Source organism: Fluviicola taffensis DSM 16823 (assembly GCF_000194605.1).
In the GTDB taxonomy this organism is placed as follows: domain Bacteria; phylum Bacteroidota; class Bacteroidia; order Flavobacteriales_D; family Crocinitomicaceae; genus Fluviicola; species Fluviicola taffensis.
The window spans coordinates 4,498,374-4,613,716 of sequence record NC_015321.1 but is presented as its reverse complement, the minus strand read 5'-3'; the positions used below and the strand labels follow the sequence as shown (position 1 = coordinate 4,613,716).

104 protein-coding genes and 1 riboswitch are annotated in these 115,343 nt (G+C 35.6%); of the genes, 59 read left to right on the top strand and 45 right to left on the bottom strand.

The window, feature by feature from the left end:
- Positions 1–150 precede the first annotated feature (150 nt).
- Positions 151–678 carry a hypothetical protein gene (locus FLUTA_RS20280; RefSeq protein ID WP_013688784.1) on the bottom strand — a complete coding sequence of 176 codons (528 nt, stop codon included), beginning with the start codon at positions 676–678 and terminating at the stop codon, positions 151–153.
- Between the two features lie 236 nt (positions 679–914).
- Between FLUTA_RS20280 and aroC the strand changes: the two genes are divergently transcribed.
- The 5 genes from aroC to FLUTA_RS20255 all read left to right on the top strand — a co-directional run bounded on the left by aroC (position 915) and on the right by FLUTA_RS20255 (position 8,567).
- Positions 915–1,985, top strand: coding sequence for a chorismate synthase (gene aroC / locus FLUTA_RS20275; RefSeq protein ID WP_013688783.1), 1,071 nt, complete (start codon positions 915–917; stop codon positions 1,983–1,985).
- Positions 1,986–2,090: 105 nt separating this feature from the next.
- Complete coding sequence (locus FLUTA_RS20270; RefSeq protein WP_013688782.1) at positions 2,091–3,365, top strand: NAD(P)/FAD-dependent oxidoreductase; 1,275 nt, start codon at positions 2,091–2,093, stop codon at positions 3,363–3,365.
- A gap of 44 nt (positions 3,366–3,409) precedes the next feature.
- Positions 3,410–6,454: a ligand-binding sensor domain-containing protein gene (locus FLUTA_RS20265; RefSeq protein ID WP_013688781.1), complete on the top strand. Its 3,045-nt coding sequence runs from the start codon at positions 3,410–3,412 to the stop codon at positions 6,452–6,454.
- A gap of 126 nt (positions 6,455–6,580) precedes the next feature.
- The gene (locus FLUTA_RS20260; protein ID WP_013688780.1) at positions 6,581–7,198 is read left to right on the top strand and encodes a response regulator; all 618 of its coding nucleotides are present in this window, start codon (positions 6,581–6,583) and stop codon (positions 7,196–7,198) included.
- 244 nt (positions 7,199–7,442) lie between these two features.
- Positions 7,443–8,567: a hypothetical protein gene (locus tag FLUTA_RS20255; protein ID WP_013688779.1), complete on the top strand. Its 1,125-nt coding sequence runs from the start codon at positions 7,443–7,445 to the stop codon at positions 8,565–8,567.
- A gap of 146 nt (positions 8,568–8,713) precedes the next feature.
- On the opposite strand, the gene FLUTA_RS20250 is transcribed toward FLUTA_RS20255, so the two are convergent.
- A complete protein-coding gene (locus tag FLUTA_RS20250) occupies positions 8,714–9,592 on the bottom strand; it encodes a T9SS type A sorting domain-containing protein (protein ID WP_013688778.1) in 879 nt (292 codons plus the stop codon).
- 170 nt (positions 9,593–9,762) lie between these two features.
- On the opposite strand from FLUTA_RS20250, the gene FLUTA_RS20245 reads away from it, so the two are divergent.
- Positions 9,763–10,230: a DUF4293 domain-containing protein gene (locus FLUTA_RS20245; protein ID WP_013688777.1), complete on the top strand. Its 468-nt coding sequence runs from the start codon at positions 9,763–9,765 to the stop codon at positions 10,228–10,230.
- A 201-nt stretch (positions 10,231–10,431) separates the two neighbouring features.
- Positions 10,432–12,306, top strand: a complete 1,875-nt coding sequence (locus FLUTA_RS20240; protein ID WP_013688776.1) for an ABC-F family ATP-binding cassette domain-containing protein — start codon at positions 10,432–10,434, stop codon at positions 12,304–12,306.
- Here FLUTA_RS20240 and FLUTA_RS20235 read toward each other — a convergent pair.
- The 5 genes from FLUTA_RS20235 to FLUTA_RS20215 are packed head-to-tail and all read right to left on the bottom strand — an operon-like array spanning position 12,303 to position 19,398.
- The gene (locus FLUTA_RS20235) at positions 12,303–13,043 is read right to left on the bottom strand and encodes a LytR/AlgR family response regulator transcription factor (RefSeq protein ID WP_013688775.1); all 741 of its coding nucleotides are present in this window, start codon (positions 13,041–13,043) and stop codon (positions 12,303–12,305) included. The genes FLUTA_RS20240 and FLUTA_RS20235 overlap by 4 nt on opposite strands.
- Before the next feature lies 1 nt (position 13,044).
- Positions 13,045–16,065, bottom strand: coding sequence for a sensor histidine kinase (locus FLUTA_RS20230; RefSeq protein ID WP_013688774.1), 3,021 nt, complete (start codon positions 16,063–16,065; stop codon positions 13,045–13,047).
- Between the two features lie 36 nt (positions 16,066–16,101).
- Positions 16,102–17,460: a cellulase family glycosylhydrolase gene (locus tag FLUTA_RS20225; protein WP_013688773.1), complete on the bottom strand. Its 1,359-nt coding sequence runs from the start codon at positions 17,458–17,460 to the stop codon at positions 16,102–16,104.
- Positions 17,461–17,471: 11 nt separating this feature from the next.
- Positions 17,472–18,830 carry a T9SS type A sorting domain-containing protein gene (locus FLUTA_RS20220; protein WP_013688772.1) on the bottom strand — a complete coding sequence of 453 codons (1,359 nt, stop codon included), beginning with the start codon at positions 18,828–18,830 and terminating at the stop codon, positions 17,472–17,474.
- Position 18,831: 1 nt separating this feature from the next.
- The gene (locus tag FLUTA_RS20215; RefSeq protein WP_013688771.1) at positions 18,832–19,398 is read right to left on the bottom strand and encodes a hypothetical protein; all 567 of its coding nucleotides are present in this window, start codon (positions 19,396–19,398) and stop codon (positions 18,832–18,834) included.
- Between the two features lie 165 nt (positions 19,399–19,563).
- On the opposite strand from FLUTA_RS20215, the gene FLUTA_RS20210 reads away from it, so the two are divergent.
- The gene (locus FLUTA_RS20210; RefSeq protein ID WP_013688770.1) at positions 19,564–21,645 is read left to right on the top strand and encodes a TonB-dependent receptor plug domain-containing protein; all 2,082 of its coding nucleotides are present in this window, start codon (positions 19,564–19,566) and stop codon (positions 21,643–21,645) included.
- On the opposite strand, the gene FLUTA_RS20205 is transcribed toward FLUTA_RS20210, so the two are convergent.
- The gene (locus FLUTA_RS20205; protein WP_013688769.1) at positions 21,642–23,609 is read right to left on the bottom strand and encodes a tetratricopeptide repeat protein; all 1,968 of its coding nucleotides are present in this window, start codon (positions 23,607–23,609) and stop codon (positions 21,642–21,644) included. The genes FLUTA_RS20210 and FLUTA_RS20205 overlap by 4 nt on opposite strands.
- A gap of 157 nt (positions 23,610–23,766) precedes the next feature.
- Between FLUTA_RS20205 and FLUTA_RS20200 the strand changes: the two genes are divergently transcribed.
- The 6 genes from FLUTA_RS20200 to FLUTA_RS20175 all read left to right on the top strand — a co-directional run bounded on the left by FLUTA_RS20200 (position 23,767) and on the right by FLUTA_RS20175 (position 28,612).
- A complete protein-coding gene (locus tag FLUTA_RS20200; protein WP_013688768.1) occupies positions 23,767–24,318 on the top strand; it encodes a hypothetical protein in 552 nt (183 codons plus the stop codon).
- A 4-nt stretch (positions 24,319–24,322) separates the two neighbouring features.
- Positions 24,323–25,408: a lipase family protein gene (locus FLUTA_RS20195; RefSeq protein ID WP_013688767.1), complete on the top strand. Its 1,086-nt coding sequence runs from the start codon at positions 24,323–24,325 to the stop codon at positions 25,406–25,408.
- Positions 25,409–25,528: 120 nt separating this feature from the next.
- Complete coding sequence (locus tag FLUTA_RS21910) at positions 25,529–26,032, top strand: hypothetical protein (RefSeq protein WP_013688766.1); 504 nt, start codon at positions 25,529–25,531, stop codon at positions 26,030–26,032.
- 62 nt (positions 26,033–26,094) lie between these two features.
- A complete protein-coding gene (locus tag FLUTA_RS20185; protein ID WP_148235479.1) occupies positions 26,095–26,451 on the top strand; it encodes a hypothetical protein in 357 nt (118 codons plus the stop codon).
- Between the two features lie 105 nt (positions 26,452–26,556).
- Positions 26,557–27,510 (top strand): MbnP family protein, encoded by a 954-nt coding sequence (locus FLUTA_RS20180; protein ID WP_013688764.1) that lies wholly within the window; start codon positions 26,557–26,559, stop codon positions 27,508–27,510.
- Positions 27,511–27,523: 13 nt separating this feature from the next.
- Positions 27,524–28,612, top strand: a complete 1,089-nt coding sequence (locus FLUTA_RS20175; protein WP_013688763.1) for a cytochrome-c peroxidase — start codon at positions 27,524–27,526, stop codon at positions 28,610–28,612.
- On the opposite strand, the gene FLUTA_RS20170 is transcribed toward FLUTA_RS20175, so the two are convergent.
- The 3 genes from FLUTA_RS20170 to clpB all read right to left on the bottom strand — a co-directional run bounded on the left by FLUTA_RS20170 (position 28,609) and on the right by clpB (position 33,249).
- Positions 28,609–29,613, bottom strand: coding sequence for a cytochrome-c peroxidase (locus FLUTA_RS20170; protein WP_043024483.1), 1,005 nt, complete (start codon positions 29,611–29,613; stop codon positions 28,609–28,611). The two genes, FLUTA_RS20175 and FLUTA_RS20170, sit on opposite strands and share 4 nt — an antisense overlap.
- A 22-nt stretch (positions 29,614–29,635) precedes the next feature.
- Positions 29,636–30,289, bottom strand: coding sequence for a SanA/YdcF family protein (locus FLUTA_RS20165; protein ID WP_013688761.1), 654 nt, complete (start codon positions 30,287–30,289; stop codon positions 29,636–29,638).
- A 347-nt stretch (positions 30,290–30,636) separates the two neighbouring features.
- The gene (gene clpB / locus FLUTA_RS20160) at positions 30,637–33,249 is read right to left on the bottom strand and encodes an ATP-dependent chaperone ClpB (protein ID WP_013688760.1); all 2,613 of its coding nucleotides are present in this window, start codon (positions 33,247–33,249) and stop codon (positions 30,637–30,639) included.
- A gap of 533 nt (positions 33,250–33,782) precedes the next feature.
- Between clpB and FLUTA_RS20155 the strand changes: the two genes are divergently transcribed.
- The 6 genes from FLUTA_RS20155 (at position 33,783) to secD (ending at position 41,094) form a co-directional block, all read left to right on the top strand.
- Positions 33,783–34,733 (top strand): glycosyltransferase family 2 protein, encoded by a 951-nt coding sequence (locus FLUTA_RS20155; RefSeq protein ID WP_013688759.1) that lies wholly within the window; start codon positions 33,783–33,785, stop codon positions 34,731–34,733.
- 8 nt (positions 34,734–34,741) lie between these two features.
- Positions 34,742–35,287, top strand: coding sequence for a D-glycero-alpha-D-manno-heptose-1,7-bisphosphate 7-phosphatase (locus tag FLUTA_RS20150; RefSeq protein ID WP_013688758.1), 546 nt, complete (start codon positions 34,742–34,744; stop codon positions 35,285–35,287).
- The gene (locus tag FLUTA_RS20145; RefSeq protein ID WP_013688757.1) at positions 35,284–36,042 is read left to right on the top strand and encodes a toxin-antitoxin system YwqK family antitoxin; all 759 of its coding nucleotides are present in this window, start codon (positions 35,284–35,286) and stop codon (positions 36,040–36,042) included. Before FLUTA_RS20150 ends, FLUTA_RS20145 begins: the two co-directional genes overlap by 4 nt.
- A 65-nt stretch (positions 36,043–36,107) precedes the next feature.
- Complete coding sequence (locus tag FLUTA_RS20140; RefSeq protein WP_013688756.1) at positions 36,108–36,788, top strand: hypothetical protein; 681 nt, start codon at positions 36,108–36,110, stop codon at positions 36,786–36,788.
- A 30-nt stretch (positions 36,789–36,818) separates the two neighbouring features.
- A complete protein-coding gene (locus tag FLUTA_RS20135; RefSeq protein WP_013688755.1) occupies positions 36,819–37,937 on the top strand; it encodes a glycosyltransferase in 1,119 nt (372 codons plus the stop codon).
- 139 nt (positions 37,938–38,076) lie between these two features.
- Positions 38,077–41,094: a protein translocase subunit SecD gene (gene secD / locus FLUTA_RS20130; protein WP_013688754.1), complete on the top strand. Its 3,018-nt coding sequence runs from the start codon at positions 38,077–38,079 to the stop codon at positions 41,092–41,094.
- A gap of 194 nt (positions 41,095–41,288) precedes the next feature.
- Here the strand turns inward: secD and FLUTA_RS20125 are convergent, their stop codons facing one another.
- The gene (locus tag FLUTA_RS20125; RefSeq protein WP_013688753.1) at positions 41,289–42,665 is read right to left on the bottom strand and encodes a 3'-5' exonuclease family protein; all 1,377 of its coding nucleotides are present in this window, start codon (positions 42,663–42,665) and stop codon (positions 41,289–41,291) included.
- Positions 42,666–42,775: 110 nt separating this feature from the next.
- On the opposite strand from FLUTA_RS20125, the gene FLUTA_RS20120 reads away from it, so the two are divergent.
- Positions 42,776–43,033 (top strand): hypothetical protein, encoded by a 258-nt coding sequence (locus FLUTA_RS20120; protein ID WP_013688752.1) that lies wholly within the window; start codon positions 42,776–42,778, stop codon positions 43,031–43,033.
- Between the two features lie 128 nt (positions 43,034–43,161).
- On the opposite strand, the gene FLUTA_RS20115 is transcribed toward FLUTA_RS20120, so the two are convergent.
- Positions 43,162–44,277: an acyltransferase family protein gene (locus FLUTA_RS20115; protein WP_013688751.1), complete on the bottom strand. Its 1,116-nt coding sequence runs from the start codon at positions 44,275–44,277 to the stop codon at positions 43,162–43,164.
- A 146-nt stretch (positions 44,278–44,423) separates the two neighbouring features.
- Between FLUTA_RS20115 and lhgO the strand changes: the two genes are divergently transcribed.
- From lhgO to FLUTA_RS20010, 21 genes are all read left to right on the top strand, one after another.
- Positions 44,424–45,635, top strand: coding sequence for an L-2-hydroxyglutarate oxidase (gene lhgO, locus FLUTA_RS20110; RefSeq protein WP_013688750.1), 1,212 nt, complete (start codon positions 44,424–44,426; stop codon positions 45,633–45,635).
- A 479-nt stretch (positions 45,636–46,114) separates the two neighbouring features.
- The gene (locus FLUTA_RS20105) at positions 46,115–46,537 is read left to right on the top strand and encodes a hypothetical protein (protein ID WP_013688749.1); all 423 of its coding nucleotides are present in this window, start codon (positions 46,115–46,117) and stop codon (positions 46,535–46,537) included.
- A 62-nt stretch (positions 46,538–46,599) separates the two neighbouring features.
- On the top strand, positions 46,600–49,965 hold the full coding sequence (locus FLUTA_RS20100) for a T9SS type B sorting domain-containing protein (protein ID WP_013688748.1): 3,366 nt from the start codon (positions 46,600–46,602) through the stop codon (positions 49,963–49,965).
- A gap of 129 nt (positions 49,966–50,094) precedes the next feature.
- Positions 50,095–50,859: a peroxide stress protein YaaA gene (gene yaaA / locus FLUTA_RS20095; RefSeq protein WP_013688747.1), complete on the top strand. Its 765-nt coding sequence runs from the start codon at positions 50,095–50,097 to the stop codon at positions 50,857–50,859.
- 212 nt (positions 50,860–51,071) lie between these two features.
- On the top strand, positions 51,072–52,496 hold the full coding sequence (locus tag FLUTA_RS20090) for an L-serine ammonia-lyase (protein ID WP_013688746.1): 1,425 nt from the start codon (positions 51,072–51,074) through the stop codon (positions 52,494–52,496).
- A 392-nt stretch (positions 52,497–52,888) separates the two neighbouring features.
- A riboswitch (SAM riboswitch) is annotated at positions 52,889–53,029 on the top strand.
- Between the two features lie 149 nt (positions 53,030–53,178).
- Positions 53,179–54,225: a homoserine O-acetyltransferase family protein gene (locus tag FLUTA_RS20085; protein WP_013688745.1), complete on the top strand. Its 1,047-nt coding sequence runs from the start codon at positions 53,179–53,181 to the stop codon at positions 54,223–54,225.
- Position 54,226: 1 nt separating this feature from the next.
- Positions 54,227–55,474, top strand: coding sequence for a homoserine dehydrogenase (locus FLUTA_RS20080; RefSeq protein WP_013688744.1), 1,248 nt, complete (start codon positions 54,227–54,229; stop codon positions 55,472–55,474).
- Positions 55,471–55,884: an OsmC family protein gene (locus FLUTA_RS20075; RefSeq protein WP_013688743.1), complete on the top strand. Its 414-nt coding sequence runs from the start codon at positions 55,471–55,473 to the stop codon at positions 55,882–55,884. The genes FLUTA_RS20080 and FLUTA_RS20075 overlap by 4 nt, the downstream gene beginning before the upstream one ends.
- Positions 55,881–57,047, top strand: coding sequence for a trans-sulfuration enzyme family protein (locus FLUTA_RS20070; RefSeq protein WP_013688742.1), 1,167 nt, complete (start codon positions 55,881–55,883; stop codon positions 57,045–57,047). The genes FLUTA_RS20075 and FLUTA_RS20070 overlap by 4 nt, the downstream gene beginning before the upstream one ends.
- 277 nt (positions 57,048–57,324) lie before the next feature.
- On the top strand, positions 57,325–57,504 hold the full coding sequence (locus FLUTA_RS20065; protein WP_013688741.1) for a hypothetical protein: 180 nt from the start codon (positions 57,325–57,327) through the stop codon (positions 57,502–57,504).
- Positions 57,505–57,632: 128 nt separating this feature from the next.
- On the top strand, positions 57,633–57,812 hold the full coding sequence (locus FLUTA_RS20060; protein ID WP_013688740.1) for a hypothetical protein: 180 nt from the start codon (positions 57,633–57,635) through the stop codon (positions 57,810–57,812).
- Between the two features lie 179 nt (positions 57,813–57,991).
- A complete protein-coding gene (locus tag FLUTA_RS20055) occupies positions 57,992–59,038 on the top strand; it encodes a hypothetical protein (protein ID WP_148235477.1) in 1,047 nt (348 codons plus the stop codon).
- The gene (gwsG, locus tag FLUTA_RS20050; protein WP_013688738.1) at positions 59,035–60,000 is read left to right on the top strand and encodes a grasp-with-spasm system ATP-grasp peptide maturase; all 966 of its coding nucleotides are present in this window, start codon (positions 59,035–59,037) and stop codon (positions 59,998–60,000) included. The genes FLUTA_RS20055 and gwsG overlap by 4 nt, the downstream gene beginning before the upstream one ends.
- 151 nt (positions 60,001–60,151) lie before the next feature.
- Complete coding sequence (gwsS, locus tag FLUTA_RS20045) at positions 60,152–61,261, top strand: grasp-with-spasm system SPASM domain peptide maturase (protein ID WP_013688736.1); 1,110 nt, start codon at positions 60,152–60,154, stop codon at positions 61,259–61,261.
- Positions 61,258–63,450, top strand: coding sequence for a peptidase domain-containing ABC transporter (locus tag FLUTA_RS20040; protein ID WP_013688735.1), 2,193 nt, complete (start codon positions 61,258–61,260; stop codon positions 63,448–63,450). The genes gwsS and FLUTA_RS20040 overlap by 4 nt, the downstream gene beginning before the upstream one ends.
- Positions 63,451–63,454: 4 nt before the next feature.
- A complete protein-coding gene (locus FLUTA_RS20035; protein ID WP_013688734.1) occupies positions 63,455–64,753 on the top strand; it encodes a putative HlyD family type I secretion protein in 1,299 nt (432 codons plus the stop codon).
- Positions 64,750–66,039, top strand: a complete 1,290-nt coding sequence (locus FLUTA_RS20030) for a TolC family protein (RefSeq protein ID WP_013688733.1) — start codon at positions 64,750–64,752, stop codon at positions 66,037–66,039. Before FLUTA_RS20035 ends, FLUTA_RS20030 begins: the two co-directional genes overlap by 4 nt.
- 19 nt (positions 66,040–66,058) lie before the next feature.
- Positions 66,059–66,520 carry a GNAT family N-acetyltransferase gene (locus FLUTA_RS20025; RefSeq protein ID WP_013688732.1) on the top strand — a complete coding sequence of 154 codons (462 nt, stop codon included), beginning with the start codon at positions 66,059–66,061 and terminating at the stop codon, positions 66,518–66,520.
- A 121-nt stretch (positions 66,521–66,641) separates the two neighbouring features.
- Complete coding sequence (bamJ, locus tag FLUTA_RS20020) at positions 66,642–67,247, top strand: BamJ family beta-barrel-assembly machinery protein (protein WP_013688731.1); 606 nt, start codon at positions 66,642–66,644, stop codon at positions 67,245–67,247.
- A gap of 1 nt (position 67,248) precedes the next feature.
- Positions 67,249–68,163 (top strand): FKBP-type peptidyl-prolyl cis-trans isomerase, encoded by a 915-nt coding sequence (locus tag FLUTA_RS21070; RefSeq protein WP_013688730.1) that lies wholly within the window; start codon positions 67,249–67,251, stop codon positions 68,161–68,163.
- 114 nt (positions 68,164–68,277) lie between these two features.
- Positions 68,278–68,832, top strand: a complete 555-nt coding sequence (locus tag FLUTA_RS20010) for a GNAT family N-acetyltransferase (protein WP_013688729.1) — start codon at positions 68,278–68,280, stop codon at positions 68,830–68,832.
- Here FLUTA_RS20010 and FLUTA_RS20005 read toward each other — a convergent pair.
- From FLUTA_RS20005 to FLUTA_RS19980, 6 genes are all read right to left on the bottom strand, one after another.
- Positions 68,822–69,448: a hypothetical protein gene (locus tag FLUTA_RS20005; RefSeq protein ID WP_013688728.1), complete on the bottom strand. Its 627-nt coding sequence runs from the start codon at positions 69,446–69,448 to the stop codon at positions 68,822–68,824. The two genes, FLUTA_RS20010 and FLUTA_RS20005, sit on opposite strands and share 11 nt — an antisense overlap.
- Positions 69,445–70,071 carry an alpha/beta hydrolase gene (locus tag FLUTA_RS20000; protein WP_013688727.1) on the bottom strand — a complete coding sequence of 209 codons (627 nt, stop codon included), beginning with the start codon at positions 70,069–70,071 and terminating at the stop codon, positions 69,445–69,447. Before FLUTA_RS20000 ends, FLUTA_RS20005 begins: the two co-directional genes overlap by 4 nt.
- Positions 70,068–70,865: a hypothetical protein gene (locus tag FLUTA_RS19995; protein WP_013688726.1), complete on the bottom strand. Its 798-nt coding sequence runs from the start codon at positions 70,863–70,865 to the stop codon at positions 70,068–70,070. Before FLUTA_RS19995 ends, FLUTA_RS20000 begins: the two co-directional genes overlap by 4 nt.
- A 6-nt stretch (positions 70,866–70,871) precedes the next feature.
- Complete coding sequence (locus FLUTA_RS19990; RefSeq protein ID WP_043023972.1) at positions 70,872–71,351, bottom strand: hypothetical protein; 480 nt, start codon at positions 71,349–71,351, stop codon at positions 70,872–70,874.
- A 122-nt stretch (positions 71,352–71,473) separates the two neighbouring features.
- Positions 71,474–72,589 (bottom strand): DNA polymerase III subunit gamma/tau, encoded by a 1,116-nt coding sequence (dnaX, locus tag FLUTA_RS19985; RefSeq protein WP_043023971.1) that lies wholly within the window; start codon positions 72,587–72,589, stop codon positions 71,474–71,476.
- Between the two features lie 192 nt (positions 72,590–72,781).
- Positions 72,782–73,816, bottom strand: coding sequence for a DUF6340 family protein (locus FLUTA_RS19980; RefSeq protein WP_013688725.1), 1,035 nt, complete (start codon positions 73,814–73,816; stop codon positions 72,782–72,784).
- Positions 73,817–74,001: 185 nt separating this feature from the next.
- Between FLUTA_RS19980 and FLUTA_RS19975 the strand changes: the two genes are divergently transcribed.
- From FLUTA_RS19975 to FLUTA_RS19965, 3 genes are read left to right on the top strand one after another with little or no spacing between them, the layout of a single operon-like run.
- On the top strand, positions 74,002–75,363 hold the full coding sequence (locus tag FLUTA_RS19975; protein ID WP_013688724.1) for a pyridoxal-phosphate dependent enzyme: 1,362 nt from the start codon (positions 74,002–74,004) through the stop codon (positions 75,361–75,363).
- Positions 75,364–75,396: 33 nt separating this feature from the next.
- Positions 75,397–76,182: an ABC transporter substrate-binding protein gene (locus tag FLUTA_RS19970; RefSeq protein WP_013688723.1), complete on the top strand. Its 786-nt coding sequence runs from the start codon at positions 75,397–75,399 to the stop codon at positions 76,180–76,182.
- Positions 76,183–76,234: 52 nt separating this feature from the next.
- Positions 76,235–76,678: a DUF2141 domain-containing protein gene (locus FLUTA_RS19965; RefSeq protein WP_013688722.1), complete on the top strand. Its 444-nt coding sequence runs from the start codon at positions 76,235–76,237 to the stop codon at positions 76,676–76,678.
- Here FLUTA_RS19965 and FLUTA_RS19960 read toward each other — a convergent pair.
- Positions 76,675–78,051 (bottom strand): hypothetical protein, encoded by a 1,377-nt coding sequence (locus FLUTA_RS19960; RefSeq protein WP_013688721.1) that lies wholly within the window; start codon positions 78,049–78,051, stop codon positions 76,675–76,677. The two genes, FLUTA_RS19965 and FLUTA_RS19960, sit on opposite strands and share 4 nt — an antisense overlap.
- A 41-nt stretch (positions 78,052–78,092) precedes the next feature.
- Here FLUTA_RS19960 and FLUTA_RS19955 point away from each other — a divergent pair, with 41 nt between their 5' ends.
- The 4 genes from FLUTA_RS19955 to rlmF all read left to right on the top strand — a co-directional run bounded on the left by FLUTA_RS19955 (position 78,093) and on the right by rlmF (position 80,957).
- Positions 78,093–78,653, top strand: coding sequence for a 1-acyl-sn-glycerol-3-phosphate acyltransferase (locus tag FLUTA_RS19955; protein ID WP_013688720.1), 561 nt, complete (start codon positions 78,093–78,095; stop codon positions 78,651–78,653).
- A gap of 155 nt (positions 78,654–78,808) precedes the next feature.
- A complete protein-coding gene (locus FLUTA_RS19950; RefSeq protein ID WP_013688719.1) occupies positions 78,809–79,603 on the top strand; it encodes a HipA family kinase in 795 nt (264 codons plus the stop codon).
- Entirely contained in the window at positions 79,590–79,964 is a 375-nt protein-coding gene (locus tag FLUTA_RS19945; protein WP_013688718.1) for a DUF3037 domain-containing protein, read from the top strand. The genes FLUTA_RS19950 and FLUTA_RS19945 overlap by 14 nt, the downstream gene beginning before the upstream one ends.
- Before the next feature lie 15 nt (positions 79,965–79,979).
- Complete coding sequence (gene rlmF, locus FLUTA_RS19940; protein ID WP_013688717.1) at positions 79,980–80,957, top strand: 23S rRNA (adenine(1618)-N(6))-methyltransferase RlmF; 978 nt, start codon at positions 79,980–79,982, stop codon at positions 80,955–80,957.
- Between the two features lie 46 nt (positions 80,958–81,003).
- Here rlmF and FLUTA_RS19935 read toward each other — a convergent pair whose 3' ends face one another.
- Complete coding sequence (locus tag FLUTA_RS19935; protein WP_013688716.1) at positions 81,004–81,198, bottom strand: C1orf53 family protein; 195 nt, start codon at positions 81,196–81,198, stop codon at positions 81,004–81,006.
- Between the two features lie 20 nt (positions 81,199–81,218).
- On the opposite strand from FLUTA_RS19935, the gene FLUTA_RS19930 reads away from it, so the two are divergent.
- Complete coding sequence (locus FLUTA_RS19930; RefSeq protein ID WP_013688715.1) at positions 81,219–82,127, top strand: 1-aminocyclopropane-1-carboxylate deaminase/D-cysteine desulfhydrase; 909 nt, start codon at positions 81,219–81,221, stop codon at positions 82,125–82,127.
- 75 nt (positions 82,128–82,202) lie between these two features.
- On the opposite strand, the gene FLUTA_RS19925 is transcribed toward FLUTA_RS19930, so the two are convergent.
- The 5 genes from FLUTA_RS19925 to FLUTA_RS19905 all read right to left on the bottom strand — a co-directional run bounded on the left by FLUTA_RS19925 (position 82,203) and on the right by FLUTA_RS19905 (position 88,634).
- Positions 82,203–82,784 (bottom strand): NAD(P)H-dependent oxidoreductase, encoded by a 582-nt coding sequence (locus FLUTA_RS19925; RefSeq protein ID WP_013688714.1) that lies wholly within the window; start codon positions 82,782–82,784, stop codon positions 82,203–82,205.
- A 41-nt stretch (positions 82,785–82,825) separates the two neighbouring features.
- On the bottom strand, positions 82,826–83,410 hold the full coding sequence (locus FLUTA_RS19920) for a Crp/Fnr family transcriptional regulator (RefSeq protein WP_013688713.1): 585 nt from the start codon (positions 83,408–83,410) through the stop codon (positions 82,826–82,828).
- A gap of 32 nt (positions 83,411–83,442) precedes the next feature.
- Positions 83,443–84,945, bottom strand: a complete 1,503-nt coding sequence (locus tag FLUTA_RS19915) for a T9SS type A sorting domain-containing protein (RefSeq protein WP_013688712.1) — start codon at positions 84,943–84,945, stop codon at positions 83,443–83,445.
- Between the two features lie 132 nt (positions 84,946–85,077).
- Positions 85,078–87,156, bottom strand: a complete 2,079-nt coding sequence (locus FLUTA_RS19910; protein ID WP_013688711.1) for an insulinase family protein — start codon at positions 87,154–87,156, stop codon at positions 85,078–85,080.
- Between the two features lie 11 nt (positions 87,157–87,167).
- Complete coding sequence (locus FLUTA_RS19905; RefSeq protein ID WP_013688710.1) at positions 87,168–88,634, bottom strand: M16 family metallopeptidase; 1,467 nt, start codon at positions 88,632–88,634, stop codon at positions 87,168–87,170.
- Positions 88,635–88,824: 190 nt separating this feature from the next.
- Here FLUTA_RS19905 and FLUTA_RS19900 point away from each other — a divergent pair, with 190 nt between their 5' ends.
- The 5 genes from FLUTA_RS19900 (at position 88,825) to FLUTA_RS19880 (ending at position 93,346) form a co-directional block, all read left to right on the top strand.
- Entirely contained in the window at positions 88,825–89,907 is a 1,083-nt protein-coding gene (locus FLUTA_RS19900) for a hypothetical protein (protein ID WP_148235476.1), read from the top strand.
- A 198-nt stretch (positions 89,908–90,105) separates the two neighbouring features.
- Entirely contained in the window at positions 90,106–90,708 is a 603-nt protein-coding gene (locus FLUTA_RS19895) for a DUF4494 domain-containing protein (RefSeq protein WP_013688708.1), read from the top strand.
- A 3-nt stretch (positions 90,709–90,711) separates the two neighbouring features.
- Positions 90,712–91,359, top strand: coding sequence for a pyridoxamine 5'-phosphate oxidase (gene pdxH / locus FLUTA_RS21315; protein ID WP_013688707.1), 648 nt, complete (start codon positions 90,712–90,714; stop codon positions 91,357–91,359).
- A 3-nt stretch (positions 91,360–91,362) separates the two neighbouring features.
- On the top strand, positions 91,363–92,607 hold the full coding sequence (locus FLUTA_RS19885; protein WP_013688706.1) for a M16 family metallopeptidase: 1,245 nt from the start codon (positions 91,363–91,365) through the stop codon (positions 92,605–92,607).
- Between the two features lie 157 nt (positions 92,608–92,764).
- Positions 92,765–93,346, top strand: coding sequence for a thioredoxin family protein (locus FLUTA_RS19880; protein ID WP_013688705.1), 582 nt, complete (start codon positions 92,765–92,767; stop codon positions 93,344–93,346).
- Here FLUTA_RS19880 and FLUTA_RS19875 read toward each other — a convergent pair.
- From FLUTA_RS19875 to FLUTA_RS19860, 4 genes are all read right to left on the bottom strand, one after another.
- Entirely contained in the window at positions 93,341–94,042 is a 702-nt protein-coding gene (locus FLUTA_RS19875) for a tRNA1(Val) (adenine(37)-N6)-methyltransferase (protein WP_013688704.1), read from the bottom strand. The genes FLUTA_RS19880 and FLUTA_RS19875 overlap by 6 nt on opposite strands.
- 3 nt (positions 94,043–94,045) lie before the next feature.
- Complete coding sequence (gene rimM, locus FLUTA_RS19870; protein WP_013688703.1) at positions 94,046–94,573, bottom strand: ribosome maturation factor RimM; 528 nt, start codon at positions 94,571–94,573, stop codon at positions 94,046–94,048.
- Between the two features lie 16 nt (positions 94,574–94,589).
- On the bottom strand, positions 94,590–95,186 hold the full coding sequence (locus FLUTA_RS19865) for a 30S ribosomal protein S16 (RefSeq protein ID WP_013688702.1): 597 nt from the start codon (positions 95,184–95,186) through the stop codon (positions 94,590–94,592).
- A 160-nt stretch (positions 95,187–95,346) separates the two neighbouring features.
- Positions 95,347–96,159, bottom strand: coding sequence for an outer membrane beta-barrel protein (locus FLUTA_RS19860; protein WP_013688701.1), 813 nt, complete (start codon positions 96,157–96,159; stop codon positions 95,347–95,349).
- Between the two features lie 74 nt (positions 96,160–96,233).
- Here FLUTA_RS19860 and FLUTA_RS19855 point away from each other — a divergent pair, with 74 nt between their 5' ends.
- The 4 genes from FLUTA_RS19855 (at position 96,234) to FLUTA_RS19840 (ending at position 103,673) form a co-directional block, all read left to right on the top strand.
- The gene (locus FLUTA_RS19855) at positions 96,234–96,881 is read left to right on the top strand and encodes an HD domain-containing protein (protein WP_013688700.1); all 648 of its coding nucleotides are present in this window, start codon (positions 96,234–96,236) and stop codon (positions 96,879–96,881) included.
- Between the two features lie 63 nt (positions 96,882–96,944).
- Positions 96,945–97,892 (top strand): ROK family protein, encoded by a 948-nt coding sequence (locus FLUTA_RS19850; RefSeq protein ID WP_013688699.1) that lies wholly within the window; start codon positions 96,945–96,947, stop codon positions 97,890–97,892.
- 3 nt (positions 97,893–97,895) lie between these two features.
- Positions 97,896–100,862: a GH92 family glycosyl hydrolase gene (locus tag FLUTA_RS19845; protein WP_013688698.1), complete on the top strand. Its 2,967-nt coding sequence runs from the start codon at positions 97,896–97,898 to the stop codon at positions 100,860–100,862.
- A 684-nt stretch (positions 100,863–101,546) separates the two neighbouring features.
- Complete coding sequence (locus tag FLUTA_RS19840) at positions 101,547–103,673, top strand: S46 family peptidase (protein WP_013688696.1); 2,127 nt, start codon at positions 101,547–101,549, stop codon at positions 103,671–103,673.
- 213 nt (positions 103,674–103,886) lie between these two features.
- Here FLUTA_RS19840 and FLUTA_RS21065 read toward each other — a convergent pair whose 3' ends face one another.
- From FLUTA_RS21065 to FLUTA_RS19770, 15 genes are all read right to left on the bottom strand, one after another.
- Entirely contained in the window at positions 103,887–104,321 is a 435-nt protein-coding gene (locus FLUTA_RS21065; RefSeq protein WP_013688695.1) for a hypothetical protein, read from the bottom strand.
- Positions 104,322–104,603, bottom strand: a complete 282-nt coding sequence (locus FLUTA_RS19835) for a KilA-N domain-containing protein (RefSeq protein WP_218916781.1) — start codon at positions 104,601–104,603, stop codon at positions 104,322–104,324.
- A gap of 70 nt (positions 104,604–104,673) precedes the next feature.
- Positions 104,674–105,252 (bottom strand): nucleoside monophosphate kinase, encoded by a 579-nt coding sequence (locus FLUTA_RS19830; protein WP_013688694.1) that lies wholly within the window; start codon positions 105,250–105,252, stop codon positions 104,674–104,676.
- 56 nt (positions 105,253–105,308) lie between these two features.
- Complete coding sequence (locus FLUTA_RS19825) at positions 105,309–105,851, bottom strand: hypothetical protein (protein ID WP_013688693.1); 543 nt, start codon at positions 105,849–105,851, stop codon at positions 105,309–105,311.
- A 1-nt stretch (position 105,852) separates the two neighbouring features.
- Positions 105,853–106,008: a hypothetical protein gene (locus FLUTA_RS21660; protein WP_013688692.1), complete on the bottom strand. Its 156-nt coding sequence runs from the start codon at positions 106,006–106,008 to the stop codon at positions 105,853–105,855.
- 120 nt (positions 106,009–106,128) lie between these two features.
- Entirely contained in the window at positions 106,129–107,217 is a 1,089-nt protein-coding gene (locus tag FLUTA_RS19815) for a protein kinase domain-containing protein (protein WP_013688691.1), read from the bottom strand.
- A gap of 3 nt (positions 107,218–107,220) precedes the next feature.
- Positions 107,221–107,631 (bottom strand): DUF3010 family protein, encoded by a 411-nt coding sequence (locus FLUTA_RS19810; RefSeq protein WP_013688690.1) that lies wholly within the window; start codon positions 107,629–107,631, stop codon positions 107,221–107,223.
- 12 nt (positions 107,632–107,643) lie between these two features.
- Complete coding sequence (locus FLUTA_RS19805; protein ID WP_013688689.1) at positions 107,644–109,368, bottom strand: AIPR family protein; 1,725 nt, start codon at positions 109,366–109,368, stop codon at positions 107,644–107,646.
- 287 nt (positions 109,369–109,655) lie between these two features.
- A complete protein-coding gene (locus FLUTA_RS19800; protein ID WP_013688688.1) occupies positions 109,656–110,018 on the bottom strand; it encodes a nuclear transport factor 2 family protein in 363 nt (120 codons plus the stop codon).
- Between the two features lie 68 nt (positions 110,019–110,086).
- Positions 110,087–110,548: a hypothetical protein gene (locus FLUTA_RS19795; protein WP_013688687.1), complete on the bottom strand. Its 462-nt coding sequence runs from the start codon at positions 110,546–110,548 to the stop codon at positions 110,087–110,089.
- Between the two features lie 125 nt (positions 110,549–110,673).
- Positions 110,674–111,261 carry a hypothetical protein gene (locus tag FLUTA_RS19790; protein WP_013688686.1) on the bottom strand — a complete coding sequence of 196 codons (588 nt, stop codon included), beginning with the start codon at positions 111,259–111,261 and terminating at the stop codon, positions 110,674–110,676.
- A 91-nt stretch (positions 111,262–111,352) separates the two neighbouring features.
- Positions 111,353–112,192, bottom strand: coding sequence for a DUF5829 family protein (locus FLUTA_RS19785; protein ID WP_013688685.1), 840 nt, complete (start codon positions 112,190–112,192; stop codon positions 111,353–111,355).
- A gap of 171 nt (positions 112,193–112,363) precedes the next feature.
- The gene (locus tag FLUTA_RS19780) at positions 112,364–112,966 is read right to left on the bottom strand and encodes a hypothetical protein (protein WP_013688684.1); all 603 of its coding nucleotides are present in this window, start codon (positions 112,964–112,966) and stop codon (positions 112,364–112,366) included.
- Positions 112,967–113,062: 96 nt separating this feature from the next.
- Positions 113,063–113,557 (bottom strand): SRPBCC family protein, encoded by a 495-nt coding sequence (locus tag FLUTA_RS19775; RefSeq protein ID WP_013688683.1) that lies wholly within the window; start codon positions 113,555–113,557, stop codon positions 113,063–113,065.
- A 104-nt stretch (positions 113,558–113,661) separates the two neighbouring features.
- Positions 113,662–115,236, bottom strand: a complete 1,575-nt coding sequence (locus tag FLUTA_RS19770) for an IS1182 family transposase (RefSeq protein ID WP_013685580.1) — start codon at positions 115,234–115,236, stop codon at positions 113,662–113,664.
- Positions 115,237–115,343: the final 107 nt, after the last annotated feature.

The following is a 115,343-nucleotide window of genomic DNA, read 5'->3' as shown; positions in this document are numbered from 1 at the left end:
TGATTCTTACATCTTTAATAATCAATTGTTTATATATGGATATTGCTTTTCAATGATTTACTTCAAAATGGATACTAAATTCAATTTGAATAAGCTGTTTTCAAAATGAAAAAAAAGAAAGCGTCTTGAACGAATCGTTTTATTGATGAATCAATGTTTATGTCCATTATGTTTAGGATGCGAAAAATGACCTGGAATATGTTTAACCACATAATGTTCCTCAATAATGAGTTCCTTTTTCTGATTCGTTTTTGGATTTATTTCCACGTAATATTCATTTCTCCATTTGTTTTTTTTAGGATGATATTCCTTTTTTTGATTATTAAATAGACGATAATTAGCATACTTCTTTCTATGATCCGCATTGAAATAATAAGGATGAGTTGTAACCATTACTAACTCGAATTTAGGAGTGTTTCCTCGGTTAATAGTCTCATATTTAGAAGGAAGATGAACGATTCGATTCCATTGTGTATTTCCCCAAATGAAATAAACTTTTCCCTTTGGATAGAAATAGATGTTCTGTTGAGGGTAATAGTAGTACAGGTGTTTTTTTTGCTGGTTTTTTTGAATAAAATAAGGCCGTTGGGCAAAACTTCTTACCTGCATTGAGTTTACACTAAAAATGAGCAGGCACAGAATGAATACTTTTGCGAAGTGATTAGATTCTTTTTTCATGACACTGATTTTTGATATTCTATCAAACCAATTGCCTTGCCAAAGGTTATAATCAATTGAATGAATACACTTTAATACATTGGTATACAGTCATTGGTTTAAAAATCACTGATTTGGATTTTTTTCAAAAAAACGAATAGATTATTCAATTTGAAAGAGCTGTTTTCAAAATGGAGAATCATTCTTGAAGCAATTCTTCCTGAATTAACTACATTTGGTAGTGTAATAAAAAACATATGGCAGGTTCAAGTTTTGGAACATTGGTGCGCCTAACAACATTTGGTGAATCACATGGAAAAGCAATTGGTGGTATCATTGAAGGAATTCCAGCGGGTTTTTCGTTAGATTATAATCAAATACAGCACGATTTAGACCGAAGAAAACCAGGTCAGTCAGCTATCGTAACACAACGGAAAGAATCAGACAAAGTTCAGTTTTTATCTGGTATTTTTGATGGAAAGACTACTGGAACCCCCATTGGATTTACGATAGAAAATGAAGATCAAAAATCTGCTGATTACACGGAACTTCAAAAAGCATTTAGGCCTTCTCATGCTGATTTCACATATCAGCAAAAATATGGAATTCGAGATTACCGTGGAGGAGGAAGGTCTTCTGCGCGAGAAACAGCTTGTCGTGTAGTAGCTGGTGCAATTGCAAAGCAAATTTTGGCTCAAAAAAACATTCGAATCGACGCATTTGTGTATCAAGTAGGTTCACTCAAATGGACAGGAGAATGGAAGTCGGAATTGAAAACAATTAGTGAAGCAAATAATGTGCGTGTTCCTTCAGAAGAACTTGCTGTGGAAATGGAGAATTTGATTCGGGAAATAAGAAAAGAGGGTGATACAATTGGTGGCGGGATTCGTTGTGTGATTACGGGAGTTCCTACAGGACTTGGAGAACCCGTTTTTGATAAATTACACACTGAATTAGGAAAAGCAATGCTTTCGATAAATGCAGTGAAAGGTTTTGATTTTGGCTCAGGCTTCGATTCGATTTCAATGAAAGGTTCTGAACACAATGATTTGTTTACAACTGATGGAACAACAAAGACAAACTTTTCAGGAGGAATTCAAGGAGGGATTTCCAATGGAATGCCGATCGATTTCAGAGTGGCCTTTAAACCTGTAGCAACTTTAATTCAGGAGCAAGATACAATCAACGAAGATTTTGAAGCTGTAAAGCTAATGGGGAAAGGTAGACACGATCCGTGTGTTGTTCCTCGAGCTGTTCCAATCGTGGAAGCAATGGCTGCATTGGTGATTTTAGATTATTACTTGATGCAAAAAGCTTATAAAAAATAACGGTCTGTGAATTTCTGAATCAAAATCGAATTGTAAGTTTAATTTAACAAAAATTAGACGCTAAAATAGCATTTTTTCTGCTCAAAATTGGGTAAATTCAAGGCCATGAAACGAAAAAAAATAGTCATCATAGGTGGTGGCTTTGCGGGTCTAAATCTCGCTCGTAAATTGGCTAAGTCCGATTGTGAAATAATTTTGGTGGATAAGCAAAATCACCACATGTTTCAACCGCTATTTTATCAAGTGGCAAGTGCACGCCTGGAACCTTCAAGCATCTCCTTTCCATTTCGAGCAATTTTTAAACGAAGGAAGAATGTGGAATTTCGGTATGCGACAGTAGAACTTATTCGACCAGAAGACAATATCATTGAAACTTCCATGGGTGAAATTGGGTATGATGAGTTGATTATTGCAACGGGTTGTAAAACAAATTTCTTTGGGAATGCGGAATTGGAAAAGCATACCATGGCTATGAAATCTACTCAGCAAACGATTCACATTCGAAATACAATCCTCACGAAGTTCGAGAAAATCATGTTTGTGGAAAATAAACAGGAACAAGATGAATTGATGAATTTGGTGATTGTGGGTGCAGGTCCAACAGGTGTAGAGCTTTCTGGAGCTTTTGCCGAAATGAAAACCAAAGTGCTACCACACGATTACCCAAACTATGATTTCTCTCGATTAAAAATTATTTTGTTGGAAGGAAGTCCGAATACATTGAATGCCATGAGTGATAAATCGCGCGCTTGGTCTCGTAAATATTTGGAAGGAATGGGAATCGATGTCAGAACTTCAACAGTTGTTTCCACGTTTGATGGACATAATTTAACCTTAAAAACAGGAGAGGTAATCCCTACTCAAACTGTGATATGGGCGGCTGGCGTTCAAGGAAATGTATTGGCTGGTTTAGAAAAAGCAACGATGGTTCGTGCTCGCTATATGGTTGATCACTTTTCAAAAATTGTAGGTTACGAGAATGTGTATGCTATTGGTGATATTTCCTACATGGAAACTGAGAAATATCCCCAAGGACATCCACAATTAGCAAACGTAGCAATCAATCAAGGAAGAGTACTAGCGAATAATTTCCGTGCAAAATGGATTGGAAAAAAGCAAGTTGCATTTGAATACAAAGACAAAGGAACCATGGCAACCGTTGGAAAACACAAGGCTGTTGTTGAATTACCCAATTTTAAATTCCAAGGGTATTTTGCTTGGATGGTTTGGATGGTACTTCACTTAATGCTCATTTTAAGTGTCCGAAATAAAATTGCGGTTTTCTTCAACTGGGCTTGGAGATACATTACTGGAGATACTTCTTTGCGTTTAATCTTGAGAGATGAACGGGATCGGGATAACATGAGACGAAATGATTGATTTCAGCTGTAATTCATTGTAAATAAAGTCTTAAAACCGTAGTTTTGGTTAAACTCAATCAAAACTACGGTTTGCTGTATAGAAATTACATCCTCTGTTTATTCCTGTTTATAGGCTTTGGCGTTTGGACTCAATCCAACACGGGGCAGTTTATTAACTATGGAGTTAAAGATGGTTTATGTGAACCAGTTTGCAGCGGAATAGTTCAAGATAGTCGTGGATTTTATTGGGTCTCCACTCAAGGAGGAATCAATCGATTTGACGGCACTAATTTTAAATGTTATTTCCCAAGCGAAATGCTTGGAGAAAAGCAATTATTGGATAACTCGCGGGTATTTTTTGAAATTGCTCCGAATCAATTAATCCTCACTTTAGGAAATTCGAAAGCATTCATTTTGAATTGTATTTCTCCCGATTTGAAGCCAATTCAATGTTTGAAAAATCGCAATGCACTGGATATTGAACGGATAGATAAAAACCGAGTGAGTGTTTCTTCCATTGATACTGTTTTTATATTGAATAATGAGCTTGAAATTATTCAAACGATTGCACCTCCAACTCAGGAAAAAGGTCTTGGTATTCAGCTAAAAATGATCAGCGAGTCGAAATGCTTGATTTCTTCTTCGAAAGAATTTTTCTTTTTTGACTTTAAGACTGCTAAGTTTAAATCGTTCAAGCCACAAATAAGGCTCGAAGGATTGTTAAACACAGGATATCAATTATTGCATGTAGATCAAGAGAATCACTGGATTTATTTGGTTAATTATTTCATGGGATTGGTTCAAGTTAATTATCAGGGGAATGTTATTCATGCTTGGGATGAGTTACATTTGAATACCGATTTGAGTGGATTACCCAATAAGATAGTTGTAGACAAGAACAATCCGCAAATGGTTTGGATTTCTGGAAATAAGGGTTTTTCTCATTTCAACCTGCTATCACATAAGGCAATCAACTATTTCCACGATCCCAATATTCCGCTTTCACTTGCCGATAATCAGATAAATAATCTCTATTTAGATCGGTATCAAAATTTGTGGGTCACAACTTATAAGGGATTGAGTATTCTGAATAAGAACAGTACATTGATTTCAGAATGGAATCTTTCGATAAGTTCGGATGAACCTTTAATGAATATCTGTAGAATCTCTCCAAATGAACTGTTAGCAACGAAATATTACGACGGGGTCTATCAGATCAATGAAAAAAGGAATCAATTCGATCCTTTTTATTCAAAAGAATTACACGGCTCGTGGTTTGTTTTTAAAGATGGAATTCATGTCGTCCACGGAGGAAAAGGAGCAGATTTACAGCTGGTTAATCTCCAAACAAATCAGGTTTCTAAATTATCCTTTTTGAAACCGTATTTCAAGCAATCGGATGTGGTTGTGTTGGGGTTTAGACATAGCTCTGGGAATTGGTGGTTTAGTGGAAATGTTGGCGGTGGATTGGTTCGGTATCATCCGAAATCGCACCAAATAACTCATTTTTCAAGAGCCAAATCGTCCTTTTCAGGATCTTATTTTACGAGTTATTCAGAAGCTCCGAATGGAGATCTTTGGTTCTCAAGTAATAAAACACAAATATTGACTCATTGGATTCAAGCAGAAGACCGTTTTGAAGAAATCAATTTTGCGTATATTTTTGAAAAACAGCACCAAAGTATCATTCAATGTGTGAAAACCGATAACCGAGGAAATGTGTGGATTGCTTTTGAAGGAAGCGGGTTAGTGCGTTATGTTATTTCAACCAAAAAAATCACCATTTTTGGAAAAAAGGAGGGAATTCCATCTAATTTTATCTACAACTTGGTTTTTGATGATCAGGAAAGATTGTGGGTAGGGACGAAAAAAGGATTAGCCTGTTTGGAAGTAGATTTAAGAACAGCACACTTTTTTGGAGTAGAGAATGGATTTCCTTCCGAACATTTCGATCAAAGCTCTTATTTTGATTATCAAACACAGATGGTGTGGATTGCATCCGACAATTATTTACTCCGATTTTCTCCAGATAAACTGCTGAAAACAAAACGTCTTGAATTGAAATTGTTTGTAGATGAGTTTTTAGTGTCTAACGTCAAGCAGTCTTTAGAGAATACCTCAAATTATGATTTTTCTCCCATTCAGAATACTATTCAATTGACATTTTCAACAATCAATGCTTTAGGGAAACATCAAATTGAGTATAGTTATTTCTTGGAAGGCTCATCTGAGACTTGGGTTTCATTAGGAACCAATTCCAGCGTTTTTTTTCCTTCATTACCTTCTGGAAAGTATCAATTTCGTCTGCGTGCAAAAATTCCAGGGACAAAAAAATGGTTTTATTTAAAGAATCCCATTCGTTTTGTCATTGCGACACCTTGGTATCTTACATGGTGGTTCAAAATCCTCATTGTTTTAGCGAGTTCAGGAGTTATTTTCCTGGTTACAAGGATTTATTTCCTGAGAAAGATAGAAAAACAACGCGCAATTCTTGAGAAGCAACTCGCAGTTCAAAATGAAAGAGATAGAATTGCTTATGACATGCATGATGATTTGGGAAGCGGGCTGACTAAAATATCCTATTTAAGTAAAGAAGCACTCCGCAAATCGGAAAATCAAGCAGAACTTAATCGGATTAATAACACTTCGGTAGAATTAGTAAATAATATGAGCGAGTTGATTTGGGCGATGAAAGTTGAGAACGATTCATTACTGGATTTGATGAGTTATCTGCGGCATTATGCCATGGAATACTTTGAAACGAATCAGATTGAAATTCAAATGGAATTGGATGAATTACTGGAAGACCGCAGAATATCTGGTGAAGTTCGAAGACAAGTATTTTTGATTTTTAAGGAGGCGCTTCACAACATTGTAAAACATGCTCACACAAAACGTGTTTATATTCAAATTCAAGTGACAGAAAAGATGCGAATTCTGATCAGAGATTATGGTGTTGGATTTCAAGTGAAGGAAGGAAGAGCTTCTGGAAATGGTATGAAGACGATGCAAAATCGCACCAATAAGTTAAACGGAGTCATGAAACTGGAAAGCAGTGAAGAAGGTGTGGAATTGATAGTTGAATTTCCGTTGAGTACAGAAGACTGAGATGAATGCCTTCATTGCTTATTTGGCAGCAATTTAGTAAAATTACTTACAGACAATTGGCGTGCCGAAAATCAACCGTTTGTTTCATTGTGTTTGAGAGATGAAAGCTCGTAATTTGTAACAGAGATGATTAATATTTGTATCATAGAAGATATATTGGATATCCAACAAGGATTGCGATCTGTCATTGAAAGTGATGACCGTCTACAATGGGTACGTTCGTTTGAAACCGCTGAAGAAGCCATTGAGTGTATTCCAAAGCTGAAACCAGATGTGGTGATTACGGATATTAATTTGCCAGGTAAGAATGGAATTGAATGTGTTTTTGAATTAAAGAGTATTGATTCTGAAATTCAATTTATCATGTTTACCATCTATGAAGACAACGATCAGGTTTTTGAAGCTTTAAAAGCAGGAGCTACTGGGTATATTCTCAAAAACACTAATCCAGACAAGATCATAGAAGCCATTTTGGAATTACACGAAGGAGGAAGTCCTATGTCACCCAAAATTGCACGAAAAGTCTTACAATCATTCAATAAGGCAGAAAATCCTGTTTTACAATTAATCTCCAAACGGGAAAGAGAAGTACTTGATTTATTGAGTAAAGGTTATTTATATAAGGAAATTGCGGATAAATTGAATATTACATTGAGCACTGTAAAGCGTCACTTAAATCACATTTACGAAAAACTTCAAGTTCAAAACAAAACCGAAGCGGTGAATAAGCTTTATGGGAAGTAGTTCAATAGTTCAATAGTTCAATAGTTCAATAGTTCAATAGTTCAATAGTTCAATAGTTCAATAGTTCAATAGTTCAATAGTTCAATAGTTCAATATAGATTTACTTAAACACATTTGAACCCTTTGAACCCTTTGAACCCTTTGAACCTTCTATGAACCTTCTATGAACTCTCCTTAAAATGAACCAAACGGTTGATTGACAACCCCTCTTCTTCAAACTACTTTTGCTTAAAAACAAAGAGTTATGAAGAGAAAAATAAGAGTAGCAATGTGGTCGGTTTTATCACTTGCATTGGTGTTCGTTTCGTGTAAGAAGAATAATCCGGAGCCTGAACCTGAACCAACTCCCACACCTACACCAACAAATTGCAATGTGGTAGAAGTAAATCCTACGGGGATTGCAGTGACGATTTCCACGCCCACAACCTGGACTGCTGGAAATGTGTATGCAGTGACAAGTAAAGTAACCGTTACTTCTGTTTTAACGATTGAAGCGGGTGCGATTATTAAACTGGATGTTTCTGGAGGTTTTGAAGTCATTAATTCTGGAAAAATAAGTGCTAATGGAACTTCTTCACAACACATTACTTTCACATCCATCAAAGATGATACTTATTGTGGAGATTCTAACGGAGACGGAACCGCTACAGGCCCTTTAAAGGGGGATTGGCAAAACATTTACCTGAATGGGGGAACGAATAATTCGTTTGCATATTGCGATATTTTATATTCAGGAAGAAGTGATTACAATGCGGTGGAAATTTCTGTTGCAGGTCCTATATTCACATTCGATCATTGTACTTTCGCACATACTTTGAGTAGTAATTCTTCTTCAGGAGCTTATGTGTTTCATGGAGGAAGTTATATGAGTGATCCTTCAGTTTCTGTTTTTACAAACAACGTTTTTTACGACAATGACCGACCTTTGTACTGTAGTTTTGATTATACTGTAAACACCAATAATAGTTTTCATAATCCAGCGAATGTGAATCAAAAAAATACCCGAAATGGTATCTTCATGTGGGGAGGTATTGGAGCCAGCGTGAGCTACAATGTTTCAGAGGTTCCCTACGTTTTTATGACGGATTTTAGCGGTGGAGGTAGTGCAGCAGTTCGCAATGTAAATATTGGAAATAATGTGGTTTTAAAATTCATGTCATCGAGTTGGGGAATTTCCAGAGGTACGAATAATCACATTAATTTGGGTTCAGGAGTGGTTTTCACTTCTTATAAAGATGATGCGAATGGCGGAGATACCAATGGAGACGGAAATTCAAGTAATCCTGCAGTTGGTGATTGGAACGGGTTTTGGGATTACGCATCCAATTCCTATGTTTCGGGATCTTATATTTTATACGCAGCAAATTAACTATGATCCGATTACCACTTTAGTTTAGGTAGTAATGGTTAGGTAAACGGTCAGATTGTTTTGCAATCTGACCGTTTTTAGTTATCACTCTATCAAACGAGCGGTATCTTTATCATTTGGTAAAATCAATGTCTTATGTGAATCTTCTAGTTCTTCAAAATTCGAACAGTTTCCTTGAAATCTTTAGACTGAATAATTATCAAATAGATCCCGCTAGTCAAATCTGTTAAATCAATAAGTTGGCGGAAAGTGCCTTTGGAAATTTTTCCAGAGTAGATTTCTTTGATTCGCTTTCCACTGGTATCGTATAACTGGATGTCCATGTGTTCTTTTTGAGGAGCTTGGATTTCTATAGTTGTACTTTCCACAGCTGGATTTGGAAATGCAAAAGCTTTAAATTCCGTTGGAATCGGATCTCCGTTTTCATCTAATTCGACTTCTCGAGTTAAAGGTTCAAGGTATTCCAAGTAGATAGGGCTGCTGCCAATTCCACCCAATATGTGACTAATGTGTGTTTCTGGATATCCTACAATTTCGACTTCGTCAATGACTTCGACGAAGGAATCTTGTGAAAATGAAATAGATTCGACGTCTATTTCTCGCACAAAAATATTGTCGACATTTGGAATAGTGATTTCTTCTACGATATCTTTCTGTTCAATAATTTTAGTGATAGCTGCTTGCGTAGCGACAATTTTTTGTTGGTCTCGTTCGTCTTCACAGCTGAAAAGCGTTAATCCAAAAACAATCATCAAAGCCATAATGAAAAGATGTTGGAAGTTGGTTTTATTGCTTCTCATCAAATCATCAAATTCTGCATTCAAAGCTATTTCCTGATCGATGGTCATTCGTCCGCAAACTTCCTGACCTTTAAATTTCAGTAAAGTACGTTTGATTTCATCGGTTGATTTATTCGTGAAATCGTGAACATGTTTGACGCACTTTTGGCAAAAAGCTCCTTTTTCTGTCGGTGTCATCTTGCTCCAATCTTCTGAACAAGCTTTTTGAATTCCTACATTTTTCATAGTAGATAAGTTTGGTTTCTAATTCGTTTCAGCAATAAGATGTAAACTACTTTGTTTTTCCATAACAATTTCAAAAAACAATAAATGTTCTAAAATCATTGATTAAAATGTACTTGAATGGAATTGTATAGCATCGAAAATGATAACTTTGAAGCCAAATATTCAAAAACATGATTCAGCGCATTCAAACCGTTTACTTTTTAATAGCAGCAATTTTGGTTGCAACAACACTTTTTGGAACTGATTTATTTTCTTTCGATCAAGGGACGTTTGTTCATTCAACAGCATATCATCTTTTTAGAGGGGTTGATGCAGAAGGAAAAAAAGTGGATTTCTGGATGCTTTCATTGGTTCAAATAATCTTTGCATTGATGATTATTTTTTCATTCAAAATGCGTCATCGTCAGATATTCTTAGGATGGATTTTGTTGGTGTTGAATATTCTGAGTTCAGCTTGGATTGTTTTAGGATCAATTGCTGAACCAATGCAATGTACGATGTGTAACGAAGGTGCAACAAACTTGTCATACGGTATTGTTTTCTATTTACATGCTGCAGCTTTCATTTTTGTATTCCTTGGAATCAGAGGAGTTCGAAAAGACAAAAAGACGATTGACTCGTTGAATAGACTGAGATAATTGAAAATGGAGACTAGAAATGACTTAAGACTATAGACAAAAGACGCAAGTCTAGAATTAGTCTAAAGTCTATAGTATTTCATCTTAAGTCTAATATTTTCTATTCCCATTGTTTTCATTCGTAATTCGTAATTATCCCCTATCTTTGTGCCGTCGCTGAAGCTTTAGCCCAAGCGTTGCACTTTCAAAACAACAATTAGCATGAATTTTCTTTCCGTTGAAAACCTTACGAAGTCCTTTGGGGATCGCGTAATCTTCTCAGATATTACCTTTGGTATCGACCAAGGAGACAAGGTTGCCATCGTGGCAAAAAACGGAAATGGGAAAACCACTTTGCTTCGTTGTTTGATGAATCTGGAACAAATCGATTCAGGAAGAGTTGTTTACAGAAATGATTTGCGCGTTGCTTTTATGCAGCAAACAGAAACGTTGGATGAAACACACACCATTTTAGAAGCTGTTTTTTCTCACGATTTACCCGAACTTCAAATCGTTAAGAAATACAATCAAGCATTGCGTGAAGGAAACGAAGCTGCAATCCATGAATGTTATGAAGAATTGACGGAGCTGAATGCTTGGGACATGGAGGTGAAGGTTAATCAGATTCTTTCGGTTCTTAAATTGAATGATACAAGTTTATTGGTTGGAAGTCTTTCTGGTGGACAGAAAAAACGGGTTGCACTTGCGCAGGTTTTAGTTGCAGAAGCAGATTTTTTAATCTTGGATGAGCCTACCAATCATTTGGATTTGGATATGATTGAATGGCTGGAGGAATATCTTTCCAAGTCAAAATCGACTATTTTAATGGTAACGCACGACCGTTATTTCCTGGAAGTGGTTTGTGATACCATTTATGAGTTAGAAGACAAAACGCTTTATAAATACAAAGGAAATTTCTCGTATTATCTGGAGAAAAAGGCCGAACGACAAGATCAGTTGCAATCTACTATCGATAAAGCTAGAAATACTTTCAAGAAGGAATTAGATTGGATTCGGAGACAGCCAAAAGCGCGCGGAACGAAACAAAAAGCCCGCGTAGATAGTTTTCAAGACATTAAGAAAGTTGCCAGTCAACGAATCGACGATGATGAAATCGATATTCCAGTGAAAATGGAGCGATTGGGTTCTAAAATTCTGGAATTGCATAAAATTGGAAAGTCTTACGGCGATAAAATTATTTTGGATAATTTTTCCTACAATTTTCAGCGAAAAGAGCGCTTGGGAATTGTTGGAAACAACGGAACAGGAAAATCTACTTTCTTGAATATGATTCAAAGTAGGGAAGAAGTTGACAAAGGAAAAGTAGTTACCGGTGAAACGGTCGTCTTTGGTTATTACAGTCAGGAATTAATCAAAGTAGATGAAGATAAAAAGGTCATTGACGTTATTCGAGATATTGCTGAGTTTATTCCATTGGAAAAAGGGAAACAACTTTCTGCAGCGCAATTTTTAGAAAAATTCTTGTTTGCGCGTCACATGCATTACAACTTCGTTCACAAACTAAGTGGAGGAGAAAAACGACGTTTGAAATTGATGACCGTTTTGATGTCGAATCCCAATTTCTTGATTTTGGATGAGCCTACAAATGATTTGGACATCTTCGTAATGAGTGTTTTGGAAGATTACTTGAGAACATTTGAAGGTTGTTTGATTGTTGTTTCGCATGACCGTTATTTCATGGATAAAATGGTTGATCACTTGTTCGTTTTTGAAGGACAAGGTGCAATCAAAGATATCATTGGTAACTACACTGAATACAGAAAACAAACTGCAGCGGATTACAAAAAAGATAAATCAACAGATGATAAACCCGTTGAAGTTGTCAAAGTGAAGCAGATTTCTGAAGAAGCTCCGAAAGAGAAACGCAAATTATCATTCAAGGAAAAAAGCGAATTCGATCAGATTGAGAAAGACCTGGAGCGTTTGGAAGAAGAGAAAACCAAATGGACAAACGTATTATCTGATTCAAGTTCGAATAACGAAAAATTGATGGAAGCAGGAGTGAAGTTGGGTGCAATTGTTTCAGAGATAGATGAGAAAACAGAACGCTGGATTGAATTGTCTGAGTTTGCTTAAATCTTCATAAAGAGTTCTAAAAATTCTTGTTTTTTACTACGACTTAGCGAAACGGACTTTCCATCTTCTAGGATTAGTTCACCTCCATCTCCACGAATGTATTGTTTGATGCTTTTCAAATTGACAATATGTGATTTATGAGCTCTGAAAAAGATTGGATTGTCTATCAAAACATCTTCGAAAGTTGCCATGGTTTTGCTTGCCAAGTGCTTCGTCTTATCTTTCATAATCAAATAAGTATAGCTACTACTCGCTTCTAAATACATGATTTCTTCGATTTTGATGAAGATTAACCCAGATTGAGTGGAAAGAGCAATCGTATCTTGAATTTTACCATTTCGAAACAAATGCAAGTTTTGGATTTGTTCATCAGTGATTTTCTGATTCTCGATTTTGTAATTGTCTAATGCCTGAATTAAATCTGTTTTATCAATAGGTTTCAATAAGTAATCCAATGCATTCATACGCAAAGCTTTCACGGCATATTGGTCATAAGCAGTAGTGAAAATAACTTTGAATGGAATGGTTGTAAATTGAGCTAAGAAATCAAATCCATTTTGATTCGGCATTTCAATATCTAGAAATACGATGTCCGGATTGAATTCCTCTACCAATTTGATACCGTCGTTGCTGTTTTGAACCATTCCAATAATTTGAACTTCATCCAGTTGTTTTAAGATAAACTCTAAGGTTATCAAACAGTGTTTTTCATCATCAATTAAAAGTACTTTGATCATGTTAGTGATGTATTAAGATGCTAATTCGTGTTCCTTTGCTTAATCCCGCTTCGTCCGATAAGTTGATAATAGAAATGGAATTTTCAGCGTTTTGTAAGTACAAGCGATGAATGGTTGTTTCTATTCCGTAGGATTTGTGATTTGTTTGATTTTGTTTAATTTTTTTTGACATCTCGATTCCAATTCCGTTGTCGCTGATATCAATTTGAATGCATTCTGAACCATTCTTTTTCACTTCAATTTTAATTTTACCACGTGTTGGTAGATTATTTATACCATGCCAAATAGCATTTTCTACGAAAGGTTGTAAAATGAGTGGAGGCAATTCTATAAATTCAGAATCAATGTCAGAATCAATAGCAATAAAGTAATCGAAATTGTGTTCCAGTCGTGCTGCTTCTAATTCCAGATACAATCTCAAAGAGTCGATTTCCTTTTTGAGTGAAATCGTTGCTTTTTTTGAATTTTCCAAGATATTTCGCATCAGTTTGGAGAACGTAGTTAAATAATTGCTTGCTTGTTCACTGTCGTTTTGAATAATGAATCTGTTGATCGAGTTTAATGCATTGAACATAAAATGCGGATTCATTTGAGAACGCAGTGTTTTCATCTCAGCATCCCGAATTTGATTTTGAATGAGTTCCTTTTCTTGAAACTTTCTATTGCTTTGGTTTACTCTAAAACGAATCATATTTGCAATCAATAACCCAAAGACAAGGATACAGATTCCCATGAACCACCAAGTCTTATACCATGGAGGATAAATTGTGATCAGCAATTGATCGTTTAAAATAGATTCTTGAGGATTTGAAGCAATGGTTACAAATGTCTTCCCTATGGGAAGATTTGATAGCTCCAGAACGCTCGAATTGAGTTTTTTCCACTGGTTGTTTACTTTATAATAGTAAGATTGTTCTTTTGAATCGGGTAAATATGCTGGAATAGTGAAATCAATGCTTAGATCATTTGTAGAATAAGGTACAACAAGTGATTTTAAGTTGTGGAATTCTTTCCATAGGACTTTTTTACTTCCTACTGTAATTTCTGTGATGAATACTCTTTGCTGATTTTTCGATTTTTTGAATTTACTAGGATCTAAAAATGAAATTTTATCTATTGCCGAAAAAACACATTGATTCTTTTCGTCAAAGAACAAAGCACCTTCCATATATTCGTCTGAAATTCCTTCCTTATTCTGATAAATTTTGCATGCTTTTGTAAATACATTGAATGCTGTAAGGCCTTTTGCTGTAGCAATCCATAACGTAATTTTATGATTGGAAGCCAATTGCAAAATATTATCGCTAGATAATCCATCAGAACGAAAATAAGCGTGGAAAGTGCTAGATGCCAAACGATATTCAATTAATCCTGTTTGAGTCCCAATCCACAAAGAGTTATTCAAAGAAGTAAAAGAGCTGATGCGTTTTCCTGAAAACGGAAAGATGATTTTTTTAATTTCTTTGGAATGGAGATCAATGAAGTATAAATAATTTTCTGAAGCAACATACAATTTGTTTCCAATCAGACATTGTCCCACAATCAAATCATCTGGAATTGTGTTATTCAGAGAATTCGTGTGGGCAATGTAGCTGAATTGCTGTGTTTTCCAGTTGAAAATTGCAATAAATTTGTCTCCGCGAACTAGAAACTGATTCGTTTTGTAGGGAATTAGTTCTTTGAATAAAGTGCGTCCTTGGATTGCTTTTTCAGTGAACGGCAATTGAATGATTTTGAGAATTTTGAAATCTTTTTGGCATTTGACCAAACCAGCATCGGTACAAATCCAATAATGGTCCGTTATTTCAAAAATGTGCCGTATATCTCTGAAAGCAGTTTGCGACAAGTCTTTTACCAAAGAAGGAATATACGCTTCAAATTTCCAGTTTTTGTCGAATTTCAAGAATCCGTTTGCATAGAGCAGAGAAGTATAATAGTTGGTATTTGTTGAACTAATCGATCCAATCAGTCTTTTGGAATCAATGTGTGTACTTAAAGAGTTATTTACAAGTGAAGACAATTGAAGCGTTTGAATTCCAGTTTTTGCTTGCTCGGCAAAATAAACGCCTTGATCTGTGCCGAACCAGAGGGTGTTTCTGGAATCAACAAACACATTTCTGACTTCTGTATCAAGTTCGAATTCTTTAAACTGTCCAGTGGAAGTATTGACGATTGCATATCCCAAGTTGGTACCTGCAAGAAGAAATGAATTTCCTTTTGAATCAGAATAGGAAGCGATGTCATGAATAATTGGGGCAGTAAGTCGAAGCTTAGTAAGTTTCTTCAGATTCGAATCATAAGCAAATAGCCCATTTCCCCAAGTCCCAATCCAAAGCCCATTTTTTGAAGGGACAACATTTGTAATTCCTTCGTTCTTGTCATTTCCAACAGCAATAGTAGCTACGAAATTTAAATTATTGGGATTCAGATGTCCGATTCTACTTCCAGAAACTCCCCAAATTTGTTGATTCAAATCGTGAAAAGCAAAATCAATGCGTTTGTTTACTGGAATTCCCAGTTTCTTAGAACCCTCATAAGCAAACTGTTTTACTTGTTGAGAAGAGAGGAGTTTGTAAAAATGATGTTGACCTAAAATCCAAAACTGCTTACTTGTCTTTATAAAGGTTGTGTTAAATTCCAAATGGAGCGTACTTTTGTTTTGAGGGTCTGGTTTTGAAAAACGTCCAGTTTTTAGGTCGAAAATAGAAACCCCGGCTTCTGTTCCAATCCACATGAAATTTGATTCCTGGTAAAAATGTTTAATAGCGTTATTGCAAATGCTGCTTGGATTTCTTTGACTGAAAAAATAAGATTGAATCTGATTACCATCAACCCGATTCAATCCATCCGCTGTTCCAATCCAAATAGATCCACGTTGGTCTTCCGAAATTGAATAAACAATGCGATTACTCAATCCTTCATTGATGGAAAGAGGAGTAAACTGAAACGATGGAAATTCCGCATTATCTTGAGCATTGCAAAAGGGAGTAATGAAAAGAAGAATCCAAAACCAATGTTTCATGCTGTTGCCCAATTGTCAAATTTTGTCACGGTACGCTCAATAGATAATCAATTTTTGAATATGTGTTTGCTGAGAATTTTCAAGTTCTACGAAATAAATTCCAGGATTAAAATCAGCTATTCGAACGTTAGAATTTTTAGTGTGTTTTTCTGTTAGAACTAGTTCTCCTAATGCATTTCGAATGCTTAGGCTGCAATTAGAAAAAGCAGAATGAATGGCAATATTTGTAGAAGCAGGATTTGGTTCAATACTAAAAACTTGACTAGTTTTTGAATCAATTCCAACACTTTCGTCAATTACTACAGCTCCACAACCATTCGTCGATTTTAGTCCGTAATTGGGATTGTTAATAATGTCATTGCCAAAAGTCGTGAGATTCGACGCTGAGCCTGTGGGCGACATTTCTCTTGCTGATGAACAATCCAAACTAAAAGTCCACGCCAACCAGCCAATATTCCGAGAACAGACTTCATCTAATATGATTGGATAAAGAGTTGATAGGTCATTGAGCCCGCATTCGCCGTTGTCGCCATCCTGATTGGTTGCAACTTCCCCCAAAATAAAACAAACATTCGTGTTTTGAGCTTCGTTCAATTTCGTTTGAACTTGTGCGAGTGTACTAGCATATCCATACCAATAAGCGTGAGAAGAGAAAATCAAATTGTGTCGTGTATCGTTCTGATTCATGTCTACAGCAATGGATAAAAGCTCGGTAGAAGATTGCCCGCAATCAGGTGCATCGATAATGATTGGAACATTCACACCAGCTTGACGAAGTGTAGCAACTGCTGCTGAATAATTGGATTTAAAGGTGTTTAACTCCGTTGCCAGTGAACCAGCGCCCCATCTTACTTTGTCAAATTCATTCGCTAAGTTGATAATTAAATAAGCTTTATTAGCTTCAATGAGTGTTAATACATCGGGATCTGTCCAAAAATCCATTACTGTTGAATTAAAATAAGCCCAATTATCTTTACAAGTAATGTAAGAATCATCGTGAATACTCAAAATTGGGATCATTTTTTTCGAAATGCAGTAGGCGATGATATTACTTAAATGTCCATTTGTAACATATCCATCGACAGTTCCAGGTGTTCCATTGTTTGGTGGACCAGGAATATCTCTCCAGTTTTGTCCGCTTGTGTACCAAGGAATACGAACAGCATTTGCACCTGTATTTGCAACTTCATCAATATAACTTTGATAGCCTGCAGCATCAGCTAAGGAGATATCTCCTTGATTAATTAATCCATAATTAACTCCGCGAAGAATAATGTTTTGACCATTTATCGAAGTAAGATTTTTTCCAACAACCTGCAATGTGTTTTGTTGACCAATTGCATAATATGTTCCGAAAAATACTACTAAAAAGCCCGCGTAAAATTGTTTTCTCATAATCTATAATATTAGTCAACTACCACTTGTAATGTTTTTGTTTCTAATTTATTTATATATTTTAGAAAGAATATTCCTTTTACTGATGAAGGAAATGTAATCTCGTTTCCAGTAATTGAAACTTCAACCTCTTTACCCAATTGATCAAATACCTGAATTGATTCCATATTCTTCAAAGAGTTAAGATAACAAATTCCAGTGGTTGGATTGGGATAAATTGTAATTTCTTGGGGATTAATTAGTTCGTTTATGGAAACTGTAGAAATCAAAGGAGCAAGTGTGATTCCGCCATTCCCTGGATTTGTTGAAACAATTCCCAATTGATAATTGCTGAAATTGTCTGTAATACTTGAAAGAGTAGCTAAGTCGAACGACAAACCAGAATTGCTGATTTCCTCATTGATAAAAATGTGATTGGCAATTTTATCAATTTGAATTCCACCTAATTGGCTTGCCCCTGATTGAGAAGAAGGAACGTTCCAAACTTGAAAACCGTTGATACTGTTTGACAAATTAGGATATGCATCCACTGGATTTAATGTTGCTAGAATCTGAGTTTGTAAGCTAATACTTATGCGAACTAAAGTGGCATTTTCATTACTTGGTAAATCGTTGTTATTTGCAACCCAAAGCAAACCATTTGAATCAAAAGCGATTCCTTCTGGCTGTGCAAAAACGGTAACTACCTGTTTGTTTTGAAGAATGGCGTTGGTGTTTTCAACATGTCCACCATTAGTTGCCCAATCACCACTATTGGTAGAAAGACTGTGGAAATTTGCGCCAGATGTAGCTAAATCAGTTTCTGCAATTGCAATGATTCGGTTATTGCGGTAATCACTTGCCCATAAATTGCCACTAGCATCGAAAGCAAAATTTGCAAAATAGGATGGAATTTGACCATTTCCTAAATCAATACGAGTCGCGTAAGAATCGGAAGCATTGTAGCGAACAATGTGTGTATCATAACTTTCTCCTTCAGAGGCATACAAATTTCCAGCTGAATCAAAAACTATTCCTACATAATCATTTCCAATATTGGTTACTTGTGTGACATTAGCAATAGAAGAAGTTGGATTCAGTAAGTAATTTGGAAAACGATAAATACGTTGATTTGCTCCAGTAATGGATACAAATAAGTCATTCCCAAGAAGAGCAGTGCAATTCGGACTTCCAGCTGTTGATAATGCTGGACCCAATTGAGTCAAGTCAATGGTGTAATTCGAATGAGCTTGAATGGAAGTAGATGAAGTAGGCAAATAGAGTTTGATCAATCCATGTCCAAATTCGGGTACGATTAATGAATGATTGTCTAATTGAGCATTTAAGCTTGCAGTAATTAAGAAAGAAGCTGTGAGAGTGAGAATTTTCATACTACTTGTTTAAAGTGAAGTTTACAGTGCAATTTCGCGAGTTGTCATCGTTATCAAAATCAAAGGTTCCAGTTATTGATCCGATGATTTGTTGTTCGGAAAGTTTGGTGAATACCACATTAGCGTTAAGAGGTCTGAATTTTCCAGCGACTGAATTGACAACTGTTGCAAATTGAAAATCATCTCCAAATCCGTCTCCAATGTGAATGGATTGATTCGTAGCATAAAATGCCGCATTTTGATTGGTTAAAACGAAAATCAAATCCGGATTCCCAGTTAAAGTAGGATTGGCCAGATCTTCTGAAATGAGAGATATTAAATTATGAGGGAATTGTCCCGCGTCTTTACCAATTTGACTCCCAGATTGTGGAGCAGCATTCAGAGTAACATCAATTCCATCAGATTGAGAAACGAAATGAAAACTTCCACTTGCATAAGTATATGTAAAAGTGGAAGGAAGATTGGTTGTTCCTGGATTAGTAGATGCGGGTGTCTTTTTTTTGTCTTTGGAACAAGCTGAAATTGCTAAAATAGCAACTAGTAAAAGAGAGAATTTGAATAGTTTCATATTTTTTTTGATTAAAGGTAATTGAGTTACTCCTTCAAATAAGGCGGGAAAAAGTGAAGTGCGTGATTCAGTTGTTGAATCCCATAAATACCATTTTAAGCAACTTATTAAAATAATATTTAGACAAGACTAAAAATAGTTTTATATTTGTGAAAATAATAATTTGTGCGCGCTTTAATTTTCCTTCTTTTCCTTTCAAATCCTCTGATTTATAGAGCTCAAAATCAATATGTTGATACGTTGAAAGTTACTTCTGATTCTTTGCGAGAAATTGAAGAGGTAACAGTTACGGGAAGTCGAACAGCCCAATTGAAGAAGAATAGTGTGGTTTCTGTTTCGACTTTAGATCAAAAATTGTTTCAAGCAATTTCTGCAACTTCTATTTCTGATGCGTTGAAGTTTTCTCCAGGAATACGAATGGAAACCAATTGTCAAACGTGTAACTATACACAAGTTCGAATGAATGGATTGGGAGGGTCATATTCGCAAATTCTAATTAATGGAAGACCTTTGTTTTCTTCTTTGATGGGCTTATATGGATTGGAGCAAATCCCAACAAATATTGTAGATCGAATAGAAGTTGTGAATGGTGGAGGATCTGTTCTTTATGGCTCAAATGCCATTGCTGGGACAATCAATATTATTACAAAACATCCTGAATACAACTTTATAGAAATTTCGGATAAAGTTTCCCTTGTTCCAAAAGGACCAATCGAACAAGTGATTCAACTGAATGGTGGAATGGTTACGAAATCTAAGAAAAGTGGTTTTTTGTTCTCCGGAATGAATAAAGTACGGGATGGTTATGATCGAAACGGTGATGGATTTACAGAAATTCCCCGCGTTAATAGTTCTTTATTAGGAATCAATGCCTTTCAGAATATTGGGAAATCAATCGAATTACACGCGGATTTTTGGATTTTACACGAACAACGGCAAGGTGGTCAATTATGGAATGGAGATCCACAACAAGCAGAGCAAAGCGAATTTCGAAATCAAATAACGTCTATTGGTCAGTTTTCTGGAAATTGGAAATCACGAAATACCAAGTGGAACCTTCAAGCATATACTGGTTTTCAGAAAACAAATCGGCATCACTATACGGGTTTGAATCATGTAGAAGCTTGGGGGAAAACGAACAATGTAACTTGGCAATCGGGTCTTCAATTCAATTTCACCCAAAAGATCGGCGCGAAAAGCAAATTTCTCTTAATCGGAGGTTTGGAACATTACCACGATGACATTCAAGATTCAATCAGAGGATACGATTATTATATCAATCAACAAATCATGCAAGTTGCTGGCTTTCTTCAAAGTCAATTAGATTTGGGACAGAAATGGTCTTTTGTAGCTGGAATTCGAATAACAAAACACTCTAAAGTTGACAATCTGATTATCACTCCGCGAGCCGCTTTGCTCTTTAAACCGAATGGACAATGGCAATTGCGTTTATCTTATGGAAATGGATTTAAAGCACCTCAAGTATTTGAAACGGATATGCACATTGCTTTTGCGAATGGAGGAATTTCCCAGATCCAGGTTGATCCGAATTTGAAGAGTGAGAAATCACATGCTTATTCAGCGCAGGCAAATTGGAGTAGAAGAAGAAAGAAGATGCTTTATTCTTCGGAAACGGTATTTTTTCATACGCAATTGCTTCATTCCTTTGTACTGAATGAAATTCCAAGTGTAGATCCTTCTAAAACGATGTTGTTACGGACCAATGGATCGAATGCCGAAGTAACTGATTTTAGTGAATCAGTTCGTTTGAAGTGGGATAAATTTTTGCAAGTTGATGTCAATTTTACCTACCAAGAATCGCGTTTTACAGAAGCTCAACAATGGTCGCTTGATGTAGAACCTATCAAAGCTTTTCTAAGAACACCAAACGTGTACGGTTCATCTACGATTTCAATTTTTCCTGAAGGAAAATGGTCTGGATCGATTAATGGTGTTTTCACTGGAAAAATGCTCGTTCCCCATTTCGGTGGTGCTCCAGAATTAGATCATGATGAAATTGTACACACCAAATCCTTTTGGGATTTAGGCATCAGAGCTGAACGATCTATTCACATTCACAAAATGGAACAAACTATTCGAATTGGTCTCGGAATTCAAAATTTATTTGACAGTTATCAGAGTGATTTTGATACATCCAAATTGCGAGACAGTAATTTCGTTTACGGTCCTTCAAGACCAAGAACTATTTTTGTGGATATAAAATGGGTAATTGGTGGAAAACATTAAATCCTAATTCCGATGACACAAACGTCATCGACTTGTTCCAATTCGCCTTTCCAGCTTTCGAAAGTCGTTTCTAAATGCTCTTTTTGTTCCTCCATTGGACGATCGTGAATAGCCAAAATGGAATCTTTAAACTGTTTGTATTTGAATTTTTTACCATTTTGTCCACCAAACTGATCAGCATATCCATCGGTAAACAAATAGATGGTTGTTTTTGGCTCCAACACCATTGAATGTGTCTTGAATGGTTTTTCTTCGGCATAGGTTCCAATTGGTTGTTTGTCGGCTTTCCACTCAATAATTTCATCACTACCTGCAGGAACAACCCACAGCGGATTGTTTGCTCCAGACCAAAGTAATTCTTTCGTTCTAACATTCAAGCAACCCAAGCTAATATCCATTCCATCTTTTACATCTTCCACACTTTTATTGAAGGTAGAAATAACTAATTCTCTGGTTTTATCCAATATTTTACCTGGTTCGATTAAATCAAATTCTAAAACAGATCTGTTCAATGCATTGCAACAGATTACGCTTACCATTGCTCCTGGAACCCCATGGCCTGTGCAATCGGCTGCTGCGAAGAACAAGTATTCGTCAGAACTTGTACCATTAGAAACAGTATGGCTTTCCAGCCAATAAAAGTCGCCAGCAACGATGTCTTTCGGTTTGTACAAAATGAAACTTTCTGGAAGTGTTTTGTGCCAATAATCTACCGCAGGAAGAATGGCATCTTGAAGTCTTTTTGCATACGTGATGGAATCTAGGATTTCTCGGTTCTTAAACTCCAAAGCATCTTTCTGATTTTCAACAATATTCTTTTGTTCTAAGATGATTTTGGTTGCTTTGTTTTTTTGTTTTAACGAGCGAAATAATAAAAATCCTAATCCAATAAAAACGACCATGCTGCCAGCAAAGATGTACTTTTGAGTTTGCTCGCTTTTGATTTGCCTCTTTTGGTTCTCAATTTGAATTTTTTTCTTGTCAGAATCGTATTTTTTCGTTAGTTCTGAAAGTTGCTTCGAATTTTCTACTGAAAAAATTGAATCTCGAATTTCCAAGTAAGTTCGCTGAATATCAAATGCACTTTTGTAGTCCTTCATGGCATAATGCAAATTAGCTAAATGCATGTGAGTTGCCATCGTATTTGCGTTGTAGATTGTGTGCGAATTTTCAATGCTTTCTATAAAGAGTGGCAATGCTTTTGGGTATTGTTTTTGATAGTAGTAAGCCAGACCTAAATTATCTGTCCAAGTTATTCCCCGAGAATCTGAACCCAATATTTCAATTGCTTTTTCATAGTATTCGATGGCTTTCGGATAATTTTTTTGTTTCATGAAAATATTGGCGTAATTCCCGTAAACATGGGGGTCTACAGTTTTAAGCTCATTCATAATTTCCATGGCTTTTTTAATGTTGACAGTGGCAGAATCCAATTTGTTCATGAATTCGTAGCAAATACTCAAATTTTCATAAATGATTAATTGTCCTTGTAAAAATCCATTTTTGATAAATATTTTATTGGACTCTCGAAACTTTGCAATGGCTTCTGTATTTCGTTTCAAATCGCGGTAAAGAATCCCAATATTAGCCTCGCTTTTTGCAACGCCCATTTCATCATTCGCCTTTTTATAGTAACGAATGGCGAGCTGGTAATTTTCAATGGATTTAGGCATGTTTCCAGCTTCATCCATTAGAATTCCGAGGTTTTTGTAAGCCAAGGCTGTTCCTGAATCGAATTTTAATTTCTTTGAAAGCTGAATGTTATCGCGAAGCAATTTTTCCATTAAATCTGGATGAGAATACTTAAAACTCCAAGAAATTTGGTTTTGAAAAATGACTTTATTCGTGTCGTTTTTCATTTTTGAACAAACTTGAATGATAGAGTCAAGTTGTTTTTCTGTCTGCGAATAAGCAAGATATGGAAGAAGTAATAGGCAAATAGCACTAAGTAAGTTTTGTTTCATAATTGTAGAGTCGAGACATCAAATGTCGAACTAAAATTAATAAAATAGTCGTTAAATTTATTTCTTTTGATTCATTGATTTAGCATCAGAATTTAAACCCAAAGTTTTGATCAATTCATCTCAGCTATTTAATATTGATTATTTTTAAACTAAAAACATGATTTCAAGAATAGTTTTTTTACTGATTATCTTTCAAGGTTCGTATTCATTTTCACAAATTTCTGATTCTGAAATGGAATCATTGAAAGTCAAGTGGAGAATAGACTTAGCAAAACAAGCAAATGAGCTAGTCACAAAAAAAACAAAGCAAGAACAAGTATCCGTTTTTTCTGATTCCGTTCAACGGTTGTTTTTGAAAGACACTTTTATCGTAGAAAATTTGCTTCGAAAGCAACTAGATAAAGAATCATCAAACTTAGGAATCAACAAGGCTAATCTTGCCTGTTCTTCCGAATATGAGAAATTAGTTCAAAAATACTACGAGATATTGTCTGCTAAAATGAAAGATGATGATCGTGAATTACTGGTTTCTTGGCATCAAGAATGGAAAAAATTAATGGATACAGAACGTGTTTTGATTGGTAAATTCATGCAAGAAACATATACTGGTGGAGGAAGTATTCACTCTATTCAATATACAAACAGATTGATGATGCAGCAGAAGAATCATCTGCTCACGTTAATTGATTATTTGACTCATATGAACTAACTCTATGAAAAACAAACTTTTTCTAATCGGTTTTCTTGTTTTTGTAACTCATTTGTCATTCGCTCAGTTGAAATCGGGATATGACAAATTTGAAGCAATGGAACTCTTAAAAGTCAATTTCCGGTTTGCAGACTCCACTGCTTGGGATTCTATGCCTGGTCCAGAACGTTTTGAATTGAAATACCGTTCAAAAACAGTTGGGTTCGACAATAAATGGGATTACTGGGAAGATAAAGCGGGAGTAGGGGTTTTGTCTTTAAGAGGAACAACGGGTACTTTTTCGAGTTGGGGAGCCAATTTCTATGCAGGAATGGTTCCTGCAAAAGGTTGGATAAAAATAGGAGAGAAGGATACGTTTAATTACGAATTGTCAAAAGATCCAAAAGCTTTGGTTCATGTAGGTTGGACAACTGCCTTGGGTTGTATTTGGAAAGATATTGATTCTTTACTTTTTGCTCAAATCGATCAAGGAAAGAAAGAGTTTTACATTACAGGTCATAGTCAGGGTGGGGCTATAGCGTATTTGTTGACTGCTCATTTGCTAATTATGAAAGAAAATGGATTTATTCCTGCGGATGTTCAGTTTAAAACGTATTGTAGTGCCGCTCCAAAACCAGGGAATTTATATTTTGCTTATTACTACGAAAAAATGACTCAGGCTGGTTGGGCTTACAATACTGTGAATTCGTTAGATTGGGTTCCTGAATCTCCTTTCTCGGTGCAAACAGTGAATGATTTCAATACCGTAAATCCATTTAAAAATGCCAAAAAAGCAATTAAAAAATTGCCTTTAATTCCTCGAATAGTAGTGAAGCACATGTATAATAAATTGAATAGACCAACGAAGAAATCGCAACGTCAATTTGAAAAATACTTGGGTCGGAAAGTGGGAAAATTAATGACCAAAAATTTAAAGGGTTTTGAACCACCTCAATTAGCTCATTCAACTGACTTCACCCGATGTGGAAATTTTATTGTCTTGTATCCTGATACAGAGTACTATCAGAAATTTCCCCAAGATCCGAAAGTTATTTTCGGAAATCACATGTTGGAACCTTATTTGTTGTTGTTGGAAAAGTTGCCGGAATAATACTATATTTGAGTAACACTATTTTATGAATCGCTTGATACCATTCTCTTTACCAATTGACCATTTAAAGTTCTGAAAAGATTGGTGTGCTAGTTTAATTTTTTACCAAAAGTCAAAAGTATGACAGAGAATTATCGTTTTACAGAAACTCAAAAATTTAGACAATGGTGGCTGTGGTTTATTTTAGCTGGAATTAAGGGTGTTATGGGCTTTTTTATTGTGACACAAGTAATCGCAGGAAAGCCTTTTGGGAATAATGTTGCAAATAATATATCATTGTTGGTCGCATTTTCATTTATGCTTGTCCTTTCTTTCTTGTTTTTTATCATGAAGTTGGAAACCCGTATTTCAGATAGAGGAATTGGAGTAAGATTCTATCCCATTCAGCTCAAATTCAGAACATATAACTGGGAGGAAATCGATCACGTTTATTTGAGAGAATATTCACCAATAACCGAATACGGAGGTTGGGGAATGCGCTATAGTTTTGTTGGAAAAGGAAGAGCTTTAAATGTTTCTGGAAGAGTAGGTATTCAGTTGGTTTTTAAAGATGGCAGAAAATTATTGATAGGAACCTCCCAAAAAGAAGATGTCATGCAGGTTTTGTCTGTTTTAGGGCGTTGATTTTTTCATTTAAAAAGGTTTTTCAGTAATTTGAACATAATTAAACACGTAAACTGAATATGATGCGTTCTTCATTACTTCCTGAAATATTCTTTGATGAATCAGTGGATTCTTCAGGACTCGAATTGTTTCAGAATCAACACTTACGCGCAATTTTGAAATATCAAAATGACTATTTGAATTTGCTTGTTTTGGATTGCTGCAAACAAATGAATCCGAATTTATCAAATCTTCCTCAAAAAGAGCGTAACCGATTTATTCGGCAGACGATTCAAAATAATCAAGCTTTGCGGAATCAATGTGTTGGATTAATTGTGAGCTTTCTCGAATTGGATCAATTTACGTGGTATTTGAATCACAAAACGGATTGCAACAAACGAATTCTTCAAATGGTTGAAAAAAGAGTGCTCAAAGATTAATTAGTTGAAATAAATACCTTGGAATTTCAACAATAGCTCTAAATCTATTCAGTTAATTTGACGAATAAACCTTATTATTGGTTTCTCTAAAGCATAAAATAGATTATGAAGAACATATTTTTAGCCCTAGCGTTACTCTCAAATGCACTAGCTTTCTCGCAATCAAATGTTTCTATTGTGTTTCATCACAAACTAGGAAATGACGATTTTGCCTTTAATACCGTTCATACAAATAATCTAGGAAATAGTTTTAAACTAATCAGATTGGAATATTATATCACGAAATATTCCATTGTACACGATGGTGGACAAATCACACAAGTTTCATCCGATACCGTTAGTTTGATTCGAGCTCAAGATCTTATATCAACGATTCAATTGGGGCAATTCAATATTACAAACATTGAAGGAGTTAAATTTTACATTGGTGTTCACACTCCAGTGAATCACGAAGATCCATCATTGTTTCCAAGTTATCACCCGCTTGCTTTTCAAGCTCCATCCATGCATTGGGGTTGGACTTCTGGATACCGTTTTATTGCTTTGGAAGGACAAAGTGGTCCAACGGTCAATCAAACACTAGAAATTCATAGTTTGGATGATCATAATTATTTCCAAACTTCGGTTAACGTGAATGGGGAGCAAGGACAAAATGGATTGGAAATGCATGTTGATGCAGACTATGTCTTAGGCTTGTATAATATAAATATCAATTCGGGCTTGGTTGTTCACGGTGCTGATAATGAGGCCGCTAATTTGGTGTCGAATTTTGTTAATTATGTTTTTACTCCAAATGTGTTGGCCGTAAAAGAGAATCAATCCACTTATTTTTCAATCTTCCCAAACCCAGCAAATGGAACCGTTCAGATTCAATTGATGGAGGATATTTCTAATTGTGAAGTTGAATTGTTGGATGTTTCAGGGAAATTAATTTCTACCAGAAAAATATCTTCTGATGCTGCTCTTCTTTCCGTTCAATTAGAGAACCCAGGGTTTTATATGTTGAATTTAATGAAAGATGGCAAAGTCTTACAAAGTTCCAAATTGATCAACAATTAATATTGAATTCTTTATGAAGAATAAGTTTCTATTGCTCTTCGGGTTTCTGGTGATTCTTTTTGTGGCATGTAAAAAAAATGAAACCACACCTGAACTTTTGACCTTAGATACAACCCCTTTCAATTTAGCCGTTAGTTCCACTTTACCAGCACCAAATATTCCTAGTGACAATCCCTTAACGGTTCAAAAAGTTCAATTGGGACGAATGTTGTTTTACGAAAAATTGTTGTCCGGAAATAATACCATTTCATGTGCAAGTTGTCATACACAAGTCAACGGATTCTCAGATTTAAATCAATTTTCTACAGGAATTGACGGATTGTTTGGAGCTCGGCATGCGATGGGAATTTTCAATTTAGGATTAAATACGAATGGATTTTTTTGGGATGGACGTGTAAATACTTTGCGTGAACAATCTTTACGTCCAATTCAAGATCCTTTGGAAATGCACGAAACACTTCAAAATGCAGTCAATAAACTCCAAAACGATGAACGCTATCGAAAACAATTTGTTCGTGCGTTTGGAGATGCAGTCGTGACAGCTGAACGAATTTCATTAGCATTGGAGCAATTTATGTTAACCATCGTTTCAGATAACTCGAAATATGATCAATATTTGCGTGGAGAGATCAATTTAACAGAGAGTGAAGAACGCGGACGTGTGTTGTTTTTTGCGGAATACAATCCTGGTTTCCCTAACTCATCTGGTGCTGATTGTGCGCATTGTCACAGCGGTAGTAATTTTGAGAACGATCAATTCATGAATAACGGATTGGACCAAGAGGGGGATATTTCTGATTTAGGCAGACAAAACGTAACGCAATCACCAGCTGATAAGGGGAAATTCAAAGTAACATCTTTACGAAATATAGAGGTTACGGCGCCTTATATGCATGATGGACGTTTTACAACTCTCGAACAAGTTGTAAATCATTACAGTGACAATATTCAACAATCTGCATCCTTGGATCCTGCTTTGGCAAATACAATGGCAACAGGTTTGATGCTTACTACTCAAGATAAAATTGACCTGGTAAATTTTTTGAAGACACTCACAGATCAGACTTATTTAACCAATCCAGCGTACAAGAATCCCTTCTAATTTTTCGGTTTACTGAATTTTTTATTAGTAATAAATTGATGGTCTGTTAGAGTATTTAAAAACGCAATTAAGGCATCTTCATCCTCTAAACTGATTGAAAAAGGTTGTAAGATTGGGTGTTTGTTTTTGTTTTTAAATCCATTCTTTTCATACTGTTGAATGACTTCGCGCAAAGAGCTGAAACTTCCATCATGCATGTATGGAGCAGTGAGAGCAATGTTGCGTAGTGTGGGTACTTTGAACAAATCACGGTCTACTTCTAACCGAGTTACTCGCATTCTACCTGAATCTGCATACATCTCAAAGAATCCATTGTTTTGAGTGGAAAAGTTGGTGAAATTAAAACCATTATGACAGTTAGAACAATGCAATTCGTTGAAAAACAACATACGTCCTCGTTCTTCATTTTTTGTGAATTTCACTTTTTTGCGCAGAAATAAATCGTATTTGGAGTGATTACTCACGAAAGTACGCTGAAAACTCGAAAGAGATCTGGTTATTACAAATGGATCAGGTGCCCGATTATAGGCTTCTTTGGAAAGTGCAACATATTCTTTGTTTCGTTTTAAGCGTTTTGAAGCTTCTACCATATTGAAGGCCATTTCTGCATGTTCTTCTATTGGAACAACTACCTGCTTTTCCAATGACTCTAAAAATCCATCGAACAAATAAGTAGGATTGTAGCCAACATTTGCGAGTGTTGGGGCATTTCGGTTTCCAATTCTGTTCTTAACTCCAGGACTTATTGGCAATGAATCTGCGAATGCAAGTTTCTGTTTATGGCAACTGGCACATGAAATAGTGCTGTCGAGCGATAAAATTGGATCGTAGAATAGTTTTCTACCCAAAGCAATTCTTGTTTTTGATTGTGTATTGTCGGCAGGAATATGCATTTCAGGAAAACCTTCTACTAAAGGGATAGATTGAAAAGGATCAACTTCAACAAAGCCAACCAATAACAAACTTAGAATTCCCAAGAAAACGAAATTATGTGAGCTCATCTTTTTGAGAGCCATTCTCTTCTTATCCAATCTCAACTGCTTCACCTAAAAATTTTGAATCTATACCGAATAGGATATCCCAAAACACTTTCATGCGTGCAAAACGCTCACGAACTTTTGTTTTAAATCCGCCCATTTTGGCTACATCTTGAGCGTTGTATCCGTAAACAGTCATTCCGAAATGTTCACCCAAATAAATAGCTCTTTCATTGTGAAACTGTTGTGAGATAACAATTACTTCCTTCTGTCCAAATACTTTTAAAGCCCTTTCCATGGAATCCAAAGTTCTAAATCCTGCATAGTCTAAAAAAATTCTATTCGCAGGAATTCCAGCTTTAACCAAGGCATTTTTCATGTCGGTTGGCTCATCATAAGTGGTAATGCTATTGTCTCCACTTACCAAAATGTATTTCACTTTTCCAGCTCGATACAATTCCACGGCAGCTTTTATACGGTAAGAAAAGTATAAATTGTCGTTTCCGTGTTTGTTCGTGCGTGAAGTACCGAGAACCAATGCTACTTTTGCTTTCGGACATTGACTGGCTTGGTTGAATAGTTTCCCTTCAGCATTTGATTCGATCACCCAATTAGCTCCAAAGAACCAGAAAAGAAGAAAAAACAAACTAATTAAAAGTGTTCGTTTGATGATTTTTGACCAGTTGCGTTTTCGTTTCATGTTTGCTTGATTCTTGGTGTAAAAATAATAGAATTAAGCTAGTCTCAAGTAATGAAATGAATTCGATTAGCTATTAAATTTAATAGCTTTGGATCAGATGATTAGTCATTTTTAAAATGCTGATTTAAAGATTCTTAGTAGTTGATTCATCGTGCTTTACTTTAATGTGGTTCGCTATTTGGTGAATTTACGAATTTGCAAACTGTCCCAAGATTCAGAAACAAAAAGGCGGAATAACTAATTAGCCCGCCTTTTCATACCTAAAACTAAACTACTACTTATGATTTTACTTCAACCTCTTCCTTCGGCTTTTCTGTCTTGTGAGACAGAGCCTTAGTCTTCGGAAGCTATGCTTCCTCTTCCTGGGAAATTGGTTTTCTAAATACTATTTTCCCATCAAAAATATCCATTACTACAGTCAATGAAGTATCTAATGTTCCACCCAAAATAGATTTGGATAATTCGTTTAACACTTGTTTTTGGATTACACGTTTTACTGGCCTTGCTCCAAAATGCGGATCGTAACCTGCTTCAACCAAATGAGCTTTTGCTTCTTCAGTCATGTGAATTTTGATTCCTTTTTCAAGAAGCATTACTTTCAATTGATCCAACTGTAACTGAACAATTTGTTTTACATATCGCTTGTTCAAAGGTGTGAAGATGATTGTTTCGTCAATGCGATTCAAAAACTCTGGTCGGATAGTTTGTTTTAACAGCTCCAAGACTTTGAATTTCGCTTTGTTCATTGCTTCGTGCAAATTCTCTTCTTTCACGCCTTCAAAACTTTCCTGAATCAAATGAGATCCTAAGTTGGAAGTCATGATGATAATGGTGTTTTTGAAGTTTACCGTTCTCCCTTTGTTGTCTGTCAATCGACCATCATCCAAAACTTGTAGCAAGATATTGAAGACATCTGGATGCGCTTTTTCGATTTCATCTAGCAATACGATGGAATAAGGTCTTCTACGAACAGCTTCTGTCAATTGGCCACCTTCATCATATCCAACGTATCCTGGAGGTGCTCCAACCAATCTGCTCACGCTGTGTTTTTCCTGGTATTCCGACATGTCGATTCGAGTCATGGCATTTTCATCGTTGAACAAAAACTCAGCTAATGCTTTCGCAAGTTCTGTTTTTCCAACTCCCGTTGGGCCAAGGAAAATAAATGATCCAATTGGCTTTCTCATATCTTGTAATCCAGCTCTAGATCGTCTTACCGCATCTGAAATTGCTTCAATAGCTTCTTCTTGTCCAACAACGCGTTTTCCTAATTCATCTTCCAATCGTAGTAATTTTGAAACTTCACTTTCAAGCATTTTCGAAATTGGAATTCCAGTCCATTTGGAAACTACATCGGCTATTTCTTCAGCATCTACTTCTTCTTTAATGAATTTGGAATTTACTTGGATTTCACTCAATTTTTTCTTCGCTTCATCCAATTGAATTTCGGCTTCTTTGATTTTTCCATAGCGAATTTCAGCCACCTTTCCATAATCTCCCGAACGTTCCGCTTGATCAGCCTCGACTTTTAAGTTTTCAATAAGTTCCTTGTTTTTTTGAACTCCTTCAACGATGTCTTTTTCAGCTTGCCATTTCGCATTGAATGCATTTCTTTGCTCTTCCAAGGTTGCAATTTCTTTACCGAGACCTTCCACTTTCTTCGTGTCATTTTCACGTTTAATAGCTTCACGTTCAATTTCCAATTGCATGATTCGTCGATCTAACTCATCCAGTTCTTCTGGTTTTGAGTTGATTTCCATTCGCAATTTAGAAGCTGCTTCATCAATTAAGTCGATCGCTTTGTCAGGCAAATGCCGTTCGGTAATATAGCGTTGCGATAATTCAACAGCGGCAATAATAGCGGCATCTTTAATCAGTACTTTGTGGTGGTTTTCATATTTTTCTTTAATTCCACGTAAGATTGAAATTGCATCTTCGGTATCTGGTTCATCTACCAAGACCGTTTGGAAACGACGAACCAATGCTTTATCTTTCTCAAAGTATTTTTGATACTCGTTCAAGGTTGTAGCTCCAACTGCTCTTAATTCTCCTCTTGCCAAAGCTGGTTTTAAAATATTTGCGGCATCCATCGCACCTTCGCCACCGCCAGCGCCAACCAATGTGTGGATTTCATCAATGAATAAGATGATTTCTCCATCTGCATTCGTTACTTCTTTGACAACAGATTTTAATCGTTCTTCGAATTCGCCTTTGTATTTTGCTCCAGCAATCAATGCCCCCATATCCAAGCTGTAAACAATTTTGGACTTTAAGTTTTCAGGAACGTCTCCATCTATAATTCGATGGGCAATACCTTCGGCAATGGCTGTTTTTCCAACTCCAGGTTCACCAATTAGAATCGGGTTGTTTTTGGTTCGTCTAGTTAATATTTGAAGTACCCGACGAATTTCATCATCCCGACCAATCACTGGATCTAATTTTCCTTCTTTGGCCAATTCATTTAAATTCTTTGCGTATTTCTCCAACGATTTGTAAGTTCCTTCTTGTTGGTTAGAAGTTATTTTTTCTCCGTTTCTTAAATCCATAATGTGTTTGATAACCGTTTTTTTATCCAGTTTGGCGTCACGTAATAATTGTCCTGCTTGATCTTTTGAATCAATTAAAGCGAGAAAAAGCATTTCAATCGTTGCATATTCATCGCCATTTTCTTTGGCAATTTTCAAAGCTAACTGAAGTGTTTCTTGTGCTTTTGGAGAAAGATAAATTTGTCCTCCTGAAACTTTACTTTGTGATTCTAATATGCGGTCAAGTGCTAATTCAATCGTTTTGGGATTGACTTGTGATTGTTTTAATAAATAAGGAACTACGTCTGTATCTTTAAGGAAAATCCCTTTCAGTAAATGAGCATTTTCAATTGCTTGATGCCCTTCCATTTGAGCAAAATCTTGAGCTGCTTGAATGACTTCTTGTGTCTTAATTGTAAATAGATTCGTATCCATTTTAGTTGAGTTTGATTTTGTTTGTCAAATCGTGAACCAAATCACGTCCAGCAATTGTTTCAAGACAAAAAGACAGTTTTAAGATTTTAAAACCGACAAAATGACATTTTTTTTTCTGGAAATGGTAGAAATTAAGTATTAATTTAGCCAAAAATTGCAAGTAATGTCAAAGATTAAAGAACGTTTCAAGAAAATATACCCCTATTTTGTGGATGTTTGGCAATACATAGCAATTATCATCATCTTTATTATCGCAGCTATTTTCATCCTTTAGCTCGAATAACACACCAAATTGCTGGATAGGAAATGTTTGCTAAATAAGTTTCAATATAAAGCTATAATAGAAGACATTTAGTTTTTCATTCGTAATTAAATATCCCGAATTACTGCCTCTCTGATGGGGCAGATGACGGATTGTAATTCGGTCTTCAAAACCTTGCACTTCTCCTAAATCATTTTCGCAGGAACGTTTGTTATGATTTAGTCTTCAAAAGCAAAGCTTTTTCTTATTTTTGTTCAAAAAGTAAATAGCGTTGGAAAATCAACTTGAATTATCAATCGTCGTTCCTTTATTCAATGAAGTAGAGTCTTTGCCTGAATTGCACGCATGGATTAAACGCGTATTGAATGAACACAAACTTTCTTATGAGGTCATCTTTATTGACGATGGAAGTAAGGATGGTTCTTGGAAGGTGATAGAATCCTTGAAATTGGAAGACTCCAATGTTCGAGGATTTAAATTCCAACGCAATTACGGTAAATCTGCGGCACTTCATACTGGATTTCAGGCAGCACAAGGAAAAGTAGTTGTAACGATGGATGCCGATTTGCAAGATTCACCAGATGAACTTCCAGAGTTGCACCGCATGATTATACAAGATGATTTCGATGTTGTTTCTGGATGGAAACAAAAACGTTATGATCCGATTACGAAGACACTTCCAACTAAACTCTATAATTGGGCTGCTCGTAGAATGACTGGAATTCATTTGCATGATTTTAACTGTGGATTAAAGGCGTACAAAAATGCAGTTGTAAAAAGTATAGAGCTTTATGGAGATATGCACCGCTATATTCCGCCGTTAGCGAAGTTCGCTGGATTTAATAAAATAGGAGAGAAAGTTGTTATTCACCAAGCTAGAAAATACGGAACAACGAAATTTGGATTGAATCGCTTTTTGAACGGTCCACTGGATTTGATGACGGTTGTTTTTATGGGGAAATTCGGTAAAAAACCGATGCACTTTTTTGGAGCAATGGGAATGTTGTTATTCATGATTGGATTTGGAATTACGTTTTACTTAGCAATCGATAAACTTTTTATTCATTCTACGGCAATAAAATTGGCAGATAGAACAGAATTTTTCATTGCCCTTACTGCGATGATTATGGGAGTTCAATTTTTCTTGGCTGGCTTTTTAGCAGAGTTAGTAGGAAGGAATTCCTCCACTAGAAATCACTATTTGGTAGAAACTGAAATCTAAAAATCTCAATGAAACATTGGAATTTGGATCAATCATGGACTTTGTTTTTGGATAGAGATGGAGTGATTAATGAACGAATCATGGATGACTATGTCAAACTCCCCGAAGAGTTTATTTTACTTCCTGGAGTTTCCAAAGCTATCTCCAAGGCAAATCAATTGTTTTCATCTGTTTTTGTGGTTACAAATCAGCAAGGAATAGGTAAAGGTTTGATGACTGAGCGTAACCTTTTAACCATTCATGATTATTGTAGTGAATTACTAAAAGTTGATAATGCGCGCATTGACAGGTATTATTTTGCTCCAAATTTAGCTTCTGAAAATTCGCTATTAAGAAAACCAAACTCCGGAATGGCTCTTTTGGCGAAAGAAGAGTTTCCTACAGTTGATTTTAACAAATCAATTATGGTTGGAGATTCTGATTCGGATATTGAGTTTGGCAAGAAACTTGGAATGAAAACAGTGTTTATTAATCATCAAGATTTGGAAGCACATAAAACAGCTGATTTAACTTTTGATTCGCTTGAATTGTTTATAAAATTTATTGAACTATGATCTTTAGAATCCTAATCGTTTTGTTGCTAGTAGCTCCGTTTTCTTGGAGTCAAGCAGTCAATAAAAAAGACACGCAAGGTAGAAAGCAAGGTCCTTGGCAAAAAAACTATCCAAAATCGCGTGCATTCGAGTACAAAGGTCAATTTAAGGATGACAAACCCGTTGGTACCTTTTATTACTATTACGTTTCTACAAAGAAAAAAGCAATCATTGTACATGATCAAAAAACAGGGCGTTCTAGTGCGGTGATGTATCATGAAAATGGAGTACTGATGGCACAAGGTATTTTCAGAAATCAAGAGAAAGATAGTATTTGGGAATATTATGGGCCTTCGGGAAGAATTAGTACCAAAGAAAGTTATTCAAAAGGAAAATTGAATGGTAATCAGACTGTTTATTACGTATTTGAAGATGCAACTGATAAGCGGGTGATTGTTGCAAAAGTGACCCCTTACACGATGGGTGTAATTAATGGAGAAGTGATTGAATACTTTGACACTGGGGTGATTAAAAGCAAAGTCACTTACGTAAAGGGTAAAAAAGAAGGAATTGGAGTCATCAATCATCCAAATGGAAAAGTAATGATGACAGAACGTTATAAAGGTGGAATTCAGCATGGATGGCAATCTGCGCATGATGAATCAGGTGTAGAGACAGGGAAGGTATACTTTCGTTCAGGGAAACGCATTCAAGGAAAAGAATTGGAAAAGCACTTGAAAATGTGTAAGCAAAAAGGGATTTCTCCGAATGGCTAATCAATCAAATAGTTCATTTATTCATTTGATTTAGAGTTTTATTAGAATTTTTGTATTTTTCGAGCATGATACTGAAAATCGGTTATATATCTTTCATTTTGACTTTTTTTTTAGTTCTAGCTGGAACTCAATCTTGTAAAAAAAAATCTACTGAAGTAGATATGGGATACGATTATTTCCCGCAAAATGAAGGGCATTACGTCGTTTATTCTGTACATGAAATCTATATTGATACAGATAAAGATACATTCGATTATTACATCAAAGCAGTTGTTGGAGAACCAATTACAGATAATTCGGGTCGAATAGCTCGTAAATACGAACGTTATTCTAGTAATTCGGCAAACGGACCTTGGACAATTAAGGATGTTTGGACAAGTATTATTGATGGGCCTAGAGCAGAATTGGTAGAAGAGAATAATCGAACAATAAAATTGATTTTCGCACCAAGTGAATCTGCCGATTGGAATATGAATGCATACAATACCTTGGAAGCATTGGACTGCTATTATTCAAATTTGAATCAGCCTTACTCCATCAACAGTACGAATCTTCCAACTACAGTTACGGTTGAACAAGAAGATTTCACCTCTTTTATTGATTCTCGTAGAAAGTATGAGGTCTATGCAAAAGGAATTGGAATGGTCCATAAGTATTTCAAGGATTATGAAATATTGAATGGAAACCCTAATAATGTCAAAAAAGGACATTTCTTAGAAATGAAGATGGTTAGTTACGGGAATTGATTTAATGGGTGATTGTATTACCTTCGTTTTATGAAAATCGTACTTCTTTCTGCAGCATATCCATACCGAGGTGGTATTTCTCAATTTAACACCAAGTTACATCAGGAGTTGAGTAAAGAGAACGAGGTTGTTTCTGTAACTTTCAAAAGACAATATCCTGCGATTCTTTTCCCTGGAAAAACACAACTTGTTACGGAAAAAGATCAGGTGGAAGTACTCAAAACAGAACGTTGGTTAGATACGATTAATCCGATTAGCTATCGAAAAACAGCCGCTAAAATCAATCAGCTCAAACCAGATGTATTGATTACAAGATATTGGATGCCTTTCTTTTCACCCTCAATGGGATATATTGCAAAGAAAATGAATTCCAAAACTAAAAGAATCGCTATTGTAGACAATTTGATACCTCACGAATCACGTTTCTTCGATAAGAAGTTAACAGCCTATTTTGTCCGAAATCATGATGGATTTATCGTAATGTCAAAGCAGGTTCAGTCAGATTTGTTACTATTGAAACCTGATGCAAAGGTATTATTGCTCAATCATCCAATTTATGATCAGTTTGGTGAGAAATTAGACCGTATTGATGCTTGCAAAAAACTTCAAATTAATCCCGAGAAGAAAATTCTGCTCTTTTTTGGATTGATTCGCGATTACAAAGGCCTAGATATCCTTCTCAAAACGCTTGCTAAATTAGACGATTCGTATCATTTAGTGGTTGCAGGTGAGGTCTATGGTTCCTTTGAAAACTATCAAAAAATCATTGATTCAGAGAATCTTAAATCGAAATTAACGTTACATCTTCACTATATTTCGGACCAAGATGTAGCGGCTTATTTTTCCGCGGCAGATGCATTAATGATGACTTACAAATCAGCAACTCAAAGTGGAATTTCTGCGATTGCTTTGAATTTTGAATGTCCTTCCATAGCCACTTCTGTTGGTGGTTTAAAGGAAATCATTAAGGATCAAGTGAATGGTAGGTTAAGTGCTAGTCAGGAGCCTGTAGAAATCGCGGAGATTATACGTAATTATTTCAGCAACAATCAAAAAGAAGGCTTCTCAAAAGCACTTTTGGAAGAGAAATTAGTTTTCAGCTGGAAATATTTTTCAGAGAAATTACGCTCTTTTATAGATGCTTTGTAATCTAATTTACAGCTAATTACTCCGTTTGAATACTTCCTTTATCCCTAATTGTTAATAACCTTTTCGAATCATTTTTACACAAAGTTGACATTGCCAACTGTAAATTCTATATTTGCGGGCTTAAAATACATCAATCAAAATGCGTAATAAAGGATTTTTCTGGTTTTTAACAATATTGCTAACTGCAGTTTGTGTCTATCAATTGTCATTTACTTGGGTTACTATCAATGTTGAAAACGAAGCTGAGCGTGAGGCTCTAGGACGAGTTGAAGAGTTGAAAAAAACAGCTGCTCTAACTGGTGACTCTGTAACATTATCAAACGGAACAACTATTGACTTCAATAAACCGGAATCTTTCGAGTTAGCGAAAGCTGCGATGATTAATTTGGTTTTATCGGAGAAAGCGGAGAAAGCTGTTTATCCAGTTATCGGTACTAAATTTAAAGATGTAAAGGCTCGTTCTTTGGCATTTGGTTTGGATTTAGTTGGAGGTATGAGTGTGACAATGGAGATTGACGTTCCAAAGTTTGTTGAGACTTATGCACGTAACAAGCGTGATTTGAAATTCAAAAAAGCGTTCGATGCTGCATATTACACACATACAACTAAGGGAGGTGATTTCGTTGATTTGTTTATTTCAGAATTCGAAAAAGAAAATCCAAAAGATAAATTGGTTCGTAGCCTAGCAATTTCTGAGGTAAAGGAATTGTCTTATAATTCTTCAAATTCAGATGTAGCTTCTTTCTTCCATGATAAAATTGCAGCTTCCATGGATGGAGTTGAGTTAATCATGAGTAAGCGTATCAACCAGTTTGGTGTTGCACAACCGAATATTCAAAAAGAATCTCGTAAAAATCGTTTATATATTGAACTTCCAGGTGTTCAAGATGAGGCAACAGTAGCTGAAAAATTGCAGTCAACTGCAAATCTTCAATTCTTCGAAACATATTCTTTAGGAGACCCAGGGATTCAAGCTGGATTGACGAATGCGAATATTATATCAAGAACTCCTGAGATTAAGAAGGAAGTTCTTGAGACAGCATCTGTTTCTGATACAAGTGGACTTGATACTGCAAAAGTTCCTGCTCCAGCGAAACCTTTGGTTGCACCTACTGCAACGGGTTCGGGTATTAAAAAGTCATTGTTTGAGTACTTGAAAGTTGAACCAGGAATGGGACTTGGAATGGCAAGTGCCGAAAACAAAGAGGAAGTAAATGCTATTTTAAAACGTTCTGATATTGTTAGCTTATTTCCAGAGAACTTGAAGTTCATGTGGTCTGCAAATTTAGAAGATGGTGCAAATGGATCAAAAGCATACGTTTTATATGCGGTAAAAATTCCTGAAAATGGAAAAGCGGAAGTAGGTGGTGAAGATATTCGCTCTGCTGTTCGTTCATTCAATTCTCAAACGTTAGAAACTACAGTAAGTTTAACCATGTCAATCGATGGGTCTCAGAAATGGGGTGTCATGACAGGGAATAATATCAATCGTTCGGTTGCTATTACTATGGATGATGTTGTTTATTCGGCACCAGTTGTTCGTAATGCAATTAACGGTGGATCAACAGAAATTTCAGGAGATTTCAGTATCGCTGAGGCAGATGACTTGGCTGGTTTGTTAAATGGAGGATCGCTTCCTGCACCTTGTATTATTAAAGAGCAAACGAAAGTTGGACCAACAATCGGTAAAGAAAACTCAGAATCAGGATTAGTATCATTTGCTTTTGCATTCTTAGCAGTTTTCATCTACATGTATTTCTATTACGGAAAAGGTGGTTTGGTTGCAAATATTGCATTAGCAATCAACGTAATCTTAATCTTTGGATGTTTGGCTTCATTTGGAGCAGTATTGACTTTAGCAGGTATCGCAGGTATCGTATTAACTATTGGTACGGCAGTCGATGCGAATATCTTAATCTTTGAGCGTATAAAAGAAGAAAACGCATTGGGTAAATCTGCTGAAGAATCGGTGAACATTGGTTTCATTAAAGCATTACCATCTATTATTGATGCGAACGTTGCTCACTTATTGGTTGCAATGATTTTGAAAATATTTGGAACAGGTGAGATTGAATCTTTCGCTACAACATTGATTGTTGGTATTTTCACTTCTGTATTCTCTGCAATTATTATCTCGAAATTGATTATTACTTCTTCAATAGAAAAAGGTAAGAAGGTTTCTTTCAGTACAAAGTATACACACAATATGTTCTCTAACTTCCATTTTGATTGGATTGGAAAACGTAAATATTTCTACATCTTCTCAATTACAGTTTCTGTTTTAGGAATCGCTGCAATGGCAACCAGAGGCTTGAAACAAAGTGTTGAGTTTACTGGTGGTAGAACATTTGGTGTGAAAATGCAAAAAGCTGCTGATACTGAAACTATCAGAAAAGCAATGGAAACCTATTTCGTAGAAAAAAATGGTGAAAAATCGAATGTTGAAATCAAAAACAAATCGAATTCTTATAATGTCGAAATCACAACAAATTACTTATTGGCTGATGCAGCTGCTACTGCAAAAGTGGAAGGTAAAATGAAAGAAGCGTTTGAAACCATTAAAGAAAAGACAGGCGAGATTCAAGTGACAGATACACGTTCCATTATGGCTTCTGTTTCTGAAGAAATGTGGTCTTCTGCTACCTTGTCTATTACCTTAGCTTTGATTGCGATTTTCGCTTATATCTTCATCCGTTTTGGTCAATGGCAATATTCATTAGGGGCAATCTTAGGATTAGCACATGACGTTTTATTCGTACTTTCTGTATTTGCATTGTTACACGGTATTTTACCATTTAGTTTAGATGTGAATCAAGCATTCATTGCTGCGGTTCTTACGGTAATCGGTTACTCGATGAATGATACCGTCATTGTATTTGACCGTATTCGAGAGAGCTTGAATTTTGATAAAAATCAACACGAAGCTAAAGAAGTAATTAACGATGCATTGAATAAGACTTTAAGTCGTACGTTCAATACTTCAATGATTTTGTTTGTAGTATTGTTGATCATGTTCTTGTTTGGAGGACCAGCAATTAAAGGATTCTTATTCGCATTGTTGATTGGTGTTGTAATTGGTACATACTCTTCATTGTGTGTAGCAACTCCAATTTTGATGGACTTTACGAAGACATTCAAAGTGAAAAAAAGCAAGTAACTTTAAGATATATAATTTTGAAAAGCGGTTCGTCTAATGATGAGCCGCTTTTTTTGTTTCTGTATATTTACAACCTTTCAGAATGAAATCTATCAATTATAAAAACGCAAACGATGATTGTTATAGTTTCACTCGCTCTCGCACTATTAGTAGGGAACGTAATTATTCAAAGAAGAGGATAAGGAATTGGGTTTTTACCCGTTGTAAGGAATTTTAAGAAGCTCTACATTCTTACGGGTATAATACCTCAATATAGTTCTAGCATCTTTGTCTTCAGGATGCATATCGATAAAGCGTAGCCAGTTTCTATGAGGCTGTTTTAATGCGAAGTAAGGAACAAATCCAAAACCACGGTAAGATCCATTTTCAATCCAAACTACGCTCTTTTCACGTTTGTCGCGACCATTTTCAACCAAGAACAAATTATCATCATCAAAGGTTAATTGATTGATGAGTGCTTGAATACGGAGATTATATGACTCTGAAGTTTCAGCACCAACGCATGCACCGTGACATTTTTTGATTTGATACCCGAAACAACTTCCTGAACTTTTTTCCAATCCAACTAATTTTTGACACAACTGAAATTCATCAACCAATTGAAAAATGTAATCATTTGCTTCTTTCTTGGTGGTAAAAGTTGTGATAGGTAAATTGGAAGTCTTATTGATTTTATCGACATATAACTGGATGAAGCCAGCTTGATCCTCAAACGAAAAAAGTCCGTAAGAATAATTGTTTCTACGAAGCGCCCGATTATAAATGGGCTTGTGAATTTTAATCAATTCAGATTCGTACAACAAAGCAATCAATTCCGAACCCGTCAATTCAAATTCAATACGCGCTATTTCTTCGCGCATGATGGATCCTTTTAATGTTTTTACATTCTTTAAATGTTGTTCAATCCGTTTTTTTATATGTTTACTCTTACCGATATAAATCAGCTGATTGGTATCGTTGTAGAATTTATAAATACCAGGTTTATTTGGTATTTCTTCTAGGGTTTCCAAATCTAAATTTGGGTGCAATATTTTCGGATTTATCTCTTCTTGAATGAAGGTTTGCAATCCTTTTGAATCGGTTGTGTGTAATAAAGTGAACAAGTGCGCTGTTGCTTCTGCATCTCCTTTTGCGCGATGGCGACCAATTAGCTGGATTCCTAAAGCTTTGGTAAGTTTCCCTAAACTATAGGATTCATGGTCAGGAATAACATAGCGAGATGCTCGAACAGTACATAAATGTGCTTTGCGGTAATCGTATCCTAATAGTTTAAATTCATGCCGAATAATTCCGTAATCGAATCCCACATTATGGGCTACGAAAATACAATCTTCCGTGAATTCGATGATCTGTTTCGCTATTTCATAGAATTTAGGGGCATTTTCCACCATATCGTCATGGATTCCAGTCAATCTTGAAATAAATTCTGGAATGGGCATTTCAGGATTAACCAAGGTGTCGAAGGAATCGATAATTTTCATTCCATCATGTTTATAGATAGCAATTTCGGTAATCTTCGAAGATTTTGTTGACCCACCGGTTGTTTCGATATCTACAATTGCATAATTCACGGCATAAAGTTACTTATTTTTTAGTGCTTTGAGAATGCAAATAACGTTGTAAAAGATAATTTACCAGTTGTCCTAGAATATTCCTTACTTTTGTCGAAAATAATTCAAAAATGGCAAATAAGAGATTAATCAAAAAACAATTGAACGGGATGATTATCGACGTTCTTGACGAGTGTTTTTCTATCCAATTGTATAACGAATCAAAAACTGGAGCTACTGATAAATTAATTGAAGAAGCATTGAGTTTTGGAGATCTTGCTTTGGCTAAGATCCATGCAGCTAATTCAAAAAAAGATTTCCCTGCTATTCGTCAAATGATGGAAGATAAAGGTGTTTATTTTATCGAAGAATTGAACGGTTTACAATAAACCAATCAATCAAATATTGAATTGAACCTGAGCATCTTGTTCGGGTTTTTTTATGTTCAATTTTTCCAATCTGAAGACTCAGAAGTTTATGTCTAAAAAGTAACCACTAATAACTAGTTACTTTCCCCTCATACCCGAAAATATCGTTTTAGATTCAATAGTGGTTTTTCAAAGTATCGGTAGGAAAGAATGGATAGTGAAGAATTAATCACTAAGAGGAGGATGAAATAAGCAATAAATCCTTCAATATGTTGATTCCATTCCAGTGTCTCAAACGATTTACACAGGTAAAAGATCATCAAGGAATGAAACAAATAAAATCCATACGTTAATTTCCCAGCTCGTTCAAAATAAGGAATACGATCTGCCTTGTAGAATGAATATTTGGCTTGTAATTGTTCCAACAATACAAAGGAGAAAAATGCTCCAGAAACCAAACGTTCTAATGCAATGAACTTCCCTGGAAGTATATGAGATGCGAAAAATAAAAAGGAAATCCCCATCAAATAAATGAGTGCAATTTTCCATTTCTTGAGCTCTTGAACTGAAGAGATGATGGATTTTTTAAATACCCAAGTTGCTAATAAACCGCCCATTGCCATATCTGAAATGACGCTCAATGTATGATAATATAAAACACTTACATTGTTTGAATAATACCATCTAAAGAAGAAAGATCCGAAAACGATAATCAAAAAAAAGATGCGAAAAGAACGAATTGTTTTCCATTGAAAAAGTCCAATAAAGAGTGCCCAGATGATATAAAATTGTTCCTCAATGCTAACACTCCAAGTCGCTGTGAGAAAGTTCAAACTATCCCGACTTCCATGAATAATTTCATCAAAATTCGATAAGAATAAGGCATATCTCCAAAATTCATGAATTGTTTGAACGCCAAATGGAAGCAAGGGAAAGATAAAAAAGCCAAAAATAACAAGAACAAAATACAAGGGCCAAAGTCGTAAAATTCGGCGAACTAAAAAGAATCCAATATGAATTTTTCCTTTTTCTTTCAATTCGTTTAAGAGCAAATAAGTAATTAGGAATCCGCTAAGAACAAAAAATAAGTTTACACCGTAATGTCCGATGGAAGTTAGTTTGCGGAACAAAAGAAATGGTCCAGATTCAAAAAAACTCCCCCAAACTTCGCGATTTATCGTAAATGCATGAAAAATGAAAACGAGGAAAGCACCAATGAATCGCAATCCGTTTAAGTTCTCAAAATGAATTCTTTCTTGCTGCATTGTTCCTTTCTGCTTGATAGTTCTCTTGAAAGTTATTCAAATGTAGTCATTTCGATTTTTCCGCATCACTTTGTACCAAACGTTTGTATTGACTTACCCTTCTAAACCGTCACTTTTTTTTAACTTTGCACCAAATTTATATCTACATGGCATTCGACGTAGCAATTATTGGTGGTGGAATTATAGGTGCAGCAACGCTTTACAAAATGCAGAAGCGTTATCCTGATTTGGCAATTGTTTTGATTGAAAAAGAAGCAAAATTGGCAGATCATCAAACGGGTAACAATTCCGGAGTAATCCACAGTGGTTTGTATTATAAGCCAGGTTCTTTAAAAGCTAAAAATTGTGTTTCAGGGAGACATGAATTAGTTGCTTTTGCGAAAGAACACCGTATTGATCACGATGTTTGTGGAAAAGTAGTCGTTGCAGTAGATTCTTCTGAGCTATCGAATATGGATAAAATTTTCCAGAATGGATTGGCAAATAATACAGAAGGTATTGAAATGATCGATGCAAAGCGCGTGAAAGAAATCGAACCTTTTGTAGAAAGTATTGGAGGGATTTGGGTTCCTTGTACAGGAATTATTGATTTCCGTGGAGCAACCGAAAAAATGGCAGAAATTGCACTTTCAATGCAACCAAAAAGCGCCATGAAATTGAATCATGAAGTTGTTGGAATCGAGCGCTCAGCTGAAAAAACAATCATTGCTACGAACAAAGGAAACATAGAAGCTAAGTTTTTGATTTTCTGTGGTGGACTTCAAGCGGATCGATTGGCTAAAAAAGATGGTGTAAAGTTGAAAGAGAAAGTTGTTGGTTTTAGAGGAGATTATTATGAATTGACTCCTGAAGCCAAACATAAAGTGAAGAACTTGATTTATCCAGTCCCCAATCCAGATTTTCCGTTTTTAGGAGTACATTTTACACGAATGACCAATGGCGAAATCGAATGTGGTCCAAATGCTGTTTTCACATTTAAACGAGAAGGGTACGGGAAAACAGATTTCTCCTTCAAAGATACTTTCGATGCCCTGTCTTACAAAGGAACTTGGAAATTGTTCTTCAATAACATGAAATTTGGGATTGATGAATACCGCAGAGCTTTTTCAAAACGATTATTCTTAAAAACACTTCAACGAATCGTTCCATCCTTAACAATGGAAGATATTCATCCAGGTAGAGCAGGAGTAAGAGCGCTTCTTTTAGCCGAAGACGGAGACACTCGTGATGATTTCCGATTTGAATTTCATGAAAATTCTATCCACGTTTTAAATGCTCCTTCTCCAGCTGCAACTGCGTCATTAGCAATTGGTGGTCAGATTGTGGACGAAGCTGAAAAGCATTTTGGCTTGAAGTGATTTTGATAGTATATTAGCTCGCACCCCATTTTTATTCCATAGGAAGTAATCTGCCCTACTATTTATAATGAAGGCTGTCTTGTTCTGCCTTAAAATTGATACTATTTGACATCCAATTCTGAATGAGTGATTTCTTTGGATGATTCTCTAGATACCTTCTAATCTAAATATCACGCTCTCTCAGTGCTTTTTCCGCAATCCAATGAATCAAACCTTAATAGTGTTGAATTCATTTAAATGCTTGATATTTAATTTTTTTATCAGTAAAAGTTTACTAAATGTTAATATTCGATCAAACTGCTAGAATATTAAATGAATCCTGATTAATGTTAAAGTTAACAAGCTCTTTCGGTAAATGATTCGTTTTATAGATAAGGGGATTCAAATTACCAAAGTGAAAATTGAGTCCTACTTACAAACTACACATTAATTATCATTCATTTATTCATTAAATGAATTTTACTACTAAAAGTTAGATTATGATAAAAGATCCTATCAAGGTAGCGAAAGGTATTGCACTAAGCTTACTTTTTGGCTCTGCAGCGTATTCTCAAGAAGAGCTTACGCTGATTACTACTCCCGAACTTAAAATTTCCTATGTTGAAGGCCCGTGTGATGTTGAATCAGGAAAACAACCCTATGAATTCGCTTTTTTGAAAATTGAAAATCTAACGAATACAAATCTACATGTAGGTTTTAATATCGTTGTTCAATTTGAAGAAGGATGTGCAGGGTGCAATGGAAGTGATGAGAGCTTATATTATCAAAGTTTATCTCCAAATCAAATTTTTACTGCTAATTGTGGAACAAATGACAAGACGAAAGTCTATCTGCAAAATCCTAATTTTTCTGGAGCTTGGCATTTTCAGCAATTAAAAATTGAAAACTTGGTGGTTGAATGATGCTCTACGCAGATTGAAACTTAATTGATTTAGATTTTACTAACACTTTTTTACTTACTACCATGAAAACAATCTTGTTTTTAATGTGTTTATTAGGTTCTATAACCGGATTTTCACAAACGTGCACTGTCACGATCGCGGGTCCCAACCCTCTTCAGGTTTGTCCAGGGACTTCAATTACTTTAACTGCTACTGGAACAGTAACGCAGGCAAACCAAGCTTTTGATTTCAACAATAATGCGCTTCCAGCTGGTTGGTCTACTTCAGGAACTGCCAACTATGGTGTTCTATGTGGAAATTCATTGGATAACACACCTTATTTTTGGGCTTCAACTGCGGCTGGAACACCACAAATTACAAGTGATAATTTTGATGTTTGTTCAGGGGGGACCATCGACTTTGATATGAAATACGCCGTTCAAGGAGGAGGTGTGCCTTGTGAAGGACCAGACGAACAAGATGAAGGAGTTTCGATTCAATACAGTATTGATGGCGGAGCAACTTGGATTGAGTTTGTGTATTTTAGTCCATGGGGATTCCAACTCCCAGCAAACCCTGGTGGAAATAACTCTATCAACGGTGCTACTGCTTATACAAATTGGAGTAATTTCTCTATTCCAATTCCTCCTGGTGCTACCACTACAAACACGATGTTCCGATGGATTCAAGTAAATTCATCTGGTGGATGTTGTGATAACTGGGGATTGGATAATATCTTCATAAACGCGGGACCTTGCTTAACAACAAATGTTGGCTGGGATATCCCAGGAAGTAATACACCTTCTTCAAATACGATTACGATTCCAATATATAGTGACACAGTTATTGTAGCTGGATTATATGATCCAAATGGAGTTCTTTTATGTCAATCTGCTCCTTTAACGGTAACAATTTTAACTCCTTTTATCAATGGAGGGCTAGATCAAACAGTTTGTGCTGGAGGAAGTGTCACATTGGCAGGAGTTACTGGAACAAATTTTGTTTGGGACAACGGTGGTGTCGATGGTGTTCCATTTACTCCTGCAACTACACAAACATATACTGTTAATGGAATTGGTTTGAATGGTTGTCCAGCAACTGATCAAGTTCTTGTGACAGTAAATCCAGCGAATGTTTATACCGTATCTTATCCAAATCCAGCTTATTGTATCGATGCAGCTGATCCGTCAGCAACACTTTCTACTCCATTAGCTGGAGCTTATAGTATTGCACCTGCAACAATGAATATTAATGCAAATACAGGTGTTTTAGATTTATCTACGAGTACAACGACAACGAGTCAGTTATATACGATCACTTTTACACCGTCAGTTCCTTGTTATTTACCAACAACCACAACAGTAACAGTAAATGCGCTTCCAACAGTAAATGCAGGAAATGATATTGCAGTTTGTGATGGAGCTCAGGTTACACTTACAGCAACTGGAACTGCAGCTAATTATGGTTGGGATCAAGGTGTTCCTGCTAATGGTTCGAGTGTAACCCCACCTCTTGGTGTAACAACCTATACTGCAACAGGTACAAGCGCTCAAGGATGTATTAATACGGATAGTCGAATTGTGACAGTAAATCCATTGCCAACAGCAACAATTACAGGGAATACAACACTTTGTTTAAATTCCCCTCAGCCAACGGTTACTTTTACAGGAGCTAACGGAACTGCTCCTTATACATTCAGCTATTCGTATAACAATGGTGCTGCCATCCAGGTCGTTTCAAATGCTGCTGGAGTGGCTACAATTTCTATCCCTACGAATGTTCCTGGTTCACATGTCTATGATTTGATTAGTGTTCAAGATGCGAGTTCAACTACTTGTTTGAATCTGCAGCAAGGTTCTGTAACGGTTGTTGTGAATGATTTGCCAACAGCAACAATCGCTGGAGATGTAACGATTTGTCAATTCTCGAATCAGCCACAGGTAACTTTTACAGGTGGAAATACAGTAGGACCATATACATTTACTTATACATTAAATGGAGGAGCTCCTCAAACGGTATCTACACCAGCAGGATCTAACAATGCTACGATTAATGCCCCTACAAATGTTGTTGGAAATTTCGTGTATCAGTTGATTAGTGTTCAGGATGCATCTTCTACGGCGTGTTCAGCGAATCAAGCAGGTACTGCAACAATTATCATTAACCCGCTTCCAACGGCAACTATTGCTGGAGCTGTTAGTTTGTGTTTAAATGAACCCCAACCTGTTGTTACTTTTCAAGGATTGAACGGAGTTGCACCTTTCATCTTTACGTATTCTTTGAATGGTGGAGCAAATCAAACCATTTCTTCCAATACTGGACAAGCAACTATTTCGGTTCCAACAAATGTGGCAGGAGATTTTAATTATCAATTGATTTCTGTACAAGAAAGTTCTATTTCTGGATGTACGAATGCAGTAGGTAATACTATTTTAGTGAGAGTTTGGGATTTGCCAATTGTTTCTGCGGGTATTGATTATCCTGTTTGTGAAGGGTTTTCAACTACTTTGAATGGACAAGGCGCTGTGAGTTATGTTTGGGATAATTCTGTAACTGATGGAGTTGCATTTGTACCTCAAAACACATCGAATTATACTGTTATTGGTACTGATGTAAATGGGTGTAAAAATACAGATGTGATTCATGTTACAGTTGTTCCAACTCCACAGATTAATTTCTCTGCTACGAATCTTGCAGGATGTTCTCCTTTGATTACAACATTGACCAATCAGTCTACAGGAAATTTGAATGATTGTCAATGGACTTTGTCTGATGGATCTCAATACTTTGGTTGTGGTTCTATTAATCTTGAATTAATGAATCCAGGATGTTATGATGTAACACTGACTGTTTTTACGCCAGAAGGATGTACAAATACAGGAACACAGTCTAATTTATTGTGTGTTTATCCGAATCCAATTGCAGGATTTAATTTAACCCCAGATGTAGTTGAAACATCGAATACCTTTGTGAATTTCTTCAATGACTCTTATGGAGCGGTAGACTATCAATGGGATTTTTCAGATGGATCGTACAGTAATTTGGAAAACCCAACACATGAATTCCCTGGGGTCGAGGCTGGATATTACGAAGTGATATTGGTTGCAATAAATAGTGATGGCTGTACGGATACTGTATCTAAAACAGTTCAAGTGAAAGAAGATTTGATTTACTATGTTCCAAATGCATTTTCTCCAGATGGAGATGAATTTAATCATGTTTTTAAACCTGTTTTGACTTCTGGTTTTGATGTAAAAAGTTATCATCTTCAAATATTTAACCGTTGGGGACAACTTGTCTTTGAGTCTCTAGATTATGAAGTTGGTTGGGATGGAACATTTGATGGACAAACAACAATGGATGGAACATACAGTTGGAAAATAAAAGTAAAAAGCAGATCAAACGACAAAAAAGTTGAATTAGGCGGTCATGTAGTACTCATCAAATAATTAGATTCAATAAGGAATGAAGGAATCGTCTTGAGATAAAACTTGAGGCGATTTTTTTATTTATTCAAGTTATTTTCATAAAACCAATTCCCTTTTTTCAACGTATTTTTGGGCAAAGTAAATTCACGTATGAAAGTTCTCATTTCTCCTGCAAAATCGATCAATGAAAATTGTCAGATTTCATCATTTAATTACACCCAACCTATCTTTTCGAAAGAAGCGAAGACACTTGTTGGGAAGTTGAAAAAAATGAAAGTGAAAGATATCATGGAATTGATGCACGTTTCAAAAGATATTGCAGAGCTAAACGTGAATAGGAATAAAGCGTGGCATCTTTCAGAAACTCCAACAGAGGATGTGAAACCAGCGGCTTTTTTGTTTACAGGTGAAGTTTACAAAGCATTGAATGCTGAAACACTTTCTGAAAAGGAATTGGAAAATGCACAACAAAACTTGCGTATTTTATCAGGAATGTACGGCCTTTTGAAACCGATGGACTTAATTCACCCCTATCGTTTGGAAATGGGAACGAGATTAGAAATCAAAGAAGGAGTTACTGGTTTGTACCAATTTTGGGGAGATAAATTGACGAAATCACTTCTGAAAGAAACCGAAAAAGGGGAGGCGATTATCAATTTAGCTTCTGCAGAATACAATAAAGCAATTCTTTGGAAAAAAGTAAAGAATCCGGTTGTTACTCCTGTTTTCAAAGAATTTAAAAATGGAGAGTATAAAATGATTATGATTTTCGCAAAGCATGCGCGTGGTGCAATGGCTCGCTATATCATTCAAAATGATTTGAAACACTCGGAAGACTTGAAAGCTTACAATGTGGATGGTTATACTTACGATGAAAAGCAATCTTCCCCAACTGAATGGGTTTTTGTGAGATAAGAAATCAGCTAAAGCTGATTGAAGACTAAGGAAAGCCTGTAAGGCGTGTTCTGAGGGAAGAAGCACAGCTTCTGATATGTTATCCACGAAGTGGATATAAATTTATAGTCATTTAATCCTGAATTCTTAACAATATCGGCATGAAAACTTACCTTTGCAGAAGCTGTGAAAGTAGAATCTTTGCTTAATCTTGCTTCAGTAAATTCACCCCAATGGAACAAATTAGTGTTTTTGATATATTCAAGATCGGAGTTGGTCCTTCAAGCTCGCATACAATGGGACCTTGGAGAGCAGCTCAACAATTTATAAATCTCTATAAAGTAAAACCTGGAATTAAAGAAATCAAGCGAATTCATGTGGATTTGTATGGTTCTTTAGCTAAAACTGGGAAAGGACATGGTACAGATATTGCCGTTCTTTTAGGATTGATGGGTGAAGATCCTGTTACCATTGAGGTAAATACAATCAATCCTAAATTTGGGAAGATTCATCAAACAAAAACACTCGAAATTTGCGGAGAACAAGTCATCACTTTTGATCCCGAAACAGATTTGATTTTCCATTTCGATAAATCACTTCCTGGACATCCCAATGCATTGACACTTTCTATTACCATGATGGATGGATTTCAAGAATCTCATACTTATTATTCCGTTGGTGGAGGATTTGTAGTAAAAGAAGGCGAAGAGGAACTTACTTTATCCGATTCAGCTCAGTTACCATTTCCTATTGAAACAGCTGCTGACCTTAAAAGATATTGTGAAGAGCAAGGTGTTAGCATCTCTGAAATTGTATTGCGAAACGAATTGACTTGGAGAACTCAGGAAGAAACAATTGCTGGATGTTTGGAAATTTGGAATGTTATGCGTGATTGCGTCTTCAGAGGCGTAAATACAGAAGGAACACTTCCTGGAGGATTAAACGTAAAGAGACGGGCGTATGAAATGAGCAGACGTTTATTGAACGGAATTGCTTGTAAAGATTCCAAAGATTTCATCAGACAAATTCAAGCTACGAGTAATATTTTCCAGAACACTTTGAATTGGGTGAGTTGTTTTGCTCTTTCTGTAAATGAAGAGAATGCCGCATTTGGGCGAGTTGTTACTGCACCAACAAATGGAGCTTCGGGAGTTATTCCTGCGGTGATGATGTATTACGTTTGCTTTGCGGGAGGAACAGAAGAGAAAGACATCATTCGCTTCATGACAGTAGCTGCGGAAATCGGAAGTATTTTCAAAAAACGATCTACGATATCGGCTGCCATGGGTGGTTGTCAGGCCGAAATTGGCGTTTCATCTGCAATGGCTGCTGCTGCTTTGACAGAATGCTTGGGGGGAAGCCCAAATCAAGCAATGATGGCTGCGGAAATTGCCATGGAACATCATTTAGGATTAACTTGTGACCCGATTGGTGGATTGGTTCAAATTCCATGTATCGAACGAAATACGATGGGAGCAATTAAAGCAATTACAGCTTGTCAGTTGGCTTTGCAGGGAGATCCGGATACGGCAAAAGTTTCGTTGGATGGAGTGATTAAAACGATGTGGGAAACTGCTTTGGACATGAATTCAAAGTACAAAGAAACATCCGATGGAGGATTAGCGACGAATATTTCCGTGAATATTTCGGAGTGTTAAAAATGGTTTTCAAGAGCGATTGGTAAAATAGCGATTCTAAGCCCAACAACTTCGACTCAAAAAGACAGATAGACATGAGTCTATTCGCCAGTATAATTGGGCGTTTAAGGGGATGATTCTTCCTCAAATCTTTCGGAGTATTGAAACAGTCTTGATAGGGAACAGTAACTATTTCAGTTTATAACCAACAAATCTCCACTCCAAAAGACGGATAGACATGAGTCTATTTTCCAACGAATTCATACTAAGCGAAAACTGTTAAAATCATCTACAAGAATTAGAACAATCCACTTCTTGGTATTCCAGTTATTTTCATTTTTTTCTCAAGAAATTTTGATTTATCCATTTATTTTTAGAACATTTGTACCGTAATTCTAAGCGAGAATACAACTAGTTTATACAGAAGAGGCGAGAGACGGACTTTTTGACCCTCTGGCAACCAACTTTAAGTTCTTCCGAATAGTTCGGGTGGATTGGAAAACCGGTGCCAACTTCCGAGTTTGATGCATGTTGCAGTCAGACGAATATAAAAATGGCGTTTATGAAAAGTGCGAAACATTCAAATCCGAACTTCAGACTCAAATTCGAGTCGTCTTTATCTATTTCTCTTCTTACGAAAATGTGTTGTTGTTGCTGTTGTTAATTCTTTCAGTTCAATAATTTATATTTCACAACACATTTCATGTCAACAATTTATTCGAAGGCTTCGCTTTTGCAGCCAACACAGTTTATTTTTTCTTCTAAATCCGAATTTCAATTAGAATCGGGAAAGGTACTTTCCAGTCTCTCATTGGCTTATCAAACTTGGGGAAAGCTGAATGAAGACCAATCAAACGTCGTTTGGGTATGCCACGCGCTTACGGGAAATCACCGTGTACAAGAATGGTGGGGCGGATTATTTGGAGCAGGAAAATGTTTTGATCCAGCAGAATATTTCATCGTTGCGGTCAATGTTCTAGGAAGCGCTTACGGTTCAACTGGTCCCTTGAGTACCGATTTATTACTCGAAGAACAGTTTGATTCTTTTCCAGTTCTGACCATTCGGGACATGGTTTTTGGATTGGAATTGGTGAGGAAAGAACTGAAAATCGAATGGATTCACACCTTGATTGGCGCTTCTTTGGGCGGACAACAGCTTTTAGAATGGGCTTTACTAATTCCAGAGAAAATCGGTAGCATTATCCCAATTGCAACGAACTTGAAGCATTCTCCATTTGGTATTGCATTTAATGAGGCCCAAAGATTGGCAATTCAAGCAGATTCAACATTTTATAGCAAACAAGAAAATGGCGGAATAGAAGGATTGAAAGCTGCTCGAGCGATTGGAATGTTGAGTTACCGAACGTATGAAGGTTATAAAATCACACAAAGTGAAGAAACTGATTCCAAATTCGACAGCTTCAAAGCAAGTTCCTATCAAAAGTACCAAGGAGAAAAGCTGGCAAATCGCTTCAATGCATTTAGTTATTGGGTTTTATCAAAAGCAATGGATTCGCACAATGTTTTTAGAAATAGAGACGAAAAAGTTTTGGGAAAATGCCTCATGCCTGCTTTGGTCATTGGAATCGACACCGATTTATTGTTTCCAATCACAGAACAGGAAGAACTGACCAAACAATTGCCAAATGCGAGACTTATTCGCCTAAAATCTGATTTTGGTCACGATGGATTTTTAGTAGAAACAGAAATTTTGGCAAATCACATTACACAATTTTTAAAAAACAATTAAGATGAAAAATCAACTCACAATAGGATTATTTGGTTTCGGCTGTGTTGGAACAGGATTATACGAAGTATTAAATAAAACAACCTTGCTTCAAGCATCGATCAAGCACATTGTTATCAAAGATTTGAGCAAAAAACGGATCATTGATTCAAGTTACTTTAGTACGGATTCAAATCGAATTTTGCAAGATGATGAGATCAATGTGGTGGTGGAATTAATCAATGATTCAGAAGCTGCTTATGAAATTGTCACCACAGCACTAAGAGCTGGAAAACATGTAGTCTCCGCAAATAAAAAACTGATTGCATATCACCTGAATGAACTGGTTTCGTTGGCAAAAGAAAATAATGTTTCATTTCTATACGAAGCTTCAGTTGGTGGTTCCATTCCAATTATTCGAAACTTGGAGGAATATTATAACAACGATTCACTTTCAAATATCAGTGGAATTGTAAACGGAACAACGAATTACATTCTCACAAAGACGGCGGAAGGTGAATCTTTCGATGAAGCATTGAAAAATGCACAAGATCTAGGTTTCGCAGAATTGGATCCAACATCAGATGTAGACGGTTTTGACGCAAAATATAAGTTGGTTTTATTACTGAAACATGCTTTTGGATTCACTACGAAGCAAGATGCCGTTTGGAATTACGGAATTCGTCAGTTGAAAGATTGGGATGCAAGATATGCACGCGAAAAAGGATTGAAAATTAAATTATTGGCATTTGGAACCCGAATTAATAATCAAATAGTTGGTTTTGTAGCTCCGCATATCATTCCGAATAATCACTTTGCATTTAATGTCGAAAACGAGTTTAATGCAGTGGTTGTTGAAGCTTTGTTTTCCGATAAGCAATTGTTCTTAGGAAAAGGTGCCGGAAGTCACCCAACGGCAAGTGCGGTTCTTTCAGATATTTCGGCTTTGCAGTTTGACTATGCGTACGAATACAAAAAATCAAAAACAGAAGAACACTTGAGTTTTGATAGTGATTATTCGCTGAAAGTGTACTTGAGTGCAACCAGTCAGGAAAAATTGGATCAGATAACGTTTATTGAAACACATGAAACGTATACCGGACAATCTCATAGCTATAAAATTGGAATCATTTCGTATGAGGAAATTTCTAAGCAAGATTGGAACAATGCACCTGATTATTTCTTGGCAGTTATTCCAGATAGTATTCAATTGACAAAAAACACAGATATTTCTACTGAAAAATCAGCACATTTAATTGAGGAATTGTCATGAAATTAGAATTGAAATTAACAGAATCTCCTTTCGTACTGGAAGTTAAAAATGAATCAGGTATTTCCCTGAAAATGGATGCAACGGAAAAAATTGGAGGAAAAAACAAAGGAATGAGACCTATGGAAGTATTAGCGAGCTCATTGGCAGGTTGTATGTCCATCGATATTTTGTTGATTTTGCAAAAACAACGACAAATTGTTAGCTTTTACGAAGTGAACATTGATGCAAATCGCAAAGATGATGTTCCTTCTCCATTTGAAACCATTCACCTCGTATTCACTTTTAATCAGGAAGTAGATATTGAAAAAGCAAATGCCGCTATTCAATTGAGCTATGAAAAATATTGCTCTGTTTCTGCATCGTTAAATCCTGCTATAAACATTCAATTAGAAGTTAGACATCAATCATGAAAAATTACAGAAACGAAACACTTGCCATCCGTATTCAAAACGAACGTTCACAAGAAGCTGAACACAGCGTTCCATTGTATTTGACATCGAGTTATGTTTTTGAGGATGCAGAGCAAATGCGTGCTGCTTTTTCAGATGAAATAGAAGCCAATATTTATTCGCGTTATTCAAATCCAAATGTGGATGAACTCTTGGAGAAAGTAGCGTGTTTAGAATCTGGTGAAGCTGCTTGGGCAACTGCTACAGGAATGGCTGCTGTTTTCACCACTTTTGCAGCCTTGCTTCAAAGCGAAGATCACATTGTTTCTTCGAAATCTGTTTTTGGTTCCACGCATCAGTTGTTTGTAAATATCCTTCCAAAATGGGGAATCACAACAACTTACGTTGATGCAATTGATTACGAAGGATATGAACGGGAAATTAAGCCAGAAACGAAGATTGTTTATATTGAAACACCTTCCAATCCAGGCTTGGATATTATCGATATCAAACGATTAGCTGCAATTTGCATAGCGAAGAATGTATTGTTGGTGGTAGATAATTGTTTTGCGACTCCTGTTTTACAACAACCTTTGAAATTAGGAGCGGATATCGTGATTCATTCTGCAACGAAATACATGGATGGTCAAGGAAGAGTTTTGGGAGGATTGATAGTTTCTACCAAAGAAATTATCGCAAAAATTCAAGGGTTTGCACGACACAGCGGACCTGCATTATCTCCATTCAATGCATGGATTCTTTCTAAATCCTTAGAAACATTGCATCTTAGAATGGAAAAACATTGCTCGCAAGCCTTTGAAATCGCCAAACGATTGGAAGGAAATGAATCTGTTGATTGGGTGAAATATCCATTTTTGGATTCTCATCCACAACAAGTGATCGCAAAAGACCAAATGGAATACGGTGGTGGAATTGTGACGTTTCAAATCAAAGGTGGATTGGAAGCTGGACGTAAATTTTTAGATCAATTGGGATTGTTTTCATTAACTCCAAATTTGGGTGATAGTAGAAGTATTGCAACACATCCAGCATCTACAACACATAGCAAATTGAAATCGGAAGAGCGAGAAGCTGTAGGAATTTCAGACGGATTAGTGCGCTTGAGTATTGGTTTGGAGAATATTGAAGATATTTGGGAAGATATTGAAATGGCACTGAGATAATCTTCGGAACTGGATTTCTTTAAAGGGTTCATTATCAATTTTCTTTCGAATGTGTAAGTTATTAAAAATTGATTCGTTGCATGGCTCTATAAAACACTCTAAAAAATAAATAAAAAAATCAAGTTTCATTTGAAACAAAAAAACTATATTGTGCTCACTAAATCATCGTTGCAACAAAATTTAGTATTTTTTGTTGTTATTCAAAAAAGAAGACAACTATTTACTGGGGATGTCGAAAACCACTTAGAGTAGACATATTTATTTTACACTTATAACTATGAAATCAATTAAAAATTTCAATGATCAAAAGATCACGAACACTCATTTGGCTAATACTAAAGGAGGAGACATCGTTACATCACAAACTTGGGGTGGTACAGACCTTAGAGTTGGAAAAACTGTTTATACGAACCGTTTAGATGGTGGAACAGCGAATAACGATACTGTTAAATTCTAAGATGTTCTTTCATTATTAAAGACTCAAGGCTGTCTGAATTTCGGATGGTTTTGAGTCTTTTTCACACTATTTTCCGGGAATGTCGAAAACCACTTAGAGTAGACATATTTATTTGACACTTAATAATTATGAAATCAATTAAAAATTTTACTGATCAAAAGATTACGAACACTCATTTGGCTAATACTAAAGGAGGAGACATCGTTACAACACAAGCTTGGGGCGGTACAGACCTTAGAGTTGGAAAAACCGTTTATACGAATCGTCGGGATGGTCAATCAGGAAATAACGACCAGATTACATTCTAAGATATTCATTCATTATTGAATACTCAAGGCTGTTTGTATTTGGGATGGTCTTGAGTTTTTTTACACTATTTTTTTACACTATGAGACTCCATTATTCGATACTCAAGTTCTGCTTATTAATTATAGTTATCACCAATAATTCATTTGCAGGATACCGCGAATTCTCTTCTGAAATACGATTGGCACAGAAAGAGTTTATAGCGAAGAATTATAAAGAATCATTGGGGAAGTATATTAGTACACTGGAAAAGTTCAATTATCCTTATGTCAAAGAAACAATGCAAGCTGCTTATGTAGCTAGTTTTGTAGGAGACAAAGTCCAGTTTACTAACTTGTTAGAACAGGCAATAAATTTAGGATTGAATGAAAGTGAATTCAATTCGTTATTTACGGAATGGAAGAAATTAAATCCGGATCAATTGATATTATTTGATTTTCAAAAATATAGAGTAGCTTATCTTCAAAAATTAAATTGGGATAAAACAGCTGCTTTTTATAAATTGGATGTTTATCGTTCATACATTACAAAAACCTACCCTCTTAGCGAGAGTAATCATACCGCCTATTATGAGCAGATGAATTTGTTGCGCGACAGATACATAAAACTTGTAGGTATTTATGGATATGTAAGTGATAAAGATTCGGGGAGACGGTTTGAAACAAAAGTAGAAAAGTGTAAAACGAAAGCAAGTGAAAAATCGACATGTTTAAATCTTTCGAATGATCCTTTTATGCCGGAATACTTTAAGGAAAAATGTTTAAAAGTAACCAGTGAATCTAAAACATCTATCTGGTCTTCTTCTGATCCAGGAGCTTGGTTTCTATCACATTATATTAACAGCGAAAATATCAATCAGGTGGATTCAACATTCTTTCGGCTTATTCAAGGTGGATTAGATGAGTTGAAGGCGTCTCCTTTTTTACTAGTAAATATGTTGGAATCTTCTAGATTACTCGAAAATGACCTTGCTCTCACATATTATTCGCGAGTTTGGTTGGGATTAAAAATGAGCTATTCTGATAAATACAATATGGATGCTGTTCAAAAAAATACAATAAATGCGAGTAGGGAAAAGTATGGATTCCGTTCTTTAGAAGAAGAAGAAGAATTACTCCGCCACCTTTATTTTATAAAGACCAAAAAGAAACTTCCCGAAAGCTTCAGTAATAGTGAACTGGATGCAATATCATTTGAAAATAGAATTTTCATTCAAATAATGGTATGATAGTTATTATTTCAAAAGCGGTCGACGAATCTACCAATGATGTAATAAGACACTGTATTCTAAATCAAATTCCCTTTATGCGATTTTCTGAAGAGAATTTTGTGAACTCCGTTTATATACAGCTATCTAGTGAGAAGATTGAAATCAAATTGCTAATTGGTGATTCTATTCTGGATTTTGATGAGATTACCTCTTTTTGGTTCCGAAAAAATGATCTTCTCTTATTTGAAAACGTGAAGATTTGTACCGAATTAACTATTGATAAACGAGAAATTTGCAATTTTATTTCCGATTCGGAACTCAAAGCCTTGAAAGATTTTTTGATTTACAGTCTTCAAAAAAAGAAAACGCTGGGGAATTATGCTGTTGGTGATGGGAATAAATTAATCAGTTTCAGCATTGCTTCAGAAGTTGGCTTGAACATTCCCAAGTCCATAATAAGTTCGGATACTCAATTTTTACTTCAATACGCAAATTCGAAACAAATTGTGAAACCGCTTGAAGATGGTTTTTATTCAAGCAGCACAGATGAATATTCTTATACAGAGTACAAATTATTGAATAAAGAAATTCTTGCCGATAAAGATGAATTTCTATTCCCCTCTTGTCTTCAAGAATATATTGAGAAAAAAATTGAACTTAGAATATTTTACATTGACGAAAAAATTTTTAGCATGGCAATTTTCTCGCAGCTGGATCCTAAAACTAAGTTGGATTTTAGAAATTACAATTTTGAAAAAATGAATCGGATGCTTCCCTATAAACTACCTGATTTGGTGGAGGATAAAATAATTCTTTTCATGAAAAAAATGGAGTTAAATACAGGTTCAATTGATATGATTCTGACGAATGACAATGAGTATGTTTTTCTGGAGGTTAATCCAGTAGGTCAATACGGAATGGTTCAATATTTTGGTAATTACAATTTGGATTTGGAAGTGTTTAATTATTTAGCAGGATGAAAAAGGATAATTTACCATTGATTTTTAATGCTTTAAAAACCGTGAAGTCCAATTCAAAAAAGGAAGGTTTTTTTGTGACCTGTTCGCAGCTTCAAACAAAAAGACTTGAGTTGAATGCCTATTATAAAAAGAGTTCAAATTTTTTAAAAAAATGACAGTAGATTTTCTTATTTTATTTGAAGATTGTAAAGTAGTAAATGGGTATTTTCATTCATTGATTTATGATTTGTCTAGACCATCCAACTCAAATAAAATTCCCTTATCGTTAGCACTGATTCTTCCTGAATTTAAAGAAAATTCCATTGAAGAGGTCCTTAAAAAGTATCCGAAAGAATCTGAAGTCATCAGCGAGTATATTGAATTTATTGTATCTAATGAATTTGGGATTATTGGAGATGAGCATTTAAAGAATCATTTGAAACCGATGGAAGGGATTGTCGATCAGCCAGAAGTGATTGAAAATTCGATCATTCAAATTACGAACTCAAATTTCGCTGCCGCTGTTGATTTTATTCAGGATTTAAAATCCAAATTATGTTCACGGTTGGAGCTAAGAATTGAAGATTTAGATATCGATAAATTCGAGAAAATCTGTAAATTATTTCATGATAGCATTATTAAAACAGTATCATTGTATTCTAAATTTATTTCAGAATCGGATAATACAAAACTAGAAGCCATCATTAATAACGAAGATAGGATTATTGAACATTTCGTTTATAGCGCACCCTTTATCAAACAAAACAATAAAACGAATTATAGAATTGAAAGTGTTGATTTTACTTTAGACTGTGGAAATATAGAACAAGAAAATTTCAGTATCAACAGAGAATCATTTTTTACGAATGAAGCATATAACTCCTGTTTGTATAAGAAACTTTCACTGAACTTTCAGGGCAAAGTATGTAATTGCCCCTCCGTTCAGGAATCGAAATTACAGGTTGATATATCAAATACAGATTCTTTTTTGAAGAGTTCGGAGTATACATTTTTGGCGGAAATGAACAAGGATGAAATTGAAGTTTGCAGAGACTGTGAATACCGGTATATGTGTTTGGATTGTCGGGTTTTTACAGATAGTTCCTCCCGAAAAAATGCAAGACCGTCCAAATGTAATTATAATCCATATATTGCTAAATGGTCAACCGAAGAGGGCTATCGTACCCTGTTGGAATGCGGTGTGATTTCCAACGAACATGAATTTTCGATTGATCACAATCGGATAGTAGAAGTTAATAAAGAACTTTGGGGAGAAGAATGAAAAAATTTCCTTTTTACCAGCAACCTGACGCAATGAATTGCGGACCTACATGCTTGCGCATGATAGCAAAGTATTATGGACGTGTTATTTCATTGGAGAAATTACTGAAGCTGTCAGAAACCACAAGAGAAGGCTCATCTTTGAAAAATATTTCTGATGCTGCGGAGAAAATTGGTTTTCGAACAATCGGAGTTAAGATTGATTTTAATACCTTGCAGCAAGATGCTCCGCTTCCTTGTATTGTTCACTGGAAACAAAATCATTTTTTAGTGGTTTATAAGATTTCCAAACAGCATGTTTATGTTGCAGATCCTGGGCATGGAATCCTGAAGTATTCCATTGGCGATTTCCTGAAGAATTGGATAGGAGATAATACAAGTGTTACAACGGAAGAAGGAATTGCTCTATTGTTAGAGCCTACACCGCGTTTAAAAAAAATAGAGGATGATGATCTGGAAAGCAAAAAAGGTTTTTCATTTCTCTATCAATATGTATTTCGCTATAAGAAATACATTTTTCAATTGATGCTGGGTTTACTTCTTGGTTCATTGATGCAATTGATATTTCCTTTTTTAACTCAAAGTGTTGTAGATATTGGGATTCAAAATCAAGACATCAATTTCATTTATCTGATTCTGATCGCTCAATTGTTCTTGTTTATTGGTAAAACAAGTGTCGATATTATCAGGGGATGGATTTTACTTCATTTAAGTACCCGAATCAATATTTCATTGATTTCAGATTTTTTCATCAAACTAATGAATCTCCCAATCGCTTATTTTGATTCGAAAATGACTGGAGATATCATGCAGCGAATCAATGACCATCAACGGATTGAAAATTTACTGACTTCAACCTCTCTCAATACGCTCTTTTCTTTTTTCAATCTGATTATTTTCGGAGGTGTTCTGGCTTGGTATGATTTAAAAATATTTGGTATCTTCTTTTTGGGAAGTACCCTGTATTTGGGTTGGATACTTCTTTTCTTGAAGAGAAGAAAGGATTTGGATTACAAACGATTTTCTCAAATGGGAAATGAGCAAAGCAAAGTAATGGAGCTCATTAACGGAATGCAGGAAATCAAATTACACAATGCCGAAAAGCAGAAACGTTGGGGTTGGGAGTTTTTGCAAGCACGCTTGTTTAAAATTTCAATGAAAGGATTGGTATTAGAACAAATTCAAAACATCGGGTCGTCTTTCATCAACGAGTTAAAAAATATTTTTATTACCATATTTTCGGCTAAACTGGTAATAGATGGCCAGATTACACTTGGAATGATGATGGCAATATCTTATATCATTGGACAGTTAAACAATCCGATTCAGCAGTTAATAGGTTTTATCTATTCAGCTCAGGACGCCAAAATTGCTTTGGAAAGACTTTCAGAAATCCATAACCGCGAAGATGAAGAACCCGTAGATGAGGAGAAAGTACATGAGATTCCTGCAGATGGCGATTTTGTAATTTCTGATCTTCATTTCCGTTACAAAGGAAGCCATGAAGAAGTGCTAAAAGGACTGAATTTAACCATTCCTTCAAATAAAATCACAGCTATTGTAGGTACTAGCGGAAGTGGTAAAACGACTTTGCTTAAATTGCTTCTTAAATTTTACGAGCCAGAAAAAGGATCTGTAAGGATAGGAAATGTAGATCTCGGATTAATCAGTCAGAAAACCTGGAGATCCCAAAGTGGTGCTGTAATGCAGGAAGGATATATTTTCAATGATACAATTGCAAATAATATTGCTGTAGGAGAAGATTTGATAGATAAAAAACGATTAAAAAAAGCCGTAGAAATAGCTAATATTGGAGAATTTATTGACGAATTACCCTTGGGATACAATACAAAAATAGGGATGGAGGGAACAGGTATGAGTACTGGACAAAAACAACGTTTACTAATCGCTCGTGCAGTGTACAAAGAACCTAAATTCATCTTTTTTGATGAAGCTACTAGCGCATTAGATGCTAACAATGAGCGGGTTATCATGGAACAATTGGATACTTTTTTCAAAGGAAGAACAGCTATTGTTATTGCACACCGTTTAAGTACAGTGAAAAATGCAGATCAAATTGTAGTTCTTGAACATGGAATTATTGCAGAGAAAGGAACTCATACGGAGCTGGTTAAATTGCGTGGAAAATATTATGATCTAGTGAAAAATCAATTGGAATTAGGAAATTAGAGCTATGCAGGAAACAGAATACAAAAGGGAAAATGAAATACGTTCCTATGAGGTTCAGGAGATTATGTCTCATATTCCAAATTGGATTATTCGTTGGGGAATTTCGCTCGTTTTTGGAATAATCATTTTGTTTTTAATTCTTTCCTGGATTATTAAATACCCAGATGTTATTCAGGGTGAGACTATTGTTACGACATCTGTTCCTCCAGTAAAATTAGTTGTGAAATCATCTGGAGAATTAGAGCATTTGATTTTGACTGATAATTCGATGGTAGAGAAAAATCAAACTATTGCATCTATCAAAAGTACATTGTCTGATAATGCCAAGGCCTATCTAGTGGTTGAACTTGCAGAAGTACGAAAATCATACATCAATAATTCCTTGCAAAAACTGGACTTGAAAAACACTCCAATGCTATTTGGCGATTTGCAAACTAATTATTCGATTTTAAAGAACGCATTAAAAAATTATAAATACCTCATAAATGATGATAATACGTCATTCAACATGCTCAATGTTTCACAGCAAATAAAGAACCAAAAAGCACTTATGCAATTGATTTCAAAAGAATTGAATAGTGTAAATAAACTAGTAAGCAATGCTGGGAATAAGTTCAAATCGGATAAAACACTCTATGAGAAAGGAGTTATTTCCCAAGCTGAGTTTTTTGAACGAGAAAAGGCGTATGAAACTGCGATTGGTGAAATCAACAATTTGGAGAAAACGAAGATTACAACGGCGATAACAATAACTGATCTGGAAAAACAATTAAATGATTTGAGATTTAATTTTGAGCAGCGAAAAAAAACCTTGCTATTGGAAATAGATACCCAATTGTCCGTTTTAGAGAATGCACTTTTAACTTGGTCTAGAAACTATCAGATTGTTTCGCCTATTAAAGGGAAATTAACTTATTTACTGACCCTTTCTGAAAACCAATTTATCGAACAAGGAAAGGAATTGTTTGCCGTTATTCCAGAAAATCAGGAGTACGTTGCTCATTTAAAAATACCAAAAAGTGGTTACGGAAAGGTGAAAGTGGGACAAAAAGTAATGCTTAAAATAGATAACTTTCCATCTCATGAATATGGACAGTTAGTTGGAAAAGTAAAATCAGTTTCATTAATTGCTGCTGAAAAAAGTTATTTGGTGAATGTTAAACTACTAAATGGATTAAAGACTACTTATCATAAGGAGTTGAACTACATTCCTGAAATGAGTGGTAGTGCTGAGATTATAACTGAAGATCTGAGAATAACGGATCGGATATTCAATCAATTCAGGAAGATTTTTGACCGATGAAATTAGTATTTGTATTTCTGGCTTTTCCAATTTGGGTTTTTTCTCAGCAATGGACCCTGGATAACTGTATCGACACTGCTTTAAAGAATAATCTTACTTTGAAATCTGGATTGATACGTTCCGACATTACTTCTGTTAACTTGAGAAATTCGAAACAGAATTTGTTGCCTTCTTTGAGCGCAGGGGCAACTCACGGTTACAATTGGGGACAAACAATTGACTTATTTACCAATCAGTTTGCCACTGACCGGGTAATGTATGAAAATTTTTATTTAAGCAGCAGTGTGGTTTTGTTTTCGGGACTTCAAAATTATTACTCTGTGAAATCGTCCAAACTTTCGCTCGAGGAACAATTTCTGGATCAACAGATTGTTGAGCGGAATGTGAAAATTGATGTTTCGGCAGCTTTTCTTCAGGTATTGTTGAATAAAGAAATGATTCTACTAGCTATAAATAACATTGAGAAAACCAACCAGCAGTACGAACGGATCAAAGAACTCGTTTCCCAAAGTCAAGGAACGAAAGCTGAACAATTGGAAATTGAAGCACAATTAAATCTGGATAAATACCTATTAATTAAGGCTGAAAACGATTTGAAATATTCTAAATTACTCCTTCAGCAATTATTAAACGTTCAGATAAGTAATGGTTTTGATGTATCAGATTCGATTTCAGAGCCCATTAGCAAACTATTAATGGTTGATTCATCGATAGCTGAATTACCAGAAATAATGAAATTGGAGGTAGGAATTCAGAAACAAGAACTTGCTCTCCAATCAACTAAAGGGAAATACTATCCGACTTTATCCTTAATCGGGTCAATAGGAAGTGGTTATTCTGAAAACAATAAAAAACTTACGGCATCAGGAGAATATGTGCCCAGATCGTTTAGTGAACAAATAACTAATAATCTTTACCAATCGGTCTTTTTGTCGCTTTCGATTCCTATTTTTAATAAAAATGCTACTCGAAATCAGGTTAAAGTTAAAGAGCTTGAACTGAAATCCTTGTATTTTGATAAGCAGAATGAATACAATCAGCTCAAACAAAAAATAGAACAAATTTCCTTGGATATTATCAATATTAGTTCTCAGCTGGAAGCTTTGGAGGTCGTTTTTTCCTCAGCTTCAAAGAATCATGATAATTTTGAAATTCAGTATGAAGCGGGAAGTGCAACATTTACACAGTTAATCGAAGCCAAAAACAAATTGGTTGCTGCTCAGTCAGAATTACTTCAAGCGAATTATCAAATGCTTTTTAAGCAGATGATTTTGTCATTTTATTAAGTTGAATTGATAGAAGAAAATGAAGATAGAAATCATAGATTATTCGGATGAACTGAAGGAATTTATCCGAATTCTCAATTATGAGTGGCTAGAGGAATATTTCCATGTAGAAGAAGGAGACCGCCTTTCACTTTGCAACCCCCAGGAAACCATTATAGATAAAGGAGGATTCATTTTTTATGTAAAATATGGCGAAGAAATAGTTGGAACAGTATCACTTCTTAAAAAGTCCAATTATGTATTTGAATTGGGTAAAATGGCTGTTTCTAAGAAGGCACAAGGATTAGGACTTGGAAAAATATTGATGGAACATTGTCTGAAAGTTGCAACAGAAAAGCGAATCGAAAAACTCATTCTTTACTCAAACACGCTTCTTGAGCCAGCAATTCACCTGTATCGGACATACGGATTTGTAGAAATTGAATTGGAACAAGGTGTTTATGAAAGAGGAAACATCAAGATGGAGAAAAATCTTATCTAATTTTGAATTAAGAATGTAAAATGCAAAGAGTTTTATGAAGCTCGTTGAATTCTCTCTTCATTCCTAATTCGACATTTGCAATTAGGAATTATCCCTTATCTTTGCACCAAATTAATTAAGCATGTCACAAGATATTCAAGCGGTTAGCTACTGTATCGGTTTAAGCGTAGCTGATAGCCTTTTACAACAAGATTTAGGTGGAATTGATCCAACTGCATTGGCAGAGGCTATTTCAGATGTTTTTCAAGGGAAAACAATGAAGTATTCACCAGAACAAGCAAACGAAATCATTCAAAGTTATGTTCAGGAAATTACAACTTCTAAATTTGAAGTGTATAAAGTAGAGGGAACTGAATTTCTTACTGAAAACGCGAAAAAAGAGGGAGTCACTACAACTGATTCAGGTTTGCAATACGAAGTAATTGAATTGGGAACAGGAGCAAAACCGTTAAGCACGGATACCGTGAATGTTCATTATCATGGAACCTTGATTGACGGAACTGTTTTTGATAGCTCAGTTACAAGAGGAATTCCAGCAACTTTTGGAGTCCATCAAGTGATTAAAGGTTGGACAGAAGCATTACAATTGATGCCTGTTGGATCTAAATATCGTTTGTACATCCCTGAAGATTTAGCTTATGGAGCGCACCCTCATCCAGGTGGAGCAATCAAGCCTTTCATGACCTTAATCTTTGATGTTGAATTACTAGGAATCGAAAACAATTAAGATGAAAAAAATAATCATAGCTACCTTACTGATAGCAATTACAGTTGCTTGTGGAGACAAGAAAAATGCAGAAGAGGTATTGCCATTGAACTCGGAAAAACAAAAAATTTCCTATTTAATGGGTGCAGATAATGCAAATCAATTGCTCCAAGATCCAAATTTCGCAAAATACAATAAAGAAGAGATTTTGAAAGGTTTTGAAGTTGGATTGAATGATGAGAAATCGTTTGATCAAGCCTGTCAAAAAACGATTCAAGATTTATTAGGACCATCGCAACAAGAGTTTAATGAGAAATATGTGAAAGAGGCTTCTTTATGTATTGGTAAATTTTTGGGTGGAATGTTTAAAACGAGTTGGCAGCAAGCTAAATCATTTAATGAGTTCGAAAAAGAATACTTGGTTTACGGATTCAAATTAGGACTGAATAAAAGCGACACTTTAATTAAAGCTGATTTGAAACAACCGATGTTGAAATCCTTCATGGATAAAATCAACGCTCGTGTAATGGCTGAAGTAACGAAGAAAGAAAAGGCATACTTTTCAAAAGTGAAAGCTATGGCTAACATCAAAGAATTGACTAATGGTCTTTACATGGAAACAATTCAAGCTGGAAACGGAGGTAATCCAACGTCTTCTAGTGATGTAAAAGCGCATTATGTATTGTTAAATACAAACGGAGATACACTTCAATCTTCTTTATCAAGAGGACCTCAAGTATTTAACTTGAATGGAGTAATCCCTGGTTGGACAGTTGGTATTCCATTCATGAAAAAAGGAGGGAAGTACAAATTGTATGTTCCACAAGCAATGGCTTATGGAAAAGATTCACCAGATCCAAATACAATTCCACCGTTCTCCACTTTGGTATTCTATATCGAGTTGATTGATATGGGGCCAGCAGGAACCGTGAAATAAGAAATTGAAATCCCTTGGTCATTTGGCTGAGGGATTTTTTTTGCTTTTATCTAACCACTACAAACGATTAACAAATCACTTTCTTATCCTTTGTATGTTATTAATCCTACTCTCATGAAAATCAATCAAAAAGTATTCGATCAATTTCCAGTCATTCAGACTGAAAGATTGCTATTGAGACAGATTCAACTGGAAGATACCGTTAAAATCATGGAAATGCGTCAGAATAACCGCGTGAATCAATTTATTGCTAGAACGAGTATTTCAGGTTTAGAAGCCGCTGAGGAATTGGTAAAAAAAACGGTGGATGCTTTTGAATCCAAAGTAGGAATTGGTTGGGCTGGGATCTTAAGAAATAGCTCAGATATTATTGGGACATGTGGATTCAATAGAATTGATTACTTAAACAATCGCGCTGAAATTGGTGGAGAACTTTCTACCGAATACTGGGGGAAAAATATTGCTTTGGAAGCGGTTCAGGCAATCGTAACTTTTGGATTTGACCAAATGAATCTACATGCCATTGAGGCACTTGTTTCTCCCGAGAATAGAGGAGCCATATTTTTGTTGGAATATCTAGGCTTTGAAAAAGAAGCGCATTTTAAAGATCGGATTTATTTCAACGAAGTTTATTCCGATATGGTTGTTTATACGCTTTTCAAATCTTAAAGAAAACGGCTATTCGATAAATCAATGGGATCAGTGCACCGGGCGTACCGTTCGCGGTTTGTTTTCTCATGAAATACCCTGGTCTGAATGGACTATTTACATTATCGATGACGTCGTACATGATTCCTGCATTTAATCTGAAATTTTCTTCTTTTCCAAATGCGTGTGAAAATCCACCTCCGAGCAATCCTGTTGGTGCCCAAGTCCGTTTAGCGGAAATAACTCCATTTCCGTTACTATACGGATTAGAAAGTAGTTCGAATTCAAGTCCTATAAAAAGGTAATTAAAAAATCTTCCATGTACAAATACTCCACCACCATAAACAGAATAGGACCCAGAAAGCCCATTGTTTTTGAAGTAGGAATAGTGGAAGCGAGCGCTTGGACCAAATGAAATGTATTGGCTCCGAACAATACCAAACTTTAAACCAATTCCTCCTGTTCCACCAAAGGTACTTGCAGAAAAGTGAATATCGCCTCCAATTTCATTATGTGGCTCAAAAGCAGGCTTTTTTGTTAGTTCTTCTTCATCGTTTACATACAATTCCCGATCTTCTTGGGAAAAACTAGAAGTTGTAACAAGTAGCAATAGGAGTAGAGTAAAAATAGTTCTCATAAAAGTGTTTTAAGAGTTTCTAGTTGAATATCATGTTCGCCTTCAAATCGTACAATTTGAATTCCTTTAGATTCATATTGAGAGATCAATTTTTTTAGTTCATCTTCAGGGAAATACAAATCATTTGTTCCAACTACAAACGTTTCTTTAGAAGCCAAGTTTTCATTATTATTGAGCCTTAAATCATCTGGATAAACACTTGCCCATGAAATAAAATGATTACATCTTATTTTGCCTTGAGAAACCCAACGTGCTGCGGTTGCCCCACCTTGAGAAAACCCAAGAACAGTTACTTTTTCTGGAGTACACATTTTTAAAATTTCCTCGTGCAATAGATCCAAACCAAGTATATTCAAGCGAATATCTTCTTCCCTCCATTCTTTTGTCATCCACGATGCGCCAACTCTTCCAGAGGTGCCTTTTAAGTAAAAACGGTGCCGACCTTCAGGGAAAATCAATAGGGTATTCTCCAAATCGATATTTTCTATTTTTTTACTGAAGTATTCAACCAATTGACCATAACCATGAAGTAAGTATACCAAGTGTTTCACGCTTCCATTGGATTGTGTGGTACGATACCTCAAAGAAGAGGGAATCTCAATGACACTTTCTACTGAATTCATATTTTTTTCGGAAGATTTTTAGCAAACTCAGGATAAAGTCGGTATTTTTTAGCTGAAAGATCCAAGAAGAACTTTAATTTCAATTCTTTTTTCTTCGTAATAGATGGAACATATTGGTAGATATCGCCAATGTTCTTGGTGTAACTATCAATCTCACTGGTGTAAATTGCAATGTCTTTTGGAACTTGACTAGGATTTGTTTCATAGGAATGAAACAATACCTCAGGATTGTCTTCTCCTGCAAAGTCGAATGATTTCCACTGAAAAATCATCCTGAAATCATGGTCGTTAAAAACAGAAAAATAGCATTTCCAACCTGAGTTGCGAATGCGGTAACCTAAGATTAAATCTTTTCTAGCTGGACTAACGATTGATTTAAACTCGACATCTAATTCTCTTCCTGGGCTGGAAGGAGCAAAAATGGGACTTGAAATTTTGTCTAATTCACCGTCGTAATAGAAAATGTAGTTATAATTACCGGTATACCCTGTCTCAGCAGCTTTTGCTTCACGTTGATTTCTAATGGATTCATTGATGGCATATTCCATACGGTTTACCGTAATAATAGCATCTTTAATTGTATCCGAACTAATAAATTCTTTGTAAATACGAATGCTGTACTTCTCATTTGTTGGAATTCCTAATGCAGCTACAATTTCTCTTTTTGCACGCGCATCAAAACTTTCATTATGAGAAGTGGTTGTTTCACTATTTTCAGTCGTTGAAGTAGTTTCTTCATCACAAGAACTTACAATAAATAAAAGGCAAATTAGGCCTATGGAGAATGATTTCATATCAGTTTAATAATCAATGTCTAAGTTAAAACGGTTTTTCAGGTCAAAAAGGTTGCTATTTTTTTTAGCTAATTTTTCAAAACGATCAGGTCCATTCAAATACTTCACTTCTTCTGGAGCATCTTTGATCATTTCTAGTTGAATATTTAAATCATAATTTTGAATTTCTTCACGAAGATAGGCCATTACTTCTCCAAGAGCACCTTCTAATCGTGTCATCTGAATCGTATTATCTACTTCAAATTGGAAGGTAGTTTCATCTAATTGCACAGGTTCACGTTTGATCATCACATGATAAACCTGATCTTGCCCACGAAGTTTTTGTGTATGAGCCATTGTTTTCCATAATCGAACAACATCGTCTCGATGAAATTCCTTTCTGGGTAAATCGCTTTGAGGAATAACTGGTTTTGATTTCTGTTGTCCAATTAATTGATTGATGGATAAGTTATTGGTATTTAAATTACCCGTTGGAGCAGAAAGCACTTTTGCTTCGGGTTTTACCGAAAACGCAGCTCTTTCTGGTGTAATGGAAGGTTTGTTTACTGGTTTAGAAGGCTCATTTCGGAGGCTTTGACCAATGTAAGGAATAATTGCAACAGGATCAGTTAGGGATTTTTTTTTTCAAGCTCAGATTTCACTGAACAAATTTGCATCAAGGTTAATTCAACTAAGAGTCGCTGATTCTTTGCTGATTTGTAATCTACGTCTGCTTTACTTAAAACCCCTAAGCATCTTAAAGCAATTCCGCCGTCTAATTTTTTAGACTGATCAACAAATAGTTTCTCTGTGGCTTCTCCAACTTCCAATAAGTTTGCCGTTCTAGGATCTTTACAAATCAATAAGTTTCTGAAATGTTCAGCTAATCCAACTAAGAAATTATGACCATCAAATCCTTTTTCCATCACATCATTGAAAAGCAACAAGGAGGCTGGAATATCTTCATTTAATGCATTTTCAACGATTTTGAAGTAGTAATCGTGATCGAGAATATTTAAGTTTTCGAGAACCGCTTTGTGCGTGATTGTTGTTCCGCAAAAACTAACAATTTGGTCAAAAATGGAAAGCGCGTCACGCAAAGCCCCATCTGCTTTTTGAGCAATCAAATGAAGTGCATCTGGATCTGCTGAAATAGCTTCTTGAGTGGCAACATGTGCCAAATGATCTGCAATATCTTTTACTTTAATTCGTTGGAAATCAAAAATTTGACAACGAGATAAAATAGTCGGTAAAATTTTATGTTTTTCGGTCGTTGCTAAAATGAAAATTGCGTGAGCTGGTGGTTCTTCCAATGTCTTCAAAAAAGCATTGAAAGCCGAAGCTGAGAGCATGTGAACCTCATCAATAATATACACCTTGTGAGTTCCCAATTGAGGGGCAATTCTCACTTGTTCAATCAATCCACGGATATCATCTACGGAGTTATTGGATGCAGCATCTAATTCGTAAACATTTAAGGAAGCACCTTCATTGAAAGATTTACAGCTTTCACACTGATCGCAAGCCTCTGTAGCTTCTGTTCTGTTAAAACAATTGATTGTTTTTGCTAAAATACGGGCAGTTGTCGTTTTACCAACTCCTCTAGAACCACAAAATAAGAATGCTTGAGCTAAGTGCTGATTCTTAATTGCGTTTTTTAAAGTGTTAGTAATTGCCTTTTGCCCAACAACCGTATCAAAGGTTTGGGGTCTGTATTTTCGGGCAGAAACAACAAAATCCGACATGAAAACAAAATTAGCTAAACTTTCGCAAAAATGACAGCTTAAAGTTGAAAGTGTTTAAAAGTTTAATAGTTCAATAGTTCAATTCCCGATAGCTATCGGGATCAATAGTTCAATAGTATGTTGGCTTAAACCTCTTAAACATTTTTAAACTTGGAACTTTTTGAACTTTCTTTGAACTCTTTCACCTTTAAACTACTGTGTAAGCTGATTTTCCAAGATTCCCAATTCTTTAATCCTATTCTCCAAGATATTCGAATACTCCAATGCTTCACTTTTTCCACCTTCAACGTAAGAAGTTTGAACCCACTTTTTGGCGTTCTGCAAATCATTCAACACCTCGTATGCAAGCGCTATATTGTAGGCAGCACGGGCTCTGAATTTGGCTTTTGGACTTGATTCGTAAACCTCTAGCCATGTTTTTAATGCTCCTTCCCAATCCCTAGTTAAGGCCTGACGAGCTCCAATCTTCATCCCGTCTTTTTTGCCGATATACATCATGCGTTGTTGCCAAAAATAAAGTGGTACTAAATCATGTGCAAAAGATTCTCCTGTATAGTAGCTAACTTCAATTAATGCATCGTTGCGTTTAATTAATCGGGCAATAGCTTCAATTGGATTGGTTGAACGTTGAACCCAAGTTCGGTCTTGTTTGTAGCGATCCTCATATTCAATTGTTTTAGTCGCGGGATAATACAACCTAAAACCAGCTCTAGCTGTTGCTTTACCTGTTATCTGAACTTCAGGTGAGTTCCCATTCAATACATTTTGAACAGTATTGACTGCTGTAGCTGCCGGATTAATGACACTGAAATCGGTATCGAAAAATTCTAAAACTAATAAGGCATCGGTTTCATACTTTTTACAGATACTATCTACCTGATCCCAATTCATCGTTGTTCCAAAATCGATACTTGAACTTTTTGAAGCGAGCATGCTACTGTCACAACGTTTGATTTGAAAACGTTCACTTGTCCTCAATAATTCATCAATTCCGCGAATACATTCGTTCGAAAGCTCTTTGTCTTGTTTAGGGGTTTCCAAGGTCAGTGTTCCTTCAAGTAAACCTTCTCTTCCAGGAATTGAATGATTTAATAATGTAATTGTTTTAATAGCTTTGTTTACTGAGATTCGAGAAGGTTTTTGAACCTGAATTCGCATCCCTTGAGTTGTTCTGCAAGAACTGAAAATCAATGTGCTAATAATTCCAATTACAAGTATTTGTTTCATAGTATAGTTTTATTTCTTAACAAATATATTTGATTATTTAAATAGATAAGTGAAGCTTTAAATAGATATCAATAAAAATGTCAAAATGTAATCTGGATAGCTATTGCAATAAAACTTGAATCAGAAACCCAAACTTTTACATTTTGAATTTTGAATTAAAACTATCTTTGTGTAAAATTCAATTGATGAAAGTTTATAACAATATATTGGAAACCATTGGTAATACGCCTTTGGTGAAATTGAACAAGCTCACAAAAAACTGTAAAGCAACTGTTTTAGCAAAAGTTGAGACAACGAATCCAGGAAACTCGGTGAAAGATAGAATGGCTGTAAAAATGGTAGAAGATGCCGAAAAATCAGGGGTTCTAAAACCAGGAGGCACAATCATTGAAGGAACTTCAGGAAACACAGGAATGGGCTTGGCATTGGTAGCAATTATCAAAGGTTATAAGCTTATTTGCGTTTTGAATGACAAGCAGTCGAAAGAGAAAATGGATATTTTGCGTGCTGTTGGTGCGGAAGTAGTTGTTTGTCCAACTGCTGTTGAGCCTTCAGATCCTCGTTCTTATTATTCAGTATCAAAACGATTGGCGAAAGAAATTCCAAACTCCTGGTATGTGAATCAATATGATAATTTATCAAACAGAACTGCTCATTACGAACAAACTGGACCAGAAATTTGGGAACAAACAGAAGGGAAAGTAACGCACTTTATTGTAGGAGTTGGTACTGGAGGAACAATTTCTGGAGTTGGAAAATCCTTGAAAGAGAAAAATCCAAACATCAAAATTTGGGGAATTGATACGTACGGTTCTGTTTTCAAGAAATACAAGGAAACTGGAATTTTTGATGAAAATGAGATTTATCCATATATCACTGAAGGAATTGGAGAAGATATTCTTCCTGCAAATGTAGATTTTGATGTGATTGATTTGTTTGAAAAAGTAACAGATAAAGATGCAGCCGTTTACACTCGTCGTTTGGCGCGTGAAGAAGGGATTTTTGTAGGTAATTCTGCTGGTGCAGCGATTGGTGGATTGTTGCAATTGCAAGATCAATTAACAGAAAATGATGTAGTGGTTGTTTTATTCCACGATCATGGAAGTCGTTATGTGGGTAAAATTTTTAACGATGATTGGATGCGTGAGCGTGGATTCTTGGAAGAAGAGTTCAAAACAGCTGAAGATGTAATTGCTCGTCATGCAGATTTGCCTTTGGTAACCTTGTATTCGGAAGAATTAGTTTCACATGCAATTATGAAAATGCGTAAATACAACATTTCTCAAATTCCAGTTTTAAGAGACGGAGAATTGGTTGGTTCTTTGAATGATTCTCAGGTTTATCAATTGTTGGTTGATAATCCTACTTTGAGAGACACGCCGATTTCGAAAATTATGCAAAAACCTTTCCCAGTAGTTCAAGGAACAGCGAAATTGGAAGAGGTAGCGAAATTAATCAATGAGCAAACACCGGCGGTTATAGTAGAGCGCGCTAATGGTGATAAGAAAATCTTGACTCGTCAGGATGTGATTGCTTCTTTGGCATAAATAAACCTACCGCGGAAGAACATAAAAGTTTGAATGGATAAAATAAAATATACAGATCAAATGCAGCGAACGGTGGAGATTCATTCCACCGTTTCGCGTATTGTATCGTTGGTTCCATCTCAAACCGAGTTGTTGGTCGATTTAGGATTGAAAGACCGCTTAGTTGGGATTACCAAGTTTTGTGTTCATCCGAAAGAGTTACGGAAAGAAATTCAATTAATAGGTGGAACAAAAAATGCGAAAATTGAGTTGATTCAGTCTTTGAATCCGGATTTGATTATTGGAAATAAGGAAGAAAATAATCAATCGGATATTGAAGCTTTACAAAACTTATGTCCAACTTGGATGAGCGATATTTTCAATTTGGAAGATGCGTTGGAGATGATTCAGAAGCTAGGAGAGATTACTGGAACAACTGAAAAAGCTACTGAAATTGTATCAAGGATTCAAACGAATTTTTCTACAATCAACGAACCCGCAAAGAAAAGAGGAAGTGTACTTTATCTGATTTGGAAAAATCCGTATATCGCAGCGGCTGGAAATACGTTTATCGATGCAATGCTAGAACGTTTGGGGTTTAAAAACGCGGTTCAACAAGATCGTTATCCGCAAGTGAATCTGGAAAAATTGAATCCTGATTTTATTTTTCTGAGTTCAGAACCTTTTCCATTCAAAGAAAAACATATCGAAGAACTTCAAGTGCAGTTTCCTAATAGCCAGGTTATTTTGGTTGATGGTGAGTTCTTTTCTTGGTATGGTTCTCGATTAGTAGAAGCCCCCAACTATTTCAAGAAATTGTTAAATCTGATTTCAGTTTGAAAAAGTTTCAGTCAGAACAATTAAATTTATATCGCACATCTATTTTAGTACCATGAAAAGATTTTTTTTAAGCTTCATTCTAATTGCATTAGTGAGTTTAGTGTCTGTATCATTTAAAACACCAGCTTATCATACAATTACCGTTAAAGTAACCAATATTCGTAATAGTACTGGAAATATTCAGCTTCAAATTTTTCGAAGTGCAGAAAACTACAACAAAGGACTTGCTTGGAAAATAAAGACAGTTGATAAAAGTGAAATGAAAAACAATACAATTACTTGTACCTTCACTGGAATTGAATCGGGAGAGTATGGTATGGCTCTTTTAGACGACGAAAATAAGAATAAGGAAATGGACTATACCATGCTGATGCCTGACGAAGGGTTCGGATTCGCGGATTACTATCACACATCTTGGAGTAAACCAAAATATGATAGTTTTAAATTTTCTCTAAAAGAAGATAAAGCAGTGACGGTAAAAGTTCGTTACGTTTAATGAGCTGAAAGTCCACCGAAACTTTGATCAAAAAGACTTAAAGTCAATACCATTTTACTTATTTCATGAAGCGGATACTTGGTTTTCTTGAACTTGATTTGTCCGATAATCGCATAAAGAGTTCCTTTCTTAGGTTTGATTTCAATGTTTATGGATTCAGTACTTTTCAAGAAATCATTAAATGCTTTAACTGGCCCCATGTTTTCAATGAAGGCAGTAACAAAAGTACTTCCGTATATTTTGGTTGATTTTTCCAAATGCCCTTTGATGAAGAAAATGTCATTTCCAGAATAAGGAATAATCGCAGAAGGATCTACACCAATGAAATAAGTGTTTTCAGAAAGTTGTTTCAAGTGAAATACCGTATTTCCAAAGCTCAAGGTAAGATTTGATTTGCGTACAGATTTTGGAAAGCTCTTCCATAAATCTTCTACCTTACACTTGTTTTTAGTTTGAATAATCAGATTCATTACTGGAGTTGGTAAGAAGCCAATGATGCTTGGTAGACTATCTTTTGGATCTTCTAAATATGTTCCTTTGAAATCTACCGCATAAGCTTGAATATCTTTGAAATGAGGAATTCCAGCAGGTAAAAAATTCAATAAGGTATCGGGTAATTTTTCAGAAATGAATCGAGAATAAATGTATACTCCTTTTGGTTTTAGTCCAAATTTCAAGCTGTTCTCCAATTTTTTAGGATACACCAATTCTCCTTCCAAATTAATTTCTTCATCTTGATGTTGAATCGACAGGTTTAAACTTGAAAAACCAGTTGAAGTAGGGAGTTTTTTGAAATCTAAGGCAATGAATTCATTCTTTTCTGGAGCCGCTTTCTGCAATTCAATGATTGGCGCTTGAAATAATTGAGAGATGTATCCTTCTAGCTCTTTCTTACTGGATTTTTTTCCGCTCAATTGAGTAATAAATAGCGCGTTATGCCCTTCTGATTTTCCAATTTGATTGGATTTACAGTAATCCAATATATTTTCATTGAATGCAGAGCTGTTTTGAGTTTGTACAGCAATAACAAGTAAATTTTTACCGTCACGTTCTATTCCATAAACCACCGCATCTTCTTGTAAATCTAAGTGGAGGGATTTCTTTTTAGATTCCTCATTGGTATTATTTTCATAGATATCTCTGAGTTGTTGGATAAAAACATCGTCTTTTTCAGTGAAAAGTGTATTGTAAACTTCTCTTTTGATGTATGATTCAGCATCTAAACGAATAATCCATTTTACATCTATTGGAATAGGAATGTGAGGATTATTGGGACTTGTAGAAAGTATGTTTATACAAATAAAAATCAATAAACTAGAAGCAGTAAGTAGCACTACAAGGAAGGCTGAATAAAAGCGTTTTTTTATTTGCATATCATAAAGGTAATTTTTTATTGAAATTGTAACTTTGTTTCATGGGAAAATTCTTTTTCTGGCTTCTTAAGCTATTTGGTTGGAAGATAGACAATCACACTCCAGTGGGTGTTAATAAGGCAGTTGTAGTGATGGGGCCACATACTTCTAACTGGGACTTTATAATTGGAAAAATTGCTTTTTCGCACTACAACGTTAATGGGAAATTCTTAATTAAGAAAGATTTGTTTTTTTTTCCACTCGGATATCTTTTAAAGGCAATGGGTGGAGTTCCTGTAGATCGTAAGAAAACGACGAATAATATTACTGAACAGGCTGTGAAATATTTCAATGAGAACGAAAAATGTTTCATGGTTTTCACACCCGAAGGAACGAGAAGTTACCAACCAAAGTGGAAAAAAGGATTTTATTACATTGCTCAAAATGCGAATGTTCCTATTTACATTGGTTACATCGATTACAAACGAAAAATTGGAGGATTCCATTCTTTGTTTACGCCAACAGGAGATGTGGATGCGGATATCAAGTATATTAAGAGTATTTTGTCTCAGTATTCTGGGAAAGTACCTGAAAATGGAATTCGCAAAGAAGAGATAGCATAGCTATCGAAGACGAATTAATGACAAACGTCAGTGCGAAAATTGTGAGGATAAGTAGAATTAATGACAAACGTCAGTGCGAAAATTGTGAGGATAAGTAGAATCAATGACAAACGTCAGTGCGAAAATTGTGAGGATAAGCTTTAACAAAGCAAGATATGATGATGTTGGATTTTCTAAGAACAGTAAACGTAACACGGTATATTTCTCCGTTGAGAGAGGGAGGATCTCTTCCAGCTTTGGTGGATGCAGACGATGATTTCAAGTATGTATTGAAATTTCGTGGTGCTGGACATGGCGTAAAAGCATTGATTTCAGAGTTTTTAGGTGGAGAAATTGCTCGAATGCTTGGATTTAAAGTTCCCGAATTGGTTTTCATTCATTTAGATGAAGATTTTGGACGTTCAGAAGCTGATGAAGAAATTCAAGACTTATTGCGCGCAAGTCATGGCTTAAATCTAGGATTACATTTTCTTTCTGGAGCAATTACCTTCGATCCAGTTGTGACGAAAGTAGATGAAGAAACTGCTTCTAAAATTGTGTGGTTGGATGCCTTTATTACGAACATAGATCGAACTTTCCGAAATACCAATATGTTGATTTGGAAGAAGGAATTATGGCTAATTGATCACGGTGCTTCGTTCTATTTTCATCATACTTGGGACAATTGGGAGAAAACGGCAAGCAGCAATTTTGTATATGTCAAAGACCATGTACTTTTGCCTCAAGCCTCTAAGATGGACGAAGCAGATACATTTTGTCGCTCTAAATTGAGTGAAGAAAAAATCCATCAATTAGTGGATTCCATTCCTGATGTGTGGTTGAACTGGGAAGATTTGGATGCTACTCCAGATGAAATTAGAGAAGTGTACAAGCAATTTTTAACCATTCGCTTGAATCATTCTGCCAATTTTGTAAACGAAGCTAAAACTGCCCGAAATGTTCTTATATGAATATGCTGTAATTCGGTTGGTACCAATGGTAGAGCGCGAAGAATTCATCAATGTCGGGATTATCTTGTTTTCGAAGCGGGAAAAATTTATTCAGGCGAAAATCGAATTGGACGAAGAGCGTTTAGCTTGGTTTAAATGTGAATTGGATATCGATCAAGTAAAAGCAAATTTGAAAGCCTTTGAATTAATTGCTCTCGGATCTAAAGCTGGCGGACCAATTGCCTGTGAGGAATTACCAGAGCGTTTTCGTTGGCTAACAGCTGTGAGAAGTTCCATCATTCAAACGTCACGGCCACATCCAGGAAGAACACCTGATTTGGAGAAGGAAGTGGAGCGATTGTTCGCGGAATACGTTGGTTAATTGAACAATTCCAAAATGGACAAATCTAAATTTGATAAGTTGCAGGCTGAGAAGAGGAGCAGTGTGGAAAGATTGCACATTCGAAACAAAAACCGAGAACGTTATGATTTAACTGCTTTAATCCATTCTACTCCGGAGTTGAAAAGTTATGTAAAACCAAATAAATTTGGTGACGATTCCATTGATTTTTCAAGTCCAGCTGCGGTCAAACTTCTGAACAAGGCTTTACTGAATTATTATTATGGAATAAGGAATTGGGAATTTCCAGATGAGAACTTATGTCCGCCAATTCCTGGAAGAGCTGATTATATTCATCACATGGCCGATTTGTTAGCTGAAAACAATCCGAATGGTATTCCGCAGGGGAATCAAATCACCTGTTTGGATGTTGGCGTTGGAGCCACATGTATTTATCCCATTCTTGGAGTTACGGAATACGACTGGAGTTTTATTGGGTCTGACATTGATCCGAAATCGGTTGCTTCTTCACGGCATGTTGTGGAGGCCAATTCTTCTCTTCGAAATAAGATTACATGTCGTTTACAAACAAGACCGAAAGCTATTTTTAGTGGAATTATAGGAAACGAAGAAAAATTTGATCTGACAATCTGCAATCCACCTTTTCACTCGTCCTTGGATGATGCACAAAACGGAACACGAAGAAAAATCAAAAACCTTTCAGGGAAACAGTTAAAAATGCCAGAACTTAATTTTTCTGGAAATAGCAACGAACTGATTTGTGAAGGAGGAGAATTTCAGTTTCTCATGAACATGATTCAGGAAAGTAAAAAGTTCTCTAAAAACTGTTACTGGTTTTCGTCCTTGGTCTCAAAAGAATCCAATTTGAAAGGAATCTATCAGTCATTGGATAAGAATCAAGCTGTTCAAATCAAAACAATTCCAATGGGAACAGGAAATAAAAGAAGCCGTATCGTTTGTTGGACATTCCTTTCCAAAACGGAACAAAAAGAATGGCGCCAAACGAGGTGGTAGAATTCGACGCTATTTATTCCGGAGATAAAAAAATGATAATTTTCAATTATTCGGAATGTTTCTTAAAAGTGTCTGTTCGTTTATCGTATCCATACGGACAATGTCTGCAGCCACTTTTACAGCAATGTCCGCGCTTTAAATGATACTTCTCTGTAAAAACAATATAACCTTCTGGTGTATAATAAAAGTCATCTGGATCTAAACCATTATTTTTGGGGAGCGGACGAAAATCATCATTCATTCTACAAAATTAAACATTTCATGGAGCTATTCGAATCTTCAAAATCCATTTTACAAGAAATAAAGCTTGATTCGTCTAAGTTTAAGAATATTCGGTTACTTGTAAAACGCGACGATTTGATTCATCCGGAAGTTTCTGGGAACAAATGGCGTAAACTGAAATACAACATCGAATTGGTGCAATTTCAAAAGAAAGACGGGATTCTGACTTTTGGAGGAGCTTATTCGAATCACTTGTTGGCAACCGCTGCAGCTTGTCAATTAGCAGGAATGAAATCGATTGGAATTGTTCGCGGAGAGGAGTTGACAGCAACGAGCAACGATAATTTGAAACGCTGTTCAGAATTGGGAATGGAGCTGTTATTTGTTCCGAGAGAATCCTATGATGAACGTAACGAGAAAAGTTGTCAAGAAGGTTGGAAAGAAGCATATCCGTCTTTTTTGTTAATTCCTGAAGGTGGCTCGAATTATTACGGGTTGGTTGGTTGCCAGGAAATTTGGAAGGAATTGCCCGATCAGGTTGATCATTTATTTGTAGCCCAGGGAACAACGACGACCAGCTGCGGTTTGCTGGTTGGTTCAAATGAGAACACAACTTTACATGTCGTTCCTGTTTTGAAAGGATTTGATTCGACAGCCGAAATGCGCAAACAGCTTTTTCCTTTTCTGATAGATGAAGAAACGATAACCGAATATATAAATCGAGTAGAAGTGCACTCTGAATCCCATTTTGGAGGTTATGGAAAATGGAACCAAGAATTAATAGATTTTATCCAAGATCGTAAGGCTGAATTCGATTTGCCACTGGATAAAATCTATACTGGAAAAGCATTTTATGCCTTAATGAATTGGTTGGAACAGCAGGATTTCCAAACTCCTCAGACTGTTATTTTTCTTCATACGGGTGGATTACAGAATGGAAGTGTTTGATTTCATGCTATGTTCCCTCTGTTTCTATGTGGTTTCCATTTAACCACATAGCTCACATAGAAAACATAGTTTTTATTATTTCAGCCCTTTTCCCCAATTCTCAACTTTTTTTAGCCACTTTTCACGCATTCCTGTAGATGAGTTTTTGACAATCGCAATATAACTCACTTTCACAGGGCTAATTCCACAGAATTGCAAAGTAGATCTCTTCAATTGATTCACACTTGGTCTTCTAAAATAGAACCGATAGAACCAGCCGGGTTGATCCAAAGTTGTAATGATGTGTGCTGTTTTCCCTTTCAATAGTTTGTCCCAAAAAGAAGAGTTTTCGCGGTATTGAAAGGCAAACCCTGGAAGGAATAACCGATCAATAAATCCTTTGGTAATCGCGGGTAAACCACCCCACCAAACTGGATGAATCCAAACCAAATGATCTGCCCATTTGATTTTCTCCCACGCTTCGAGTAAATCGGGTTCTAGTTCGGTTCTTTTTTGATAACCAAATTGCAAATTTGGATTGAAATTTAATTCCGCAATGACAATTTCTTTGATTTCAGCACCAGCTATTTCTGCTCCTTTTTTGTATGCTTCTGCAAGTCCAAAGTTGAATGAATTTGCATTTGGATGACCATTGATGATTACTATTTTTTTGTTCATTTCAGTTGTTTAGAGCAAAGTTAAAGAGTCATTCATGTAATCTACAGGACATTTGTCTCAAAAACGAGTTGTTTCCGAATTCGGCTCAAGTGACGTTGTGTAATTCCTAAATAAGAGGCAAGGTACTGTAAGGGAATTTGTTGAATATACTGTGGCTGCTTTTTAAGCATGTTTTGATACCGCTCTTGCGCTGAATCTCGTTGCAATTGAAATACCCGAGTTTCAAGTTCTAAATAATTTTGTTCTGCAATTATTCTCAAAAACGTTACCCATTTTGGATTTTCTTTCACCAATAAGTCAATATCTTTTTGTTGGATAATCAATAGCTCTGCTGGTGAAAGTGCTTGCAGGTTTTCCACACTGGGATTTCCAGTAATGAAAGAAGAATAAGCAGCGATTAACTCATTCGGAAAACGAAAACAATAGGTGATTTCATCTCCAGATTGTGAGGCATAAAAAGATCTGAATATTCCTTTTTGAACGAAAGCAACTTCTGAACATTTTTGACCTTCTTGAATGAAATAATCACCTTTATTTAACTTTCGCTTCGAAAATAGGCTAATAGCATAATCAATTTCTCCAGAAGTAAAAATATCGAAACACTCAAAATATGATTTCAATTCCATGGATTAAAGGTAGTATTTACGGAATCTCAATCTTACTTTTTCACGATTTTTTGTACGAATAGATTTCCATCAGCTGTAGTTAGAACTAATTGATACACTCCGCCTGATAAATGTGTTGTATTGATTGTATTTGTTTCAAGTGAATGAGTAGATACATCGATATACTTTCCTGCAGCATCTACTAACTCTATTTTTTGGATGATTAAATCTGTTGTTTTAATAAAAAGGTAATCCTCACATGGAGTAGGGTAAGTGTTAAATGATTCACCAGCAATTTCTTGAATCGATAAACTTTGACTGATATCAATACTTGCTAAGGTGAAATTTGAAATTGAATTTTGCTTGGAAGAACCGCCAACAATGATTCGATCTTCATCTACTTTCATGGATTGAAGATAATCATGTCCAGTTGAAATATCTAAATCAAATGTTCCTACGCTGTTGAAATAAGAATCCAAATTCCCATTTTCAAGAAGTCTTGTAACGGTGTAACCATAATTGTACTCACTCATTTCTTTGTTTCCGCCAATCAGAATTCTCCCGTCTTCCTGAAACTCAAAATCAGTAAAAGGATAGGGATGATTCAATATTCCGTTCGTTCCAAATGAATTATCCGGGGTTCCATTTGGATGAATTTGAAGTAAAATATTGGTGGATGCGTAACCACCGATTAAAATTTTCCCATCAGCACTTTCTTTGACCATGGAAAATAATTCAGTTATTTCTGGGGTTGTGTTTGATAAATCTATAATGACTTTTCCATTTTGTCCGAAAGCAGGAATGAAATCCCCATTTGTATCTACTTTGCAGTAAGTAAGCTTTGAGTTATTTGATTCAGAGTTTTCATATCCAACACAAAGAATCGTATTGTCTTGTAGTAAAATAGCACTCCAAAGAATAAAGCTGTAATTCATGTCAGATAGGTGACTCGTGCCATTTGTTCCAAATTGATTATCAAGAACTCCGTTTGAATTCAGTTTACTAATTGCAGCACTTCCATAACTGTTTCCTGCTAATAGAATTGATCCATCAGTTAAGGTAATAATGGAAGCAATATGACTATCCGAGTGAATTAATTGAAAGATTCCGTTTGTTCCAAAACTTGCATCTAAAGTACCGTCAGTTGAATAACGTACCACAAATGATTTGTAATCACCAGGTCCATTTTGTGTTGGCCCAAGGTAAGTTGATCCTGAAACCAAAATTTTTCCATCCGCTTGGATTTTCAGATCTAATGGAAATTCGGAATAATCAATAATAGTGTTTGCGATTCCATTTGTTCCAAAGTTGGTAGCAATCGAACCATCACTGTTGTGTTTTGTTACTGTCAAATGATAAATCCCACTTCCTCCTGCTTCAATACTGTATCCAGAACTGAAAATGGAACCATCAGATCCGATCGCAAGGTCGTTAATTTCAGAAGTGTTTGGGGTAAATGTGATTCCAGCATTACCAAAATTGGGGTCTAGGGTTACATTTTGTGCAAAAACCGAGCATAAAGAGAAGCTCGTAATAAGTGTAAAAATTGATTTCATATTGTAATGTGATTTGTTTCTTCATTACAATTGAAAAATGAGATAGGTTGCCTGAAAATAAAAAAGGGTTTCAAGTAAATACGTGATGCATCACATACCTGCTTGAAACCCTTTGGATTAATTCAATAAATTTTATTCAAACATAGTCTTGTCAACTTCGCCATTAAACTCAATTGTTTGTACTGTTCCAGAAAGACTCATCTCTCCAGCAGTTTGAGTTAGTTTATGAGCGAATAAAAATCCGTTTACATCTTTGTAATCATCATAAACGATTGTAGATTCTACTGTTTCTTCGCCTTGTTTAGAAATTGAAATTGTTTTGTATTTCAAGTTTGTAGCAACATCGAAGTAATCAAATGATTGGCTTTCACCATTATTAGTTGTCAAGACATAGTAATCTTTTCCGTTAATAGTTTCAATTCCTTTGATTTCGTAAGTCATACCAGAAGTTTTATAATTTACTTCAGGGAAAAGACCTTCTCCTTTTTTCTTAGAGGCTAATTCTTCAGCAGTTAGAGGTTTTTTACCCGTTTGCATATTCATCGAAGAACCTTTCGTTCCATCGTAATAAGAGCTTTGGAAAACCATTCCTTGCGCTTCAATTTTCATTGCTTCCTTATTTGGAGCAACGAATACGTCAGTCATGCTAATTACAACTGGAATTTGAGGAGAAGAAAGCTCAATTTTCTTAACGATTGATTTCACTTTCTTCATTTTTTTAGTCAATTCTTTTGAAGATTTAGTTGCTGTAACGGTATTGATATATCTCTCAATTAATTGATCAGCTGTAATATCTGCTTTTTTCATTTCCTTCACAGGATTTCCGAAAGCATCTAATTTTTCAATCACTCCGTCACTGTCAAAAGCTTTCAATTTTGGAAGAATTTCCTCATTACCAACAACTACGATATTGAATCCGCCTTTGAAATATTTTTGAGCAACTGTTAATACATCGTCTTTGCTAACTGATTCCAATTTCTTCAAATAAGTTTGGTAATAATCAGCAGCTAAGTTTTCACGAATGATATTCAGTGCGAAACGAGCAATTGTTTGAGGGCTTTCCAATGAACGAGCGAAACCACCTGCCATTGCAGATTTTGCTAAGTTCAATTCATCATCTGTCACGTAACTATCACTTATTTTAGTAATCTCATTCAGAATTTCAGTAATTGCAGAATCGGTCACTTCATTTCTAAAGCTTCCTGAAGTTCCAAACCAACTTCCATCTCTTGTTACTTCAAAAGAAGTATAAGCCCCATAAGTATATGCTTTATCTTCACGTAAGTTCTGCATGATACGAGCTCCAAAAGATCCACCTCCTAGAATACTGTTCATCACATTTAAGGCAATTTGGTCATCTGCTCCAGGTTTCATTTCAATTGGGAAAGTAATTGAAATAACTGATTGAACTGCTCCAGGTTTAGGAACAAAAATCACACGGTTTCCTTTTGCTTTCAATCCGTTTCCAAAGTCTTCTTTGTAAACAGGACTTCCTTTCCAAGCACCAAAGTACTTTTCAGCCAATTTTAGTGCGTTTTCTTTGGTGATATCTCCAACAATTACCAAGTAAGATCCGTTTGGAGTGAATACTTTCTTGTAGCTATTTTTTACATCATCTAATGTAATTGCAGCCAAAGAAGCTTCATCCATTACTTCACCTAGCGGGTGATTTGGGAAATCAATCTTTGTTTCCGCATTCGAAGCCATTGTACTTGGATCTGATTTAGCAGATAGTAATCCAGATTCATTTTGTTTTTTAATGCGTTCAAATTCGCTTTCTGGAAATGCAGGATTCATTGCCACATCTTGCATGATATCTAAACCTGTTTCCAAGTGTTTTGTCAAACAAGAAAAATAAATCGAATGTCCATTTGCATTTAATGAAGCTCCCATATTATCCACTTCTTTGTCTAGTACGTCTTTCGAACGCTTTGTAGTACCAGAAGTCAATAACTCTCCCATCAGATTGTTTGTTCCAGCTTTAGAACCTTCAATCATAGGAGAAGCTCCCATTGTTAAAGAGAAAGAAACACGTGGTAATTTATGATTTTCTGAAAGAATGACTGTAATTCCGTTATTCAATTTGAAAACCTCCGAATTCTTAATATTAATTGTTGGTGCCGCAGCTGCAGCGGGTCTTACAGAACGATCGATTTGTCCGTAAACTCCTGTAATTGCTGTAAGAGCAACAAGTGTAAGTAACTTTTTCATGATCTATTCTATTAGTTTGCCTTTGGTAAATAATATAAAATGATTCGGTTGTCTTGAGTCAAATATTTCTTAGCAACACGTTGAATATCTTCGCGTGTAATGCTCATGTAGATTTCCATTTGTTTGTTGATCAATTCAGTACTTCCGAAATACATTTTGTTTTGAGCTAAGTTTTCAGCAATTCCTGCAACAGTAGAATTGGAGCTAACTATTTGATTTTCAAATTGATTTCGCACTGCTTGAAATTCTTCTTCAGAGATTAAATTATCCTGAATTGATTTAATCTCTTCATCCAATGATTTCTCTAAGTCTTCTACTTTCGTTCCGTTTGAAGAGATAGCAGCAACGATTCCCAGTCCTGGATCTTCCATGTTGAATGCAAAAGAGAAAGCAGCAACAGCTTGTTGTTTTTTCTCAACGATGCTTTTGTTCATACGGGAAGAATTACTTCCAGATAAAACCGCATTTAAAAATTCGATTGCAGCAAAATCTTTATCTGTTTCTTTCGGGAATTTGTATCCCATAAATACTGCAGGAAGTTGAATATTGTCGTATACTGTTTCTCTTTGAACTCCCGAAATTGCTTCAAATGCAGGATTTGGTCTTGGAATATCACAAGACATTGCACTGTATTTCTTCAACAATTCTTTTGCTTTAGCATCTTTCGGGTTATTGAAATTTTTAGCATCAAAAGCAGTCTTTTCAACAGCATATTTTGTTTTGAAATCTGCATCTGAAAGATTTTCGAAATCACGGAATAAGTTAATTGCTTGTCCTTTTGGAACAGAAGCAAAATACTTGTCAATCCATTTTTTTGTTTGCTCGATATTGATATCACCAGCAATGGATAAAACAGCGTTAGAAGGAACATAGAATGTGTGGTAGAAATTCACATAATCAATTTCTTGAGCAGCATTCAAGTCTTCCATACTTCCAATTGGAACCCAACGGTAAGGATGATTTTTGTATGCCAACTTAAATAGATTTTCCATAAAAGTAGCGTATGGCTGATTGTCGACACGTTGTCTTTTTTCTTCTTTTACAACCTCACGTTGCGTATCAACACCTGTTTGATCTACTCGCGCATGTAATAAACGCTCACTTTCTAACCATAAACCCAATTCCAATTGGTTGGAAGGAAGGATTTCGTAGTAATACGTTCTATCCTGACTTGTGTTTGCATTCAATGCTCCACCATTTTTCTCAACTAACTCGGAGTATTCCCCACGTTTGATGTTGGTAGAACCTTCAAATAGCAAATGCTCAAAAAAGTGTGCAAACCCAGTTCTAGATGGGGTTTCGTTTTTTGAACCTACGTGATACATAACAGAAACGGCTACAATAGGTGTAGCGTGCTCCTCATGTAAAATAACATGCATTCCATTTGCTAAATCATATTCGATATATTTCACTTTCTCTTGTGAGAAGCTATAAATCGAAGAAGAAAGCAACAATGCTGTAAAAAGACTTTTTTTCATGTTGAATTTTTCGACTTGTTTTCACGAAAATAACAACAAAATTCGCAAAATGAGGAAATAGATGAATTTCGGATGTAAAACTGGACGAACGGCATTTATTCCTTTTAGGTTTAAATGTTTGAACACTTTGAACTTTTTTGAACTTTTCAACTATGTGGAAAGTAGCACGGTTTTTGTTATCTTCGGGACTATGAAATCAGTGACTTTTTGCTTTTTGCTTTTTACAACGGGTCTTTTCGCGCAGAAACAGACTGTATTTGCCTACATGGATTACAACAACTTTTTTCATTCGTTCAAGGATGGATATTTCAATCAAGTTGATCACCAAGCCGTAAGTGGTTTAGTAATGGGAGACGAAGTTCTTGCATACTATAATAATCAACGAGATTTTAAAATATATGATGGAACTTTTGCTCGAGTTATGACCAATCAACCAGCAGCTTTCAAAGTTTCTGATCATATGGCAGCATGGAATATTGGTCAATTGTTATTTTATTATGAAAATGGAAAGCCCCACAATATGACTTCTTTTGGAGGGAATTACTGGGTAACAGATTCGATAATTGCATTCCAAGATACTAGATACAATTCGTTGAATGTCGTTTATCAAGGCAAAATCACCACTCTTGTTCAAAGCACGATGGATCTTCCAGAGCCAGTTGTTCAAGGAGATAACTTGATTGTGTTTAAGGACAATGGAGATGTATATAAGGTTTTTTACCGTGGTCAAATTTACGATTTAGGGACCTACAACGGGACAGATTTTGAGTTTTTCCCAGGGACAGATATCTTGGCATTTAATGATCCTCAAACTAGAACATTTGCAGTATTTCAAGATGGAGAATTTGTTGATGTAGAAGAGTTTAGATCTCCGAAAGTGAAAGCTGGAAGAGGCTTTGTTGCTTATGAAGATTTGCAAGGAAACCTAAAGTATTACGGAAAAGGTAAATATGAAACTTTGAGTTCTTATCCTCAATTTTGGGATGCTAAAGATGATTTAGTAGCTTGGGGAGATGCGAATTCAACGTATCAATATTATAAAGGAGAGAAGAAAAATTTAGCCAATTTTGTAGTGAAAGACTGGCGCATGAAAAACGATGTTTTTGCTTTCAGAACATTAATGGGAGGAGTTGCTGCATCTGTTGCAGGCGTCTACAAAGAAATAACCACAATTAATAACACGGATTATTATATCAATGGTCATGGTGTGATGGTAACTCTTCCAAATAGATCGGTGATGGTTCTGTGGAATGGTCAAATTTACCGAGACTAAATGAATTCAGAATTTAAAAAGGAATATGAATCTGTTGAGTTAATTGTTTCGAAGATGTGTGGACTTAGAAGAAGTCAACCTTCGGAATTTTAACGTATTCTCTTTTCAATTTTGCATTTTTAATTTTGAATTAGTCGTATCTTTGTGCCTGCGCTGAAGCTTCGGCATAAGCGTTGTTTCTCTTAAAAATTTTGATAAATGAATAGTTGGTTTACCGTAAAGGTTAAATATACAAAGCAGTTGGAAGATGGTACTTTCAAGCGTGTTTCAGAACCTTATTTAGTAGCGGCGATGACCTTTACTGATGCTGAGGCTCGAATCTATGAAGAACTTGGAAGTTTAATCAGAGGTGAGTTTGTTGTAACAGGAATTACTCGCACAGATTTTCACGACATCTTCCATTACGAAGATGCGGACGTTTGGTACAAATGTAAAATCACATACGAAGCTGGTGCTGACGGAGGTGAAGAAGGTGCAAAAGCAAAGAAAGTTTCTCAAAATTTCATCGTTACTGCTCATTCAGTGAAAGATGCTTACGAGCGTTTGAAAGAAAGTTTGGGTGGAATGATGATTGACTATGTCATTCCTTCCATTATTATTTCGCCAATTGTGGATGTTTTTCCTTTTGGAGATGAGTCTGAGGATCGCGTAGCTGTTGATTTCGAGAAACAAGTAAAAGCAGAAGTAGCTGAGCATGCTCTTGGAACTAAAACCGTATTTTCTGCTCCAGGATCTGATGTTGATGAGTTAGAAGACGACGAAGATTCAGTAATTGATGACCAATTTGGCGAGGAAGAATAAATAATGGATGATTTTCTGAACATTATTCGGAACGACCATCATCAGTTTGACAAAGGTAAATTGGAGGATCACTTCGGTGAGGAACCTTTTGCACTTTTGGCAAGTTGGTTGCGGGAAGCTATTGAGAAACCAACCACAGAACCCAATGCAATGACAGTGTCAACTTTGGGGATTGATGGGTTTCCACGAGCTCGAGTAGTTTATTGGAAAGAATTACTGGAAGAAGGAATCGTTTTTTACACGAATTATACAAGTGATAAGGGAAAGGCTATTGAAGCTAATCCAAAAGTACATGCTTTGTTGTATTGGCCAGAAATGGAACGACAAATAAGTATGACTGGTTTTGCAGAAAAGATTCCTTCAGAGATGAGCGATTCCTATTTTGAGTCCCGTCCGCGGGGAAGTAAACTTGGAGCTTGGGCTTCTCACCAAAGTAAAATCCTTGATTCAAGAGATGAATTGGAGACACGAGTAGCTGAATATTCTGAAAAGTTTCCTGATTTTGTTCCAAGACCAGTTCATTGGGGTGGCTACTTGATTAAACCTACCAATATCGAATTTTGGCAAGGAAGACCTTCTCGTTTACATGATCGCATTGTTTTTAACTTGAAATCCGATAATTCTTGGGAGTTATACCGCAAGAATCCTTAACGAATGATAGAATTATTACCTCATATATACGTACTTTCAAATGGATTAAAGTTGGTTTACTTGCATGCGAGTTCTCCTGTTGCCCATTTGGGGGTTACAGTTCTTGCAGGGTCCAGATTTGAAGAAGACCACGAAGTTGGATTGGCACACTTTCTAGAGCATAGCATTTTCAAAGGAACTGAAAAACGAAAAGCCTTTCATATTTTATCCCGATTAGATTCTGTTGGAGGTGAATTGAATGCTTATACAACCAAAGAAGAGATTTGTGTGTATGCTTCATTTGTGAAAACGCATTTGAATCGAGCAGCGGAGTTGCTTTCAGATATCGCAATCAATAGTAATTTTCCAGAGAAGGAAATTCAAAAAGAAAAAGAAATTGTATTGGATGAATTAAATTCCTATTTGGATAATCCAAGTGATAAAATTTTCGATGATTACGAAGCGCTTATTTTCCCGAATCACCCGCTTGGAAATAACATTTTGGGAACACCAGAATCGGTACAATCATTCGGAAGAGATTCATTAAAAAGTTACGTAGATAAGTTCTTTTTTACAGAGAATACAGTCCTTTCTTTTGTGGGGGATATTCCGCTGAGTTCTTTGGTGAAACAATTAGAGAAACAATTCAAAGGAATGCCGTCGGGTAAAACGAGGGCTATTCCAAGAACTTTTGATTCCTATATTCCAGTAAAGAAGCGTGTAGAGGAGGGGAATTATCAAGCTCATGCTATTATTGGTGGAATTGCACCAGGTTATAATAGTGAGCACCGACGAGGAATGACCATGTTGACAAATGTATTGGGTGGTCCCGCAATGAATTCCCGCTTGATTCTTTCCGTTCGTGAGAAATATGGATACACTTACAATATCGAAGCTCAATATTCTCCATTTCCAGATTTGGGGTATTGGTCGATTTATTTCGGAACCGATCAAAAATACTTGAACAAAACGATTAAGATTATTTATTCGGAATTAAAGAAATTACGCGAAGTTCCTTTGACAGTGAAGCAATTGCAGCAAGCTAAGGAGCAGTTAAAGGGGCATATCGCCCTATCTTTAGATTCCAATGTAGGTTTGATGCAAGGTTTGGGAAAATCACTTTTATTGTTCAATCAAATTGACACGATTCAGGAAATTTATGCGAGCATTGATAAATTAACAAGTGCGGAGCTGCAAGAAATTGCCCAGACTTATTTTAGAGAAGAGAATATCTCGGAGTTGATCTACGACGTGAAGCAGGATTCATAATACATAATCATGATATTTCTATATTATGATATCGTTATATTACGAACAGGTTTTTTTATTCTTGAAATCCTACCTAGAAGCACCTTAATTAATTTAGCGTTTTTTGTATCTGTTTGAGATGGATTGACACTAACTTTGAATCATCAAATTTACAGTCATGACTTTTCAAACTTACATTCAACAATTCGAACAAATTTTAAACGAACCAAACCCAACAGCTCCTTACGACAACGCTGATTACTTGAATTATACCAAACTCAATTGGTCGCGGATGAATCGTTGGTTGAAAAAAGGTGAAATCCTACCACACGTAAAAGAAAAAATCCAATCCATTCAAGAAGCGCAACAATGGATTGTAATTACTGAACCTTGGTGTGGTGATGCTTCACATATCGTGCCTTTCATTCACATGATGGCCGAATTAAATCCATTAATCCACATTGACTTTGAATTGCGGGATGCTGAACCGAATAGAATTCAAGATTATTTGACGAATGGAGGAAAAGCGATTCCGAAATTAATCATCAAAAATGCCAACGGAGATCGCATGTCGCCAATAGCTTCAGCGATGGCACAAGATTTAGCCGTTTGGGGACCAAGACCAGCTGAATGTCAAGTTCTTTACCAAGACATGCATTCAAATCAAGCACCGTTTGAAGAGGTGAAAATCAAACTTCAAAACTGGTACAACGAGCATCGAGGAGTGGAAATTCAGGAAGAGATTGCAGGATTGTTATAACTCCCGATCGTGAAACTCTTTCGTTAAAATTTTGTATTCTTCCGTATAAGAACCACTTTCCGTTCTTATACACAAAGAAGATTCCTGAATTTCTGATATCTGCTTAATCAAGCAAAGAATGGTTCTTGTGGGCTTTTTTGGTTTGCCAAAGAGGGTGATTAAATCAGCTATGAATAATTCATTCGCATTTGCCAGTTGAATGATATTTTCCGTGCTTTCGAAGGGAATGATTATCCATGCTTTCCCTTCTGCGGTTAACAACCTCGTAATTGATTGGAGTAATTCTGAAAAGGAAAGACTTTCGGTATGTCGAGCCAATGATTTTTGATCATTCGGATTTTTAGAGCTGTTTTCAAAGAAGGGCGGATTACTGATGATTGCATCAAATTTTTCTTTTGGTTTGTAATCCTGAATGGCTTGATTTACAATTGTTATTTTGGTGTCAAATGGATTGTTTTGGGCATTGATTTGTGCATCAATAATCGCTTCTTCTGAGATTTCAAGACCGATAATTTCTTGGAATGGAAAACGTTGAGCACACATCAAGGCAAGAACTCCTGTTCCTGTTCCAATATCTAATAATCGTTTTGGATTTTCCCAACCACAGAGTGAACCAAGGATCATGGAATCTGTTCCGACCTTTAGCGCTGCGTGTTTTTGTTGGATTTGAAAGTGTTTGAATTGGAAAACAGGCATATTTTATCCCATGTACATTTCAATCAGTCCTTCAGGAGAAGTAACGTGTAATGTTTTGGCTTTACGATCAACTTTTTGTACCAATCCATCAATAAATGGAATGAGGATTTCCTTGTCACCATTCATCACGAGAAGTAATGGGTTTACGGAGTTGTCAATCACTTGCTCAATGATTCCTGTTTCACCAAAACGCGTATCAATCAATTTAAAACCAATGATTTCATGGTCGTAAAAGTGTTTGTCATCTAATTCAGGTAATATAGATATTGGAAGATAACAACTTTTGCGAAGAATTACTTTTGCGTCGTTTTCAGAGTCAACACCTTCTAGTTTTACGGCTGCAAACCCTTTGTTTTTTAATACAAAAGATTTGACAAAAAAGGGCGTTAATTGTCCGTTTATGTCGATAAAGAAAGCATCGAGTGTTCGGTAATCTTCCGGATTGGTTACGTCTAAAAATAGCGAAACTTCACCTTTGTATCCGTGAAGTTTCGCAATATAACCAAGTTGAAAGCAATCAGAATGTTGCATTGATCAACTTTAATAATTAAGCCTCAGCTTCTCCTTCTTCAGCAGCAGGTGCTTCCTCTGCAGGAGTTTCTGTTGTTTCTTCAGCAGCAACCTCAGGAGCAGTTTCCTCAGTTGTAGCTTCTTCCTCTGCAGGAGCTTCTACTTCTTCAACAGCAGGCGTGTTTTTTGCTTCAATAGCTTTTGCTTTTGCTTCATTTGCATCTACTTCAGCTTTCAAACGTGCAGCTTTATCAGCAACAGCGTTGTTTCCAAGACCTTCAATTTTACCTTGAATTTTAGATGCTTTATCAGCTTCCCAAGCAGCAAACTTAGTCTCTACTTGCTCTGCAGTCAAAGCTCCTTTTGTAACACCTTTCAATAGGTGATTTTTGTACAATATTCCTTTATAAGAAAGAATTGCACGTGCAGTATCAGACATTTCAGCTCCTGTACCAACCCATTTTAATGTTGATGCAAAGTTGATGTCAATTGTTGCAGGATTGGTATTAGGATTGTAAACTCCCAATTTCTCGATGAATTTACCATCACGCTTAGCGCGAGAATCTGCTACTACCAAATGGAAAATTGCTTTTCCTTTTTTACCGTGTCTTTGCAAACGAATACGTGTTGCCATAATGTTAATTGTTTGAGGTACGAAACCTCGATTAAAATGAATATTAACTTCTGTTTAGCGAATAAACAGGGTGCAAAGATACTAAAACCTTCAGAATCTGCAAATAAAAAGGACAAGATATTTCTACCTTGCCCCTTAACCAATACTATTTATCTAAAGATTATTCTCCAAATGTGATTTTGAAACCAACTTGAACAAAGAAGTTACTGAAATTGGCAACTTTACGTAATTGATCTTCTGGTTTGTTTGTATCTACATTTGGATTGGAAGATGTATTTGAAGAGCTTGTCAATTCATCCACGTAATTTATACTTTTCCCATATTCAGTCATGTTTCCTATGATGTCATTGCCACCTACACTAAATTTCGTGTATTCTGTTTTTTTCGATTTAACACGAATACTGTTTGCTCCAACTTCAGCAAATAATGTGAACTTTTTTCCAAAATGAATGTTTGCTCCAAATGCACCAGTATAACCCAAGGAAATCTTTCCATTTGTTTTCGCTTCAATTTCTTGTGTAGTTAATGGATTTGTAGAGTTACTAATTTCAGTTTTTGTTGCTCCAAGCAATGGAATTACAAAACCAGCTTTTGCATAAACAGAGAATTTTTCTCCTCCGGATTTAATAACAACCATTGGGCTTACTCGAAACTGATTGGAATATTGAACGTGCTTGTATTCTCCAAATGCAGTTGTGGTTTGGCCAACTGTAGTCTTAGACCCTAAAAATCCGTTCAAGCCCAGTTCCATTCCGAAATGATCTCCAAACATGTATCCAGGAGTTAAATTTAATTGCAGACCTGTACCTAGTGTTCCATAGATGTTTTTTTCTGAGGTTGGCGTTTGTTTTGTTTCATCAAATGTACCTCTTGGATTTCCAAGACCATATCCTACGGATAAACCAATGTTAAATTGTGCTGATGCGCTTCCAATTACAAATACTGAGAGAATGGGTAAGATTAATTTCTTCATAGTTAATAGATTTTAAATTTTCTTTGCAAGTTAGAGTGTTTTAACTAATTATGCAAGCATAATACCATGAACTAATGAATTTATTAGAAGAAGTAAAATTAATTGTAGAGCAAAAATTTCGAACCGAAAGCGCAGATCACGATTGGTATCATATTGAAAGAGTTCTAAAACTAGCTGAATACATTCAATCAAAAGAAGGTGGCGATTTATTGGTTATTCAATTAGCGGCTTTACTCCATGATATTTCTGATCACAAATTAAATGGGGGAATCAAGAATGATTGCGGAAGGGTGTCGCGGGAAATGCTTACTCGCTTAAAGGCTGATGAGAAGTTGATTGGTCAAGTATGTGAGATAGTAGATAATGTTTCGTTCAAAGGAGCAGGAGTAGAGGATGTGACTGGAAGCATTGAGTTAGATATCGTAAGAGATGCCGATCGATTGGATGCCATTGGAGCAATTGGAATAGCAAGAGCTTTTCATTACGGAGGGAAACACGACAGATCTTTTTATGAACCAAATCTTGAGCCAACGATTCATGCAAATTTTGATGCTTATTCCTCCGATAAATCACATACCTTGAATCATTTTTACGAGAAACTTTTTTTGATAAAAGACCGATTGAGAAGTAAAACAGCACAGGAAATTGGATCTCAGCGACATGATTTGATGGCTGAATTTGTAGCTAGTTTTCTAAAAGAATGGAATGTGAATTTAAAATGAATAAATTCTACTAAAACCATTTACTAAAATTAATTTATCAAAAAAAAATCCCAATTTTACCACATGATTGAACATGTTGCATTAGGAATTGATATCGGAGGTACAAACACCGCTTATGGTTTGGTAAATCGGAAAGGCGAAGTTTTGTTTGAAGATTCAATTGTTACAACTGATTATCAGGATCCTGAAAGTTTAGTAGAGAAAATCTACAATGACGTGAAGGAAAATGGATATTTGGAAAGCTTGCTTGGTTTAGGAGTTGGAGCTCCAAATGGAAATACGTTCACAGGCAATATTGAATTTGCACCAAACCTGAAATGGAAAGGTGTTATTCCAATTGCTGAATTGTTTGAACAAAAATTTCACCGCCCTACTTTACTTGCCAATGATGCAAATGCAGCTGCCATTGGAGAGCATCTTTTTGGAAATGCGAAAGATTTAAATGATTTTGTACTAATTACATTAGGAACAGGTCTTGGTTCTGGAATTTTTATTGATGGAGAATTAATCGTTGGTTCGCAGGGGTTTGCGGGTGAATTTGGACATGTTCGAGTGGTGCAAAACGGAAGGTTATGTGGTTGTGGACGAAATGGTTGCTTGGAAACGTATGTTTCCAGTACAGGAGTCGTTCGAAGTGTCAATGAGTTAGAGAGTATTCATAAAGCAGATTCGACTTTAACCAAAAAATCGAAAGTAAGCGCCAAAGAAGTATTTCTTGCAGCGAATTCAGGAGATCAATTTGCTTGTGAAATAGTTGAATATACAGCTGAAATATTAGGAAATGCTTTAGCAGATTTTGCGGCATTTTCAAACCCGAAAGCATATCTACTTTTTGGAGGACTAGCACAAAGTGGGGCTTACTTCTCGGAGAAAGTAAAAAAGTACATGGAGGAAAATTTGCTTAAAATCTATCAAGGAAATATTGAGATTCGAAATTCCGCTCTTCACGATATGAATGCTGCAGTTTTAGGCACAGCAGCTGCGATGTTTTGGAAAGCAATAAAAAAATAGCTTATGAAATACGGAATTGCTTTAGCATTAGTGATTTGGACATTCTCTGGATTTTCCCAAATTCAAGATTTGAAACGAAATTCGGATGTTGCTCGAGAAAGAATTATTCAAAGTCAACTTGCAAAAAAGGTTGTCAATCCAACTCAATACGTCAATCCGTTTATAGGAACAGGTGGTCATGGACATACGTTTCCTGGACCAGTTCTTCCTTTTGGAATGGTACAAGTTGGCCCAGATACGCGGTATGAAGGTTGGGATGGTTGTGGAGGATATCACTATTCAGATTCGGTTATTTATGGATTTAGTCATACACATTTAAGCGGAACAGGAGTTCCTGATTATGCCGATGTACTCATCGTTCCTCAACAAGGAAAGTTGAATACTATTCCAGGTTATAAAAAAGCAGGTGGATTTGGCTCGAAGTTTCAACATGCAAAAGAAAGAGCACTTCCAGGTTCGTATCATGTAGAATTGGAGAACGGAATTACAGCAGATCTAACGGCTACTTTGCGTTGTGCTTTACATCGTTATCAATTTTCAAGTGCGAAAGGGAAACGGTATATTTTGATTGATTTAGGTTACAGAGATCGGGTTTTAGAGGTTTCTGCAACAAAAACTTCTGCAAATTCGGTTATTGGAAAACGTGTTTCTGAAGCTTGGGCAACCCGTCAGCATTTGTATTTTAGCTTAGAAACATCCATTCCTTTTACCAAGTCAAAATGGATTGAAAATAAAAAAGATGGAACGTATTTGTTCTTGATGGAATTCCCAGAAGGAGTGAAAGAAATTTCGGTTCGTGTAGGTCTTTCGGGAACGGATGAAACTGGTGCGACATCTAATTTAAAATCGGAATTAAACACCTTTGATTTTGATATTATACGAGCAAGAGCAGCAGGAGCTTGGACGGCCGAACTCGCTAAAATTGAAGTGGAATCAACGAACAAAACTGTTTTAACGAACTTTTATACAGCACTTTATCATACGTATGTTCATCCATCACTTTGGTCGGATGTAGATGGCAAATACCGCGATTTCAATAATAAAATTCAGCAGTCGTCGAATTCCATGTATTCTGTTTTCTCCTTGTGGGATACTTACAGAGGTGCAAATCCATTATATACAATCACGCAACCCGAAAAAACAGCAGATTTCGTAGAGTCGTTCTTCCAGCAATATAAAAATACTGGATTGCTTCCTGTTTGGACTTTGTCGAACAATGAAACGAATTGTATGATTGGTTATCATTCTGTTTCGGTGATTACGGATGCGTACTTGAAAGGAATTCCATTGAAAAATCCGGAAGAATTATTGGAGGCGATGATTGCATCAAGTACTGCAGATCAATTTGGCAAAAAGCAATATGAGGAAACGGGATTTATTTCAGCGAATATACAAGCAGAATCGGTTTCAAAAACATTGGAATATGCTTACGATGACTGGTGTATTTCCAAATTTGCTGAGAAATTGGGTAAATCGGAAATTGCGAAAAAATATCAACTGCGTTCTGCAAATTGGATGAATTTAATGCATCCGGAAACGCGCTTTTTTCAACCGAGAAAAGATGGAATATTCTTGCCGTATTTTAAACCGAATGAAGTCAATCATCATTTCACAGAAGCAAATGGCTGGCAATATTCGTTAGCTGCCCCTCAACATATTCAGACATTGATTGATATGCACGGCGGAAATGAAGGAATGAACGATTTTTTGGATAGTTTGTTTTTAGGAGCTTCAAAAATGTCGGGCAGAGAGCAGGCTGATATTACTGGCTTGATTGGTCAATATGCGCATGGGAATGAACCTTCGCATCACATGGCGTATGCATACAACTATTGTGGTTCTCCAGAAAAAACACAGCTTTTTGTAGATTCGATATTGAAAACATTCTACACCAATAATCCAGATGGACTTTCAGGAAACGAAGATTGTGGTCAGATGTCGGCTTGGTATGTATTGAGTTCAATGGGATTTTATCCAGTAGCTCCCGGCAGTCCAACGTATGCAATTGGAAGACCCATCATGGATCATGTGATTATCAAAGGAGCCAAAAACTTTGAGGTAGTAACCAAAAACAATTCTTCGGAAAATAAATTTATTCAATCGATTACTTGGAATGGAGCTGTTTATCAAAAGCTCTATATTACTCACGAAATGATTGTTCAAGGAGGAATTCTAGAGATTACAATGAGTCCTAATCCCAATAAAGAATTGGCGAATTACGAGTTGGATTTGCGGAACGAGATTAGTCCGTCATTTGTTCCAGTTCCTTTTTTCACGGCAAGTCAAACCGTTTTTGAAGGTGAAATGGAAGTGGGGATTGATGTATTGTTTTTTGAGAAAGGAAAAGTCTATTACAGTTTAGACGGAACGAAATTTCAGCCATTTTACAAGCAAGGCGGAAAGAATATTCTTCTAACAGAAACAACTCCCGTTTATGCAAAAGTAGTGCGCGAAGATGGTGCGGAAAGCAAGGTGATTAAAACGGTGTTTACCAAATACATTCGAGATAAGAAAATCACTCTTTCTTCAGAATATGCGAACCAATATTCAGGTGGTGGACCGCAAGCTTTAGTAGATGGACAAAAAGGAACGGAGGAATATAGAGGAACTGAGTGGCAAGGAACTTTTGGGAAAGACGTAGAAGGAATTATTGAGTTGAATGAAGCGAAGGAAATTTCTCAAATTCAATTTTCCTATTTGCAAGATCAGCGCTCATGGATTTTTCCTCCTAAAAGTGTTGCAATTGAAGTGTCTAATGACGGGGTGAATTTCCGTAAATTGGGTAAAACGGATGGTATTTCGGTTACTGAAGGAGAAGTGTTGAAAATTGGTGAAATCACCGTTGAGATAGCGCCAACTACTTGTAAGTTTATTCGTTTCAGTGTGGAGAATTACGGACCTTGTCCAGAATGGCATTTAGGCGCAGGAAACCAAACTTGGTTGTTCTTGGATGAAATCACCATCAAATAATTCAAAACACTATTGTCCGATAAAAATAAAAAGGAGTTATGAGATTACCTTTTGTTTGTGGTATTTATATGGATTCTTATAATTCGAGACTTACTTTTCGCGAGATTTATTTTTAGTGATCCTGAAAATCTTAACGGCGGACAACATCCCAATTACTCACCAGAGAAGATAGAATTTCGAAGTAAAAATCATAAATTGTCCTAATGGTTGTCTTTTGGAAGAAAAGGACTTCTATTTCTGTTACTGAACTAGGAAAGTGTTTTCCATTTGAGGTCCTGACCTCGTCTTTCCTAAGGTCAGTCAGAAAGGGAAGGCCGCTTGAATGTCGTAATTGGGATCAAGGCATTTTTGCTTACTACCTTAGCATTTGACTTTTTGTGAAAGTCATGCTTCGTCTTCATGAGCAGTGCTCATTCTTTTGGCCTTAGAAAAAAGTAAGAGAATTGAGGTGTGAATGAAGTTTTTATCTGACAACACTGATTCAAAATATAATATTGAGAAGAAAAGACTCAAGACTTTAAATCGGTCTAACGTCGTGAGTCTTTCATTTGATGTCTTTTCACTAAATAATTTCATAAACAGTTAACAGAATATTTTTCCGTTTATCATATTTCCATACGAAGACAAACTTTCTGCTTAAAAAGTTCTTACCTTTAGCGCTCTTTATAAAACAAAATCTAAAGAATGAAAAAAATAATATTCGCATTGGTCTTATTGACCTATTCAATGGGTAACATTGCTCGTGCAGACGAAGGAATGTGGCTTCCATTTTTGATTGGAAGAAACTATGAGGACATGAAAAAGCATGGACTAAAATTGACTCAAGAGCAAATTTACTCCATCAATAATTCTTCTTTAAAAGATGCAGTAATCTCTTTCGGAGGTTTTTGTACGGGTGAAATCATCTCGAATCAAGGATTGATTTTAACGAATCACCACTGTGGTTATGATGCAATTGCTGGTGCTTCAACTCCAGAGCAAAACTATTTAGACAATGGTTTTTGGGCGAAAAATTTCAAGGAAGAAATCGCTGTTAAAGGGTTGACAGCAACTTTCATGATTCGTATGGAAGACGTAAGTCAGCAAGTATTGAAAGAATTGAATTCTAAAATGACTGCTGAAGAACGCGCTAAAAAAATCAAAGAAGTGACTGATATCTTAGTAAAAGATGCTGTTGCAGGAACGAAATACGAAGCATTCGTGCGTGATTTCTACGACGGAAATGAGTTTTACTTGTTCGTGAAAGAAACGTTCAAAGATATTCGTTTGGTAGGAACTCCTCCACAATCAGCAGGGAAATTTGGTGGTGATACAGACAACTGGGAATGGCCACGTCATACAGCTGATTTTTCGATGTTCCGCGTTTATGCTGGGTCAGATAACAAACCAGCAGATTTCAGTGATTCAAACGTTCCATTGAAGCCAAAACATTCTTTGCCCATTTCATTGAAAGGTGTGAAGCAAGGTGATTACGCAATGGTTATGGGATTCCCAGGAAGAACAAATCGTTATTTGACTTCTTACGGAGTTGATCAGGCAATTGCTATTGAGCAGCCAAAAATCGTGGATATCCGAGCGAAAAAGTTGGAGATCATGAAAAAATACATGGACAAAGATGTAGCAGTTCGTTTACATTATTCGTCTAAATATGCGCAAGTTGCGAATTACTGGAAGTATTTTATTGGTCAAACAAAACAGTTGAAAGCAAATAAAGTAGCTGATAAGAAACGCAAAGTAGAAGAGGAGTTTGCTAAATTTAGTGCAGGCAAGGAAGAGTACGCTGGTGTTGTTTCAGATATTGAGAATGCATTTAAAGCAACGAATGATATCGTTTATATCAAAATCTACCAAAGCGAATTTGTACGTCAGGTAGATATCAATTCAATGGTTTACTTATACAAATTGGCGATTGATGCGAAAAACGCAGGAAACGATCAGCGATTCAATGGACTGATGGATGCAGCGAAAGCTTCTGCTGAAGAGATTTATGCAGAGCGTTCAATGGATATCGAATTGGAAACATTGGGTGAAGTATTGAAAATGTATATCCGCGACGTTCCAATGAATCAACAAGTTGGAATCACGAAATCAATTGGTGTGGATGGAGTAGATGCATTTATTGCACGTGTAAAATCAAGTTCTGTTTTCGCTTCCAAAGAGCGTTACGAAGAGTTTATGAAGAATTTTGATGCTGCAAAATTAGCTCAAGATCCATTGTTTATCTTATTGAAAGATTTAGACAACGCATACCAAGCTGCAGTAGGACAAGATGCTATCAAGTCTGCTGGTGAGAAATTGGCGCGTGCTAATCGCTTGTTTGTAAAAGGTGTTCGTGAAATGCAACCAAACAAGAAATTCTATCCAAATGCAAACTCTACGATGCGTTTGACTTACGGAAATGTATTGGCTTACGATCCACGTGATGGAGTTCATTACGACTTCTTCACGACATTGGATGGTGTGATGCAAAAAGAAGATCCTACAAACCCTGAATTCGTGGTTGATCCGCGTATCAAAGAATTGTGGGAGAAAAAAGATTACGGTCAATATGGTTCTAATGGAAAATTAGCTGTCAACTTCCTTTCAAATAACGATATCACAGGTGGTAACTCAGGTTCACCAGTTATCAACGGAAACGGAGAGTTGATCGGTACTGCATTCGACGGAAACTGGGAAGCAATGTCGGGAGATATCTATTTCGAACCAAACATTCAACGTACCATCTCTTTGGATATCCGTTATACGCTTTGGTTAGTAGACAAATGCTACGGAGCAACAAATTTGGTGAATGAAATGAAATTGGTGAAGTAACAAAGTAATCCTGCGGATCACTTCGTTACTTTGTAACCAATAAATAGACGAATAGAAAAGTCCCGAAGCGATGGTAACATCTGCTTTGGGGCTTTTTTTGTTGGGAATGATTCTATTTCCAAATCTATTGATTCGATTAGGATAATTTCTAGTTCGTTTTATGAAAATTGGTTGTTAACGTTCTGTATAAATGGTCATTTTAATGCTGCTGTTTTACATTTGAATCCTCCTAATTCCCTCAAGACTAGTATGTAAAATATATACTTCAAATCGACCATATGTATCCACCCATGTATCGGCATCACAATCATAATGTAGGGTGAATTGGGTATTGAATTTTGTCAAATATGGATTCTTAGAAAAAGGACCTTCGATAGTAATTCCTTCTAAGTTAAATCCTTTAATTAAATGACTTTCTTCGTTACTATAGAGTCCAGAGTTTTCTATGTAAAACCTCAATAACTTTTGTGATTTCTCATCGATTTCAGTGAGACTTTCATTTACAACATTAAGAATCATCTGAACATAATCCCAATTAACAAAGTCGTCTGTAATTGAATTACCTGGAATATCAATTTCAAGGAGTGTGTCATTAATTGAAATATTCGCTATAAACCCTGTCTTGTCTGATTTGAATTCTTTTATCATCTATTTCTTATTTGCATCGGTATGAATATAGTAGTTTAGTTTAGCCAATTCTCTTTTGGCTGACCAACCAATTTGTTTTTGTTCTTCGTCTTTAAGTCTTTGAAATTCGGTTATCAAATAAAGCTTAAATGGTACGCCGATGGCTGATCCAAATTCAAAAGCAATGTCTTTATGAGCAAACGTACCACCATATTTACCTTTTCTTACAATTATTCCGATAGCATTAGTTTTCTCAACCCATTCAGAAATACTGAGTACAAAACTAGGAAGATCTGCCTGCATTTTAAAGTGGTCAAATTGTACTACTTTAAAATTGGGGTTATCTCTTACTCCTCATAAAATAGACAACGTGTTATGCACTTTTTATTTTTTCCATAAAATAGGATCTCATGTCGTTCGTATGCTCATAATCAACATCAATTGTCTCGATGCCATAATCCACTTTCCACAGTTCAATTAGTTTATGCGTGTTTTCTTGGTTCAGTTTTATTTTCTCAAGCAAGGTGTCAGTTGTAATCTCATATTTTGCGGTGTACATAGTACCAAGTTTCATAAACTCCTTTTGAGCTACATAGCTGAGATTAATCAATCTTAAGTGCCAAATTTTGTCTAGTTGAATTTCCAAATGATTGAATAAAGACTTAAACCCAACAAATTGTTCTTGGGTCTTTGGATAGTTGACCATTAATAGGTCTTTGGTATCACGAAGAATCTGATTTTCGAGTATCGTGTTTACAAATTCAATTGGAAGAAGAACTCCCTTGTCTATGTATTCTTTTATTTTGAGCCCTGTTTCACTTTCAGCCTTGTATTCAGTCCGTATTAAATCTCCCAATGAAATAATCCGAAGATCAAATTCTGTTGCAATTAACTCACTGAAATTATCTTTTCCAGTGTGTATGTCAGCATTCACTAGTTGGATTTTTCGCATGGCTATTTTCTGTTTTGGATAAGGGTTTGGAGCTTGTACGCTGTTGCCTAACTTTATTAGTATTCCAACTCACCATTTATTATCTGTTTCAAGTTTTTACGGTCAATTTTCCGTTTGTTGGATTTGATTTTTTGTTGATACTTGTTTTTATCTCCATCAAAGTGGATACTGCTTTCTGCAAGCCAAGAACCTTGCTTTACCATTATTCCATTCCAGTTGCAATTAGTATCTCCACAATTATGCTTTGAATATTGACCAAAATTCCTGTGTTTTATTCTCTTATCTAATAATATCAGTTGTTGATTTCTGATTACATCACTCCAAATCTTTTCTTCATCACCTTTTGTGATTTCTCGTCCTAAATACTCAACCTCTACATATGTTTTAGGGTCTTTGAGCTGAAGAAAATCGAAAGTCTTTTTAAATTTTTTATGTGCGTACTCTCTGATATCAAGTTTATCTTGAAGCAAAAGTTTTTCATTTTCGATTAGTGAACGATATAGACCCAAGGTATTAAAATCGGTATACTTCTTATAATTATCAATATAGAAGTAATACTCCTTTAAAGTTAGCATGTTGAATTTTTGACCTATTTCCATTTTACTTTATTGATAGTACTTTTTCTGTTTTAACATTCAGTTCTCTAATTAAATCTCCCAGTGAAATAATTCGAAGATCAAACTCTGTTGCAAGTAACTCACTGAAATTATCTTTACCAGTATGTATGTCAGCGTTCAATACTTGAATTTTTCTCATCTTGATTTTTTGGTTTGGATAATGGGTTTGCGGATTTGCGATGGGCGGGGTTTTCAGCACAAACTGTCTTTGGAACACGAAAATCCGCCTTTTGGGTAGGTGCTGTTATGGGCTATTATTCTATTTACTCTCAATGTTATCAATGTGTTTTTGAAGCTTATTGTCACTAAAATCTTTTCTCCAATCAGTTGTTGTGTTGCTCCATTCAGTTACAAGTTCTTTTTTACGTTTCACAATTCTATAATTCCTTTTTGTCTTTTTATTAGTTGCGTGAATTATGTCGTTGTCCACCCACCAATCTTTGGAAGATTTCTGATAATCAAATAATGCTTTTAAGAAGTCGGCACAGGTTGAAAAACGCTTTTTTATTTCTGTATTTGTTGCATTTTTTATTATAGTTTTTAGTTTCCTAGAAACGAAAATAGGTAAGGTGTCAAGGTCAATAATTTTACCTTTTACAATTAATTCTTCAAGGTGATTTCCTAAAAACGTCTGTTGTTCAAATGGATTTAGTTGATTGTATTTTAATAACTTTCTTCCGTTAAGCCATTCGTGAGGCTGTTTCATTGGAAAATGTCCACCTAAAACTTGATAGAGAATAATCCCCATTTGATAAAGGTCAGATTGTTTGGTGTATTTGTTATCAAGAATTACTTCTGGAGGTCTGTATAGAAATGTATACTTTGATGCAGAAACATAATCTTGACCGTCTGGAATTTTTTTTATTGTCCCAAAGTCAGCTAAATATGCCATACCATCATTTTTGTCAACTAAAACATTGTAAGTTTTAAGGTCGCGATGCACAAGGTTAAGAGGTGGTTTGTGTAATTCTGTAAGTCCTTTCAAAACACCTTGAATAATTGAAACTGCTTTTTCGGTCGGCAAAATATAATTGTCTATAATATTTTGCAAATCACCACCACTAATTTCAGGGGTCAAATAATATGCTATTCGGTCGTTGATAATTCTTGCATCAATCAATTTAAGAATATTGTCATGTGTAATTTGTTTGAGGAGTATTGGCTCTTCGTGTCCATCTCCATTTTCGTCAAGAACGTAAAATTTCAATGCAACTCTGTCGTCAAAAATTTTACGTTTCCCAAAATACAATTCTCCAAAACCACCTTTGTCAGAATATCGGTCAATATCAATGTCTGTCTGACTTCTAATAAATTCACGAATTATTGGATTTACAACATCGTCTTTCATTGCTTATGAAATTAAATATTGAGCAAGTCTTGCCGCATTTGTTTGATATTTGTTTTGCAGTTCAATGGTAGATACGTTTTTTTTATAGAATGCATTAAGTGTCAATGGCGATACAAACTGAACATCACAATTTTGATAGCATTGAATTAAACCTTCGAGTTTAAAGGAAACAGGAGAGGCTGCAAATTTTCCTTTGGTCATCCTTTTTAGAACCGCAATTTTAGTAGGATTTAAATTGTCGAAGAATGAATGTATTGTCGATTGAAATTCCCTTATTTCTGAATTGTCATAGTCGTCTTTAATTGTTATTGACTTAAAGTCTCCTGTAATGTTGGAAATGGTTCCATCGTCTAAAAGTTCAATAGCGTAAATAATTACTCTTGAACTGTCAATGTCGATTGCTATTACTTTCATAGTTATCGTTTGTTAATTGCTTCTATATCGTTCAATTAATTTTTTTGTCAGTAACTCCTCAAATGGACCAGACTTAGATATAGATGAACTTGTAGTAGTGCCAGATACAGTTTTAAATTCATCTATAGTTTCTTTCATAAATTCAACGGAACTTGTGAATATTTCATCCGTTAAACTTGGAATTTCTAACGTAGATAACTCAATATGAGTTGGATGAGATTTTTTCAATGCCTCTGAAACGAAAATCCTTGATGTATGATAAGTAAAAGTCCTAATTAAACTACGTTCTTCTTTATTAATTGCAGTGTTTTTTAATCTAGTTTCGACATTTCTAACTACTAAACAGCAATTGAGATAGGCTTGAAAGTTTAAATCGGGCTTAAAAATAGACTCATAGCTTTCCTTAGTTTTTATTAAAGTGGTTGGCTTGGCTCTGGCTTCACCAGGCTTTCTATTTAAAATTGCATGAATTGCTTGAGCGGTTGATTGAATAGCAAATATTTTAGAAATTGGTTTCCCTTGATTTTTATAAAAATTCTTTCGTCTATCATAAAAGTATCCTTTTTGGTCAAAAAATAATTCCAATTTTCTCTGAGTATCATCTGTTGCTCGAAGTAAAGCTGGATTTACTGGTGTTTGACGATTTGTTGCGGATATAATTTTATCAATTGTTTCCTTGTCGCTACTTTTAACGATCTTAACCAGAACAGATCTTGTATCATTTTCATCTTTGTTATAATTCTTGCCAACAGTGTATGACGTTTGAAGTCCGTTAACAATCTGCACACCCTCAACTTGGAGTGTCTTAGCTAAAGGACGTACTTCTTGAGCTATTATGGTGATACCATTATTTAGCCACCAAAAATCAGTTTCAAAATCAGAATTTAAAGATTCGTTTATTTTTTTATTAACATCAACATCTCCTTGATAATGTCTTACATTTTCTTCAAAAATTGATTCTCTAATGACACCATTATCATCAGTTATAAAATCATAATAATCGGGTAATTTAACAACTCCAATATATCCAATATTAGATCCTTTGTAGTCAATTGTACTTGGTTGCTCCTTGAATTTAAGTTCTAAATGTACCTCCGTTTTTTCACTATGAAGGCTCAGTAACTCCTCAGCACTATACAAATCAAATGAAACATTTGCATTATGAACTTTTGATTTTGCTTGTAATATTACCTTTTCTTTTTTCTCTTTAAAAGTGTCACTTTCATGTATTTCGTTTGAAACACAACCATAATAAAATTGAATATCTATTTGAGCCCCCTTAATTACTGCTTTTTTCCACACTTCTCTAAACCACAATATCCGTTCAACTAATTGTTCATTAAACAAACTTATTAATTTATCATAGTCAGACTCTAAATTCCAAACTGAATCCATTGAAATAAAAAATTTATTTACAACATCTTCTGAAAATTTACTATTAAATTTTGACTGCCCAATTACTGCTTTTATGGTAGAACCAGATTTAACAGTTATACTTTCTAGTTCTTCATCTGAGTTGATAACAGTATCATCAATTATTATTAAAAATGTATCAATACCTCCATCACTACTGCCGTCAACTATTGCTAATAGAAGATCTTCTGCTCCAAGGTTAGTTTTTTTATTTAACAAATAGAGAGTGTATAATTCGAAAGCATCAGATTGGCTCAAAGTAATTCCATTTTCAGAGATAAAATCATTCAAGCATTCAGTAATCATTACGGTATTATTGTTCATATTGCGTGTCTTTTTATTGATTAACCATTAACTTATTTTTAGCCGCAACTCCACAACCACTTATTATCAGTTTTGTTCTTGAAAATCAATCGAAAAGATTTAGAGAGGCTTTCAGTAAATAGTGTTTTGCGCGTTTCGCTTTTCAATACTAAGAAAAAAAAAGGAAAGAAAACTGCTGTTGGTCAATTTGTGTGAAAAAAGTGGAACTGCCGCAACAATTCCACTGGAGTATTTTTTAATAAATAGGGTAGTGCTAAGAAACGTTATTCCATCAGCTCCCTATACGTTCAGGCAAGTTCAATGTCCATTTTTGCAAGTAGCTTGTTCTGGATGGTGTAAATATGTTTTACACTTCCATTGAATAGTTCCTTTCCTTCTAAATCGGTTACAAGCTGATGAACCTGTACTTCAACGATTCCGTTTTGCCTTTGCTTGATGCTAATAGGTTCTACTTTCGGATTAATCTCGTTCCACTGTCTGGTCCAATATTCTCGAATTTCAGCGTGTCCTTTCACATAGCCGCCTTCGAAAGCTTTTGGCCATAGAATTTGGGGGTGAAATGTGGTAAGTGCAGCATCAATATCTCTAGCGTTAAAGGCTGAATAAGCGCTGTTTATGAGCGTAGTAATTGGGGCAGTCATGATGTTCATTTCGGTTTTGTGTTTTTAGGTATGACGTAGAACGTTTTGGCGCTTTTGCTTATTTGGTGTTAGTAACATTATTCAATTATTTCTTTAATACTCGTTTCAAGTCTGTAATGATCTTTTAAGACCTTAGAATCTGCTAAAATAATTTCAATAATTAAGGTCTTATTTTCGTAGTCAAACGGACCAGGCTTACAATCCCAACCCCATAAACCATTATCAATTTTTAAGCCTTGTACACTACCCCTGACAAAATCAGATTTTTCGTAATTCGGTATTGCAAAAAAAACGGTTGAACTATCCTTTTGAAGTTTTGGGAAATAAATACTGTAAAAAATCAACGTGTCAATATCGTATCCGGTTGAATTAACTAGTTTAACGGTTACTGGTTTGGGGATTCTAAGTTCATGTTTTCCATTGATCAGATTCATTTCTTGAATGTAAACTCCGTCAATAATCGAATCGGAAACCGTTTGTCCAAAAGCATAGCCTTGAAACATAAATAAGATGAATAGAGCTCTAATTTTGATTGTCATTTTGGTAGCTTATAACGTTCTGGTACTACAGCGGGTTTTGGGTTAAATTAAGCCCTATTTTCGGATTTGCCAAAACTTTCAAATACAAAACTAGCTTTACTTTAAGCCAATTATCCAAATCCGTTTCAGTAGCTGTTGGCTGTTTTTTTTATGTTACCAAGTGTTCCTGAATATAATTTAAGCTCCTTTACTTTTTGATTATTTACGTATTCGAGAGAGAGACAAGTCTTCTCATATAAATCCCAAAAAATGTCTTCTACAAAGGTTTCCTTTATTGTCTCTCTCAATTTGACTTCAGTTTCGTTGAAACCAAAGTCAGATAACTTTTGACCATGAGACTCAAAGTATGATCTAGTTATTTCTCCTTCGTTTGCGAAAATCCATCTTGAAGTCGCAATATTTGAGTCTACGAAATAGTAATTTACAGTTGACTTTAAGATTTCTGAAAGTTCTTTAGCAAAATTAATATTGAATTCAAAGTCCCAATATTTCCATATAAAATAACTCCAATCATTTAAGTCTGTCAGTAAAATGAAATTCTTGCTATCATCATCTTGCTCATAGAGAAAATTCCAATCTATTTTATTCAATATTTGCACCTCTGATAAATTTGAAATTGAGTATTTCTGTTTAATTTTTTCAATCGGATTTTTATCTTTAATGCAAAAGTGTTGAAGTCCTAATATTTCTATGTGTATTTGATCTTTATTCATTCAATGGTGTCTTAAAATAACAGCTATTATAAGATGCCGCTTTGGGGTGTAACCTACACAGGTCAAGCGGTTATGTTAAACAATTTCATTTTTAATTTACTTTTTCTAGTTCCCAAATTGCTTTGTTTCCTTCAATAAAAAGTTCAGAATTTCCTATTTGAATTCGTTCAGATTTATGTTGACTATTTAGTTTCATATAAATAGTAGTTATTCTTGGGATCAATTCTTCTTTATGAAACTCTATTTCTATAAAGTCAGTTGAATTAGAGAATCTTAATGTGTTTTCATTTGTAAATGTTTTTGAATAACCAATTAGTGTCAAATAATCTACAACATCTGTGGAATCTGAATTAGTAATAGAAACTCTTATTCCAGCTACATTGTTAAACAAATAATTTCTTGAAGAGTCTGATTCAGCAGGACTGTTGTAATCAACTGTCAAAAAAATTACTGAATCACTAAAAGCTTTTTTAGACCAATTCTCATAATGATTTTTGTTCATTTCCCAAGTTGTAAATAAATTCGTCGAGTCTTTAAAGTAGAGAGATAACTCATCGAATTCTTCATTTGTTGAATAATTGAACATTTTTTTAGCAGTATTTAAATTTTCCAATTGATTCACTTTCATTGAAGTATGACAAATCCAAGATTCACCAGGTTTATGGATTTCATTTTGGATACTTTTAGGATTGAAAATTTCAATATAATTGTCTTGACCTATAATATAAATACCACTATAACCATTCAGTTTTTTTTCTTGTGAATATGCAAAATTAGAATTTAGAATTTTGGACTTTAAAATTTCTTCATAAGTTGTTGAATCAACGATTACTAAAAAGTGATTAAGGACAATTTTAGGGGTGTTATTTTGTCCTTTTATTGATAAAGTTGTCCCTAAAAATAAACTTATTATGATTAATAATTTTGTCATTATTTTTTTGGTTTTAGTCGCCCGTTGTTATTTTAACTCGAAGTGAGAATCAGCTTCTTTCCGATATCCACCAGACCCGAAGCGTGAACTCAAGCGGTTTCTTATGACGTTTTGGGTAGGTGCTGTTATGCGTTCGTGCTGCTTCTCCGTTTAACGATTGTCGTTCTATGATTATAGTTTTTGCTTTTCAAAATAATAGTAGTATTCCCTTAGCCAGCTATGTGCGTTTCCATTTGGATACGAATGGCTAACGTAAATAATTAGATAATTGTCTTTGGAAATAATTGGGGTCCAAATACCTCTAAATTTGTCAGAAATGTCCAAATATCTGTTTATTTGAAATGTATTTTCCAAGTAAGATTCTTTTGAGTAAAAATTTTTCGGGATTGTGTCGCTTATATTAAATTCATTAAATATTTCGGCAATTGTCAACCATTTTTCTTGTTCACTATTATGATAAATATTGTTTATGCCAATAGACCTAAATTCATTTTTAGAGCCTGCTGTATGATCTTCTTCATAGCCAGTATGGACATAGTATATCAACTTCCATTTGTCATTTAAATTAAGAGGTGTTTTTTTAGGGTTTTTATTGAAACGAATTATTGTTGAATCAAACTCTGTTCTCAAACGTTTAATCAAGTCAATACTATCCAATTTACTTAAACAAGTGCCAAAAGGAATATTTTCAAACACACGGTCTTGTTGAGCAAAAGTTGAATTAAAATTGAAAAACCCAATGTAAAGGATGAATATATAAATTGTTTTTTTCATTTTATGAAGGTAGTTTGAGCTTTATACTGTTGTTTTTCAAGGATGACGCATAACGTTTTGCAAATGTGCTGTTAGCTGCGGGCATTCATTTCCGTTTTAATTATTCAACATTCCTTTAAGACTGGTGTCTTTATTTCTTAAGTCAATCCCGCCTTCATAAACAGATTTCAAGTTTACAAGAAAGAAAGACCAACCAGAGTCGCACCCAAGCCGGATTCCTTGTTTTGAATGATCATCTGTCGGAATATTTTTTTGCGTTAGTTCTACTATTACATAATCGTCTTGAATAGAAAGTTTTATATCAACTAAACAGTTACCTGCAAATGTAAATTGTATAAAATCCTTTCCATTCGTGTCAGTAATTTTACCGTGTTCAGGAGTGTCATATAAATACCAATTCCATTCGTAAGTAAATCCTTTTTCTATTGGCTTGTCTTTATTTATTGGTGTTTCGTTAGAGTCAGTGAAAATAGCCTTGCTTAAAAACCATTTTTCAATTTCTGATGCTTTTGTCCAAGCATAGTAAATGTCAGAAAGCTTTGCCTTAATTGCAATTTTTCGCGTAAATGTTGTCCAGTCGAAATTTGTCATTCTGTATGTTTTATTTGTTACGGATCCTCTTGTTGTTTTAGTGTTCTTCGGTCAACCTATGCTTACAGCTAACGTCAGTTCGTCTAAAAACCCATTTTAAGATTCTAAACAATCTGTTTTTTGGATAAATATACCTGTTTTAAGAGCGCTGTATAACTTGTTTCACAAAATGTTTCGGAGTAAATCCTTTCTTTAAAATCTTCGCAAATCGTCTTGAAATGGCTGCTCAGAATCAAAAATAGAAAACCAAGTTCTCTTAAGAAATTTTTGAGCTCATTTTGGTCAAGTAAATTGAATATTCGACGCAAATTGTAGCAGGTAAAAATCAATCCAACATCTGCAGTTGCATGTTTCATTGTCTTTTTAGTCATCACATAATAAAAATCCCATTGACGCTTTATGACACCGAACGGATGTTCCACGATTGCTTGTCGTTTGCGGTAAGTTTCCATGTTTCGTTGAAGTCGTTTTTTGTTTGCGTCAATTAAATCCATGTGTTCCGAACGCTCGATGAAACGCCCCGTTTTATTGCGTGTGCATTTTTCAAAAAGACTGCATGTCAAACAAGCTTTTGTTTTATAGTGTTTTACGCGGTTGATCGTTTTCCCGCTTGCCTTGTTGTACCAACGACCGTTTGTGGTGAGCAACTCTCCAGCTGGACAGGTATATTCATCGCGCTCCTTATTGTAGTTGAAATGTTCTACATCAAAGGAAATATCTGGAGCATGTGAAGCAACATCAGGGAAAGCTACCAATACTTCTACCCCTTGTTTGTGTGCGTAATCGAATTCGGTTCCAGTATGATAGCCTTTATCGAAAAGTATTGTGAAATCTGATTTTCCAAGAATGGTTTTAGCCCTGCGAGCCATTGCACCCATGGCTTTTGAATCGTTTTTATTGGTGACCTTAAAATCAATTGGAATGTTGTGTTTTGCATCAACGGTCGATTGAACATTATATGCCACCTCAGTTATGTTATTGCGCACAATCATTTGTCTGCTGTCGGGATCGGAAGTTGAAATTTGTACTTGTCCAGTTTCGTCGAGTTGCTTTTTATATGCTTCGTATTTGTTCTTGTACTGCTTGTGCTTATCGATTTTAGCGTTGATTTCCTGCTTTTTCTCCGCTGTTAAATCATTGTCTTCACTTGCCAGGATAGCACTGTATTCATTGAGTTTGTCGTCAATATAAGCAATATGACGCTCAATTTTCTTTTCGTTAAAGTTGTTTTTCTTCGAGTTCTGTGCACGCAACTTGGTTCCATCACCAGCCAGTAATTTTCCACCAATCAATTCAAAGTTTTTGGCAAGCGAAACCGTTGCATGAAACACTTTTCGGATAGCTCTTGGGTTATCTTTTCTAAAATTGGCAATCGTATTGTGGTCGGGCGCCAAACCTTTCATGAGCCACATCAGTTCAATATTACGTTTGCATTCCTTTTCCAATTGTCGGGATGAACGAACACGGTTCAAATACCCATAAATAAAGAGTTTCAATAAATCAGCGGGGTGGTAAGCTGGCCGACCGTTCTCTATAAACGACATATCGAAACCATAATCTGAAAGCTTTATGGCTCCAACAAACAAATCGATTAATCGCACTTCATTGTCTTCTGAAACCGCTTGATCTAAACAGAAAAACTCTGTCTGATTTCGATCTTTTCCTTGAATGAATTTCATACTTGAAGATAGCTAAAATCAGTTTTTTGGCAATCAAAAAAGGTTGATTTTTATGAAAATTCGTTTCTGGAAAAAGGAAGGGTTTTTAGACAGTTTGACGTTTTGCA

Bases quoted from the DNA above. Each gene is read 5' to 3' on its own strand.
- FLUTA_RS20180 (WP_013688764.1), top strand. From the start codon at position 26,557: ATGAAGAACATATTTTTAGCCCTAGCGTTACTCTCAAATGCACTAGCT.
- secD (WP_013688754.1), top strand. From the start codon at position 38,077: ATGCGTAATAAAGGATTTTTCTGGTTTTTAACAATATTGCTAACTGCA.
- FLUTA_RS20075 (WP_013688743.1), top strand. From the start codon at position 55,471: ATGAAATTAGAATTGAAATTAACAGAATCTCCTTTCGTACTGGAAGTT.
- pdxH (WP_013688707.1), top strand. From the start codon at position 90,712: ATGGATGATTTTCTGAACATTATTCGGAACGACCATCATCAGTTTGAC.
- FLUTA_RS19945 (WP_013688718.1), top strand. From the start codon at position 79,590: ATGTTCTTATATGAATATGCTGTAATTCGGTTGGTACCAATGGTAGAG.
- FLUTA_RS19775 (WP_013688683.1), bottom strand. From the start codon at position 113,557: ATGACAAATTTCGACTGGACAACATTTACGCGAAAAATTGCAATTAAG.
- FLUTA_RS19935 (WP_013688716.1), bottom strand. From the start codon at position 81,198: ATGAATGATGATTTTCGTCCGCTCCCCAAAAATAATGGTTTAGATCCA.
- dnaX (WP_043023971.1), bottom strand. From the start codon at position 72,589: ATGTCGGATTTTGTTGTTTCTGCCCGAAAATACAGACCCCAAACCTTT.
- lhgO (WP_013688750.1), top strand. From the start codon at position 44,424: ATGGCATTCGACGTAGCAATTATTGGTGGTGGAATTATAGGTGCAGCA.
- FLUTA_RS19880 (WP_013688705.1), top strand. From the start codon at position 92,765: ATGACTTTTCAAACTTACATTCAACAATTCGAACAAATTTTAAACGAA.
- FLUTA_RS19805 (WP_013688689.1), bottom strand. From the start codon at position 109,368: ATGAACAATAATACCGTAATGATTACTGAATGCTTGAATGATTTTATC.
- gwsG (WP_013688738.1), top strand. From the start codon at position 59,035: ATGATAGTTATTATTTCAAAAGCGGTCGACGAATCTACCAATGATGTA.
- FLUTA_RS20250 (WP_013688778.1), bottom strand. From the start codon at position 9,592: ATGAAAAATGTAGGAATTCAAAAAGCTTGTTCAGAAGATTGGAGCAAG.
- FLUTA_RS20215 (WP_013688771.1), bottom strand. From the start codon at position 19,398: ATGAAACTATTCAAATTCTCTCTTTTACTAGTTGCTATTTTAGCAATT.
- FLUTA_RS20115 (WP_013688751.1), bottom strand. From the start codon at position 44,277: ATGCAGCAAGAAAGAATTCATTTTGAGAACTTAAACGGATTGCGATTC.
- FLUTA_RS21070 (WP_013688730.1), top strand. From the start codon at position 67,249: ATGAAAAAAATAATCATAGCTACCTTACTGATAGCAATTACAGTTGCT.
- FLUTA_RS19965 (WP_013688722.1), top strand. From the start codon at position 76,235: ATGAAAAGATTTTTTTTAAGCTTCATTCTAATTGCATTAGTGAGTTTA.
- FLUTA_RS20240 (WP_013688776.1), top strand. From the start codon at position 10,432: ATGAATTTTCTTTCCGTTGAAAACCTTACGAAGTCCTTTGGGGATCGC.
- FLUTA_RS20260 (WP_013688780.1), top strand. From the start codon at position 6,581: ATGATTAATATTTGTATCATAGAAGATATATTGGATATCCAACAAGGA.
- FLUTA_RS19825 (WP_013688693.1), bottom strand. From the start codon at position 105,851: ATGGAAATAGGTCAAAAATTCAACATGCTAACTTTAAAGGAGTATTAC.
- FLUTA_RS19780 (WP_013688684.1), bottom strand. From the start codon at position 112,966: ATGAAAAAAACAATTTATATATTCATCCTTTACATTGGGTTTTTCAAT.
- FLUTA_RS20105 (WP_013688749.1), top strand. From the start codon at position 46,115: ATGATAAAAGATCCTATCAAGGTAGCGAAAGGTATTGCACTAAGCTTA.
- FLUTA_RS19785 (WP_013688685.1), bottom strand. From the start codon at position 112,192: ATGACAAAATTATTAATCATAATAAGTTTATTTTTAGGGACAACTTTA.
- FLUTA_RS20145 (WP_013688757.1), top strand. From the start codon at position 35,284: ATGATCTTTAGAATCCTAATCGTTTTGTTGCTAGTAGCTCCGTTTTCT.
- FLUTA_RS20195 (WP_013688767.1), top strand. From the start codon at position 24,323: ATGAAAAACAAACTTTTTCTAATCGGTTTTCTTGTTTTTGTAACTCAT.
- FLUTA_RS19910 (WP_013688711.1), bottom strand. From the start codon at position 87,156: ATGAAAAAGTTACTTACACTTGTTGCTCTTACAGCAATTACAGGAGTT.
- FLUTA_RS19995 (WP_013688726.1), bottom strand. From the start codon at position 70,865: ATGAAATCATTCTCCATAGGCCTAATTTGCCTTTTATTTATTGTAAGT.
- FLUTA_RS20080 (WP_013688744.1), top strand. From the start codon at position 54,227: ATGAAAAATCAACTCACAATAGGATTATTTGGTTTCGGCTGTGTTGGA.
- FLUTA_RS20165 (WP_013688761.1), bottom strand. From the start codon at position 30,289: ATGAAACGAAAACGCAACTGGTCAAAAATCATCAAACGAACACTTTTA.
- FLUTA_RS20280 (WP_013688784.1), bottom strand. From the start codon at position 678: ATGAAAAAAGAATCTAATCACTTCGCAAAAGTATTCATTCTGTGCCTG.
- aroC (WP_013688783.1), top strand. From the start codon at position 915: ATGGCAGGTTCAAGTTTTGGAACATTGGTGCGCCTAACAACATTTGGT.
- FLUTA_RS20090 (WP_013688746.1), top strand. From the start codon at position 51,072: ATGGAACAAATTAGTGTTTTTGATATATTCAAGATCGGAGTTGGTCCT.
- FLUTA_RS19850 (WP_013688699.1), top strand. From the start codon at position 96,945: ATGATTGAACATGTTGCATTAGGAATTGATATCGGAGGTACAAACACC.
- FLUTA_RS20010 (WP_013688729.1), top strand. From the start codon at position 68,278: ATGAAAATCAATCAAAAAGTATTCGATCAATTTCCAGTCATTCAGACT.
- FLUTA_RS20245 (WP_013688777.1), top strand. From the start codon at position 9,763: ATGATTCAGCGCATTCAAACCGTTTACTTTTTAATAGCAGCAATTTTG.
- FLUTA_RS20070 (WP_013688742.1), top strand. From the start codon at position 55,881: ATGAAAAATTACAGAAACGAAACACTTGCCATCCGTATTCAAAACGAA.
- FLUTA_RS20170 (WP_043024483.1), bottom strand. From the start codon at position 29,613: ATGAGCTCACATAATTTCGTTTTCTTGGGAATTCTAAGTTTGTTATTG.
- FLUTA_RS19865 (WP_013688702.1), bottom strand. From the start codon at position 95,186: ATGGCAACACGTATTCGTTTGCAAAGACACGGTAAAAAAGGAAAAGCA.
- FLUTA_RS20220 (WP_013688772.1), bottom strand. From the start codon at position 18,830: ATGAAAATTCTCACTCTCACAGCTTCTTTCTTAATTACTGCAAGCTTA.
- FLUTA_RS19920 (WP_013688713.1), bottom strand. From the start codon at position 83,410: ATGGAATTGAAATCATATTTTGAGTGTTTCGATATTTTTACTTCTGGA.
- FLUTA_RS19955 (WP_013688720.1), top strand. From the start codon at position 78,093: ATGGGAAAATTCTTTTTCTGGCTTCTTAAGCTATTTGGTTGGAAGATA.
- rlmF (WP_013688717.1), top strand. From the start codon at position 79,980: ATGGACAAATCTAAATTTGATAAGTTGCAGGCTGAGAAGAGGAGCAGT.
- bamJ (WP_013688731.1), top strand. From the start codon at position 66,642: ATGTCACAAGATATTCAAGCGGTTAGCTACTGTATCGGTTTAAGCGTA.
- FLUTA_RS19915 (WP_013688712.1), bottom strand. From the start codon at position 84,945: ATGAAATCAATTTTTACACTTATTACGAGCTTCTCTTTATGCTCGGTT.
- FLUTA_RS19860 (WP_013688701.1), bottom strand. From the start codon at position 96,159: ATGAAGAAATTAATCTTACCCATTCTCTCAGTATTTGTAATTGGAAGC.
- FLUTA_RS20255 (WP_013688779.1), top strand. From the start codon at position 7,443: ATGAAGAGAAAAATAAGAGTAGCAATGTGGTCGGTTTTATCACTTGCA.
- gwsS (WP_013688736.1), top strand. From the start codon at position 60,152: ATGACAGTAGATTTTCTTATTTTATTTGAAGATTGTAAAGTAGTAAAT.
- FLUTA_RS20230 (WP_013688774.1), bottom strand. From the start codon at position 16,065: ATGAAACATTGGTTTTGGATTCTTCTTTTCATTACTCCCTTTTGCAAT.
- FLUTA_RS19960 (WP_013688721.1), bottom strand. From the start codon at position 78,051: ATGCAAATAAAAAAACGCTTTTATTCAGCCTTCCTTGTAGTGCTACTT.
- FLUTA_RS19905 (WP_013688710.1), bottom strand. From the start codon at position 88,634: ATGAAAAAAAGTCTTTTTACAGCATTGTTGCTTTCTTCTTCGATTTAT.
- FLUTA_RS19925 (WP_013688714.1), bottom strand. From the start codon at position 82,784: ATGAACAAAAAAATAGTAATCATCAATGGTCATCCAAATGCAAATTCA.
- FLUTA_RS20000 (WP_013688727.1), bottom strand. From the start codon at position 70,071: ATGAATTCAGTAGAAAGTGTCATTGAGATTCCCTCTTCTTTGAGGTAT.
- FLUTA_RS20235 (WP_013688775.1), bottom strand. From the start codon at position 13,043: ATGATCAAAGTACTTTTAATTGATGATGAAAAACACTGTTTGATAACC.
- rimM (WP_013688703.1), bottom strand. From the start codon at position 94,573: ATGCAACATTCTGATTGCTTTCAACTTGGTTATATTGCGAAACTTCAC.
- FLUTA_RS20100 (WP_013688748.1), top strand. From the start codon at position 46,600: ATGAAAACAATCTTGTTTTTAATGTGTTTATTAGGTTCTATAACCGGA.
- FLUTA_RS19835 (WP_218916781.1), bottom strand. From the start codon at position 104,603: ATGCAGGCAGATCTTCCTAGTTTTGTACTCAGTATTTCTGAATGGGTT.
- FLUTA_RS20225 (WP_013688773.1), bottom strand. From the start codon at position 17,460: ATGAGAAAACAATTTTACGCGGGCTTTTTAGTAGTATTTTTCGGAACA.
- FLUTA_RS19895 (WP_013688708.1), top strand. From the start codon at position 90,106: ATGAATAGTTGGTTTACCGTAAAGGTTAAATATACAAAGCAGTTGGAA.
- FLUTA_RS19970 (WP_013688723.1), top strand. From the start codon at position 75,397: ATGGATAAAATAAAATATACAGATCAAATGCAGCGAACGGTGGAGATT.
- clpB (WP_013688760.1), bottom strand. From the start codon at position 33,249: ATGGATACGAATCTATTTACAATTAAGACACAAGAAGTCATTCAAGCA.
- FLUTA_RS19950 (WP_013688719.1), top strand. From the start codon at position 78,809: ATGATGATGTTGGATTTTCTAAGAACAGTAAACGTAACACGGTATATT.
- FLUTA_RS19875 (WP_013688704.1), bottom strand. From the start codon at position 94,042: ATGCCTGTTTTCCAATTCAAACACTTTCAAATCCAACAAAAACACGCA.
- FLUTA_RS19810 (WP_013688690.1), bottom strand. From the start codon at position 107,631: ATGAAAGTAATAGCAATCGACATTGACAGTTCAAGAGTAATTATTTAC.
- FLUTA_RS19840 (WP_013688696.1), top strand. From the start codon at position 101,547: ATGAAAAAAATAATATTCGCATTGGTCTTATTGACCTATTCAATGGGT.
- FLUTA_RS20040 (WP_013688735.1), top strand. From the start codon at position 61,258: ATGAAAAAATTTCCTTTTTACCAGCAACCTGACGCAATGAATTGCGGA.
- FLUTA_RS20030 (WP_013688733.1), top strand. From the start codon at position 64,750: ATGAAATTAGTATTTGTATTTCTGGCTTTTCCAATTTGGGTTTTTTCT.
- FLUTA_RS19980 (WP_013688725.1), bottom strand. From the start codon at position 73,816: ATGAAACAAATACTTGTAATTGGAATTATTAGCACATTGATTTTCAGT.
- FLUTA_RS21660 (WP_013688692.1), bottom strand. From the start codon at position 106,008: ATGAGAAAAATTCAAGTATTGAACGCTGACATACATACTGGTAAAGAT.
- FLUTA_RS19855 (WP_013688700.1), top strand. From the start codon at position 96,234: ATGAATTTATTAGAAGAAGTAAAATTAATTGTAGAGCAAAAATTTCGA.
- FLUTA_RS19770 (WP_013685580.1), bottom strand. From the start codon at position 115,236: ATGAAATTCATTCAAGGAAAAGATCGAAATCAGACAGAGTTTTTCTGT.
- FLUTA_RS19885 (WP_013688706.1), top strand. From the start codon at position 91,363: ATGATAGAATTATTACCTCATATATACGTACTTTCAAATGGATTAAAG.
- yaaA (WP_013688747.1), top strand. From the start codon at position 50,095: ATGAAAGTTCTCATTTCTCCTGCAAAATCGATCAATGAAAATTGTCAG.
- FLUTA_RS20025 (WP_013688732.1), top strand. From the start codon at position 66,059: ATGAAGATAGAAATCATAGATTATTCGGATGAACTGAAGGAATTTATC.
- FLUTA_RS20205 (WP_013688769.1), bottom strand. From the start codon at position 23,609: ATGAAACAAAACTTACTTAGTGCTATTTGCCTATTACTTCTTCCATAT.
- FLUTA_RS19800 (WP_013688688.1), bottom strand. From the start codon at position 110,018: ATGAACATCATGACTGCCCCAATTACTACGCTCATAAACAGCGCTTAT.
- FLUTA_RS20135 (WP_013688755.1), top strand. From the start codon at position 36,819: ATGAAAATCGTACTTCTTTCTGCAGCATATCCATACCGAGGTGGTATT.
- FLUTA_RS20270 (WP_013688782.1), top strand. From the start codon at position 2,091: ATGAAACGAAAAAAAATAGTCATCATAGGTGGTGGCTTTGCGGGTCTA.
- FLUTA_RS20200 (WP_013688768.1), top strand. From the start codon at position 23,767: ATGATTTCAAGAATAGTTTTTTTACTGATTATCTTTCAAGGTTCGTAT.
- FLUTA_RS19845 (WP_013688698.1), top strand. From the start codon at position 97,896: ATGAAATACGGAATTGCTTTAGCATTAGTGATTTGGACATTCTCTGGA.
- FLUTA_RS19795 (WP_013688687.1), bottom strand. From the start codon at position 110,548: ATGACAATCAAAATTAGAGCTCTATTCATCTTATTTATGTTTCAAGGC.
- FLUTA_RS20060 (WP_013688740.1), top strand. From the start codon at position 57,633: ATGAAATCAATTAAAAATTTTACTGATCAAAAGATTACGAACACTCAT.
- FLUTA_RS20005 (WP_013688728.1), bottom strand. From the start codon at position 69,448: ATGAGAACTATTTTTACTCTACTCCTATTGCTACTTGTTACAACTTCT.
- FLUTA_RS21910 (WP_013688766.1), top strand. From the start codon at position 25,529: ATGACAGAGAATTATCGTTTTACAGAAACTCAAAAATTTAGACAATGG.
- FLUTA_RS20175 (WP_013688763.1), top strand. From the start codon at position 27,524: ATGAAGAATAAGTTTCTATTGCTCTTCGGGTTTCTGGTGATTCTTTTT.
- FLUTA_RS20085 (WP_013688745.1), top strand. From the start codon at position 53,179: ATGTCAACAATTTATTCGAAGGCTTCGCTTTTGCAGCCAACACAGTTT.
- FLUTA_RS20150 (WP_013688758.1), top strand. From the start codon at position 34,742: ATGAAACATTGGAATTTGGATCAATCATGGACTTTGTTTTTGGATAGA.
- FLUTA_RS20065 (WP_013688741.1), top strand. From the start codon at position 57,325: ATGAAATCAATTAAAAATTTCAATGATCAAAAGATCACGAACACTCAT.
- FLUTA_RS19790 (WP_013688686.1), bottom strand. From the start codon at position 111,261: ATGAATAAAGATCAAATACACATAGAAATATTAGGACTTCAACACTTT.
- FLUTA_RS20140 (WP_013688756.1), top strand. From the start codon at position 36,108: ATGATACTGAAAATCGGTTATATATCTTTCATTTTGACTTTTTTTTTA.
- FLUTA_RS19900 (WP_148235476.1), top strand. From the start codon at position 88,825: ATGAAATCAGTGACTTTTTGCTTTTTGCTTTTTACAACGGGTCTTTTC.
- FLUTA_RS21065 (WP_013688695.1), bottom strand. From the start codon at position 104,321: ATGATAAAAGAATTCAAATCAGACAAGACAGGGTTTATAGCGAATATT.
- FLUTA_RS19815 (WP_013688691.1), bottom strand. From the start codon at position 107,217: ATGAAAGACGATGTTGTAAATCCAATAATTCGTGAATTTATTAGAAGT.
- FLUTA_RS19830 (WP_013688694.1), bottom strand. From the start codon at position 105,252: ATGCGAAAAATCCAACTAGTGAATGCTGACATACACACTGGAAAAGAT.
- FLUTA_RS20185 (WP_148235479.1), top strand. From the start codon at position 26,095: ATGCGTTCTTCATTACTTCCTGAAATATTCTTTGATGAATCAGTGGAT.
- FLUTA_RS20035 (WP_013688734.1), top strand. From the start codon at position 63,455: ATGCAGGAAACAGAATACAAAAGGGAAAATGAAATACGTTCCTATGAG.
- FLUTA_RS19930 (WP_013688715.1), top strand. From the start codon at position 81,219: ATGGAGCTATTCGAATCTTCAAAATCCATTTTACAAGAAATAAAGCTT.
- FLUTA_RS20120 (WP_013688752.1), top strand. From the start codon at position 42,776: ATGGCAAATAAGAGATTAATCAAAAAACAATTGAACGGGATGATTATC.
- FLUTA_RS19975 (WP_013688724.1), top strand. From the start codon at position 74,002: ATGAAAGTTTATAACAATATATTGGAAACCATTGGTAATACGCCTTTG.